Source organism: Comamonas sp. Tr-654, assembly GCF_011752915.1.
GTDB lineage: Bacteria > Pseudomonadota > Gammaproteobacteria > Burkholderiales > Burkholderiaceae_C > Comamonas.
This window is the reverse complement of record NZ_VWWQ01000001.1, coordinates 1026617-1136714: the sequence shown is the minus strand read 5'-3', so window position 1 is coordinate 1136714 and position 110098 is coordinate 1026617. Positions and strand designations below refer to the sequence as shown.

At 59.4% G+C, this 110098-nt stretch carries 114 protein-coding genes, 2 tRNA genes, 2 pseudogenes and 1 riboswitch (1 of these 119 only partly in view); of the genes and pseudogenes, 67 read left to right on the top strand and 51 right to left on the bottom strand.

Annotated elements, in window-relative coordinates; translation table 11 throughout:
* The 7 genes from F3J24_RS05225 to F3J24_RS05195 all read left to right on the top strand — a co-directional run.
* Nucleotides 1–64, top strand: the final stretch of a protein-coding gene (locus tag F3J24_RS05225; RefSeq protein WP_167003246.1) for a sulfonate ABC transporter substrate-binding protein. The gene continues 959 nt to the left of window position 1, outside the view; only the last 64 of its 1023 coding nucleotides appear in the window; its start codon lies beyond the left edge, outside the window; the stop codon is at nucleotides 62–64.
* 17 nt (nucleotides 65–81) lie between these two features.
* Complete coding sequence (locus F3J24_RS05220) at nucleotides 82–1164, top strand: aliphatic sulfonate ABC transporter substrate-binding protein (protein ID WP_167003244.1); 1083 nt, start codon at nucleotides 82–84, stop codon at nucleotides 1162–1164.
* A gap of 23 nt (nucleotides 1165–1187) precedes the next feature.
* On the top strand, nucleotides 1188–2396 hold the full coding sequence (gene ssuD, locus F3J24_RS05215) for an FMNH2-dependent alkanesulfonate monooxygenase (RefSeq protein ID WP_167003242.1): 1209 nt from the start codon (nucleotides 1188–1190) through the stop codon (nucleotides 2394–2396).
* A 10-nt stretch (nucleotides 2397–2406) separates the two neighbouring features.
* Entirely contained in the window at nucleotides 2407–3252 is an 846-nt protein-coding gene (gene ssuC, locus F3J24_RS05210; protein ID WP_167003240.1) for an aliphatic sulfonate ABC transporter permease SsuC, read from the top strand.
* A gap of 134 nt (nucleotides 3253–3386) precedes the next feature.
* Nucleotides 3387–4373, top strand: coding sequence for an ATP-binding cassette domain-containing protein (locus F3J24_RS05205; RefSeq protein ID WP_167003238.1), 987 nt, complete (start codon nucleotides 3387–3389; stop codon nucleotides 4371–4373).
* Between the two features lie 69 nt (nucleotides 4374–4442).
* A complete protein-coding gene (locus F3J24_RS05200) occupies nucleotides 4443–5375 on the top strand; it encodes a CysB family HTH-type transcriptional regulator (RefSeq protein WP_167003236.1) in 933 nt (310 codons plus the stop codon).
* A 465-nt stretch (nucleotides 5376–5840) separates the two neighbouring features.
* Entirely contained in the window at nucleotides 5841–6056 is a 216-nt protein-coding gene (locus F3J24_RS05195) for a molybdopterin-binding protein (RefSeq protein ID WP_003053517.1), read from the top strand.
* A gap of 95 nt (nucleotides 6057–6151) precedes the next feature.
* On the opposite strand, the gene putA is transcribed toward F3J24_RS05195, so the two are convergent.
* Nucleotides 6152–9985 (bottom strand): trifunctional transcriptional regulator/proline dehydrogenase/L-glutamate gamma-semialdehyde dehydrogenase, encoded by a 3834-nt coding sequence (putA, locus tag F3J24_RS05190; RefSeq protein ID WP_167003235.1) that lies wholly within the window; start codon nucleotides 9983–9985, stop codon nucleotides 6152–6154.
* 115 nt (nucleotides 9986–10100) lie between these two features.
* On the opposite strand from putA, the gene F3J24_RS05185 reads away from it, so the two are divergent.
* Nucleotides 10101–10577, top strand: coding sequence for an Lrp/AsnC ligand binding domain-containing protein (locus tag F3J24_RS05185; protein ID WP_167003233.1), 477 nt, complete (start codon nucleotides 10101–10103; stop codon nucleotides 10575–10577).
* A 197-nt stretch (nucleotides 10578–10774) separates the two neighbouring features.
* Entirely contained in the window at nucleotides 10775–12319 is a 1545-nt protein-coding gene (locus F3J24_RS05180) for a PAS domain-containing methyl-accepting chemotaxis protein (RefSeq protein ID WP_167003231.1), read from the top strand.
* A gap of 90 nt (nucleotides 12320–12409) precedes the next feature.
* Here the strand turns inward: F3J24_RS05180 and F3J24_RS05175 are convergent, their stop codons facing one another.
* The 4 genes from F3J24_RS05175 to F3J24_RS05160 are packed head-to-tail and all read right to left on the bottom strand — an operon-like array spanning nucleotide 12410 to nucleotide 14790.
* Nucleotides 12410–12886: a DUF2269 domain-containing protein gene (locus F3J24_RS05175; protein WP_167003229.1), complete on the bottom strand. Its 477-nt coding sequence runs from the start codon at nucleotides 12884–12886 to the stop codon at nucleotides 12410–12412.
* Nucleotides 12883–13314 (bottom strand): DoxX-like family protein, encoded by a 432-nt coding sequence (locus F3J24_RS05170; RefSeq protein ID WP_167003227.1) that lies wholly within the window; start codon nucleotides 13312–13314, stop codon nucleotides 12883–12885. The genes F3J24_RS05175 and F3J24_RS05170 overlap by 4 nt, the downstream gene beginning before the upstream one ends.
* Entirely contained in the window at nucleotides 13307–14191 is an 885-nt protein-coding gene (locus tag F3J24_RS05165) for an NAD-dependent epimerase/dehydratase family protein (protein ID WP_167003225.1), read from the bottom strand. Before F3J24_RS05165 ends, F3J24_RS05170 begins: the two co-directional genes overlap by 8 nt.
* 47 nt (nucleotides 14192–14238) lie before the next feature.
* Nucleotides 14239–14790, bottom strand: coding sequence for a GbsR/MarR family transcriptional regulator (locus F3J24_RS05160; protein ID WP_003053524.1), 552 nt, complete (start codon nucleotides 14788–14790; stop codon nucleotides 14239–14241).
* 232 nt (nucleotides 14791–15022) lie between these two features.
* Between F3J24_RS05160 and F3J24_RS05155 the strand changes: the two genes are divergently transcribed.
* The gene (locus tag F3J24_RS05155) at nucleotides 15023–15334 is read left to right on the top strand and encodes a hypothetical protein (RefSeq protein WP_003053526.1); all 312 of its coding nucleotides are present in this window, start codon (nucleotides 15023–15025) and stop codon (nucleotides 15332–15334) included.
* A gap of 163 nt (nucleotides 15335–15497) precedes the next feature.
* On the top strand, nucleotides 15498–16997 hold the full coding sequence (gene rlmD / locus F3J24_RS05150; RefSeq protein WP_167003223.1) for a 23S rRNA (uracil(1939)-C(5))-methyltransferase RlmD: 1500 nt from the start codon (nucleotides 15498–15500) through the stop codon (nucleotides 16995–16997).
* A gap of 37 nt (nucleotides 16998–17034) precedes the next feature.
* Here the strand turns inward: rlmD and F3J24_RS05145 are convergent, their stop codons facing one another.
* From F3J24_RS05145 to F3J24_RS05120, 6 genes are all read right to left on the bottom strand, one after another.
* The gene (locus F3J24_RS05145; RefSeq protein WP_167003221.1) at nucleotides 17035–17952 is read right to left on the bottom strand and encodes a ZIP family metal transporter; all 918 of its coding nucleotides are present in this window, start codon (nucleotides 17950–17952) and stop codon (nucleotides 17035–17037) included.
* 3 nt (nucleotides 17953–17955) lie between these two features.
* Complete coding sequence (locus tag F3J24_RS05140; RefSeq protein ID WP_003053531.1) at nucleotides 17956–18591, bottom strand: superoxide dismutase; 636 nt, start codon at nucleotides 18589–18591, stop codon at nucleotides 17956–17958.
* Between the two features lie 33 nt (nucleotides 18592–18624).
* Nucleotides 18625–19140, bottom strand: a complete 516-nt coding sequence (locus tag F3J24_RS05135) for a hypothetical protein (RefSeq protein ID WP_167003219.1) — start codon at nucleotides 19138–19140, stop codon at nucleotides 18625–18627.
* Nucleotides 19137–19646, bottom strand: a complete 510-nt coding sequence (locus tag F3J24_RS05130) for a DUF2325 domain-containing protein (protein ID WP_167003507.1) — start codon at nucleotides 19644–19646, stop codon at nucleotides 19137–19139. The genes F3J24_RS05135 and F3J24_RS05130 overlap by 4 nt, the downstream gene beginning before the upstream one ends.
* A 316-nt stretch (nucleotides 19647–19962) precedes the next feature.
* The gene (locus F3J24_RS05125) at nucleotides 19963–20316 is read right to left on the bottom strand and encodes a hypothetical protein (RefSeq protein WP_167003216.1); all 354 of its coding nucleotides are present in this window, start codon (nucleotides 20314–20316) and stop codon (nucleotides 19963–19965) included.
* A gap of 144 nt (nucleotides 20317–20460) precedes the next feature.
* A complete protein-coding gene (locus tag F3J24_RS05120) occupies nucleotides 20461–21153 on the bottom strand; it encodes a Bax inhibitor-1/YccA family protein (RefSeq protein ID WP_003053535.1) in 693 nt (230 codons plus the stop codon).
* A 192-nt stretch (nucleotides 21154–21345) separates the two neighbouring features.
* Here F3J24_RS05120 and F3J24_RS05115 point away from each other — a divergent pair, with 192 nt between their 5' ends.
* A complete protein-coding gene (locus tag F3J24_RS05115; RefSeq protein ID WP_003053536.1) occupies nucleotides 21346–21753 on the top strand; it encodes a heme-binding protein in 408 nt (135 codons plus the stop codon).
* A 201-nt stretch (nucleotides 21754–21954) separates the two neighbouring features.
* On the opposite strand, the gene hemP is transcribed toward F3J24_RS05115, so the two are convergent.
* The 8 genes from hemP to F3J24_RS05075 form a co-directional block, all read right to left on the bottom strand.
* Nucleotides 21955–22164, bottom strand: coding sequence for a hemin uptake protein HemP (hemP, locus tag F3J24_RS05110; RefSeq protein WP_003053537.1), 210 nt, complete (start codon nucleotides 22162–22164; stop codon nucleotides 21955–21957).
* A 265-nt stretch (nucleotides 22165–22429) separates the two neighbouring features.
* Nucleotides 22430–22846, bottom strand: coding sequence for a biopolymer transporter ExbD (locus F3J24_RS05105; RefSeq protein ID WP_167003214.1), 417 nt, complete (start codon nucleotides 22844–22846; stop codon nucleotides 22430–22432).
* Between the two features lie 3 nt (nucleotides 22847–22849).
* Entirely contained in the window at nucleotides 22850–23572 is a 723-nt protein-coding gene (locus tag F3J24_RS05100) for a MotA/TolQ/ExbB proton channel family protein (RefSeq protein WP_003075172.1), read from the bottom strand.
* Between the two features lie 23 nt (nucleotides 23573–23595).
* Nucleotides 23596–24324, bottom strand: a complete 729-nt coding sequence (locus F3J24_RS05095) for an energy transducer TonB (RefSeq protein WP_167003212.1) — start codon at nucleotides 24322–24324, stop codon at nucleotides 23596–23598.
* 144 nt (nucleotides 24325–24468) lie between these two features.
* Nucleotides 24469–24762 carry a bacterioferritin-associated ferredoxin gene (locus F3J24_RS05090; protein ID WP_029158775.1) on the bottom strand — a complete coding sequence of 98 codons (294 nt, stop codon included), beginning with the start codon at nucleotides 24760–24762 and terminating at the stop codon, nucleotides 24469–24471.
* Between the two features lie 95 nt (nucleotides 24763–24857).
* Nucleotides 24858–25985, bottom strand: coding sequence for an alpha-hydroxy acid oxidase (locus tag F3J24_RS05085; RefSeq protein WP_167003505.1), 1128 nt, complete (start codon nucleotides 25983–25985; stop codon nucleotides 24858–24860).
* A gap of 140 nt (nucleotides 25986–26125) precedes the next feature.
* Complete coding sequence (locus F3J24_RS05080; protein ID WP_167003210.1) at nucleotides 26126–26806, bottom strand: Fe2+-dependent dioxygenase; 681 nt, start codon at nucleotides 26804–26806, stop codon at nucleotides 26126–26128.
* Between the two features lie 268 nt (nucleotides 26807–27074).
* On the bottom strand, nucleotides 27075–29369 hold the full coding sequence (locus F3J24_RS05075) for a TonB-dependent siderophore receptor (RefSeq protein ID WP_167003208.1): 2295 nt from the start codon (nucleotides 29367–29369) through the stop codon (nucleotides 27075–27077).
* Nucleotides 29370–29738: 369 nt separating this feature from the next.
* On the opposite strand from F3J24_RS05075, the gene F3J24_RS05070 reads away from it, so the two are divergent.
* The 5 genes from F3J24_RS05070 to F3J24_RS05050 all read left to right on the top strand — a co-directional run bounded on the left by F3J24_RS05070 (nucleotide 29739) and on the right by F3J24_RS05050 (nucleotide 34504).
* A complete protein-coding gene (locus F3J24_RS05070) occupies nucleotides 29739–30389 on the top strand; it encodes a PepSY-associated TM helix domain-containing protein (protein WP_167003206.1) in 651 nt (216 codons plus the stop codon).
* Nucleotides 30390–30417: 28 nt separating this feature from the next.
* A complete protein-coding gene (locus F3J24_RS05065) occupies nucleotides 30418–30939 on the top strand; it encodes a DUF2271 domain-containing protein (protein ID WP_003053552.1) in 522 nt (173 codons plus the stop codon).
* A 161-nt stretch (nucleotides 30940–31100) separates the two neighbouring features.
* A complete protein-coding gene (locus F3J24_RS05060) occupies nucleotides 31101–31901 on the top strand; it encodes a DUF4198 domain-containing protein (RefSeq protein ID WP_167003204.1) in 801 nt (266 codons plus the stop codon).
* Nucleotides 31902–31985: 84 nt separating this feature from the next.
* Nucleotides 31986–33104, top strand: coding sequence for an FAD:protein FMN transferase (locus F3J24_RS05055; protein WP_240154248.1), 1119 nt, complete (start codon nucleotides 31986–31988; stop codon nucleotides 33102–33104).
* Nucleotides 33101–34504 carry a sulfite reductase subunit alpha gene (locus F3J24_RS05050; RefSeq protein WP_167003200.1) on the top strand — a complete coding sequence of 468 codons (1404 nt, stop codon included), beginning with the start codon at nucleotides 33101–33103 and terminating at the stop codon, nucleotides 34502–34504. Before F3J24_RS05055 ends, F3J24_RS05050 begins: the two co-directional genes overlap by 4 nt.
* Before the next feature lie 151 nt (nucleotides 34505–34655).
* Here F3J24_RS05050 and F3J24_RS05045 read toward each other — a convergent pair whose 3' ends face one another.
* Nucleotides 34656–34964 (bottom strand): SWIB/MDM2 domain-containing protein, encoded by a 309-nt coding sequence (locus F3J24_RS05045; RefSeq protein WP_003053560.1) that lies wholly within the window; start codon nucleotides 34962–34964, stop codon nucleotides 34656–34658.
* Here F3J24_RS05045 and F3J24_RS05040 point away from each other — a divergent pair.
* A complete protein-coding gene (locus F3J24_RS05040) occupies nucleotides 34882–35151 on the top strand; it encodes a hypothetical protein (protein WP_167001624.1) in 270 nt (89 codons plus the stop codon). The two genes, F3J24_RS05045 and F3J24_RS05040, sit on opposite strands and share 83 nt — an antisense overlap.
* 91 nt (nucleotides 35152–35242) lie before the next feature.
* The gene (rraA, locus tag F3J24_RS05035; RefSeq protein ID WP_167003198.1) at nucleotides 35243–35758 is read left to right on the top strand and encodes a ribonuclease E activity regulator RraA; all 516 of its coding nucleotides are present in this window, start codon (nucleotides 35243–35245) and stop codon (nucleotides 35756–35758) included.
* A gap of 13 nt (nucleotides 35759–35771) precedes the next feature.
* Here the strand turns inward: rraA and F3J24_RS05030 are convergent, their stop codons facing one another.
* Nucleotides 35772–36683 (bottom strand): DMT family transporter, encoded by a 912-nt coding sequence (locus F3J24_RS05030; RefSeq protein ID WP_167003196.1) that lies wholly within the window; start codon nucleotides 36681–36683, stop codon nucleotides 35772–35774.
* Between the two features lie 509 nt (nucleotides 36684–37192).
* On the opposite strand from F3J24_RS05030, the gene aceA reads away from it, so the two are divergent.
* The 10 genes from aceA (at nucleotide 37193) to F3J24_RS04980 (ending at nucleotide 47262) form a co-directional block, all read left to right on the top strand.
* Nucleotides 37193–38524 carry an isocitrate lyase gene (aceA, locus tag F3J24_RS05025; protein ID WP_043004066.1) on the top strand — a complete coding sequence of 444 codons (1332 nt, stop codon included), beginning with the start codon at nucleotides 37193–37195 and terminating at the stop codon, nucleotides 38522–38524.
* A 321-nt stretch (nucleotides 38525–38845) separates the two neighbouring features.
* Nucleotides 38846–40765: a threonine--tRNA ligase gene (gene thrS / locus F3J24_RS05020; RefSeq protein WP_167003194.1), complete on the top strand. Its 1920-nt coding sequence runs from the start codon at nucleotides 38846–38848 to the stop codon at nucleotides 40763–40765.
* Between the two features lie 82 nt (nucleotides 40766–40847).
* On the top strand, nucleotides 40848–41480 hold the full coding sequence (gene infC / locus F3J24_RS05015; RefSeq protein ID WP_080569844.1) for a translation initiation factor IF-3: 633 nt from the start codon (nucleotides 40848–40850) through the stop codon (nucleotides 41478–41480).
* Nucleotides 41481–41672: 192 nt separating this feature from the next.
* Nucleotides 41673–41876 carry a 50S ribosomal protein L35 gene (rpmI, locus tag F3J24_RS05010; RefSeq protein WP_003053571.1) on the top strand — a complete coding sequence of 68 codons (204 nt, stop codon included), beginning with the start codon at nucleotides 41673–41675 and terminating at the stop codon, nucleotides 41874–41876.
* 26 nt (nucleotides 41877–41902) lie between these two features.
* Nucleotides 41903–42262, top strand: coding sequence for a 50S ribosomal protein L20 (gene rplT / locus F3J24_RS05005; protein WP_003053572.1), 360 nt, complete (start codon nucleotides 41903–41905; stop codon nucleotides 42260–42262).
* Between the two features lie 200 nt (nucleotides 42263–42462).
* Complete coding sequence (pheS, locus tag F3J24_RS05000; RefSeq protein WP_167003192.1) at nucleotides 42463–43518, top strand: phenylalanine--tRNA ligase subunit alpha; 1056 nt, start codon at nucleotides 42463–42465, stop codon at nucleotides 43516–43518.
* Nucleotides 43519–43680: 162 nt separating this feature from the next.
* Nucleotides 43681–46134, top strand: a complete 2454-nt coding sequence (pheT, locus tag F3J24_RS04995) for a phenylalanine--tRNA ligase subunit beta (protein ID WP_167003190.1) — start codon at nucleotides 43681–43683, stop codon at nucleotides 46132–46134.
* A gap of 28 nt (nucleotides 46135–46162) precedes the next feature.
* Entirely contained in the window at nucleotides 46163–46489 is a 327-nt protein-coding gene (locus tag F3J24_RS04990) for an integration host factor subunit alpha (RefSeq protein ID WP_012838976.1), read from the top strand.
* 216 nt (nucleotides 46490–46705) lie between these two features.
* A complete protein-coding gene (locus tag F3J24_RS04985; RefSeq protein ID WP_167003188.1) occupies nucleotides 46706–47155 on the top strand; it encodes a MerR family transcriptional regulator in 450 nt (149 codons plus the stop codon).
* A gap of 30 nt (nucleotides 47156–47185) precedes the next feature.
* Nucleotides 47186–47262 (top strand) — tRNA-Pro (locus F3J24_RS04980).
* A 19-nt stretch (nucleotides 47263–47281) separates the two neighbouring features.
* Here F3J24_RS04980 and F3J24_RS04975 read toward each other — a convergent pair.
* Nucleotides 47282–47527, bottom strand: a complete 246-nt coding sequence (locus F3J24_RS04975) for a hypothetical protein (RefSeq protein WP_167003186.1) — start codon at nucleotides 47525–47527, stop codon at nucleotides 47282–47284.
* Nucleotides 47528–47654: 127 nt separating this feature from the next.
* On the opposite strand from F3J24_RS04975, the gene F3J24_RS04970 reads away from it, so the two are divergent.
* The 9 genes from F3J24_RS04970 to F3J24_RS04930 all read left to right on the top strand — a co-directional run bounded on the left by F3J24_RS04970 (nucleotide 47655) and on the right by F3J24_RS04930 (nucleotide 61413).
* Nucleotides 47655–48074 carry a hypothetical protein gene (locus F3J24_RS04970; protein WP_205244603.1) on the top strand — a complete coding sequence of 140 codons (420 nt, stop codon included), beginning with the start codon at nucleotides 47655–47657 and terminating at the stop codon, nucleotides 48072–48074.
* Nucleotides 48075–48076: 2 nt separating this feature from the next.
* Nucleotides 48077–49600, top strand: coding sequence for a TolC family outer membrane protein (locus F3J24_RS04965; RefSeq protein ID WP_167003182.1), 1524 nt, complete (start codon nucleotides 48077–48079; stop codon nucleotides 49598–49600).
* 43 nt (nucleotides 49601–49643) lie between these two features.
* Nucleotides 49644–49880 carry a hypothetical protein gene (locus F3J24_RS04960; protein WP_167003180.1) on the top strand — a complete coding sequence of 79 codons (237 nt, stop codon included), beginning with the start codon at nucleotides 49644–49646 and terminating at the stop codon, nucleotides 49878–49880.
* Nucleotides 49881–50056: 176 nt separating this feature from the next.
* Nucleotides 50057–52195 (top strand): type I secretion system permease/ATPase, encoded by a 2139-nt coding sequence (locus F3J24_RS04955; RefSeq protein ID WP_167003503.1) that lies wholly within the window; start codon nucleotides 50057–50059, stop codon nucleotides 52193–52195.
* Nucleotides 52192–53604 (top strand): HlyD family type I secretion periplasmic adaptor subunit, encoded by a 1413-nt coding sequence (locus tag F3J24_RS04950; protein WP_167003178.1) that lies wholly within the window; start codon nucleotides 52192–52194, stop codon nucleotides 53602–53604. The genes F3J24_RS04955 and F3J24_RS04950 overlap by 4 nt, the downstream gene beginning before the upstream one ends.
* 33 nt (nucleotides 53605–53637) lie before the next feature.
* Nucleotides 53638–54276 (top strand): response regulator transcription factor, encoded by a 639-nt coding sequence (locus F3J24_RS04945; RefSeq protein WP_167003176.1) that lies wholly within the window; start codon nucleotides 53638–53640, stop codon nucleotides 54274–54276.
* Nucleotides 54277–54540: 264 nt separating this feature from the next.
* Nucleotides 54541–58404 (top strand): retention module-containing protein, encoded by a 3864-nt coding sequence (locus F3J24_RS04940; RefSeq protein WP_167003174.1) that lies wholly within the window; start codon nucleotides 54541–54543, stop codon nucleotides 58402–58404.
* A gap of 232 nt (nucleotides 58405–58636) precedes the next feature.
* The gene (locus F3J24_RS04935) at nucleotides 58637–59365 is read left to right on the top strand and encodes a transglutaminase-like cysteine peptidase (protein ID WP_167003172.1); all 729 of its coding nucleotides are present in this window, start codon (nucleotides 58637–58639) and stop codon (nucleotides 59363–59365) included.
* A gap of 65 nt (nucleotides 59366–59430) precedes the next feature.
* On the top strand, nucleotides 59431–61413 hold the full coding sequence (locus F3J24_RS04930) for a LapD/MoxY N-terminal periplasmic domain-containing protein (RefSeq protein ID WP_240154247.1): 1983 nt from the start codon (nucleotides 59431–59433) through the stop codon (nucleotides 61411–61413).
* A gap of 69 nt (nucleotides 61414–61482) precedes the next feature.
* Here F3J24_RS04930 and F3J24_RS04925 read toward each other — a convergent pair whose 3' ends face one another.
* On the bottom strand, nucleotides 61483–62472 hold the full coding sequence (locus F3J24_RS04925; RefSeq protein ID WP_167003170.1) for a bile acid:sodium symporter family protein: 990 nt from the start codon (nucleotides 62470–62472) through the stop codon (nucleotides 61483–61485).
* A gap of 119 nt (nucleotides 62473–62591) precedes the next feature.
* On the opposite strand from F3J24_RS04925, the gene F3J24_RS04920 reads away from it, so the two are divergent.
* On the top strand, nucleotides 62592–63521 hold the full coding sequence (locus F3J24_RS04920) for a LysR family transcriptional regulator (protein ID WP_167003168.1): 930 nt from the start codon (nucleotides 62592–62594) through the stop codon (nucleotides 63519–63521).
* Between the two features lie 7 nt (nucleotides 63522–63528).
* On the opposite strand, the gene F3J24_RS04915 is transcribed toward F3J24_RS04920, so the two are convergent.
* The 8 genes from F3J24_RS04915 to F3J24_RS04880 all read right to left on the bottom strand — a co-directional run bounded on the left by F3J24_RS04915 (nucleotide 63529) and on the right by F3J24_RS04880 (nucleotide 70829).
* Nucleotides 63529–63840 carry a hypothetical protein gene (locus F3J24_RS04915; RefSeq protein WP_167003166.1) on the bottom strand — a complete coding sequence of 104 codons (312 nt, stop codon included), beginning with the start codon at nucleotides 63838–63840 and terminating at the stop codon, nucleotides 63529–63531.
* 691 nt (nucleotides 63841–64531) lie between these two features.
* Nucleotides 64532–64795: a translation initiation factor IF-1 gene (gene infA, locus F3J24_RS04910; RefSeq protein ID WP_003061434.1), complete on the bottom strand. Its 264-nt coding sequence runs from the start codon at nucleotides 64793–64795 to the stop codon at nucleotides 64532–64534.
* 23 nt (nucleotides 64796–64818) lie between these two features.
* Nucleotides 64819–65037, bottom strand: a complete 219-nt coding sequence (locus F3J24_RS04905; RefSeq protein WP_003053604.1) for a hypothetical protein — start codon at nucleotides 65035–65037, stop codon at nucleotides 64819–64821.
* Between the two features lie 980 nt (nucleotides 65038–66017).
* Nucleotides 66018–67406, bottom strand: coding sequence for an OprD family outer membrane porin (locus F3J24_RS04900; protein ID WP_205244602.1), 1389 nt, complete (start codon nucleotides 67404–67406; stop codon nucleotides 66018–66020).
* Nucleotides 67396–67875, bottom strand: coding sequence for a pseudoazurin (locus F3J24_RS04895; protein WP_167003164.1), 480 nt, complete (start codon nucleotides 67873–67875; stop codon nucleotides 67396–67398). Before F3J24_RS04895 ends, F3J24_RS04900 begins: the two co-directional genes overlap by 11 nt.
* Before the next feature lie 15 nt (nucleotides 67876–67890).
* Nucleotides 67891–68694, bottom strand: coding sequence for an ABC transporter ATP-binding protein (locus tag F3J24_RS04890; protein WP_167003162.1), 804 nt, complete (start codon nucleotides 68692–68694; stop codon nucleotides 67891–67893).
* Complete coding sequence (locus tag F3J24_RS04885) at nucleotides 68691–69767, bottom strand: iron ABC transporter permease (protein ID WP_205244601.1); 1077 nt, start codon at nucleotides 69765–69767, stop codon at nucleotides 68691–68693. The genes F3J24_RS04890 and F3J24_RS04885 overlap by 4 nt, the downstream gene beginning before the upstream one ends.
* Nucleotides 69768–69821: 54 nt before the next feature.
* Nucleotides 69822–70829 carry an ABC transporter substrate-binding protein gene (locus F3J24_RS04880; protein WP_167003160.1) on the bottom strand — a complete coding sequence of 336 codons (1008 nt, stop codon included), beginning with the start codon at nucleotides 70827–70829 and terminating at the stop codon, nucleotides 69822–69824.
* A 130-nt stretch (nucleotides 70830–70959) separates the two neighbouring features.
* A riboswitch (cobalamin riboswitch) is annotated at nucleotides 70960–71186 on the bottom strand.
* Between the two features lie 58 nt (nucleotides 71187–71244).
* Here F3J24_RS04880 and F3J24_RS04875 point away from each other — a divergent pair.
* The 5 genes from F3J24_RS04875 (at nucleotide 71245) to F3J24_RS04855 (ending at nucleotide 76379) form a co-directional block, all read left to right on the top strand.
* Nucleotides 71245–71748 (top strand): GNAT family N-acetyltransferase, encoded by a 504-nt coding sequence (locus tag F3J24_RS04875; protein ID WP_167003158.1) that lies wholly within the window; start codon nucleotides 71245–71247, stop codon nucleotides 71746–71748.
* Between the two features lie 148 nt (nucleotides 71749–71896).
* Nucleotides 71897–73066, top strand: a complete 1170-nt coding sequence (locus F3J24_RS04870) for a DUF1624 domain-containing protein (RefSeq protein ID WP_255498860.1) — start codon at nucleotides 71897–71899, stop codon at nucleotides 73064–73066.
* Between the two features lie 55 nt (nucleotides 73067–73121).
* A complete protein-coding gene (locus F3J24_RS04865; RefSeq protein ID WP_043008274.1) occupies nucleotides 73122–73505 on the top strand; it encodes a Fur family transcriptional regulator in 384 nt (127 codons plus the stop codon).
* A 492-nt stretch (nucleotides 73506–73997) separates the two neighbouring features.
* Nucleotides 73998–75392 carry a PLP-dependent aminotransferase family protein gene (locus F3J24_RS04860; RefSeq protein WP_167003493.1) on the top strand — a complete coding sequence of 465 codons (1395 nt, stop codon included), beginning with the start codon at nucleotides 73998–74000 and terminating at the stop codon, nucleotides 75390–75392.
* Between the two features lie 126 nt (nucleotides 75393–75518).
* On the top strand, nucleotides 75519–76379 hold the full coding sequence (locus tag F3J24_RS04855) for a DMT family transporter (RefSeq protein ID WP_167003155.1): 861 nt from the start codon (nucleotides 75519–75521) through the stop codon (nucleotides 76377–76379).
* A 181-nt stretch (nucleotides 76380–76560) separates the two neighbouring features.
* Here F3J24_RS04855 and F3J24_RS04850 read toward each other — a convergent pair whose 3' ends face one another.
* Entirely contained in the window at nucleotides 76561–77442 is an 882-nt protein-coding gene (locus F3J24_RS04850) for a LysR family transcriptional regulator (protein ID WP_167003153.1), read from the bottom strand.
* Between the two features lie 50 nt (nucleotides 77443–77492).
* Here F3J24_RS04850 and F3J24_RS04845 point away from each other — a divergent pair, with 50 nt between their 5' ends.
* Nucleotides 77493–78428 (top strand): DMT family transporter, encoded by a 936-nt coding sequence (locus F3J24_RS04845; RefSeq protein ID WP_167003151.1) that lies wholly within the window; start codon nucleotides 77493–77495, stop codon nucleotides 78426–78428.
* A gap of 310 nt (nucleotides 78429–78738) precedes the next feature.
* On the opposite strand, the gene tsaA is transcribed toward F3J24_RS04845, so the two are convergent.
* A complete protein-coding gene (gene tsaA, locus F3J24_RS04840) occupies nucleotides 78739–79221 on the bottom strand; it encodes a tRNA (N6-threonylcarbamoyladenosine(37)-N6)-methyltransferase TrmO (RefSeq protein WP_167003149.1) in 483 nt (160 codons plus the stop codon).
* An 89-nt stretch (nucleotides 79222–79310) separates the two neighbouring features.
* Here tsaA and modA point away from each other — a divergent pair, with 89 nt between their 5' ends.
* Together modA and modB are read left to right on the top strand one after the other, a co-directional pair.
* A complete protein-coding gene (modA, locus tag F3J24_RS04835) occupies nucleotides 79311–80114 on the top strand; it encodes a molybdate ABC transporter substrate-binding protein (RefSeq protein WP_167003147.1) in 804 nt (267 codons plus the stop codon).
* 17 nt (nucleotides 80115–80131) lie between these two features.
* Entirely contained in the window at nucleotides 80132–80812 is a 681-nt protein-coding gene (gene modB, locus F3J24_RS04830; protein WP_255498859.1) for a molybdate ABC transporter permease subunit, read from the top strand.
* An 87-nt stretch (nucleotides 80813–80899) separates the two neighbouring features.
* Here the strand turns inward: modB and F3J24_RS04825 are convergent, their stop codons facing one another.
* The 3 genes from F3J24_RS04825 to F3J24_RS04815 all read right to left on the bottom strand — a co-directional run bounded on the left by F3J24_RS04825 (nucleotide 80900) and on the right by F3J24_RS04815 (nucleotide 82942).
* Nucleotides 80900–81808, bottom strand: a complete 909-nt coding sequence (locus F3J24_RS04825) for a nitroreductase (RefSeq protein ID WP_167003145.1) — start codon at nucleotides 81806–81808, stop codon at nucleotides 80900–80902.
* 189 nt (nucleotides 81809–81997) lie between these two features.
* Nucleotides 81998–82282: a hypothetical protein gene (locus F3J24_RS04820; RefSeq protein WP_167003143.1), complete on the bottom strand. Its 285-nt coding sequence runs from the start codon at nucleotides 82280–82282 to the stop codon at nucleotides 81998–82000.
* 333 nt (nucleotides 82283–82615) lie between these two features.
* On the bottom strand, nucleotides 82616–82942 hold the full coding sequence (locus F3J24_RS04815) for a winged helix-turn-helix domain-containing protein (RefSeq protein WP_167003141.1): 327 nt from the start codon (nucleotides 82940–82942) through the stop codon (nucleotides 82616–82618).
* Nucleotides 82943–83702: 760 nt separating this feature from the next.
* Here F3J24_RS04815 and F3J24_RS04810 point away from each other — a divergent pair.
* From F3J24_RS04810 to F3J24_RS04795, 4 genes are all read left to right on the top strand, one after another.
* Nucleotides 83703–83945, top strand: a complete 243-nt coding sequence (locus tag F3J24_RS04810) for a hypothetical protein (protein ID WP_167003139.1) — start codon at nucleotides 83703–83705, stop codon at nucleotides 83943–83945.
* 912 nt (nucleotides 83946–84857) lie between these two features.
* Nucleotides 84858–85256, top strand: a complete 399-nt coding sequence (locus F3J24_RS24905; RefSeq protein ID WP_240154246.1) for a hypothetical protein — start codon at nucleotides 84858–84860, stop codon at nucleotides 85254–85256.
* Nucleotides 85250–85966: an ion channel gene (locus tag F3J24_RS04800; RefSeq protein ID WP_370527718.1), complete on the top strand. Its 717-nt coding sequence runs from the start codon at nucleotides 85250–85252 to the stop codon at nucleotides 85964–85966. The genes F3J24_RS24905 and F3J24_RS04800 overlap by 7 nt, the downstream gene beginning before the upstream one ends.
* Nucleotides 85967–86770: 804 nt before the next feature.
* Nucleotides 86771–88543 carry a methyl-accepting chemotaxis protein gene (locus F3J24_RS04795; RefSeq protein ID WP_167003137.1) on the top strand — a complete coding sequence of 591 codons (1773 nt, stop codon included), beginning with the start codon at nucleotides 86771–86773 and terminating at the stop codon, nucleotides 88541–88543.
* An 897-nt stretch (nucleotides 88544–89440) separates the two neighbouring features.
* Here the strand turns inward: F3J24_RS04795 and F3J24_RS04790 are convergent.
* From F3J24_RS04790 to F3J24_RS04780, 3 genes are all read right to left on the bottom strand, one after another.
* Nucleotides 89441–89737 (bottom strand): hypothetical protein, encoded by a 297-nt coding sequence (locus tag F3J24_RS04790; RefSeq protein WP_167003135.1) that lies wholly within the window; start codon nucleotides 89735–89737, stop codon nucleotides 89441–89443.
* Nucleotides 89734–90621 (bottom strand): SPFH domain-containing protein, encoded by an 888-nt coding sequence (locus tag F3J24_RS04785; protein ID WP_205244600.1) that lies wholly within the window; start codon nucleotides 90619–90621, stop codon nucleotides 89734–89736. The genes F3J24_RS04790 and F3J24_RS04785 overlap by 4 nt, the downstream gene beginning before the upstream one ends.
* Nucleotides 90622–90851: 230 nt before the next feature.
* Complete coding sequence (locus F3J24_RS04780; RefSeq protein ID WP_167003133.1) at nucleotides 90852–91031, bottom strand: hypothetical protein; 180 nt, start codon at nucleotides 91029–91031, stop codon at nucleotides 90852–90854.
* A gap of 502 nt (nucleotides 91032–91533) precedes the next feature.
* Here F3J24_RS04780 and F3J24_RS04775 point away from each other — a divergent pair.
* From F3J24_RS04775 to F3J24_RS25135, 3 genes are all read left to right on the top strand, one after another.
* Nucleotides 91534–91716 carry a CsbD family protein gene (locus F3J24_RS04775; protein ID WP_003053637.1) on the top strand — a complete coding sequence of 61 codons (183 nt, stop codon included), beginning with the start codon at nucleotides 91534–91536 and terminating at the stop codon, nucleotides 91714–91716.
* A 184-nt stretch (nucleotides 91717–91900) separates the two neighbouring features.
* Nucleotides 91901–91977 (top strand) — tRNA-Met (locus tag F3J24_RS04770).
* A 273-nt stretch (nucleotides 91978–92250) separates the two neighbouring features.
* Entirely contained in the window at nucleotides 92251–92643 is a 393-nt protein-coding gene (locus F3J24_RS25135) for a hypothetical protein (RefSeq protein ID WP_370527717.1), read from the top strand.
* Nucleotides 92644–92773: 130 nt separating this feature from the next.
* Here the strand turns inward: F3J24_RS25135 and F3J24_RS04760 are convergent, their stop codons facing one another.
* Entirely contained in the window at nucleotides 92774–93742 is a 969-nt protein-coding gene (locus F3J24_RS04760) for a tripartite tricarboxylate transporter substrate binding protein (protein ID WP_167003129.1), read from the bottom strand.
* Between the two features lie 97 nt (nucleotides 93743–93839).
* On the opposite strand from F3J24_RS04760, the gene F3J24_RS04755 reads away from it, so the two are divergent.
* Complete coding sequence (locus tag F3J24_RS04755) at nucleotides 93840–94739, top strand: LysR family transcriptional regulator (RefSeq protein ID WP_167003127.1); 900 nt, start codon at nucleotides 93840–93842, stop codon at nucleotides 94737–94739.
* Between the two features lie 319 nt (nucleotides 94740–95058).
* Here the strand turns inward: F3J24_RS04755 and F3J24_RS24900 are convergent.
* A pseudogene (locus F3J24_RS24900) lies at nucleotides 95059–95283 on the bottom strand (SRPBCC family protein); the annotation flags it as partial.
* Between the two features lie 377 nt (nucleotides 95284–95660).
* On the bottom strand, nucleotides 95661–96596 hold the full coding sequence (locus tag F3J24_RS04745) for a PhzF family phenazine biosynthesis protein (RefSeq protein WP_240154244.1): 936 nt from the start codon (nucleotides 96594–96596) through the stop codon (nucleotides 95661–95663).
* Here F3J24_RS04745 and F3J24_RS04740 point away from each other — a divergent pair.
* The 7 genes from F3J24_RS04740 (at nucleotide 96586) to F3J24_RS24895 (ending at nucleotide 101943) form a co-directional block, all read left to right on the top strand.
* Nucleotides 96586–96726, top strand: a complete 141-nt coding sequence (locus tag F3J24_RS04740; protein WP_167001622.1) for a hypothetical protein — start codon at nucleotides 96586–96588, stop codon at nucleotides 96724–96726. The two genes, F3J24_RS04745 and F3J24_RS04740, sit on opposite strands and share 11 nt — an antisense overlap.
* 160 nt (nucleotides 96727–96886) lie before the next feature.
* Nucleotides 96887–97222, top strand: a complete 336-nt coding sequence (locus F3J24_RS25130) for a DUF1799 domain-containing protein (RefSeq protein WP_370527716.1) — start codon at nucleotides 96887–96889, stop codon at nucleotides 97220–97222.
* 172 nt (nucleotides 97223–97394) lie between these two features.
* Complete coding sequence (locus tag F3J24_RS04730) at nucleotides 97395–97988, top strand: hypothetical protein (RefSeq protein ID WP_167003125.1); 594 nt, start codon at nucleotides 97395–97397, stop codon at nucleotides 97986–97988.
* Nucleotides 97989–98665: 677 nt separating this feature from the next.
* Nucleotides 98666–98803, top strand: a complete 138-nt coding sequence (locus F3J24_RS04725) for a hypothetical protein (protein ID WP_167003123.1) — start codon at nucleotides 98666–98668, stop codon at nucleotides 98801–98803.
* Between the two features lie 59 nt (nucleotides 98804–98862).
* Entirely contained in the window at nucleotides 98863–100407 is a 1545-nt protein-coding gene (locus F3J24_RS04720) for a hypothetical protein (protein WP_167003121.1), read from the top strand.
* Between the two features lie 511 nt (nucleotides 100408–100918).
* Nucleotides 100919–101653, top strand: a complete 735-nt coding sequence (locus F3J24_RS04715; RefSeq protein ID WP_240154243.1) for a hypothetical protein — start codon at nucleotides 100919–100921, stop codon at nucleotides 101651–101653.
* An 11-nt stretch (nucleotides 101654–101664) separates the two neighbouring features.
* Nucleotides 101665–101943: a tyrosine-type recombinase/integrase gene (locus tag F3J24_RS24895; protein WP_370527715.1), complete on the top strand. Its 279-nt coding sequence runs from the start codon at nucleotides 101665–101667 to the stop codon at nucleotides 101941–101943.
* Here the strand turns inward: F3J24_RS24895 and F3J24_RS04710 are convergent, their stop codons facing one another.
* The 4 genes from F3J24_RS04710 to F3J24_RS25125 form a co-directional block, all read right to left on the bottom strand.
* Nucleotides 101944–102234 (bottom strand): hypothetical protein, encoded by a 291-nt coding sequence (locus F3J24_RS04710; RefSeq protein ID WP_167003119.1) that lies wholly within the window; start codon nucleotides 102232–102234, stop codon nucleotides 101944–101946.
* Between the two features lies 1 nt (nucleotide 102235).
* Nucleotides 102236–102481, bottom strand: coding sequence for a hypothetical protein (locus tag F3J24_RS04705; RefSeq protein WP_167001620.1), 246 nt, complete (start codon nucleotides 102479–102481; stop codon nucleotides 102236–102238).
* A gap of 9 nt (nucleotides 102482–102490) precedes the next feature.
* Entirely contained in the window at nucleotides 102491–103012 is a 522-nt protein-coding gene (locus tag F3J24_RS04700; protein WP_167003117.1) for a hypothetical protein, read from the bottom strand.
* Between the two features lie 126 nt (nucleotides 103013–103138).
* Entirely contained in the window at nucleotides 103139–103600 is a 462-nt protein-coding gene (locus tag F3J24_RS25125; protein WP_167003115.1) for a DNA cytosine methyltransferase, read from the bottom strand.
* Between F3J24_RS25125 and F3J24_RS04690 the strand changes: the two genes are divergently transcribed.
* Nucleotides 103594–103797 (top strand): hypothetical protein, encoded by a 204-nt coding sequence (locus tag F3J24_RS04690; RefSeq protein WP_167003113.1) that lies wholly within the window; start codon nucleotides 103594–103596, stop codon nucleotides 103795–103797. The genes F3J24_RS25125 and F3J24_RS04690 overlap by 7 nt on opposite strands.
* A gap of 388 nt (nucleotides 103798–104185) precedes the next feature.
* On the opposite strand, the gene F3J24_RS25120 is transcribed toward F3J24_RS04690, so the two are convergent.
* From F3J24_RS25120 to F3J24_RS04660, 5 genes and pseudogenes are all read right to left on the bottom strand, one after another.
* A complete protein-coding gene (locus tag F3J24_RS25120) occupies nucleotides 104186–104449 on the bottom strand; it encodes a YMGG-like glycine zipper-containing protein (protein ID WP_370527722.1) in 264 nt (87 codons plus the stop codon).
* Nucleotides 104450–105537: 1088 nt separating this feature from the next.
* Nucleotides 105538–105984, bottom strand: coding sequence for a hypothetical protein (locus tag F3J24_RS04675; protein WP_240154241.1), 447 nt, complete (start codon nucleotides 105982–105984; stop codon nucleotides 105538–105540).
* Between the two features lie 76 nt (nucleotides 105985–106060).
* Nucleotides 106061–106171, bottom strand: a pseudogene (locus tag F3J24_RS04670) (recombination-associated protein RdgC); the annotation flags it as partial.
* A 64-nt stretch (nucleotides 106172–106235) separates the two neighbouring features.
* Nucleotides 106236–106430: a hypothetical protein gene (locus F3J24_RS04665; RefSeq protein WP_167003107.1), complete on the bottom strand. Its 195-nt coding sequence runs from the start codon at nucleotides 106428–106430 to the stop codon at nucleotides 106236–106238.
* Nucleotides 106431–106485: 55 nt separating this feature from the next.
* On the bottom strand, nucleotides 106486–106623 hold the full coding sequence (locus F3J24_RS04660) for a hypothetical protein (protein ID WP_167003105.1): 138 nt from the start codon (nucleotides 106621–106623) through the stop codon (nucleotides 106486–106488).
* 133 nt (nucleotides 106624–106756) lie between these two features.
* Here F3J24_RS04660 and F3J24_RS04655 point away from each other — a divergent pair, with 133 nt between their 5' ends.
* From F3J24_RS04655 to F3J24_RS04640, 4 genes are all read left to right on the top strand, one after another.
* The gene (locus F3J24_RS04655; RefSeq protein WP_240154240.1) at nucleotides 106757–107224 is read left to right on the top strand and encodes a hypothetical protein; all 468 of its coding nucleotides are present in this window, start codon (nucleotides 106757–106759) and stop codon (nucleotides 107222–107224) included.
* A 767-nt stretch (nucleotides 107225–107991) separates the two neighbouring features.
* Entirely contained in the window at nucleotides 107992–108219 is a 228-nt protein-coding gene (locus F3J24_RS04650) for a hypothetical protein (RefSeq protein ID WP_167003103.1), read from the top strand.
* A gap of 357 nt (nucleotides 108220–108576) precedes the next feature.
* Entirely contained in the window at nucleotides 108577–109200 is a 624-nt protein-coding gene (locus F3J24_RS04645) for an FMN-binding negative transcriptional regulator (RefSeq protein WP_167003101.1), read from the top strand.
* Between the two features lie 422 nt (nucleotides 109201–109622).
* A complete protein-coding gene (locus F3J24_RS04640) occupies nucleotides 109623–109985 on the top strand; it encodes a hypothetical protein (protein ID WP_167003099.1) in 363 nt (120 codons plus the stop codon).
* Nucleotides 109986–110098: the final 113 nt, after the last annotated feature.

Below are 110098 nucleotides of genomic sequence, written 5' to 3'. Positions count from 1 at the left end.
GCTGATCCCCAAGAAGCTCAATCTGCTGCATGCAGCTCCCGTGGACCTGCAGGCCAGCCGCTGAGACAGGCCGCAACCGCCATGAGTTCTGCATCCACTCCACCCCGTTTCCGGCGCGGCCGCCGTCAGGCGCTGCAGCTGCTGGGCACCACGGCTTTCAGTTGGACCCTGGCTGCCTATTACGCCGACGATGCGCTGGCCCAGCCTGCGTCGGCCGTGGCTGCTCCGGCACAGCTGCGCATCGGCTATCAGAAATCGGCCGTCAATCTGGTCGTGCTCAAGCAGCATGGCGTGCTGGAAAAGCGCTTTCCGGGCACCAGGATCAGCTGGCTGGAGTTCCCGGCCGGGCCGCAGTTGCTGGAGGCGCTGTCGGCCGGCAGCCTGGACTTCGGTCTGACCGGCGATTCGCCGCCCGTGTTTGCCCAGGCTGCAGGCAAGGACCTGCGCTATGTCGGGGCCGAGCCACCCAAGCCCGAAAGCTCGGCCATTCTGGTGCTGGCCGATTCGCCGCTGAAGTCACCGTCCGACCTCAAAGGCCGGCGTGTGGCTCTGCAAAAAGGCTCGAGCGCCCACTATCTGCTGGTGCGTGCGCTGGACAAGGCGGGCATTGCCTGGGCCGACATCCAGCCCGTGTATCTCGCTCCGGCCGATGCGCGCGCGGCTTTCGAGCGCGGCAGTGTCGATGCCTGGGCCATCTGGGACCCGTTCTATGCCGCCACCGAGCTGAGCATCCGAACACGCGCGCTCAGCAGCGGCGAGGGGCTGACGGGCAACAACTCCTTCTATCTGGCCTCGCGTGGCCTGGTCGAGCACCATCCACAGCTCATCAAGGCCCTTTTCGACGAGCTTACGCGTGCTGACCAACTGGTGCAGGCCTCGCGCAAGGAGGCCGTGCAGCTGCTGGCCGCCTTCAGCGGTCTGGACGCGAATGTGGTCAGCCGCTTCATCGGCCGCAGGCCCAGCTCGCCGACCACGCTGCTCAATCCCGCCATGGTGGTCGAGCAGCAGCGCGTGGCCGACGCCTTTTTTCGTCTGGGCGTGATTCCGCGCCAGGTGAAGGTGGCTGACATCGTCTGGCAGCCCACAGCGGCGGAATACGCCAGCCATGGCCAGACAAGCCCAGCCGCTTCATCCATCACGCCCACCGTGGCATCCAGGTTCTAAATCAGGTTCAAGGAGATTTCGTCATGCAAGTGTTCTGGTTCATTCCCACCCATGGTGATGCCCGCTACCTGGGCAGCAGCGAAGGCGCACGCCAGCTGAGCCATGACTATGTCAAGCAGGTGGCCGTGGCGGCCGACAGCCTGGGTTACGAAGGCGTGCTGATTCCCACGGGCCGCTCCTGCGAAGACCCCTGGGTAGTGGCGTCCAGCCTGCTGCCCGTCACCAAGCGCCTCAAGTTCCTGGTGGCCGTGCGTCCCGGACTGCATCAGCCCAGCCTGGCTGCGCGCATGGCGGCCAGCTTTGACCGCCTCTCGGGCGGACGTCTGCTGATCAATCTGGTCACAGGCGGCGATCAGGCCGAACTGGAGGGCGATGGCGTGTTTCTCGACCATGCGACTCGCTACGAGCAATCGGCCGAGTTCATCGAGATCTGGCGCGAGATTCTGGCGCGCAGCCATGAGGGCCAGTCGCTGGATTTTGAAGGCCGGCATCTGCAGGTCAAGGGCGCCAAGCTGCTGTTCCCGCCGCTGCAAAAGCCTTATCCGCCTGTTTATTTCGGTGGCTCTTCGCCCGCCGCCCATGAGCTGGCGGCGGAACAGGTCGACGCCTATCTGACCTGGGGCGAGCCGCCAGCCGAAGTAGCCAAAAAGATTGCCGATGTGCGCGAGAAGGCCGAGCGCCATGGCCGCCAGGTCAAGTTCGGCATTCGTCTGCATGTGATCGTGCGCGAGACTGATGAAGAAGCCTGGGCCGATGCCGAGCGGCTGATCAGCCGTCTGCAGGACGAGACCGTGATCCAGGCCCAGGCTGCGTTTGCGCGCATGGACTCCGAAGGCCAGCGCCGCATGGCCCAGCTGCACGCAGGCGGCACCAAGCGCAGCCGCAAGGATCTGGAAATCAGCCCCAATCTCTGGGCCGGTGTGGGCCTGGTGCGTGGCGGCGCAGGAACGGCCCTGGTGGGCAGCGCCCAGACCGTGGCCGACCGCATCAAGGAATATGCCGATCTGGGCATAGACACTTTTGTGCTCTCGGGTTACCCGCATCTCGAGGAAGCCTATCGCTTCGCCGAGCTGGTCTTCCCGCTGCTGCCCGTCAACGTGCAGGAAAAGCTCGGTGGCGGCAACCCCGGTGGTCCGTTTGGCGAGACCGTGGCCAATCTGTACTCGCCGCGAGCCGCAGCTTCGGCAGCCGCCGCTGCGGAGCGCGAGCCGATCCGGGTATCACAAAGCTGAAGGAGAGAGCATGAGTGATGTTCAAACGCTGACGTTGCAGGCTGCTGTCCAGCCTGCACGCCCGCCGGTGCCGCGTCTGGAACTGCTGGCACGGCAGTTTGCCTTGCGGCTGTTGCCCTGGCTGCTGCCGGTCGCGCTGATCGCGGTCTGGCAGGCTGCATCGGCATGGGGCTGGCTGTCCACGCGGGTGCTGCCCGCACCGTTGGATGTGCTGCGTGCGGCCTGGACGCTGACCGAGTCCGGAGAGCTCTGGACGCATGTCAAGGTCAGTGCCGGGCGCGCGCTGGCAGGGCTGGCCATAGGCGGCAGCCTGGGCCTGCTGCTGGGCCTGCTCACGGGTTCGCTGCGCTGGGCCGAGACGCTGCTTGATTCCACGATCCAGATGGTGCGCAACATCCCTGCGCTGGCGCTGATTCCGCTGGTCATTCTGTGGTTCGGCATCGACGAGTCGGCCAAGCTGTTCCTGATCAGCATTTCGGTGTTCTTCCCCATCTACCTCAACACCTTCCACGGCATCCGCAATGTGGACCCGGGTCTGATCGAGATGGGGCGCAGCTACGGCCTCACGCGCTGGCAGCTGTACCGCGACATCGTGTTGCCGGGGGCTCTGTCCTCCATCCTCGTGGGCCTGCGCTTTTCGCTGGGACTGATGTGGGTGATTCTGATCGTGGCCGAGACGATTTCGGCGCAGGCCGGCATCGGCTACCTGACCATGAATGCACGCGAATTCTTGCAGACCGATGTGGTGCTGGTGGGCATTCTGCTCTACGCGATTCTGGGCAAGCTGGCCGATGTGTTTGCCCGTTCGCTGGAGCGCTGGTGGCTGCGCTGGCATCCTAGCTATGGAGCCCCCTGAGCCGCTGCGCGGCTTCCCCCGGAGGGGGATGGCATCCTCGCTGTGGGGCGGCGGGGCCGCCTAGGCCCTTGCTCGATGTCTCTCACCTTGAGGGTGTCTATTGAGGTTGGTGGAAAGAATGAGAGGAGCTTGCGATGAGTAGTTTGTGGAGTCGTTTGACGCAGTCGCTGGTAGGTGCAGGTGCGCTGAATGCTCGTCAGCCGCTGGTGGCCTGGGAGGCCTCCTGGGACGAGGCCGAGGCCTTGCAGGCGAGTGGAAAGCTGTGGCAGCGGACCAAGGATGAGGAAGAAGAGCAGCAGGGCAGCAGCCAGCCGCCGGATGCGCAGCAGAAAGTGGCCGAGGGTGTGCATTTGCAGACGCTGCAGCTGACCAAGCGCTATGGCGAGCGTGAAGTGCTCAAGCAGGTGCAACTCGATGTCCGGCCCGGTGAGTTCATCGCCATCGTGGGGCGCAGCGGCTGCGGAAAATCCACCTTGCTGCGCCTTGTCGCAGGGCTGGAGAAGGCCAGCGCCGGGCAGTTGCTGATCGATGGGGGCGAGGGCCAGCAGAGCGGGGATACGCGCATCATGTTTCAGGATGCGCGTCTGCTTCCCTGGAAGCGGGTGCTGGACAATGTGATTCTGGGTCTGCCCGATTCGGCACGTGAGCGCGGTCGCCAGGTGCTGGCGCAGGTGGGGTTGGCCGACCGTGAAAACGAATGGCCGGCAAGGCTGTCGGGCGGTCAGCGCCAGCGTGTGGCCCTGGCACGGGCCCTGGTGCACCAGCCGCGGCTGCTGCTGCTCGATGAGCCGCTGGGTGCTCTCGATGCGCTCACGCGCATTGAAATGCACCGCCTCATCGAAGGTCTGTGGCGCAGCCATGGCTTCACGGCCTTGCTGGTCACCCACGATGTACAAGAGGCCGTGGCTCTGGCCGATCGTGTGGTACTGATCGAGGACGGGCGCATTGCGCTCGACGAGCGCATCGACTTGCCACGTCCGCGCGTGCATGGCGATGCCCGCTTTGCCGCCCTGGAGACACGCATTCTGGACCGCGTGCTGCAAAAGCCCGAGCCAGAACAGGAAGCCGGATTGCAGGGCTGGCCTGGCGTGCCGGCTACGGGCCTGCGCTGGGCGATTTGAGCATCCAACGAACACACAGAGAAACAGGCGGCGAGCGCAGCCGCAAGCTGTGCCGCCTGCCATCAAGATATGAATTTTCAGCAACTGCGTTCGGTCCGGGAAACGGCAAGGCGTGGCTTCAATCTGACCGAAGTGGCGGCCATGCTCCACACCTCGCAGCCTGGTGTGAGCCGGCAGATTCGTGAGCTCGAGGAGGAGTTGGGTATCGATATATTCGTGCGTGCAGGAAAGCGCCTGACGGGGCTGACGCCGCCCGGCACGGCCTTGCTGCCCATTGTCGAACGCATGCTGCTCGAGGCCGACAATCTGCGCCGCGCGGGCGAGGACTTCCATGCCAGCGAGCGCGGAGGCCTGTCGATTGCCGCCACGCACTCTCAGGCACGCTATGCCTTGCCCCAGGTGGTGCGTGATTTCCGCAGGCTCTATCCTCAAGTTTCGCTGCACCTGCATCAGGGCTCGCCGCGGCAGGTGGCCGAGATGCTGCTCTCGGGCGAGGCCGATATCGGTGTGGCCACCGAGGCTCTGGGCAGTTACGAGAATCTGGTGACCCTGCCTTGCTATCGCTGGTCCCACAGTGTGGTCGTGCCGCCTGGCCATGCGCTGCTTGATGTCTGCGGACCGCTGACGCTGGAGGATCTGGCGCGCCACCCCATCATCACTTACGAACAGGGCTACACCGGGCGTGCTCATATCGACAAAGCGTTTGCTGCCGCTGCACTGGTGCCCGAAGTGGTGCTGACCGCCATGGATGCCGACGTGATCAAGACCTACGCGGAGCTGGGCATGGGCGTGGGCATCATCGCCTCCATCGCTTTCGATGCCGAGCGTGACCGCCATCTGCGTGCCATCGATGCGCGCCACCTGTTCGAAGTCAATCTCACACGGCTGGCCCTGCGCCGCGATGCCTGGCTGCGCGGCTATGCCTATGCTTTTATCGAGAGCTTTGTGCCTACGCTGAAGCCTGAGGTGGTGCGCGCTGCACTGCAGTCTGCCGAAGGCTGAAGTCCGAGGCGAATTTCATCGGCAAAGGCCCGAGCGCTGGCTATCACAGTGCTGCGGGCTGCTTGGCTTCGATAGCAGCCCCAAGCCTGCCGCTCCCAGCCCGGAGGAACTTGGCAAGGCCTGAACATGCTTGCACATCCTCGGGTCTGTCGCTAGTGTCTGGCGCTGCTCAGCCATGCGCGTGGTCCTGGACTGCGGAGGGACCGGGCCATACCAGTGGCCCCAGCGGGGCCTGATGCTGTTTTAGGCCCTGCCTCTTTGCTGGAGTCAAATCCTGGTGAAGGTCTTCTTGCCCCGCTGCGATTGCGCAGACTCGCGAGCAGATGATCTGCATAAGATGTTTTGGGTATAAAAATTTTTGTTTTTATTCTTTTGAGTTTTGTGGAGAAGGTTTCAGAATTGTTTTCATGCAGTGCAGCAAGCACTGTTTTCATAACCTTTCACGAGTTCTCAGGAGAATTTTGCATGTCCATTCAAGCCATCAACGTGCGCAATCAGTTCAAGGGCAAGGTCAAGGAAATCATCCGCGGTGATGTGGTTTCGGAAGTGGATGTGGAGACGCCCTGGGGCATCGTCACTTCCGTGATCACCACGCGCTCGGTCAACGATCTGGGTCTGGCCGTGGGCTCCGAGGTCGTGGCCCTGGTCAAGTCCACCGAGGTGTCCATCGCCAAGCTGTAATCCTCAAACCATTTTCCGCACAACCCCCGGCGCAGCTGCCTGCCCCGGGGGTTGTCTTTTTGGCGGGCCATGCACTGTCGCGCAATGCCCAGGCCTCATTCCAGGGTCATCAAGGCGGCGTTGCCGCCGGCGGCCGCCGTGTTGTGCGATAGCGCACGCTCGTGCCAGAGCCGCTCCAGCCGCACGGGGTGGCCTGCTTGGCAGCGTGTTGGCAGAACCAGCGGGCCGGGTCGTGCCGCCAGTGCCTGCGACCATTGCAGAAAATCTGCGTCATCGCATTCCAGCAGCGCAGCATCCATGGCCTCGGTCTGCGCAATTTCCTCGATGCTCAGCTTGTCAGGCAACAGCAGCACATGGCGGCGCAGTGCCTCGGGCAGCTTGTGGTGCACGGCGGTGCCGAGCGCGCTGGCTGGCCAAAGGGCTTGCGAGCCGCAGGCCAGTGCCGCGGCCAGTTGCAGCAGCAGCATGGTCCTGTCCTGCGCCAAACACAGGGTGCGCGGCTTGCCAAGCAGTTGGTAGAGATTGCGCTCGCCGGTGGGTCCTGGCAGCAGGCGCGCGGTATGCAGATCGGGCAGGGCTGATTGCAGGTCCTCGCAATGACGGCTGACGATGGCCTCACCATGCTGCCTGGACCAGTGGCCCAGCTTCTGCAAGGCTGCTGCGGCAGCGGAGGTGGCGGGTGCGGCAGCGAACTGAGCCTCGCCGCACTGGTGCAGCAGCAGGCTCAGCAGCCGTTGCGGCGAGCCGGGGGTCTGCTGCAGGCGCGGCAGATACAGCGGCCCGCCGGCCTTGGGGCCGGTGCCTGACAGCCCTTCGCCGCCAAAGGGCTGAACACCGACGACGGCGCCCACCATATTGCGATTTACATACAGATTGCCTACATGTGCCGCCTGGGCGACCTGCTGCACGGTCTCGTCGATGCGCGTGTGCAAGCCCATGGTCAGGCCATAGCCCAGGGTGTTGATCTGCTCCAGCAGCTGCGGCAGCTCACGCCTTTGATAGCGCAGCACATGGAGTACGGGGCCGAAGACTTCGCGCTTGAGCGGCTGCAGATCGGGCAGCTCGATCAGCGTGGGCGCCACAAAATGCCCTTGTGCGGCAGTTTCCGGGCTCAGCGGCGATTGATGGATACGTAGGCCCAGAGCTCCGAGTCTGGCGATGTGCTGCTCGATGGCTGCCTTGGCATCGGCATCGATCACGGGGCCCACATCGGTGGCGAGCTCGGCCGGGTCGCCGCAATGCAGCTCCTGCATGGCGCCGCGCAGCATCGCCAGCAGCCGGTCAGCGCAGTCGCTTTGCACGCACAGCAGGCGCAGAGCCGAGCAGCGCTGGCCGGCGCTGTCAAAGGCGGATGCAGCAATGTCCTGCACGGCTTGCTCGACCAGTGCGGACGAGTCCACCAGCATGGCGTTCTGGCCGCCGGTTTCTGCCACCAGCACTACGGGCTGGCCGTCGGGCCGCAACCTGGCGGCGGTCTGCAAATTCAGCAGCCGCGCAACCTCGGTGGAGCCCGTGAACAGCACGCCTGCCACACGCGCATCGGCCACCAGCGCTGCACCCACGGTTTCGCCCCGGCCAGGCAGCAGTTGCAGCACACCAGGCCCGATGCCGGCCTGATGCAGCAGGCGCACTGCCTCCTGGGCGATCAGCGGGGTCTGCTCGGCGGGCTTGGCCAGTACTGCGTTGCCGGCTGCCAGAGCGGCAGCGACCTGTCCGGTGAAGATGGCCAGTGGAAAATTCCAGGGGCTGATGCAGACTACCGGGCCAATGCCGGGGGCGAGCAGGTCCGCAGCGGCCTGTCGCCGAATCTGGGCCGCGTAATAGCGCAGAAAATCGGTGGCCTCGCGCACCTCGGCCACGGCATTGGCGGCGGTCTTGCCGGCTTCGCGCATCAGTAGGGTCATCAGCGGCAGCATCTGGGTCTCGAAGCTGTCGGCGGCGCTCTCCAGCAGTTTGGCGCGCTGTTCTGTCGCGCTTGCCTCCCATGCAGGCTGGGCCTGTGCGGCTGTCTGCAGTGCCTGTTGAATCTGCGCGGGCGTGGCGTCGTCGACATGGCCCAGCAGCTCCTGATGATTGGCCGGGTTGGTGATGGCGGTGCCGATGGCGTCGTTGGCCTGGCCGCCCTGGGGCCGGAGTGTCGGCCGGGTTTGTACAAGTGTCTGAGACAGGGCGCCCAGCACACCGTCATCGCTCAGATCCAGGCCTGTCGAGTTGATGCGCTGCGCACCCAGCAGGTCGCGCGGCAGTCCTATGCGAGGGTGGGGCAGGCCTAAGTCTTGCGCCGCATCCTGCATATCGACCGCATCCAGAGCATCGAACTGGCTTTCCGCCAGCACCTGATCTGCGGGGGATGCTATCAAGTCGGAGATCGGCCAGTCGGGGTTGGCAATACGGTGCACGAACGAGCTGTTGGCGCCGTTCTCCAGCAAGCGGCGCACCAGATAGGCCAGCAGGGTCTCGTGCGTGCCCACAGGTGCATAGATGCGGCAGGGGCGGCGCGCGGCCTTGTCCTCGGCTTCGACCACATGACGGTAGAGCGGCTCGCCCATGCCATGCAGACATTGAAATTCATAGCTGCCTACGCTGTAGGGAAAGGCGCTGGCGAGCGATTCGATGCTTGCTACCGTCTGCGCGTTATGGGTGGCGAACTGCGGGTAGACGGCATCGGGCGCGGCCAGCAGCTTGCGCGCGCAGGCGATGTAGGCCACATCGGTGTGGTGTTTACGGGTGTAGACCGGGTAGTCGCGCAGGCCGTCGATCTGGGCGCGCTTGATCTCGCTGTCCCAGTAAGCGCCCTTGACCAGGCGCACCATCAGGCGGCGTTCGCTGCGTCGGGCCAGGTCGACCAGATAGTCGATCACATAGGGACAGCGTTTCTGATAGGTCTGAATCACAAAGCCCAGGCCGTTCCACCCCGCCAGGCTGGGGGCATGGGCCAGCTGCTCCAGCAGGTCCAGCGACAGCTCCAGCCGGTCGGCTTCTTCGGCGTCGATATTGATACCTATGCCGTAGCTGCGCGCCAGCTCGCACAGCTGCAGCACGCGCGGCAGCAACTCGTTCATCACGCGCTGCCACTGGGCGCGGCTGTAGCGTGGATGCAGGGCGCTGAGCTTGATGGAAATACCCGGTCCTTTATAGAGGCCCATGCCGCCAGCGGCCTTGCCAATGGCATGAATCGCATCCACATAGGATTGCAGATAGCGCTGCGCGTCCTGGGCGGTGAGAGCCGCCTCGCCCAGCATGTCGTAGGAGTAGCGAAAGCCTCTGGCCTGCAACTCTCTCGCGCGCTCCAGAGCCTGGGCAATGGTCTCGCCCATCACAAACTGCTCGCCCATCAGGCGCATGGCCATATCCACGGCCTTGCGCACCAGCGGCTCGCCCCCTCTGGCCGTGACACGCTTGAGCGCTGCGAGCAGGCCCGGCTCGCTATGCGTATCGACCAGCTTGCCGGTGACCACCAGCCCCCAGGCAGCGGCATTGACAAACAGCGAAGGGCTTTTGCCCAGATGCGCCTGCCAGTCGCCGCCGCGCAGCTTGTCGCGTATCAGCGCGTCGCGCGTGGCGGCATCGGGTATGCGCAGCAAGGCTTCGGCAAGGCACATCAGCGCCACGCCTTCCTGCGAGGACAGAGAGAACTCCTGCAGCAAGCCTTGCACCAGCCCCTGGCGTCCCGCGCTGGCAGGCTGGGCACGCAACTGCTCGACCAGCTTTTGCGCATGAACGGCAACCTGGGCCGCCTGTGCTGGGGGCAGGGTGGCGGCTGGCAGCAGCCGGCCCACGGCATCGGTCTCGGCCATGCGGGTCGCGGCGGTAATGGCCTGGCGCAGTGTGTCGCCAGGGCGTTTGCTGCTTGGCAGCGCAGTGAAGGTCGGCATGTCGGTGCTGGTGTCAAAGAACCTGGACGCGAGCGGGTGCGCGGCCTTCACCATGTTCACAGCTGCATTGCAAGCGGCGCGGACGCGGCTGTCTACATAGGGAAAATCATTGCTGGTTTGCTGAAGAATGAATCACTATATTGAGTGAATTAAAGAGAGGAATTCACCAATGAATGACGTTTCAGAAGTGGATATCGACAGGATTGACCGAAAAATACTGGCGATTCTGCAAACCGATGGGCGTATCTCCAATTTGCGCCTGGCCGAACTGGTGGCGCTTTCGCCCACGGCCGTACAGGCTCGCGTGGCCAGGCTCACGCGCGACGCCTACATCCTGGGCTACGAGGCGCGTCTGAATCCACAGAAGCTGGGCGTGGGCATGACGGTGTTTGTTGAGGTGCTGCTGGATCGCACCACGCCCCACGTGTTTGACGAGTTCAAGGCCGCCGTGCTGGCCTATCCCGCCATCATGGAATGCCATATGGTGGCCGGCGGCTTTGACTATCTGCTCAAGACCCGCATGGCCGATATGGCCGCCTACCGCGACTTTGCGGGCCGGGTGCTATGGCAGCTTCCGGGTGTGCGCGAGACCAGAACCTACGCGGTGATGGAGGAGATCAAGGACGATGCGCGGCTGCCTCTGTAGGAGAAAAGCGCATTTGAATGAGGGGCTCAGGGCTCTGTATCTACGTTGACGCGGGCCAGCAACAGCTGCTTTTCCAGAAGTGGATGGGGCACAAAAAACATGTAAATAATTGATACACACAGAGGTGATTGCTGCAGTGCAGGAGGCGGCACAAGGCTGTGCAGTCTTTCTCGATTAATGACCAAAAAGCGGCATCTATGCGAGTCAATGCACCTGTGACACAGCGCGAGTACAGCTTTGATGAGAATGCCACTCTGATGTCCACCACGGACACGGAGAGCTACATCAAATATGCCAATCAGGCATTCATGGAGGCCAGTGGTTTCGAGCCGCAAGAGGTTCTTGGCCAGACGCACAATCTGGTGCGCCACCCGGACATGCCTGCTGCCGCTTTTGCCGATATGTGGGCCACACTCAAAAGCGGCGAGCCATGGAGCGCACTGGTCAAGAATCGGCGCAAGAACGGAGACCATTACTGGGTTCGCGCGAATGCCATTCCCATCATCCGCAATGACCGGGCCAAGGGCTATATGTCGGTGCGGACACAACCCGAGCGCAAAGAGGTGGAAGCGGCGCAAAAGCTGTATGAAATCATGCATGACAAGGGCGCTGCCGCCCCCGAGCTGCACAAGGGCATCGTCTCCCAGAAAGGGCTGGGAAAAGTGCTTTCGATCTGGCGCCATATGGGGGTGCGCCGGCGCATTCGGCTGAACTCGCTGGCTTTGTGGGGCGCCCTGGTGCTCGGCGCCTGGCTGCTGGGCCAAAGCCAGATGCAGTTTCTGGCGATGGCAGCCTTCATGACGGTCGCCCTGATGGTCATGACGCTATTGCTTGAGAGCCAGTTCGCCACGCCGCTGGAGCTGCTCAAGCGTCAGTCGCTGAACGTGGCAACCGGCAACAACCGGCAGACGGAATATCTGCAGCGCACGGATGAAATCGGCACCACGCTGCGCACGGTCAACCAGATCGGTCTCATGTTTCGCTGGCTGGTGGACGATGTGAGTCAGCAGGCCCTGAATGTTCAGCAGGCCTGCAATGAAATTGAGCAGGGCAACAGCTATCTGCACGGGCAGACGGAGCAGCTGGCGGTGAATGTGGCGCAGACCTCGGCATCCATGGAGCAGATCACGGCCCGGGTTCAGTCCAGCGCCGATACGGCGCAAAAAGCCGGTGTGCTTGCCAGCGAAGCCAGCGCAGCGGCCCTGCGCGGGGGGCAGTCCATGGATCAGATCGTCGCCACCATGGACTCCATTACCGCCAACTCTCGCCGTATCGCCGACATCGTCGGTGTGATTGACAGCATTGCGTTTCAAACCAATTTGCTGGCGCTGAATGCGGCCGTGGAGGCAGCCCGCGCGGGCGAGCATGGCAGGGGCTTTGCGGTGGTTGCTGGCGAGGTGCGGGCCTTGGCTCAGCGCAGCGCAGATGCCGCCAAGGAGATCAAGACGCTCATTCAGGCCAGCACTGCCAATATCGAGGCCGGCTCTCTCGTCGTGAACGATGCGGGCCGCAACATCGGCGATATCGTTTCCCAGGCCCGCAGCGTTGCGGACTTCATTGCCGAGATCAGCAAGGCCACGCGCGAGCAGAGCGAGGAGATCACCCAGGTCGGCAAGTCGGTGGCAGACATGGACTATCTGACGCAGCAGAACGCGCAGTTGGTGACTCAGGGCGCGCAGGCCTCCAGCAGCATGCAATGGCAGGTGAAAAATCTCGTGGAAGCGATTGGCGTGTTCCGGTAGCAGTCGAACTCAGGGCAGTCCGATGGCTGCGATGGGCTGCGGGCTGCCCTGCCCGGGACAGATGTGGGAGATCAGCCCGCGACAAGTACCTCAGCCCCAGAGCACTGGCTTGTTCACCATCAAATAATAGGTGCCGGCCATGGCCACAAAGGCGGGGTAGCCCAGGGCCTCCCAGCGCAACTGATACTGCCGGAAAAGCGGCGGCAGGGGCAGGCTCTGGCTATGCGCCTGATTCGCCATGGCTGCCATGCGAATCTGCAGCCAGACCACGGGCAGCCAGCAGACACCGGCCAGCGCATACAAGCCCAGCGAAAGCGCGAGCCAGGGCGTGGTCAGCGGCCAGCCTGCAAGATAGGCCATGGCAATGCCCGTGATCGGCTGAATAAAGACGCAGGGGGTGGTGAACCACCAGTCGGCACGAACCACCAGGCGGCTGACCACGGCCTGGGCCGCGACCGAACCGCTGCGGTTGGCAAAGAACATATAGAAGGCCGAACCCAGGCCGGTGCCGACCAGCAGCACGCTGGAGAGGATGTGCAGCGTCTTGAGCAGCAGATAGGTATTCATGATTCAAGCCTGTGGGAGGAGTTGTGTGCCTGCAGCAAAAACCACAGCATGGCGGCGATGGGCAGGTTCTTGAGCAGCGGCCCGAGCGGATGCAGCCACAGCGCGGGTTGAAGAGCCGTGCCGATCACGGTCATGGCCGTCATCAGCAACAGGGCTGTCAGATAGCTGGCCCGCCCCGGGCGCAGCAGCAAGGCCAGACCCAGAGCCAGATCGGCCAGCAGGCCGGACCAGATCAGCAGTGCCTGCCAGCGTGCATCGACGATGCCGCCGTCGGCCAGCAGGCGTGCACCTTCGTGCCTGAGTCCCGAGAGCCCGAAATAGTCCAGTGCGCTGACCAGGGCCGTACCCAGCCAGACGACGACCAGGCTGGCGTGCATGTATCTGGCAGCCTGTTTGCTGGCGTGGTTTTCGTTCTGCAGGTCAGGCATGACGGCGGCCTTCCCTGGGCACGGTACCCAGCATGACGCCCGGTGCCACAGGCGCGCGCCCCAGCAACGTGACCAGGGTCCGGGGATCGGTGACATTGTCGTATTCCAGCAAGGCCATGGTTTCGCTGCACCAGGGCAGGGTGGGAATCTGGTCGCCGACTCTGGCGCTGCCCTTGCTCATCCAGTCGGGCAGCGCGTATACCGATGCCGGGCCATAACCCATCTGGCTGCGCAGGCTGGCGATGAAGGCCTCTGTCGAAAGCGGCTCGGGGCCGCCGATTTCGACCATGCCTTCAGGGGCATCCGATGTCGCCATATGCGCGAGCACATCGGCCAGATCGCGCACGGCTACGGGCTGTATCTGGCTGCTGCGCATGAGTTCGGGCAGCAGCAACAGGGGCAGCCTGGCCAGATTCATGAACAGCTGGCTGCTGGCGCCCCCCGCACCGAAGATGATGCTGGGGCGCACGACGACGGGATTGAGCAGGCCCTGCCTGCCCAGCGCCAGCAGGTGTTCGTCGGCAGCGCGCTTGGTGGTGGCGTACTGGGTGTCGCTCAGTCCCGCGCCCAGTGCCGAGACCTGAACCACGCGGCGCACGCCGGCCCGGGCACAGGCATCGAACAGCGCCATGGGGGCCAGAGCGTGCAGGGTCTGCAGATCCTGGCCGGGCTTGTCGCGCAGGGCGCCTACGGCATTGATGACAGCGTCGATGCCATGCAGATGCTCAAGCCATGCATCGACTGTCGTGCAGGCGCCGAAATCCAGAGGCGGCTGGCTGTGGCGGCTGCGTACCACGGGGTCGTGGTCCAGCAGGGCCAGCGTATTCACGATATGTCGGCCCAGAAAGCCGGTGCCGCCGCAGATCAGAACTCGCATACGCTACTCCTTTTCAGTTTTCTGCCTTGACAGAATTCAGCTCGGTTTCAGTCGTTGTCCTTGCCCTGGCCACCGTCCCTGCCGCGGACAAAGCGCTGGACGCTGGCACCCAGGCGCAGGATCTTGTCCAGCGTGGCAGGGGACAGGCGCAGCATTTCGTCGGTCCAGATGCCCAGCGAATCCATGAGACGCAATGTCTCGTGCACGCGGTCCTGGGTATCGGCTGTCTCCTGCTCGAATTCGGGCCTGGCGATCAGTTCGCGCAGCAGCGCGCTGGTGGGGTCGAACTCGCGCTGCTTGCGCTCTCGCACAATGGTGCGCAGCAACTCCCAGACATCGGCCGAGGTCTCGAAATACTCACGCCGGTCGCCGCTCCTGCGGCTGGTGCGAATCAGGTTCCAGTTCAGCAGCTCCTTGAGGCTGTTGCTGACGTTGGAGCGGGCTGCGCCCAGGGTTTCGCAGATTTCATCGGCGTTGAGGGGGCGACCATGAAAGAACAGCAGTGCATGAATTTGCGCCACCGTGCGGTTCACGCCCCAGGCGTTCCCCATGTCTCCCCAGTGGTGCACAAAGCGTTCAGCGATAGGACTCAGTTGCATGAGATGCAGTGTGGTCTGGCTTGAAATTTCTGTCAATACAGAAATTTGTGTTTTTGAGCGGCCGCTTTTCTGCTTCGGGCAATGCTCATGTGATCAGCGCACGCTGGCGGGTAGGCTTGGAAGCGAATTTTCTTTGGCTGAAGAAAATTTGAGCAGGTTCGCTCACTGTGTCGGTACTCGTAAAATAGCCGCATTACAGGGGCATGGAGCCCCGTCAGGGAAGGGAGAGTTCATGACCGCTGCATCCGCCTTGCGTGCTGCCTTGATTTTGTCGGCCTGTGCCTTGGCCCAGGCCGCATCGGCTGCCTGCTATTTTGTCTATGCGCCCAATAACGAGCTGATCTATCGCTCCAATGTGGCGCCGGTCGATCTCTCCTTGCCCTTGCACCAGACGGTGTCGCAACTCTCCCCCGGAGCGCGCATGTTTTTCTCGCTCGACGAGTACAACTGCGCCACCGAGGTCAATCTGATTGCCGAGCGTGCCCAGATTGCTGCAGCGCGCAACAATCGCGAGCGTCGCCTGCGCGAAGAGCAGCGCTTCTGATTACGTAGCTGTCAGCGCTTGACCAACAAGCGTTTAAGGCACTTTTAATTCTTGCTATTTGACTCGCGGCAGATGCAGGTGCCAGAGCGTCATCCCGCAGCCTGTACAGTTTTTTGCCGTGGTCTGCCCTCGGGTATGGGGTGGCCTGAGACAATCGGCCACCATGAGTGAATCCCGCGACAACAAAATTCCCGAGAACCTGCCCGAAGTCCCATCTGATGCCCCGGCGTTGCCCGAGGGCTGGCTGGAAGTGCTGTCCATGGACATGGATGCCCAGGGTGTAGCCCGCAAGCCCGATGGCAAGGTCGTCTTCATCGACGGCGCCCTGACCGGTGAAATCGTCAGCGCCAACACCCATCGCAAGAAGAACAACTGGGAAGCGGCCACGCTGACCGAAATCCATCGCGAATCCTCGCAGCGCGTGACGCCTGGCTGCCCTAATTTCGGCCTGCACGCCGGTGCCTGCGGCGGCTGCAAGATGCAGCATCTGCATGTGGCGGCCCAGGTCGCGATCAAGCAGCGTGTGCTGGAGGACAACCTCTGGCATCTGGCCAAGGTCAAGCCCGAGACGCTGCTGCGTCCCATTGAAGGACCGGCCTGGGGCTATCGCTTCCGCTCGCGCCTGTCGGTGCGCTATGTGGCCAAGAAGGGCAAGGTGCTGGTGGGCTTTCACGAGCGCAAGAGCCGCTACATCGCCGACATGGAGGTCTGCAAGATTTTGCCGCCCCATGTGGATGCCATGCTCATGCCCATGCGCGCATTGATTGCCAGCATGGATGCCCGCGAAACCTGCCCGCAGATCGAAGTGGCTTGCGGTGACCATGTCACCGCCCTGGTGCTGCGCCATCTGGAACCTCTGTCGGATGCCGACAAGCAACGTCTGCGTGACTTCGCCGCCGCTCAGAACGTGCAATGGTGGCTGCAGCCCAAGGGTCCGGATACCGTGCACCTGATGGAAGAAGGCGGCACACAGCTGTCTTATGGTCTGCCGGACTTCGGCATCACCATGCCTTTCAAGCCTACCGACTTCACCCAGGTCAATCCGCATATCAACCGCGTGCTGGTCACGCGTTCGCTGCGCCTGCTCGATGCGAAAAAGGACGAGCGCGTCATCGACTGGTTCTGCGGCCTGGGCAATTTCACGCTGCCGATCGCCACCATGGCCCGCGAGGTGTTGGGCATTGAAGGCTCGGAAACCCTGGTCAGGCGCTCGCACGAAAACTACGCTGGCAACAATGCCACGCGCGGCGAAGACGACAAGCTGGCTCCCACCAGCTTCGTGGCGCGCAATCTGTTCGAGATGACGCCCGCCATGCTGATTGCAGACGGCAACTCCGACAAATGGCTGGTCGATCCTCCGCGTGAAGGTGCATTTGCCCTGTCCAAGGCACTGGCCGATATCCACCAGATCCGCATCGGCGCCAAGCAGACCGGTGTGGCCAGCGAAGAGCAGCCCGATTTGCTGCCGCCGCTGCCCGAGGGGCAGGAAAACTGGCAGTTCCCCAAGCGCATTGTCTATGTGAGCTGCAACCCGGCCACGCTGGCGCGCGATGCGGGCTTGCTGGTGCATCAGGCGGGCTATCGCTGCGTGGCAGCGGGTGTGGTGAATATGTTCCCGCATACGGCGCATGTGGAGTCCATGGCCGTTTTCGAGCGCGCATAAGAGCGCAATCGCATGAACTGCACCGGCATGGCGCAGTTCATGCGCCCAGTGTGGTGTCCAGAATCATCATCAAGACAAAGCCCAGCATGAGCCCTGTGGTGGCCCAGGCTTCATGGCCTTTGCGATGCGATTCGGGAATGATTTCGTGGCTGATGACAAACAGCATGGCACCGGCGGCGAAGCCAAGACCCCAGGGCAGCAGCATGGTGGAGCTGCTGACCACGATGGCGCCGATCACGGCGCCCAGGGGCTCGATCAATCCTGTCAGAGCCCCCAGCACCACGGCAAAGCCGCGGCTGTAGCCGGCCGCCAGCAAAGAGGCAGCGACGACAAAACCCTCGGGCACATCCTGTATGGCAATGCCCAGCGTCAGCGAGCTGGCACGCAACCCCTCGTTGGCGGCATATCCCACGCCTATGGCCAGACCCTCCGGAAGATTGTGCAGGGTGATGGCAATGACAAACAGCCAGGTGCGCCGCAACTGCTTGGCATCGGCGCCTTCACGGCCTTTGATGAAGTGCTCGTGCGGCAGCAGGCGATCCATGACCAGCAGGGCTGCACCTCCGAGCAAGATGGCTGCGCCGATCAAGGCACCGCCCAGCCATTCGCTGCTGGCGGGCGAGGTCGCTGCCTTGGCGGCTTCCAGCCCGGGGAGGATCAATGAAAATGCGCAGGCAGCCAGCATCACGCCTGCGCCAAAGCCAAACAGCGTGTCCTGTGTGCGCTCGGACGGATGTTGGGTCAGCAGCACCGGCAAAGCGCCCAGCGCAGTCGCCAGCGCCGCCACGCTGCCGCCCAACAGTGCATTCAGTGCTGCTGGGTTGGTCTGCAGCTGCTTCCAGACCATGGATGCCAGCACCAGGGCACCGGCCGCAGAGATCAGCAGCCCGAGCCTGGTCCTGAGCGGCAGGGGCGTCTGGCTGGAAGAGGCGGTCTGCAGTCCGTCCGGGCCCATGGTTCAGCTCCTGACAGCCTGAGTGGCGGCAGCGAAGCGGCGCGCCACTTCATTCCAGTCCACCACGTTGTAGAAGGCGGCGATGTATTCGGGGCGGCGGTTCTGGTATTTCAGGTAATAGGCATGCTCCCAGACGTCCAGGCCCAGAATCGGCGTGTTGCCGCTGCCAATGCCAAGCATCAGCGGGTTGTCCTGGTTGGCGCTGCTTTCCACATGCAGCTTGCCGCTGCGATCCACACTGAGCCAGGCCCAGCCACTGCCAAAGCGGCTGATGGCAGCCTTGGTGAATTCGGTCTTGAAGTTCTCGAAGCCGCCAAGGTCCTTGTCAATGGCTGCTGCAAGAGCGTTCTGCGGCAGACCTCCTCCGCCGGGAGACATGACTTGCCAGAACAGGCTGTGATTGGCATGGCCGCCGCCGTTGTTTCGCACCGCTTGACGCAGCGTTTGCGGCAGCGATTCGACCTTGGCGAGCAGATCGTCCAGCGACCATTGCGCATACTCGCTGCCTTCGAGTGCCGCATTGAGGTTGTTGACGTAGGTCTGATGGTGCCTGGAGTAGTGGATCTCCATGGTTTGCGCATCGATATGCGGCTCCAGTGCCGCGTAGTCGTAGGCCAGTGGGGGCAGGGTATAGCTCATGAGTGAATGCCTTGGCAGTGAGAGAGAGGGAGGTCAGTGCAGTGATGAATGCACGGACTCGAAGCTGGCAAGGCGGGACTGCCTGTCGCTGGCGGGGTGATTGAGAAGGATGGAGGATGTCGAGGCACAGACGTCAGCGGTGGCATGGGGGTCTGCTGTACCGTGTTCGGCCTGTGCGGCCAGAAGCTGAGGCAGATGACGGTATATCGCCAGACTCAGGGAGGGGCTGGCGCAGCCCTGCTGCTGCAGTGACATCAGGGTCTGCTGCGCCTCATGCAGGCATTCGGAGGATGAACCCGGTTGACCTGCGGCGGCAAAGGCATCTGCCAGATTCAGGTGGGCCACGACAAAGGCCGTAACGCGGTCATCGTCGGCAATGTCTCCGGGTTCCGCGCTGATCAGTTGCAGGCCCAGCTGTTGCGCATGGCGATAGTGCTCTTGTGCTAAGAGATGGCGATGATCCAGCGTTGCGGCCAGGGCCGTGCGGGTGTGCCGCTTCCATGCGGACAGCAAATCGGCAGCCGAGGCGTTTGTCGTGCGGGCTCTCATGAGGCACCCTCGATGCAGGCTTGGGCTGCCACGACTTTTCCGTCCTCTCCCGATGGATGAATACGTACTACCCGCAAGGCGTTCGGCTGATCCACTAGCAGGCAGGTCTTGCCGGTGCGCTTGCAGTGATCCTTCACGCGCCAGTAGGCGCCATCGCTGATGCAGCCCGTCTGGCAGATCACCAGATCGGCAGCGTGCAGGCTGTCCTCCAGCAACTGGTGCTCGGCCAGTGCCTGGCTGTCGGCAGCCTCAACCAAAGGCCAGTCAATGCCGGCCGCCGTGGCTGACTTCGATGCTGTGGGTACTTGAGGGGGGGCTTGTACCAGATTCAGTGCCATGGCCTGGGCCAGCGCGTGGCGCTGCTCACGCTCCCAGGCCAGAGCGCTGTCGCGGACAATGACTTTGGCCCTGAGGTGCACCAGCTGTCGCTTGAGCGCCTCCACTTCGCGCGCCAGCGATTGCATCTGTGCCGTGCAGCGGGTCTGCACTTCCGTATAGGTCAGCATGAGGGCCTCATGCTCAAGGCGTAGTTGGTTGAAGTCATCATCTGGCACGGCAGTCTTGTCCCCATGGTTGAGAGCACAACAGAACTCGTCGCTGGGATGCGCGTATGTGCAGCTAAGAATGGAATCAATAATTCACGAATATAAATGAGAATTGTTTGTATTCAATACACGCAAAGAAAATATGACATCCAGGAGGGCGTCGACAGGGCGGTGGCCGGACATAAAAAAAGCCGTAGCAGTGTTGCTACGGCCTGTGCCGATTGATGTTGAGTGACAGGGCCAGGAGCTCATGCTCCGGGGCCTGCCATCAGCGATTTCAGCTGCGGTTGCGGCTGCTGCCGTTGTCGGGCTCCGCAGCGCCGCGTTTCTCGGCGGCACTCTGCCCCAGCACGGAAGGCACGCCTTCGATCTTGTTGGAACGCATGTATTCATCCATGTCCTTCCAACCCGCAAACACCAGCGCCTTGGAGGCCTTGGGGTTGAGGACGTAGCAGTCCTCCAGTCCGCGCATGGCATGCCGGCAGGCGCCGCCAATGGCCTTGGCTTCGGACTCGCGCGCCACGGTGCGTGGATCAGGGCCCAGGCCCGGAATGTCTTCGATCTTGCAGCCTCCCAGTACCAGAGGCAGTAGGGCAATGGCAAGTGCGCGGGGAAGGTGGTTTGGCTTCATCTTGTTTGCTTATCGGCAGCGGCAGCCGCTAATTTAGGCCATGGCTGAAATTTCCATTGCGGCGCTGGCTGCGCCTAGCATCAGATTACTGCAAACAAAAAGGAGTGCGCAAGGCACTCCTTTTTGGCTGAGCAGCTGCGAGGCTTAGTCGCGATCGCCGCCCATGATGCCGAGCAGGGCCAGCAGGCTCTGGAACACGTTGAACAAGTCCAGGTACAGGGCCAGGGTGGCGCTGATGTAGTTGGTCTCGCCGCCGTCGATGATCTGCTTGAGGTCATACAGCATGTAGGCGGAGAAGATGCCGATAGCCAGCATGGAGATGGCCATCATGCCTGCCGTGGAGCCCACGAAGACGTTGATGATGGCACCCACCATCAGCACCAGAGCGCCCACGAACAGGAACTTGCCCATGCCCGACAGGTCGCGCTTGATCACGGTGGCCAGCATGGCCATCACGAAGAACACGCCGGCGGTGCCCGCAAATGCGGTCATGATCAGCTGGGTGCCGTTGGAGAAGCCCAGGATCATGCCGATCAGGCGCGAGAGCATGAGGCCCATGAAGAAGGTGAAGGCCAGCAGCACGGGCACGCCGGCGGCGCTGTGCTTGGTCTTCTCGATCGCGAACATGAAGCCGAAGGCGCCGACCATGAACACGATCAGGCCCACGCCGCCCGTCAGCGCGCGAGTCATGCCAGTGGCTACGCCCAGCCAAGCGCCCAGCACGGTGGGGATCAGGCTGAGTGCCAGCAGCCAGTAGGTATTGCGCAAGACACGGTTGCGCTCTTGCTGCGAGACACCGTAGCCCGCAGAGCCCAGTGTGGTGACTTGTTCGTTCATGTAGCCATTCCTCCTTCAGGAATTGTGGGTTGAAACATTGTCATTCTAGGTGGGGGTCTTGAGAAGCCTTTGCAATACCCCGTTGCAATGCGGCAGTTTTAGGATGGAATGTTTTTCACATCGCATCTACTTTTGCCTGCAGAGTACAGAATATGCTTGCTGCATTGACAATCCAACGGAGCTTTTTATCTCATGAAAACCAAGCACGAACTCGAACTGGCCGATGTGAAAGCCATCGCTGCTGCTGCCGAAGCTGAAGCACTGAAGAACAACTGGCCCGTAACGATCTCCATCGTGGACGACGGCGGCCATCTGCTGCTGTTGCAGCGCATGGATGGTGCTGCTCCCATCTCTTCCCATATCGCCCCCGCCAAGGCGCGCTCTGCAGCCGTGGGCCGCAAGGACACCAAGGCTTTCGAAGACATGATCAACAACGGTCGTACTGCTTTCCTGAGTGCTCCCTTTGTGGACGGTCTGCTTGAAGGTGGCGTGGCCATCGTCAAGGACGGTCAGGTGCTGGGCGCCGTGGGTGTCTCCGGTGTGAAGGCCAATGAAGACGCACAGGTTGCCAAGGCCGGCATTGCTGCCCTGGGCCTGTAATTGCCGACTTTGCCACTGCGGTGGCAGAGTCCAAAACAAAACCCCTGCGCGCTTCAAGCGGCAGGGGTTTTGTTTTGGCGGGTTGCGAATGAGGAAAAAACGCGTGGCTATGTGAGGTGTGAGCACAAGAGAGGGCAAGTGCTCTACAACGACTATGGCTGGCGAATCGACACTTGCGGTGTCGCCCCACGATGAAACGGTTTATTTGGTCAGAATGAGCTTGCCCAGCTTGGTGGCCTGCAGGCGATAGGGCGTGCCGTTATGCAGGATGGTGACGGCCTTCTGGCCGTTGAGCAGCAGGGCGCTGTCCAGGCCCAGGCTGGAGCCGGCAGCGGCTGAGGGGTTTGCAGCAGCCATGGAGGAAGAGCTGCGGTTGTTGGGCTGTGAGGTCGCAACAAGCGGTGCAGACATGCCGTGATTCCTTAAGTTCAAAACTGGTGTAATGATAACAATTCTCAATTAAAGTGCAAGTGATACTTAGTCTCATTTGCGAAAAAACACTGTTTATTTTTCTGCGGGAATCCGTCCGTCCATGCGCCAGCCCGGGATTTCTGCCTTGCGATGTTGTGCAAGAGCCGGCCCGGCTGGGCAGACAGGCATGCGGATGCCACAGCTCGATGTCATTCGAGTCATAAAAAAACGGCCCTGAAGGGCCGTTTTTTGAATAAGCATGCGCTTATTGGGTGGGGTCGGTCACAAAACCGATTTTCTTGACACCAGCACGCTGGGCGGCGGCCATGGCCTGAGCCACGCGTTCGTAGCGCACTTCCTTGTCGCCGCGGATGTGCAGGTCAGGCTGAGGCTCCTTGACGGCTTCGGCCTGGAGATTGGTATCCAGCTGCTCGTCGCTGATGTCCTGGCCGTTCCAGGAATACTTGCCGTCGGCCGTGATTCCCAGCTGCACGGTGGCAGGCTTGGTGTCCTCGGGCTGGTTGGTGGCGCGGGGCAGGTCCACGTTGACCGAGTGCTTCATCACGGGCACGGTGATGATGAAGATGATGAGCAGCACCAACATGACGTCCACCAGAGGGGTCATGTTGATTTCGTTCATCACATCATCGCTGTCCCCATCATCCATGGTTCCGAACGACATGGCTTAGGCGCCTTTCTTCAGGGGCAGCACATTGCCGGAAATCTGACCGTCCACGGAAACGCGGGCACCGGTCACGAAATAGGCGTGCACGTCGTGGGCAAAGCTGTTCAGTGCATTCAGAATGCCCTTGTTGCCGCGTACCAGCGCGTTGTAGCCCAGCACGGCGGGGATGGCGACGGCCAGACCCAGTGCGGTCATGATCAGCGCTTCGCCGATGGGGCCGGCCACCTTGTCGATGGAGGACTGACCCGACATGCCGATGGCCACCAGTGCGTGGTAGATGCCCCAGACGGTACCGAACAGGCCGATGAAGGGGGCGGTGGAGCCCACGGAAGCCAGAATCGCCAGGCCGGATTGCAGGCGGGCTGTGAATTCGTTGATGCCGTTGCGCAGGCAGCGGGTCACCCAGTCGCTGATGTCCAGTGTGTCATGCAGATGGACGCTGGTCTTGCGGTGGTGGGCCGAGGCTTCACGGCCTTCGAGCACCATGAAGCGGAAGGGGTTCTGCTTGTCGTTGCCGAGCTTTTCCAGGCCGGTGGCCAGATCGGGGCTGTGCCAGAAGTCCTGCGCCTGGGTGGCGAACTTCTTGAATTTCACGATATCCAGGGCCTTGAGAACGATGACCAGCCAAGAGGCCACCGACATGACCAGCAAGATGATGGCCACGCCTTTGGTCACGAAGTCGCCCTGTGTCCAGACGTGGGCAATGCCGAATTGGGATTCCATGGGTACTCCTGAGAACTGCAGATTTATTTGAGAACAAAGTTGATGGGCACGATGTGCCACATGGGTTCGGCCACGCCATTGCGCTTGCCAGGGACAAACTTCCACTGGCGCACGGTGTTGACGGCCGCTTCATCCAGACGGTCAAAGCCGCTGGACTGCTTGATTTCGATTTTCTCGGGCTGGCCCTGCTCGTTGATATAGACGCGCAGCAGCACCTTGCCTTGTTCACCCATGCGCTTGCTGACCGAAGGATAAGCGGGAGCGGGGTTGTTCAGATAGGCCGCATTGCTCGATGGCTGCTCGATCTTGGGCGGAGCCGGTGGTGCCGGAGGTGCGGGCGGGGCTGGAGGAGCCGGAGGCGCGGGTGGCGCTGGCGGCGTCTTGTCCGGTTTGCTGTCGCTGTTCTCCAGGGCGCCCTGAGGCGCGGCCGGTGCCGGCGTTGGATCCTTGATGGCCTTGGGCAGCGGAGCCTTCTTGATCTCGGGCTTGGGCTGTGGCTTGGGCTCGGGTTTGGGCGCTGGTGCAGGAGGCTTGGGGGGCGGAGGCGGAGCCGGCGGGGTGGGTTCGGCGGCAGGCGGTGCCACAAACTGGGCAATCACGCTGGCGGGAATCACTACCTCTGGCAGCTTTTGCTGTGCCAGACCATGTTGCATGGCCCACAGGGCAGCAGCATGTGCAACAACCACAGCACCAGCAACTGCCATATTGCGGCTTGGGCCGCTGGCAGGTGCAAATCGATCAGACTGGGACATAAGAGCGAGAAGAGCAACCAGCGCAGGCTGGAATCAGAAAGGAAAAGCGCTGGTCAACCGGCAATAGCAGGCACAGGAAACAGGGCACGCAGACAGGAACGCATCATTCACGCAGGATCCACCAGGTGCATACCATCACGAGAATCAGACTGCCGAAGACGGCTGAGAGGACGGAGAGGTGGGCCATGCTTTGCTTTCCAGGATATTGGTGGCAAGCTGAACCGTCTGCATCGACGCGCGGGATTGCGCTTCGTTGTGGATGGCCGCGATCGGATGACTGGCACTGCACTGGGCGACGACATCGCGTGCGCAGCCTTCGCAGCGCCCGCATTGTGTGGCAACGCCCAATTCAAACTGGATTTCGTCAAAGCTCATCCCCGCATGCGCGTGGCGTGCTATTTCTCGGTCAGAAACCCGGCGGCATACACAGACGATCATGGCTACAGGCAGTTGTTGCTGGCTATTGATGCAATAGGCGGAGTATAAATGAGAATCCATCGCATTTGCAATGCATGCCGCCAAATTACGCACATTCAGCAAGTGGTTAAGAGCCCGGGCCCGATCTGATCGAGGCTGGCGCAGCCGGTCTGCGCCATGGCCAGTTCCAGCTCGGCGCGCAGCAAATACAGCATATGGGCCACGCCCAGCATGCCGGCCACTGCCAGGGCATGCATCTGGGGCCGTCCCAGCAGCACGGCGCTGGCGCCCAGGGCGATGGCCTTGAGCACATCGGTTCCCTGGCGTACGCCGCCATCCATCAGCAGCGGGATATGGGCAGGCGTGGCTGCGCGTATGGCAGGCAGCACTTCCAGGGCGGAGACGGCGCTGTCCAGCACGCGCCCGCCATGGTTGGAGACCACGATGGCATCGGCCCCCAGTTCCACGGCTTTCGCGGCGGCGCGGGCCGAGAGCAGGCCCTTGACGATCAGCGGCAGCCGGGTTTGCTGGCGCAGCCAGACCAGGTCGTCCCAGGTGGGCGCGCCTCGGGCCAGTTCGGAGCCGAACAGAATATGCTCGCTCATCAGATCGCCACTTTGCTCCTGCCTGGGCATGCCGTGCAGATTGACGGCCTCCACACCTGGCGGCAGCGGGTAGCTGGAGCGTTTGATATGGGCGTCCACCGTCCAGACCAGAGCCTGGTAGCCGGCGTCTTCGGCGCGCCGGATCAGCTGCAGCGTGTGCTCGCGCGCTGCCTGCTGGTAGAGCTGAAACCAGAGCGGGCCGCTGCGTCCTAGCTCCTGGGCTGCGGCTTGTGCGGCCTGGGCAATGGCTTCCAGGGTGCAGCTGGACAGGGTGCTGACCACCATGCCGGTGCGCATGGCCATGGCCGCGCGTGCCGTGGCGAGTTCGCCTTCGGGATGCGCCAGCTGTTGATAGGCAACAGGTGCCAGCAGCAAGGGCCAGTCCAGACTCTGGCCCAGCAGGCTTTGCCGCGTATGGGCTTCGGACAGATCGGCCAGCGGTTGCGGGCAGAGGCGAAAGCGGTCAAACGCCTGGCGGTTATGTGCCAGTGTCAGTCCCTGATCGGCGCCGCTTTCGATATGCGCCCAGGCGTGGACTTCCATATGCTCGCGTGCCAGTCGGGCGTAGTCCGCCAGGGAGCCCATCTGCGCGGAAATCTGCGTCAGTGGCGGTTTGGCGGGCTGGCCTGCGGCATTCAAACGTTCAACAGTCATAAATCAAGCCGGTTGGATGGGGATGGGGCGGCAGAGCAGGCCCGGTGCAGGAGGAGGCAGCCAGCGAGGGCTGCCCAGCAGCGCGGGCTGTCGTCCGCCCAGGGGGCTGTCGTCCGCCCAGGGGGCTAGCTTTCCGACCACATGCGCAGGAGATTGTGATAAGTGCCCGAGAGGGCGGCGACGCGCGGGTGTTCGGGCTGCTCCTGGGTGAGTTGCTGAATGCTCTGGTCCAGATCGAACAGCAGACGGCGCTGCTCCGCCGACTTGATCAGGCTATGCGTCCAGAAGAACGATGCATAGCGCGTGCCGCGCGTGACGGGGTTGACGCGGTGCAGGCTGGTGCCGGGGTAGACGATGGCGTCGCCAGCGGCAAGCTTCACGCTTTGCTGGCCGAAAGTGTCTTCCACCATCAGCTCGCCGCCTTCGTATTCGTCGGGATCGCTGAAGAAGACCGTGGTGGAGACATCGGTTCTGACCTTGATGGCGGTACCTGGAATGGTGAAGAACGCATTGTCGATATGGTTGCCATAAGTGCCTCCGCCCTCATAGCGATTGAAGCGCGGCGGCAGGACCTTGAGCGGCAGGGCCGCCGACATGAACAGCGGGTTGCGGCCCAGCCGGTCCAGGATCAGATCACCTATCTGCTGGCCGGTCTTGCTGTCCAGCGGTAGCTGCAGATTGCTCTTGACCTGAGCCGCCACATGGCCGGCCGTGGCCTTGCCGTCCTGCCAGCTGGCGGTTTCCAGCGCCTGACGGCAGTGGCGTACTTCATCGGGAGTGAGCAGGCTGGGGATGCGTAGCAGCATGGGTCGGTATCTGGCGGTTGTTGATCCTGGTCTCTTCACTAACCATAGCTGGTTGCGCTTGCTGCATATTGTTTTCAATATCTTTTCATATTGAAATCATTGCAGGGAAAGCGCAAGCAGCTATGGTTTTAAGAACCGAATCCGGCATTCTGAAGGATTATTTGGGCAGTGTGCACGTAAAAAGCCCCGCTGGCATCTGGTGCCTGCGGGGCTTGGGGTGATGGTTTGCAGCAAGCCTGCGCCAGATCAAGCGCAGGCAGGGCATTCATCAGTACGTGAACTTGAGCGAAGCCACGGCAGAGCGGCCGGCGGCCATGGTGGCGTAATGGGGCGAACGCACACCGCTGTAGTAGACCTTGTCGCCCAGGTTGAAGACGTTCAGCTGGAAGGCCAGATTCTTGTCGATCTGGTAGGCCATCATCGCGTCGAAGCGGGTGTAGCCGCCGACACCCTTGGTCACGATGCCGCCATCCACGGTGGACACTGCGTAAGCTGCATTGACGCTGCTTTGTGCATAGACGCCCAGACCCAGGGTCAGCTTGGGCATGGGCTTGTAGCTGGTCCACAGGCTGAAGCTGTGCTTGGGCGTGTTGATGAAGGCTTGACCGTTGGCAGCGGAACTCACGCACTTGAGAGGTGTGCCGGAGCAAGTCTGTCCAGCGTTCTTCTGCTCGCTATCCATATAGGTATAGCCGCCGAAGACGCTCAGATTGGACAGGATCTGGCCGGTAAAGCCCAGTTCCAGACCATTGACCACCTTGTCGCCACCCATGAAGACGGCGCCAGTGCCATCGGTGATACGGACATTGGTGACGTTGTTGCGGAAGATTGCAGCAGACAGATTCAGCTTCTTGTCCAGCAGATCCCACTTGGTGCCCAGCTCCATGGAGCGGGTCTTCTCGGGCTTCAGATTGGCCAGCGCATCGGAGGTGATGGCCAGATCTTCGCTGCCGTTGCCCAGGGTCGAGCCGCCAGGACGCGAGGAGGTGCCGATATTGGCGTAGATGCTGCCATTGGTGGCGGGCTTGTACACCAGACCCAGCTGGTAGTTGAACAGTGTGTCGCTGCGAGAGTAGTCGAAGGCGACAGACTTGGCGTTGGTGATGGGGTTGGTGTAGTCAGGAGCCGCAGTCGATGTCTTGTAGTGATCGACGCGCAGGCCCGCATTCAGCAGCCATTGATCATTGAACTTCAAGGTGTCGAAGCCATAGATCGCAACGGTGTCGATCTTGTTGCGGGTGGTACGACCCTTGTCCCAGGCATAGTTCCAGGGCGTGGAGGCATCGGGATTGTTCAGCGAAGTGCACCACATATTGAGTGATGTGCAAGTGCTGGTGGTGCCGTCTTGTATCGCGCCGGACTGGGCATCAGACTTTTCCTTGGACAGCTCCAGGCCGAAGGCATAGCTGTGGCCGATGGAGCCGGTCTGCTCCTTGCCGGTGAACTCGGTCACGTTCTGCAGGGTTTCCACATCGGAGAAGCGGAAGTTGCCGCGACGCCAGACATAGCCGTTGAGAACGTTGCCCTTGGAGTCATCGGGCTGGGTCCAGACATAGTCCTGCTTGCTCTTGCTGTAGCGCAGGCTGTTACGGATCTTGTTGGTGTCGGTGAACTTGTGTTCCACCGAGGCCGTGAACAGATCGCTCTTTTCCTTCTGGTAGTCACGGTTGTTCATGCCGTACCAGTTGGCGCTGTTGCTGCCATAGCTGGGGCGAACCGTCGAGCCGCCGGCCAGCTTGGCCATGGCGGCATTGCTGTACAGATAAGGCACGCCGCCATCGGGCATGCTGTCGGTCTGCAGATGCTGCCAGGACAGGGTCACTTCGGTGGGCGTGCCCATGCCGAAGGTCACGGTGGGGGCAATGCCCCAGCGCTTGTTGTCGGGGCCGTTGCGGCCGGGAATGTCGGCGCTGTGACCCATGGCGTTCAGGCGAATGCCGGTGGTCTCGTTGATCTTGCGGTTGATGTCCAGGGTGCCGCGCAGGTAGTTGTCGGTGCCCAGGCCCACATCGCCGGAGATGAAATTCTCGTTCTTGGCCTTCTTGGTGGTGATATTGATGGAGCCGCCGGCGCCGCCACGACCGGCGTAGGCCGAGTCCGCGCCCTTGATGACTTCCACGGATTCCACGTTGAACAACTCGCGCGTGCCGGAAGCGATGTCACGCATGCCGTCCACAAAGGTGCTGGACTGAGCGTCCATGCCGCGGATGAAGGGCTGGTCGCCGGTGGGGTTGCCGCCTTCGCCGTTGCCGAAGGTGATGCCGGGGGTGGAGCGCAAGGCATCCTGCAGGCTGGTGGCACCGGTCTGCTTGATGATCTCTTCATTGATGACCTGAACGGTCTTGGGCGTGTCCAGCAGCGGAGCGGTGAACTTGCCCTGGGGGCTGGCTTCGGTCTTGAAGCTGGTGCCGGCAGCGGCTTCCACATTCACGGTGGACAAGGTGGTTTCCTGCTGAGCCATCGCGCTGGCGCCAATCAGGCACAGGCCTGCGGCAATCACGATTTGCTTGAGCTCGCAGCGCAAGCCGTTGGAGTCGGTCGGGGTCGGATAGTGGTTGGACATGCTTTTGATGAAGAGTCGATTTTTGAAAAAGCGTGCGGATTCTAGGTGATATTGATAATAATTCTCGATACCATTCAATAATGGCTGCGGATACCCTACGTTTTGTTGCAGTACGGCAACAAAATGGGCGCTGGACCGGAGAGCTGGGTGCCGTGGGCCCGCGTCGCCATGGGCTCGCGGGACGGCGGAATGACCCTGGTCATGACTGGGCGCTTTGTTTACGCCAAGTAAAGTAAATAGAAGTGATATGCATTTAGAATTTTGCGCAACTAGAATGCCGCCTTGCCGTGTACCCAAGGCCGGGCCTTGTGGCGCGATGTCGCGCAGGCCGGTTCGGCCAGGCGGCGATGCAATCCCAGAAAGTTCTGAATGACCGCGGCTTCCTCCAACGCTCCGCAGCGGGCGTATTGGCTCAAAAAATTACATGAGTGGCACTGGATCAGCTCCGCCATCTGCCTGATCGGCATGTTGTTGTTCGCCGTGACGGGATTTACCTTGAATCACGCCGGGCAGATCGAGTCCAAGCCCAAGGTTGAATCGCGTGATGCACAGCTGCCCCCGGGCTTGCTCGAGAAGCTGCAGCAAGCCCAGAAGCAGGGCTTGCAGGCTGGAGGCAAGGATGCGGTGGGTATGCCTGCCGATGTGGATGGTTGGCTGGCTCAGCAGATCAAGGTCAGTGCCAAGGGCTTTGTCGTGGAATGGAGCGAGGACGAGGCCTATGTGCCCATGCCGCGTCCGGGCGGCGATGCCTGGCTGCGCGTGGACCTGAAGGAGGGCTCGGTCGAATACGAGAAGACCGACCGGGGCTGGATCTCCTACCTCAACGACTTGCACAAGGGGCGCAATACCGGCGGTGCCTGGAGCTTGTTCATCGACATCTTTGCGGTCGGTTGTCTGGTGTTCTGCATCACGGGTCTGCTGATTCTGAAGATGCATGCGCAGCGCCGGCCCATGACCTGGCCCATGGTGGGTCTGGGGCTGGTGCTGCCGGCCCTGCTGGTTCTGCTGCTCGTGCACTGAGTCCAAGAATTTTGTGAAGGAAGAGAAAATGGCGAAGCGGATTTTCAAAACCTCGGTGGCATTGAGCGCCGTGGTGGGCCTGCCGGCACTCGCGGGCGGCATGAATGTGGCGGTGACCGTGCCTCAGTTGCAGGTGGCCGAATACCACAAGCCCTATGTTGCTGTGTGGCTGGAAAAGGCCGATGGCGGCGTGGCAGCCAATCTGTCCGTCTGGTACGACGCAAAGATGAAGAATGCCGAGGGCACCAAGTGGCTCAAGGACATGCGCCAGTGGTGGCGCCGTACCGGCCGTGAGTTGAGCTTCCCCATCGACGGCGTGACCCAGCCGACCAAGCCTGTGGGCAGCCATGCGCTGTCCTTTGCCGAAGGCAAGAACCCGCTGCCCCAGTTGGCTCCCGGTCAGTACAAACTGATGGTGGAAGCCGCCCGTGAAGTCGGCGGCCGCGAGCTGGTCTCCATTCCCTTCGAGTGGCCCGTCAAGCAGGCCACCAGCCTGAGCGCCAATGGCAGCACCGAGCTGGGCGCTATCAAGCTGGAATTGAAGCCCTGATCGCCCCTAAGGCGCTTGGCCTAGGCGGGCCCGCTCCTTCCCCTCTCTGCTTTGCGGAGGGGGCAGCACCTTCGCTGCGAGGCGGCTCTTGCTCGATGTTCCTGGCCTGGGCCTTGCCTCATTTTCGGATTTGTCCCCCTTTCTGTTTTTAAGGACCTGATATGAAGTTCCAAACTCGTGCCATCGTCGCTGCAACTCTGGCTCTGGCAGCCCTGGGCGCCCAGGCGCATGATCTGTGGTTCAAGCCTTCCAGCACCGTGCTGTCCAAGTCTGACTGGGTCACGGTGGATGCCGCCGTGTCCAATGACGTGTTCTTCTTCAACCATCGTCCGCTGGGTCTGGATGCCGTCAAGGTCACCGCGCCCGATGGTTCGGCCGTGGAAATGAAGAATGTGGCCAAGGGCGAGCTGCGCAGCATGTTCGACTTCAAGCCCGAGAAGACCGGCACCTACCGCGTCACCATGCTGATGACCGGCGTGATGGGCGGTTACAAGGATGCCAACGGCCAGCCCAAGCGCCTGCGTGGCTCGGTGGAAGAAGTCCTCAAGCAGATTCCTGCCGATGCCAAGGAGGTGCGCGTGACCGAGAATCTGCGTCGCATGGAAACCTTTGTGTCCCTGGGCAAGCCCTCGGCGCTGGCGCTGACTGGCAAGGGCCTGGAGCTCAAGCCCGTGACCCATCCCAATGATCTGGTGGCCAGCGAAGAGGCGACTTTCGAATTCCAGATCGATGGCAAGCCTGCTGCGGATCTGGAACTGGAACTGGTGGCCGACGGCATTCGCTACCGTGACGGTGTGGATGCCATGAAGCTCAAGACCGATGCCAAGGGCCAGGTCAAGATCAAGTTCCCCCGCGCAGGACTGTTCTGGCTCAATACCGATGCCACGGACAAGAAGACCAGCATTGCCAAGGCGACCGAACGCCGCCTGAGCTATGTCGCTACGCTGGAAGTGCTGCCTTAAGCGCTGTCGCTTGATGGACTGAATACGCGCCCGATCTGGGCGCGTCGTCGTTTTCACTGCTGTTGTGCCCTTGTCCGCATGCCCATGACCACTCCTGTCCGCGTACGCTTCGATGCCAGTCTCTGGCAGCTGCCCTCATCTGAAGGGCAGAGCCAGATGCGTGACCGTACGCTGGCGCCGGATTTCGGCGTGCAGCGCTGGAAGCCGGCAAGCCTGCAGCACCAGCAGGATGGGCGCATTCACCGCCTGTCCGGCCAGACCATGGGCACGCACTGGTCGCTGCGACTGGTCAACCCCGACTACCTGCCCATGGCGCCGGTGCAGGCTCTGTTGCAGCAGGTCTTTGAGGATGTCATCGCCCAGATGAGCAACTGGGAGAGCGATTCGCTGATCACCCGGTTCAATCGTGCAAGACCCGGTGAAACACATATGGTGCCGGTAGAGTTTGCGCATGTTCTGGAGGCGGCCTTGCACTGGGCCCGATTGTCTGGAGCGGCCATGGATCCTGGCATGGGGGCGCTGGTATCGCTCTGGGGGTTCGGCCCGCGCCAGAACCCCTTGCAGCCGCATCACGGGCAAACTCCGCCTGGTGATGAGATCCAGCGCCTGCTGCAGACCAGTGGCTGTAGCAATCTGCACTGGAATGCGCAGACCCGGCAACTGCAGCAGAGCGGCGGTCTGGAGCTGGATTTTTGCGGCATTGCCAAGGGCTTTGCCGTGGACTGGGCGGTGCAGAAGCTGCAGGCAGCGGGCTGGGCTGCGGGGCTGTTCGAAATCGGCGGCGAGCTTCGCGGCTGGGGGCAGAGGCCCGATGGCCGGCCCTGGCAGGTGCAGCTGGGTACGGGCGGCTCCAGCGAGGCGGAGTCCCTGGTCGTGGCCTGCCGCGAGGGCGCCTTTGCCACATCGGGCGACTTCTGGCACCAGTTCACTCACGCTGGCAAGCGCTATTCGCACACGCTGGATCCGCGCACCGGCTGGCCGGTGGCGCATGATCTGGCCAGCGTCACGGTGTTTCATGAGGAGTGCATGCATGCCGATGCCCTGGCCACCGTGCTCACGGTGCTGGGGCCTCAGCAAGGTATGGACTTTGCCCTTCAGCATGGGATTGCAGCCGTGCTGACATCGCATCTTGCATCCGATGGCAATGAGACCCGCAGGCAGGTGATCAAGACGCCCGCCTGGATCAACCAATTTGAGGCATGACAGTGGAATGGATTTTGACGCCCGAGCGCATCTATGGCGCCATGGGCCTGGTTGCAGCGTATGCAGGTATGTGCTGGGGTATCGGCTCCAGGGTACGCAGGCAGCGCCTGGTCGACGAAGCCCAGAGCCAGGTATCTCAGGGCGATGCCCAGGCGCCTGCCGTCTTGGTCGCCTATGCCAGCCAGACGGGACAGGCCGAGGCTCTGGCCCGTGCCACGACCAAGATGCTGGTCGATGGCGGGCTTCAGGTGCGTCTGATGCCCGTGGAGAAGCTGACGGCCGAGCTGCTGCAGAAATATGCGCATAGCCTGTGGATGCTGTCCACCACGGGCGAAGGCGATGCGCCCGACCATGCGCTGGGCTTCGTGCAGCAACTCATGGCTGAACAGCCCGTGCTGACCCGGCACCAAAGCCTGGTGCTGGCACTGGGTGATCGCGAGTATCAGGAGTTCTGTGCTTTTGGTGTGCAGGTGCACGAATGGCTGCAGACCAGCGGCGCGCGTAGCGATCTCATCTGTGTCGACAATATGGATGGGCCGAGTTTGCAGAGCTGGCAGGCCCAGGTCGGGCAGATAAGGCAGAGCCTGTTGGGCGAGTCTGCACCGGCTCAGGAGCCGGATGCGGACTGGTTGCAGGCGCCGGCCAGCGTCGCTTTTGTGCTCAGCCGGCGGTGTTTGCTCAATCCCGGTAGCCAGGGTGGGGCGCTGTATCAGCTGGAATGGACACCGCAGTCTGGCGAGCTGCCGCAGTGGGAGTCAGGCGATCTGGTGTCCCTGTGTGTGCCCGCCGACCCGGAGCGCGCGCGAGACTATTCGATCGCCTCGATCGCGGCCGACGGCAGTCTGCAGTTGCTGGTGCGCGAGAGCACGCGTGACGACGGCTCGCCGGGGCTGGCCTCGCACTGGCTGTGCCGCGGTATGGCAGAGGGAGATGTACTGTCGCTGACGCTGCGCGAGCACCGTGGCTTCAGGCTCGGTGACAATGCCGGGCGGCCGCTTATCCTGATAGGCAATGGCTCGGGCTTGGCAGGTCTGCTCAGCCACATCAAGGCACGTGTGCAGCAAGACCGAAATGATCAATGGCTGTTGTTCGGGGAGCGCAGCCCGCAGCATGATGCCTTGTGTGCCGAGCAGTTGGCGACGTGGGTAGAGCAGGGGCGATTGGCGCGGCTGGATCAGGCCTGGTCGCGCAACGGGAAGGACTCGCGCTATGTGCAGGATTTGCTGCGCAGCCATGCCGAGGAAGTCCGGCAATGGGTGGAGCGTGGCGCGGCCATCTATGTCTGCGGCAGCCTCAATGGCATGGGGCAGGGCGTGCATCTGATGCTGCAGGCCATTCTGGGCGAGGCCAAGGTGGCGGAGTTGCTGGGCTCGGGTCGCTACCGCCGCGATGTGTATTGAGTTCCTGAGACACACCACTTTCATTGCCGGGCAGGCATGTCGCACGGTGGCTTTGTGGCCGGCCTGAAGTTGGGCAGGGTCATCAGCCATCTTCAGAAACACAAAAAGCTGGCTCAGGCCAGCTTTTTTGTGGTCAGCGCAAGCGCAGTGCTTACTTGACGTGCTTGCCGATCAGGCCGGCCATCTCGAACATGGAGACTTGGGGCTTGCCGAAGACTTCCTTGAGCTTGGCGTCGGCGTTGATCATGCGCTTGTTGGCAGCGTCTTGCAGGTTGTTGGCCTTGATGTAGACCCACAGCTTGCTGATGATTTCGGTACGGGGCAGGGGGTCCTTGCCAACCACGGCAGCCAGAGCAGCGCTGGGTGTCAGGGGTTTCATGAAGGCAGCGTTGGGAGTGCGCTTCTTAGCGGCGGGAGCTGCTGCCGGTGCTGCAGCGGGTGCCTTCTTTGCAGTTGCCATTTTGCTTATTCCTAATTGGGTAGTGGACTTATCACCAGCGAAATACAGCTGCAATCCACTGGCTGAGTCTGATGCTAATGGCAAAAAATCGCTCTTCCAAGCTCGTCAGCTGTTTTTTTGCCTCGATTTGTTGATCTCGGGCCTTTTAGCGCCTGTTTTCATGGGTTTTTCCTCGAGAGTGTTGTGAAAAAGTTGCTCTCCGTGGGTGCTCGCTTGTGCTTGTGCTAGTGCCCGCGCTAGAGGCAAGATGGGCGAAACCTGACCCTGTGGAGATTTTCATGAGCGATTCCCGGGCTTCTCTGCCCTTCAGCACCTGCGATCTTTGCGATGCGCATATCAGCGACGACAGCAGCGATTTCCGCGTCCTGCCACCCGTGTTCCACAGCTATGGAGCGAATGTCGGCTTTATGGGCGAGGTCAGCACCGTGCAATGTCTTGACGACAACAGCCTGGTACGGGCGGCGCTGGCCGAGCCCGGTGATGGCCGCGTGCTGGTGGTCGATGGCGGCGGTTCGCTGCGTCGCGCCCTGGTGGGCGGCAATGTGGCGGCATCGGCGGCCCAGAACGGCTGGGCCGGGGTACTGGTCTACGGTTGCGTGCGCGACCTGGCTGAGTTGAAAGCTGCCTCTGTGGGGCTGTATGCGCTGGCACTTAACCCCATGCCGACGGTCAAGCAAGGCCAGGGACTGCGCGATGTCTATGTTCAGATCTCCGGCCTGTGGATTCGCCCGGGCGACTGGCTGTATGCCGATGCCGACGGCATTGTGCTTAGCCGCCGCAACCTGCTTGCCTGATGGCTGATGCTGCCTAGCGCCTGATCTGCAAAGAGCTGGGCCAGGTGGCAATCACCACGCTGGTCAGGGCGATACCGAAGGCCAGCAACTGCACGGTGCTGATGCGCTCCCCAAGGGCCAGCATGCCCACCAGCGCCGCGCTGACAGGCAGTAGCACGGTAAAAATGCCGGCCTGCGATGCGGGCACGGCGCGCAGTCCCGTCATCCACAGCCACACCGTCCAGACGCAGGCGGCCAGCGCGTAGAACAGCAGCAGGCCCCATGCAGGCACCGAGACCTGGGAAAAATCAAACTGCCAGGCTAGATAGAGCCCGGCTGGAGCGGAAAGCGCAAAGCCCCAGAGATTGATCAGAGCGGTAATACGCTTGGGACTTACGCTGGCGGTGAGCTTTTTGCCGATCACGGCATATGCGGCTTCGCAGAGCACGGCGGCAATCAACAGCAACTGGCCCAGGCCTTGCTGAGTGGCGGGTGCAAGGTTGCTGCCATCGGTTTTGCTCAGGGCGTTCAGTCCTATTCCGGCCACCGCGAAAACAATCGCTGTCCAGGTACGTGCGCCCACGGCCTCACGCAGAAAAAGCCAGCTCATGATGGCGACGGCGGCTGGAATCGCAGCCATGGTCACTCCGGCTGTAACGGCGCTGGTCATGGCCACGCCGCTGATCATGCAGAGCGTGAACAGGAAATTGCCGAAGAATGATTCAAAGAACAGCAGCCACTTGGTCTGCCGGGTCAGAGACGCCTCGTGTGCAGGGGGCTTGAGCCAGCCCAGCATGGCCACGGTGCCGATGCCAAAGCGCAGCCATGCCAGCAACATGACCGGAAAGATGGCTGCCAGGGGCTTGGACAGGGCCACATAGCTGCCCACCAGAGACATGCTGAGCGCCAGGCAAAGATAGGCAAGTGGGCGGCTGGGCGTATGCATGGGGTGGCGCGATGAAGTTCAGAGGGAGAAGAAGGTGGCAAGGCAGTGTGGCAGGGCTGTCGCATGCTTTTGGCGCGGGCGCAGGGAACTGTTGCTTTTTGGCTAACGCGTGACTGGCGCCCTGTCTTTGCCGTGTCACCTGTTTTTGTTCAAGTGCGTTGAACCGGGCGATGCGGCTGGCAAATGAGCGCTTCAGTGCATACGGCGAGGCTTGTTTCGTGCCGCACCGGAGAGATTCCGGTTCTGAAGGCCAGGACTGCGCCAATTTTTCATGAAGCAAGAATTCAATTTCGTATTATGGAAAAATGAAATGCTGCGCTGCCGCAAAATTTCTCGATATGAGAAATTCGTTTTCTTATTGTGAAAAATAAAAATAAAATGTTGATTTTATTGAAAATAAATTTAAGTCTTTTATAAGACATAAGACTCTGAGAAAAAGCGTCGCAGACATAAAGTAAATCCCAAGGACGAACACCAACCCATCTTGTTTAACCGCTAAGGAGTGCACCATGCCCCAATCCCTGACTCAGCAACTGAGCCGTGAACAGCAAATCGCAGCCCTCGAAAAAGACTGGGCACAGAACCCACGCTGGAAGAGCGTCAAGCGCGGCTACAGCGCCGCCGATGTGGTGCGTTTGCGCGGCAGCCTGCAGCCCGAGTACACCCTGGCCCAGCGTGGTGCCGATGTGCTGTGGGACAAGATCAACGGCGGCTCGAAGAAGGGCTATGTGAACGCCTTCGGTGCCATCTCTGCAGGCCAGGCCATGCAGCAGGCCAAGGCCGGTCTGGAAGCCGTGTACTTGTCGGGCTGGCAAGTGGCCGCCGACGGCAACACGTCCGAAACCATGTACCCCGACCAGTCGCTGTACGCCTACGACTCCGTGCCCACCATGGTGCGCCGCATCAACAACACCTTCAAGCGTGCCGACGAAATCCAGTGGGGCAAGGGCATCAACCCCGGCGACAAGGAGTTCATCGACTACTTCCTGCCCATCGTGGCTGACGCGGAAGCCGGTTTTGGCGGTGTGCTCAACGCGTTTGAGTTGATGAAGAACATGATTCAGGCGGGCGCTGCTGGCGTGCACTTTGAAGACCAGCTGGCTGCGGTCAAGAAGTGCGGCCACATGGGCGGCAAGGTGCTGGTGCCCACCCGTGAGGCGGTCGAGAAGCTGATCGCGGCTCGCTTTGCAGCCGACGTGATGGGCGTGCCCACCATCGTGCTGGCTCGTACCGACGCCGAAGCGGCCAATCTGATCACCAGCAACCACGATGAGAATGACATCCCGTTCCTGACCGGCGAGCGCACTCAGGAAGGCTTCTACCGCGTCAAGAACGGCCTGGAGCAATCCATCAGCCGTGGCGTGGCCTACGCTCCCTACGCGGATCTGGTGTGGTGCGAAACCGGCGTGCCCGATATCGGCTTTGCCCGCGAATTCGCCCAGGCTGTGCACGCCGCCTGCCCCGGCAAGCTGCTGAGCTACAACTGCTCGCCTTCGTTCAATTGGAAGAAGAACCTCAACGACAGCCAGATCGCCTCCTTCCAGGAAGACCTGTCCGCGCTGGGATACAAGTTCCAGTTCATCACGCTGGCCGGTATTCACAGCAACTGGTACAACACCTTCAAGTTCGCCCATGAGTACGCTCGCGGCGAGGGCATGAAGCACTACGTGGAAATGATTCAGGAGCCCGAATTTGCGGCACGTGACAAGGGCTACACCTTTGTCTCGCACCAGCAGGAAGTGGGCGCGGGTTACTTCGACGACGTGACCACCGTGATCCAGGGCGGCTCTTCCAGCGTCAAGGCGCTGACCGGTTCCACTGAGGAAGAGCAGTTCCATTGAGCCACGATGAATCGTGATTCTGTCTAGGTAAAAAAGGGGTTATGCGCCCGGGGCGAAAGTCTCGGGCGCTTTTTTGATTGCCGGGTTAAAATGCCACGACTTCAATTCACAAGGGCGAGAAAGGCATCAACGGTTATGACACCGCGAACTACATCGGAGATGTATTTCAGCTGCTGACGGCAGCTGGCGGTTCGCGCCTGCCCGAGATTTCTCGACACCCTCATCAAAGCGCGGACTGGTTCCGCGCTTTTTGCTTTCAGGCGATTCCAAAGCTCTGGCGCTGGCTTTCCCCCACACAAATTTGGTTTGACAAGGAATTTCATGATCAACATCACGCTCCCCGATGGCTCCAAGCGCGAATATGCAGGCCCGGTTTCGGTCGCTGAAGTCGCTGCTTCGATCGGCTCCGGCCTGGCCAAGGCCGCACTGGCCGGCAAGATCAACGGCAAGGTCGTGGACACCAGCTTTGTGATCGAGCAGGATTCGCCGCTGTCCATCATCACCGCCAAGGATGCCGATGGTCTGGAAGTGATTCGTCACTCCACTGCTCACTTGCTGGCTTATGCCGTCAAGGAGCTGTTTCCCGATGCCCAGGTCACCATCGGCCCTGTGATCGATAACGGTTTCTACTACGACTTCTCGTACAAGCGCCCCTTCACTCCCGAAGATCTGGCTGCCATCGAAAAGAAGATGACCGAGCTGGCCAACAAGGACGAGCAGGTGGTGCGTCGCGTGCTGCCGCGCGACGAGGCCGTGCAGTACTTCAAGGGGCTCGGCGAAGCCTACAAGGCCGAGATCATTGCCTCCATTCCCAGCAATGAAGATGTGAGCCTTTACCGCGAAGGCGCTTTCGAGGATCTGTGCCGCGGCCCTCACGTGCCCAGCACCGGCAAGCTCAAGCACTTCAAGCTGATGAAGGTGGCCGGTGCCTACTGGCGTGGCGACCACCGCAACGAGATGCTGCAGCGCATCTACGGTACCGCTTGGGCGACCAAAGACGAGCTCAAGGACTATCTGTTCAGGTTGGAAGAAGCCGAAAAGCGCGATCACCGCAAGCTGGGGCGCGAGCTGGATCTGTTTCACATCGATGAGCATTCACCCGGCACCGTGTTCTGGCACCCCAAGGGCTGGGCAGTCTGGCAACAGGTCGAACAGTACATGCGCCGCGTCTATCAGGACAACGGCTACCAGGAAGTCAAGGCTCCGCAGATTCTGGACAAGGGCCTGTGGGAGAAGACCGGCCACTGGGACAAGTATCGTGAAAACATGTTCACTACCGATTCGGAAAAGCGTGAATATGCCCTCAAGCCCATGAATTGCCCGGGCCACATCATCATCTTCAAGCAAGGCATCAAGAGCTATCGCGATCTGCCGCTGCGCTTTGGCGAGTTCGGCAACTGCCATCGCAACGAGCCCACCGGTTCGCTGCACGGCATCATGCGCGTGCGTGCCTTCACTCAGGACGATGGTCACATCTTCTGTACCGAAGACCAGATCCAGGCCGAGGTGACGGCTTTCACTTCGCTGCTGCAGAAGGTGTATGCCGACTTCGGTTTCACCAATATCCTGTATCGCCTGTCTACCCGTCCCGAGAAGCGCATCGGCACCGATGAAGCCTGGGACAAGGCCGAGAACGCGCTGGCCGAAGGTCTGCGTGCATCGGGTTGCGAGTTCGAGTATCTGCCGGGCGAGGGCGCGTTCTACGGCCCGAAGATCGAGTACACCCTGAAGGATGCGCTGGGTCGTGAATGGCAGTGCGGCACCATCCAGGTGGATCCGAACATGCCCGAGCGTCTTGATGCGGAATTCGTGGGCGAGGATGGCGAGCGCCATCGTCCCATCATGCTGCACCGCGCGATTCTGGGTTCGCTTGAGCGTTTCATCGGCATTTTGGTCGAGCATCACTCCGGCGCGCTGCCTGCCTGGCTGGCTCCCGTGCAGGCTGCTGTGCTCAATATCACGGACGCTCAGGCCGACTATGCGCAGGAAGTTGCGCAGAAGCTGCAAAAAGCATTGCCGAATCAAAGCCTTAGGGTAGTGACAGATCTGCGCAACGAAAAGATTACGTATAAAATACGCGAGCATTCCATGCAGAAGCTGCCCTACATCCTTGTCGCAGGCGACAAGGAGAAGGCTGCTGGTGCGGTTGCAGTGCGCGCCCGGGGTAACAAAGACCTCGGTGTGATGTCGGTTGATGCATTCATTGAATTGCTCGCCAAGGACATCACGGCCAAGGCCTGAAGCAGATTAATTTTTGTGGCGAGCCGGTCAGCGTGCAAGGCACGCTAGCCGGCTACGCTGTTGTAGCCATTTCAATCCAAGGGTGAAAACCATAGCTACTGAATTTCGCGATCGGCGCCACCGTGAAGAGCGCAAGCATCGACTGAACCGAGAAATCATGGCGCCTGAAGTGCGTCTGTCTGGTCCCGACAACGAGCCGCTGGGCATCGTGCCGCTGCAAGAAGCGCTGCGCATGGCCGGCGAGTTGGATGTCGACCTGGTGGAGATTGCGGCCAACGCATCTCCCCCAGTCTGCCGTCTGATGGATTACGGCAAGTTCAAGTACCAGGAACAGAAGAAGGCTGCTGAAGCCAAGGCCAAGCAGACCGTCATCGAAATCAAGGAAGTGAAGTTCCGCCCTGGTACGGATGATGGTGACTACAACATCAAGCTGCGCAATATCCGCCGTTTCCTGGCGGAGGGCGACAAGTGCAAGATCACGCTGCGTTTCCGCGGCCGTGAAATCACGCACCAACAGCTGGGTCTGAATCTGCTCAACCGTCTGCGTGACGATCTGGCTGATTCCATCCAGGTGGAGCAGTTCCCCAAGCTGGAAGGCCGTCAGATGATCATGATGGTTGCGCCGGCTCGTGCAGGTGGCAAGAAGCCTGCTGGTGGTGCAAAACCACAAGGTGATGGTGTCGCTGCTGCACCTGAGGCTGCAGATAAGGCATAATTGCGGTTTTGCCTTTCCGGCAAGAGTGGGCTTGGCCCACTTTTGTTTTGTGCGGCAGACAAAGAATTTGCAGGCTTGCCTGCAAGAGTCAGCCCGGCCTGGCCGGACTGACAAACAAGTGCCTCGGAGGCCAGCGAAGTGTGTGCGGGTTGCACACCGCCTTGCGAGCACAAATTCAATAGGAGCATTCACATGCCCAAAATGAAGACCAAGAGCAGCGCGAAGAAGCGTTTTCGCGTTCGTCCCGGTGGTACCGTCAAGCGCGGTCAAGCCTTCAAGCGTCACATCTTGACCAAGAAGACCACGAAGAACAAGCGTCACCTGCGTGGCATTGTTAACGTGCATTCCGGCGATATGGGCTCCATCGCAAAGATGTTGCCTTCCGCAGGCCTGTAATTCACTGACGAACTAGGAGAAAACACATGCCTCGCGTCAAACGTGGTGTAACGGCTCGCGCCCGTCACAAAAAAGTTCTGAATCTGGCCAAGGGTTTCCGCGGTCGCCGTGGTAACGTCTTCCGCGTTGCCAAGCAAGCGGTCATGAAGGCTGGTCAATACGCCTACCGTGACCGTCGTACCAAGAAGCGCGTGTTCCGTCAGCTGTGGATCGCTCGTATCAACGCTGCTGCACGTGAACTGGGTCTGACTTACAGCCAATTCGCCAACGGCCTGAAGAAGGCTGCCATCGAAATCGACCGCAAGATGCTGGCCGATATCGCCGTGCACGACAAGGCTGCTTTTGCAGCTATCGTCGACCAAGTCAAGGCCAAGCTGGCTGCCTGAGGTCACGATCGGTAGTTACTCTTGTAGGACTTTTGCAGACAAGAATCCCCAAAGGCATTTGCCGATGGGCGAGCTTCTTGCTTGAACTTGATTGCAGAAGTCGTGTCTTGTTCAGTAGCTGCTGATGCACAAACAGCAAGGGCTAGGGCTTGAAAAGGCACTAGCCCTTGTTTATTTTTACAAGTCGATAAAGAGTCGATATGAACGAGTTGGATTCTCTGGTCGAAAGCGCACAGCAACTGTTTGCGCAAGCCCACACCCCCGCTGATCTGGAAAATGCCAAGGCGCAGTTTCTGGGCAAGTCGGGCAAGATGACCGAGCTCATGAAGGGCATGGCGCAGCTTTCCGTCGAAGAGAAAAAGTCGCGCGGTGCCGCCATCAACGTGGCCAAGCAAGCGATCGAAGCGGCCTTGACCGCCCGTCGCAAAGCTTTGGCAGACGCCGAGCTGCAGGCCCATCTGAAGGCCGAGGTGCTGGATGTGACTCTGCCCGGTCGCCGTCGTGGCGCGGGAGGGCTGCACCCCGTCTCCATCACCATGGAGCGTATCGAGGGCATCTTCGGCTCCATGGGCTTTGATGTGGCCCAGGGCCCCGAGATCGAATCCGACTGGTTCAACTTCACGGCGCTGAACACGCCTGAAGACCATCCCGCGCGCTCCATGCACGACACCTTCTATGTCGAAGGCGGCACCCAGCACGCGCCCAATCTGCTGCGCACGCACACCAGCCCCATGCAGGTGCGCCATGCCGTGCAGCATGTCAAGAATTACCGCAACGCGCTCGATGCCGGCCAGACCATGCCCGAGATCCGCGTGATTGCCCCCGGCCGCACCTACCGTGTGGACTCGGATGCCACCCACTCACCCATGTTCCATCAGTGCGAAGGCCTGTGGATCGGCGAGAACGTGAGCTTCAAGGACCTGAAGGTCGTGTTCACCGACTTCTGCAAGACCTTCTTCGAGCAGGATGATCTGGTGCTGCGCTTTCGTCCCAGCTTCTTCCCGTTCACCGAGCCTTCGGCCGAAATCGACATCCAGTTCCAGAGCGGCCCGCTGGCCGGCAAGTGGCTGGAAGTGGCGGGCTCCGGCCAGGTGCACCCCAATGTGGTGCGCAACATGGGCCTGGATCCCGAGAAATACATCGGCTTTGCCTTTGGCATGGGCCCCGACCGCCTGACCATGCTGCGTTATGGCGTGAACGACCTGCGCCTGTTCTTCGACGGCGACATCCGTTTTCTGTCGCAGTTTCAGCAATGAAAAAGTGAGCTGCTAGCGTATGCTATGAAATGATTTCAGATAGTTTTGATGTTGAAATCCTTATATGCAGATCGCTAATAGCTCATCTTTTTGAGATACGCATGCCCAGCCAGTGGCAGACCGCTTGCGGTGCGACTGGCATGAACGCCAAAGAGTCTGACTATGCAATTTCCTGAATCCTGGTTGCGCGAATACTGCAACCCCAATCTGACCACCCAGCAGCTGGCCGATACCCTGACCATGGCCGGTCTGGAAGTGGAAGAGCTGGATCCTGTGGCGCCTCCTTTCACCGGCATCGTGGTCGGTGAAATCAAGGAAGCCGTGCAGCACCCCGACGCCGACCGCCTGCGCATCTGCCAGGTCGACGTTGGCGGCCCCGAGCTGCTGAACATCGTCTGCGGCGCGCCCAATGCGCGCGTGGGCATCCGCATTCCCTGCGCTACCGTGGGTGCTGAGCTGCCGCCCGGTGCCGATGGCAAGCCCTTCAAGATCAAGATCGGCAAGCTGCGCGGCGTGCAGAGCTTTGGCATGCTGTGCTCGGCCAAGGAGCTGGGCATTGACGAAGATGCCAGCGGCCTGCTGGAGTTCCCCGCCGATGCGCCTCTGGGCCAGAACGTGCGCGAGTACCTGAATCTGGACGACACGCTGTTCACGCTCAAGCTAACGCCCAATCTGGCGCACTGCCTGAGCGTCTACGGCGTGGCGCGCGAGCTGTCGGCGCTGACCGGCACGCCTCTCAAAGCCCTGTCCTTCCCCGCTGCGGCCGTGGCCTTGCAGGACAAGCTGCCGGTCAAGATCGAGGCGACCGATCTGTGCGGCCGTTTTTCTGGCCGTATCGTGCGCAATGTCAACACGCGGGTGAAGACGCCCCAGTGGATGGTGGACCGTCTGGCGCGTTGCGGCCAGCGCTCGGTCAGCCCGCTGGTGGACATCTCCAACTATGTGATGTTCGAACTGGGCCGTCCCAGCCATATCTTCGATCTGGACAAGATCAGCGGCGGCCTGAATGTGCGCTGGGGCAAGGAGGGCGAAACGCTCAAGCTGCTCAACGGCAACACCATCAAGATCGACGATTTCCTCAAGGTCGGCGTGATTGCCGATGACAAGCAGGTCGAGTCGCTGGCCGGCATCATGGGTGGCGACGCCACGGCCGTGTCCGACGACACCAGGAACATCTACATCGAAGCCGCATTCTGGTTCCCCAAGGCCGTGGCCGGCCGTTCGCGCCACTTCAATTTCTCGACCGACGCCGGTCACCGCTTCGAGCGCGGCGTGGACCCCGAGTTCACCACCGAGCACATCGAGCGCATCACCGCGCTGGTGCTGGAAATCTGCGGCATGCCCGAGACGCAAGTCGGTGCCATGGACGATCAGAAGCCCAATATGCCCGCCTCCAAGGCCGTGCAGCTGCGCGTGGGGCGTGCGGCCAAGGTTATCGGCATGGCCGTGACTCAGCAGCAGGTGCTGGATGCGCTCAATGGCCTGGGTCTGCCTGCGACTGTGGCTTCGGAAGGCGTGATTTCGGTGACTGCTCCTACGTTCCGCTTCGACATCAATCTGGAAGAGGATCTGATCGAAGAAGTGGCCCGCATGATCGGCTATGAAAACCTGCCGACCACCAAGCCGCTGGCCCCGATTTCGCCCAAGCTGCGCGCCGAGAACGAGCGCAGCCCCTATGCCGTGCGCCACGAGCTGGCGGGCCTGGGCTACCAGGAAACCATCAACTTCAGCTTTGTCGAAGAAAAGTGGGAGCAGGAGCTGGCCGGCAACAACAATGCCATCAAGCTGCTCAACCCCATTGCCAGCCATCTGAGCGTGATGCGCTCGTCCCTGCTGGGCTCGCTGCTGCAGGTGCTCAAGTTCAACGTGGACCGCAAGGCTCAGCGCGTGCGCGTGTTCGAGCTGGGTCGCGTGTTCTTCAAGGACGAGTCCGTGGTCGACTCCGACACCACGGTCAAGGGCTTTTATCAGCCCATGCGCGTGGCGGGTCTCGCCTACGGCGCTGCCGACCAGCTGCAGTGGGGCAGGGCAGAAGCCAAGGTCGACTTCTATGACGTCAAGGGCGATGTGGAAGCACTGCTGGCCCCGGCCAAGCCCGTGTTCGAGCCCGCCGAGCATCCGGCCATGCACCCCGGCCGCTGCGCACGCGTGCTGCTGGATGGCAAGGCCATCGGCTTTGTCGGCGAGCTGCATCCCCAGTGGCGCCAGGAATGGGATCTGGCCCAGGCTCCCGTGATGTTCGAGCTCGAGCTCGATGCCGTGCTGGCCCGTCAGGTGCCCGTCTTCAAGCCCGTGGCCAAGCACCAGGCCGTGGAGCGCGACATTGCCGTGGTCGTCAAGGAAGCCGTGACCCACGCCCAGGTGATGGAAGCCGTTCAGCAAGGTGTGCAGGGCGGCATTCTGCGCTCGGCCGTGCTGTTCGATGTCTTCCGTCCCAAGAAGCTCAAGGCTGGCGAGGAAGCGGCGCCGGGCAGCCTGGCCCAGGACGAGAAGAGCCTGGCCGTGCGTCTGACGCTGGGCAGCGACACCGCGTCGCTGACCGATGCGGAAATCGAGGCCGCCATGCAGGGCACCATTGCGGCCCTGGTCGAACGCGTTGCGGCTCGTCTGCGCTGATATGTTCAATCCACAAGGAGATCGCCCCATGGAGCTTGCCGTAGAGAGCATCGACAGCCCCGCGCTGACCAAGGCGCAGCTGGCCGATCTGCTGTTTGACGAAATCGGTCTGAACAAGCGCGAAGCCAAGGACATGGTGGATGCGTTTTTCGACCTGATCTCGCAAAAGCTGGTGGAAGGCGAAGATGTCAAGCTTTCGGGCTTCGGCAACTTCCAGATCCGCACCAAGGCGCCACGTCCCGGTCGCAACCCGCGCACCGGCGAGCTTATTCCCATCGCTGCGCGCCGCGTGGTGACCTTCCATGCCAGTAGCAAGCTCAAGGAGCTGATCCAGGGCGAGGGTTCGGGGTCTTAAGCGATTGGCACACGGCTGATGCACTGTCAAGCGGAGCATTGGTCATTGAAGAGCTGACAGTCTTGCGTCGCGTGCGGTGCAAGGTCCTGTCAGCTCTTCGCGCTATATTGCTAGGACTTGCGCAGGCAGGAGTGCACCCTGTGCCTGATCCGGATTTGCGCAAGGCGTGATGGCCTATCTTTCACTCGTCCCTTCACCGACTGCTTGCAACCAGCCATGGCTTCATTTTTGCCGGCAATTCCTGCCAAACGCTATTTCACCATCGGTGAAGTCGCGGATCTGTGCGACGTCAAGCCTCATGTGCTGCGTTACTGGGAGCAGGAGTTTGTGCAGCTCAAGCCCATGAAACGGCGCGGCAACCGCCGCTACTACCAGCACCACGAGGTATTGATGGTGCGTCGTATCCGGGAGCTGCTGTACGAGCAGGGTTTCACCATCAGCGGTGCAAGAAATCGTCTGCGCGAACTGGTGACGGGCCACGGCAGGGCGGTCGAGCCGCAGGCGGCGCTTGCGCAGTCGGCACTGCCCGTGCCGGGACAGGACCTGGCGCAGAGCCATTTGCTGAGCGCAATGCTGCAACACGACCCCGCAGAGCCCGCCGGTGTCATGGGCATGGAAGAGGTCAAGGAAGAGCTTTTGCAGATCAGGGCGCTGCTTTCTCTTTGATGTCGAATTTCTGTGTATAATTCAATTCTTCGGAATGTAGCGCAGCCTGGTAGCGCACTTGCATGGGGTGCAAGGGGTCGCGAGTTCGAATCCCGCCATTCCGACCAATTAGGCAAGGGCTTCTGACTATCGAGTCAGAAGCCCTTTTTCTATTGCCGCAGCGATACGGTGTGAAGCATTTGATGACGACTTTCCTGTAGGAACCGGTCTGATTTCGTCCGATTGCGTTAACCCCAGCGGGAATAACGAGGGCGGATGCGGTATTGATTCTTGGTTTCTTTGATATAAAGCAGGAATGAAAAGAATTGCCAAATCCAGGCAAAAAATTCGAAGTTCGGCTGTTTGAGTGATTTTTGAAACAAATTCTTGCATGCGTTGTGCTAGATTTGCAACTGAATCCAATTGTTTGATGGTGTTGCCAGGAGATCAACCATCAACGCACGGCTTCGTATGCAAGGTTATGCGTCAAGAACACCGGCCGGAAACCGGAGGCTCCGCCTTGCTCTCGTGGAAAGGAAAATCTCCAAATGCGCTGTGTCTAGCCTATCGCCGCTTCACAGCCTATCCGCGTGATTTGTTTGACCCCGGGTTTGGTAACGCCATCCCTTCAGCACCGCCGAGCGGTGGCTTGTCAGGCAAAAGTGATGAGTTTTGTCGATCAGGCAACAATCTTGACCTGAGCTTCAGTCTCCTGCGCGGCGCTGGCATGACGCCAAAGGTTGTGAGCAAGAGAGTTACAGAGTTCCATTTTGCGAGTTCTGAGGCCGTCTGCGATGCCTTGCCGGGTAGCAGCGAGCCTGTCCACATCAACACCAGCTTCCGCGGGGAGCGACTTGTAGAGGTCGCTCCGATTGCTCTCGCACATTCGTTGGCGGGCCAGACATCGCATTGCCCGGTCGGAGTCAAACAAGAGGGATAACAATGAAATTCAGTCAGATTGCACAAGTGATTGCCACTTTGGGTGTGGCCTCGTGGGCCATGGGAGGCATGGCCCAGACAACCATGAATGCACAGCAAGCCAACGAGCAAGGTGTCGCACTGCAAAAAGTGGTGGAGCAGGCACTGATGACGCATCCGGAAGTGCAGGCGCGATTTCAGGATTTCACTTCGTCCGCCGAAGGTCAGAACGTTGCCCGGGGTGGCTGGCGTCCACAAGTCACTGCGCAAGGTTGGGTCGGGCGCGAGTGGCGCAGCCATATTCAGGATTCACCATCGCAGAACTGGAACCGTCCGGGATGGAATCTGCAGCTGCGTCAGCTGATCTTTGATGGTTTCACCACCAGCAGCAATATCCGTCAGCTGGGCTTTGAGAAGCTTTCAAAGTTCTACGATCTGCGTGCCACCACGGAAAACCTGGCCAATGATGTGGTCGCGGCCTATCTGGATGTGCAGCGCTACCGTGAAATGGAAAAGCTGGCGCGTGAGAACTTTGGCACCCACCAGGTGACGCTGGGCCAGCTGCGCGAGCGTCAGCAGTCCGGCGTGGGTCGCGGTGTGGACCTGGAGCAGGCCAGCGGCCGTTTGTCCCTGGCACAGACCAATCTGATGACCGAGAGCAACAACCTCAACGATGTGATGCAGCGCTATCGCCGTGTGGTTGGCGAGTATCCTGCGGCCACATTGGATCCCGTGCCCGAGGTGACCGGCAAGCTGCCCGTCTCGGGGGTTGCCAAGGATTTTGGCGATTCGCTGCGTGCGAGCCCGCTGCTGTTGTCCAAGCAGGCCCTGGTGCAGGCGGCCGAGGCAGGTCAGAAGGCCGCCAAGGGGGCGCATATGCCCAAGCTGGAACTGCTGGCATCCACTGGGCGTGACCGTGACCAGAACTCGCCGGCATACTGGGATGTGCAGAGCTCGAGAGTGCAGCTGATGCTGACCTACAACCTGTATCGCGGCGGTGCGGACGAGGCACGTCTGCGCCAGACGATCGCCCAGGGCTATGCAGCCCAGGACGTACGCGATTACACCTGTCGCAATCTTCAGCAGGAGCTGTCGATTACCTGGAACAACATGGCCCGTCTGCGTCAGCAAACGCCGTTCCTGCGTGAGCATGTGCTTTCTACCGCCAAGGTGCGCGTGGCGTATCAGCAGCAGTTCAAGATCGGTCAGCGTTCACTGCTGGACCTGCTGAATACGGAAAACGAGTTGTTCGATGCGCAGCGCGCCCTGGTCAATGCTCAATATGACCTGAAAAAGGCCGAGTACCAGTGGCTGACTTTGTCCAGCCAGATTCTGCCGGTGCTGGGCCTCGCACAGCCGCATGACGATAGCCGTCCAGAGGAGCAGCAGGCACTCACCTTGCCCGATGATCTGCTGCGTAGCTGCAAGTCCTCGGTGCCGGACACCGCCAATCTGACGCCGGTGCCTGCCAACATGGAGGCCGAGCAGGGCGCTCCTGTACAAGCTCCGGCTCCTGTGCCAGCACCGGCCGCCGCTGTCCGCCAGTGATGGCTGTCGGCGTCTGGTGCATCTTTTGTGGGAGTTGAACAAGATGGATAAAAGCGATTCACCACCTTCAGAGCGGTCTTCCCGGCGGGAACTGTCGGCACTGGATGCGGATTTCATCCGCGTTCTGGAGGACTTGATTGATGCCTTGCTTGCCAATGGAACCTTGCGCTTGACGGATCTTCCGCCACAGGCGCTGGAGAAGCTGAGCCAGCGCAAGCAGGCGCGCCAGCGAATGCGCAATTCGCTGGACTTGATTGATGATGACGAAGAGCTTTTATAGGTTGATTGTTGAAGATGACCAAACCAGACGTTGAACCTACATTGCCCTCGGTCAGCGGTACGGATGCGACCCAGAAGCGAGGGCATGGTGCTTCGCCGGACACGGCGGCGGAGCAGGCCGGCCCGGCCTTTCTGGGCGCGCGAGGCTCAGGACATGCGCCGGCTGGAGATTGGCGCATGCCTGCCCATGAGACCCATGCCGATCCCTTGCTGGACTGCCTGGTTCAGCTCACCAACCTGCATGGCAAGCCCTATACCGCGCAGGCACTGAGCAATGGTCTGCCGCTGGTGGACCAGCGTCTGACGCCTTCGTTACTGGCTCGGGCCGCGGCTCGCGCGCAGTTCAGCACGCGCATTGTGCAGCGCGGTCTTGATGATGTCCCTCAGGGATTGCTGCCGGCCATTTTGATTCTCCATGGCGGCCGTGCCTGTCTGTTGCTCAGGGGCCAGGAGAGCGGTCGCTTCCTCGTGCAGTACCCGGAGTCGGAGAGTCCGGTCGAGGTCGAGGCTCAGGTTTTGCAGCAGGACTATGCGGGGCTGATGTGCTTTGTGCGTCCGCAGTTCCGTTTCGAGCCGCGCTCCGTGCAGCAAGGCATGGAGCCACGCAGCAGTCACTGGTTCTGGGCCGTGATTCTGGAGAATCGGCGCCTGTATCGCGATGCCCTGCTGGCTGCCGTACTCATCAATGTCTTTGCGCTGGCCATGCCCTTGTTCAGCATGAATGTGTATGACCGCGTGGTGCCCAACAACGCGGTGGAAACACTGTGGGTACTGGCGATCGGCATTTCCTTGGTGCTGATCTTCAACTTCGTGCTGACGACGACGCGTGCCTATGTCGTGGATGCGGCGAGCAAGCGTGTGGATGTCCAGTTGTCCGCGCAGATCATGGAGCGGGTCCTGGACTTGCGCATGGAAAGCCGGCCTGCATCCGTTGGTTCGTTTGCGGCCAATCTACGCTCGTTTGAGTCGGTTCGCGACTTTATTGCGTCTGCCAGCTTGACGACCCTGGTGGATCTGCCCTTTGTGCTGCTGTTCCTGGTGGCGATTGCCTGGGTTTCGCCCTGGATGCTGATTCCTCCCTTGGTCGCGATTGCCGCGATCTTGTTGGTCTCCTTCTGGGCCCAGGCGCGCATGGAGAGTCTGACGCTCAAGACCTTTCAGGCCTCGTCTCAGCGCAACGCGCTGCTCGTGGAGTCGCTGACCAACCTGGAGGCGGTCAAGACGCTCAACGCCCAAGGCGGCGTGCAGCGTCTGTGGGAGAGTTCTACCCAGTACATCGCCTATATGGGCGGCAAGATCAAGTTCATTTCGTCGGGCACGGTGAACTTCGTCCAGACCCTGCAGCAACTGGTTACCGTGGCAGTAGTCATCGTCGGTGTGTACCAGGTGCAGGATTCGGCACTGTCCATGGGCGGCATCATTGCGGCCTCCATGATTGCGGGGCGCTGCCTGGCGCCCTTCGGTCAGGTTGCAGGGCTGATGATGCAGTTCCACAATGCACGCACCTCGCTCAATTCCATCGACAACTATATGAAGATGCCGGTCGAGCACGAAGCGGACCGGGAGTTCGTCTCGCGTCCGGATCTGCGTGGTGCCATCGAATTTCGCAATGTCAGCTTCAGCTATCCAGGCAGCGAACAGGCCAGTCTTTCAGGCGTGAGCTTTTCGGTCCGGCCCGGAGAAAGGGTTGGCATCATCGGGCGTATTGGCTCGGGCAAGACCACGCTGGAAAAGCTGGTTCTGGGTCTGTATCAGCCCACTGAGGGCTCGGTGCTGATCGATGGAGTGGATGCTCGCCAGATCGATCCCGTGGACCTGCGCCGGGCCATCGGACATGTGCCGCAGGATCCGATGCTGTTCTATGGCAGCTTGAAGCACAACCTGCTGGTAGGGGCACCATTCGCGGGCGAGTCCGATATGTTGCATGCGGCGCGTATTGCCGGCGTGGATGAGTTTGTGGCGCGCAACCCCAAGGGCTATGACATGTTGGTGGGCGAGCGTGGCGAGTCGCTCTCTGGCGGCCAGCGCCAATCCATTGCGGTCGCCCGTGCCCTGATCAACGACCCGGCCATATTGCTGCTGGATGAGCCCAGCAGCAATCTGGACAACCAGAGCGAAGCACAGCTCAAGCGGCGGCTGGAAGAGGCTGCCGAGGACAAGACCATTTTGCTGGTCACGCATCGCACGGCCTTGTTGACCCTGGTTGACAGGTTGATTGTGATCGATGGCGGCAAGATCGTTGCCGATGGTGGCAAGGAGCAGGTCATCGAGGCCTTGAAACAAGGACGGATTGGCGGAGTAGGAGGGCGAGCATGAGCGAGTCCAAAGCGGAGAAGAAGCCCTCGCGCTTCAGCAATGCACTCAAGGCGCGCTGGTCGCGGCTGGAGCGATGGCTGCTTGACGGTAGCGAGGTGGTGGGAACGCATCAGCCGGAAGATCTCAAGGCCGATGCGCAGTGGGCGGCGGGGCAGCAGCAGGCGCGCGGCTCTCGCCTGCTGATATGGGTGGCCTTGGTCACTGTGCTGATTCTGGTGCTCTGGGCCTGTCTGGGCCGCATTGACGAAGTGGTTCGAGGCCAGGGCAAGGTGGTTCCCTCGCGTCAGGTTCAGGTGGTGCAGAGCCTGGACGGCGGCATCGTCAAGGAAATTCTGGTGCATCCCGGCGAGCATGTGGAGCAGGGTCAGGTCATCTTGCGTATCGATCCAACGCGCTACAGTTCGTCCCTGGGGGAGAACAAGGCCGAACTGCTGGCATTGAAGGCCAAGGCTGCGCGCCTTCAGGCCCTGGCATCGGGCGAACCCTTCAAGGCTCCGGAGGATGTACAGGCGCTGGCGCCTCAGCTGGTGGAGATGGAGCGGCGCATGTTTGAGAGCCGCTCCCAGGAGCTCAACACCAATGTCAATATTGCGCGTGACCAGTTGCGTCAGCGTCAGCAGGAGTTGCGCGAAACCCAGGCCAACCGGGACCAGGCCGCGTCCAGCTGCAGTTTGACGTCCGAAGAGCTTTCGGTGACCCGCCCCTTGCTCAAGAGTGGTGCGGTGTCCGAAGTGGATTTGCTTCGCCTGCAACGCGATGTGGCTCGCTTCTGTGGCGAGGCCAAGGCAGCCGGTGCACAGATCGGGCGTATTCAGGCGGCGATTCAGGAAGCGGAACGCAAGATCCAGGAGTCCGAGCTGAATATGCGTAACCAGTCCCGCTCCGAGCTCTCAGACACCCAGGCCAAACTGGGGACTTTGGAGCAAGGCAAGGTGGCACTGGAGGATAGGGTCAAGCTGGCCGAGGTGCGCTCGCCTGTGCGCGGCACGGTCAATACCTTGATGGCCAATACCGTGGGCGGTGTCGTGCAGCCTGGCAAGGACATCCTTGACATCGTGCCGCTGGATGACACCTTGTTGATGGAAGTGCAGGTCAATCCACGCGACATCGGTTTCTTGCACTTTGGTCAGCAGGCGGAGGTGAAGTTCACGGCCTATGACTTTGCCATCTACGGAGGTTTGCAGGGGAAATTGGAGCAGATCGGTGCCAACACCGTGACGGACGAGAAAGGCAATTCCTTCTATGTCGTGAAGGTGCGCACGGACAAGGCTCATGTGGGTGATGACTCTCGTCCCATCATTCCCGGCATGCAGGCGGAAGTGCACATCCTCACGGGCAAGCGCACCTTGATGCAGTATCTGCTCAAGCCGATTCTGCGTGCCAAGTCCAATGCCTTGATCGAACGTTAGTTCATGGATCACCAACAATTAAAAAGGAACTCTATGAATGCCTTGCCTGTATTGATGCTGACCCAGGACGCCACGCTGTGGCAGGAATGGCAGCAGATCGCAGGCCCTCAGTGGATGCCTGCGCGCGGCCAGAGTCTGGCCGATTTGCAACGCTGGAAGCAGCAAGGCCGTACCGTGGTGGTGCTGGATGCAGCACTGCCATCCTTGCCGGAGTCGACTGCTTCACGTTGGCCTGAGCTGCTGAAGGATCTTCAGGTTCTGGTTCTCAGCAACCGTCCCAGCGATGAGGAGGGGCGGAACTTGCTGTCCCGCGGAGCATGTGGCTATGCCCATGCGCAATCGGGCTCGGAAGTGCTGTCGAGGATGTTGCAAAGCATGGCTGGCGGCAACATCTGGCTCGGTCGTTCTCTGCTGCAGCGCTTGTTGCGCGATGTGGATGCCCGCCTGCCCGAGCAGGAGTCGGACTGGGCTGAGCCATTGTCCGCACGCGAGCAGGAGGTTGCACGCTATGCATCGCTGGGTGACAGCAATGCCGAGATAGCCGAGCGCATGTCGATCAGCGAGCGCACCGTGCGCGCCCATCTGTCGGCTGTTTTTGAGAAACTGCAGGTGCAGGATCGATTGATGCTGACATTGAAAGTTCACGGCATTGGGCGTAGGCAGCTGGCCTGAGACCGACTTTGGCGTTGCCGATGCCGACATAGTCACTTCCGGCGTTGCCTCTTTGAGCGCCTGCTTCTAAAAAGCCTGAAGCCTGCATATTGCAGGCTTCAGGCTTTTTTGATGTTCGGCAGCAGACAGCGAATAAAACCGATCCCGATTGGCTTCGACGCCAATAGTGCAGTGGGGTGTTGGCTTCTACTATGTCGGTTGAATTATTGGACAGGTGCCCTTGTGCACCTTCACTTTTTAATCTGACTGGATAGGCAGACCCTCATGGCAGCTCAAACCGTTCTCGTTACCAAACTCACTGGCCAGGCTTGGATGCGTGGTCCTGATGGCAATCTGACGGTACTCCATGAAGGCATGCGTATCCCCGCCGATGCCGAGATCGTTACGGCGTCCGGTAGCACTGTGCAGTTGCAGGCGGATGGGCAGCCACCGCTGATTGTGGGCGAGAACCAGGATGTGCATCTCACCGCTGATCTGGTTCAGCCGCCTACAGTGGAAGAGGCTGCTGTAGCGAGTCCCGCGAGCACCGAGATCGACCAGATCATTGCGGCCATCAATGCTGGCGGGGACCCATTCGATGAGCTGGATCCCACGGCGGCCACATTGTCCGGCGGTAGCGAAGGCGGCAGCACTTTTGTGCGCCTCTCCAGCATCATTGAGAACATTTCTCCTTTAGCGTTGGAATATCCTCGGACAGCAATGCCGACTCCATTGCAAGAGCGTTTGAGCGGAGGGCTTCTTGCAGGATCTTCTGGTGTTGCCGGCGTTGAGGTGGGAGGCAATGCAGGAGGTACGGCCGGTCAAGTCTACGAGCACGGCGTGCTGGTCAACGACGCCAGCAAGACCACCACGGGCTCGGTGACCGTGAGCGCCACCGACGGCATCAAGGACGTGACCATTGGCGGCACCACCCACACGACCGCCGACTGGATGGGCAAGAGCATCACCACGGCCGACGGCAGCACCCTGACCGTGACCTCGGTGACGACCAACGCCAACGGCAGCGTCACGCTGAACTACAGCTACACGCTCAACACAGCGCAAACCAACGACCAAGGCGCCAACAACGCCAGCGTCACCGACACCATCGCCGTGACGGTCGGCGGCCAAGGCGGCAGCACCGCCAGCGGCAACATCGTCATCACCATCGTGGACGACACTCCGGTGGCCAACAGCATCAACGCTGGCTCGCTGACCGAAGATGCTGCACAAAACACCTTGAGCGGCACAGTCGCTCCGGCGGCAGCCAACGGCAACAGCTTCGGCGCCGACGGTGCAGCGACCACGGGCGCCACCGGCTGGGGCAACGTCAGCGCCAAGCTGGGCGCCACCACGGTCAACCTCAGCGACTACGGCAAGCTCACGCAAAACGCCGACGGCAGCTGGAAGTTCGAGCTGGACAACAGCAAGCCTGCCACCCAGGCGCTGAACAACGGCCAAACCATCACCGTGACCATGGGCTACACGCTCACCGACAAGGACGGTGACCAGCGCAGCAACAGCGTCACCTTCCAGATCAACGGGGCAAACGATGCTTTCCCGGATAAAAACACGACGACCGAAGACCATGCTGTGTCCGGTAATGTGTTGCTCAACGACGAGGGCTATGTCTCGGGTGGAACCCTTGCTGTTGCAAGCTTTAGTGTCAACGGCTCGACCTATAGCGTGGGTGCGGGTGCCGTGAACGTGATGGATGCGGGCAAGGTTGTAGGAACAATCACTGTGGCAGCGAATGGCGGCTATGTCTTTACGCCAAGCCACGATTGGAGCGGCAAGGTTCCGACCGTGACCTACACCACGAATACAGGGGTCACCAGCACGCTGGATATTGATGTGACGCCCGTAGCCGACAAGCCATTGGTCAGCGTGGTTCTGGGTGCCGGGTCAGTGCCGATCACGACATACATCGATGTGTATAACGTGCTGGACTCGAAGGCTGGACATACCGTAACGGCTTACAACGCCGATGGCACCAAAGGCACGGTGAGCAACAGTATCAAAGGGACGGATCACGATGGCTTTGGCGTAAAGGGATCCGCGTCCGGTGATGATGCGGAAATCGGCAACGGCTCAGGCCGCTCCGAATCTCTGGCCATTCAGTTCAACACGCCTGTGACGACAATCACGGTGCAGTTTGCTTGGCTGGCTTCTGGGGAGTGGGCTCGCTATCAGATGTTTGACGAGGCGGGCAAGGCAGTTGCTTTGGGTTACGACGCCAATGGCAATGCCACTACAGGCGGTCTGTATGGCTTTGTCAAGGGCGGGACCGACAGAGTGGACACGCAGTTCAGCCTGAGTGTTCCAGCTGGAAGCATCATCAGCAAGATTGTGTTTGATGCCCCGCGTGTCAATGATGACTACCTCATCAACAAGGTGACCTACACGACTGCGGTGACATACCCTGCCACTATTACCGTGACGCCAACGGATATTGATTACTCGGAGTCCGTCAGCAAGGTTGTGGTGGAGGTTGCCAAGGGCGTGACACTTTCTGCGGGTACGCAAATCGATGCGACGCATTGGGAGCTGCCTTTGCAGAGCAACGGCAATTACTCCGTACAGGTCGACAGTGTGACCAAGGCCGTGACGATTACGGGCTTGAACGTTACCGTTCCCGATAACGTGACTTCTACCGCCATTACCGTGACAGGGACGGTGCAAGATGGCTCGGATACTAATTCGTCCTCCACGTCGACAGGGACAGTTTTGGCAGCAAGCGATGTTGCATCGGCTACGTTGACTGCGTCCAAGGTTGCAGCAGTCACATATACCTTGGCTCAGGACTTCTCATCAAGCAGCTCGGTGGATGGCGTAAACAAGAGCAACACGACAGCCTGGAAATGGTCAACCCCTGCAACGGTCACAGCATCTGCAAGCACTAACGATCAGGTATGGGTAACAAGCGCGGCCTCTAAAACGGGCTGGGTTTCCAATGAGACGTTCAGCACGAACAGTGGAGAATTCCGTCTGAATAATGGCGCCCTGCAGTTGCAGGATGCATCTTCCACCAGCACCGATACGAGACTGCTGACACCGAACTACACCACAGGAAGCCAGGCAGGCGAGATTCTGCAGTTCCAAGTGTCGGGATTCAGTAACTACAACGTGAGCGGGTCGATCAAAGATTCCGTGACCTGGACGTTGTACAAGCTGAATGCAGACAGCACTTGGTCCGCCGTTCAACAGTCAGGCGCAAGCTCAATCTTGAACTCCATTACTGGAACGGGAGTGATCACAACCAACGCTCTGGAAGCAAACACCGTCTACCGGATCTACATCGATGTGAATGATTCGACAAGCGGTAGCAGTCTGACTGTCACGCTCGATAACTTCAAGGTGACCACACCCGACTCCGTGGCTTGGACATCTACCTCTGTGAGCGGCAACGTATTGACCAACGATCATGCTGATAGCGGTACGACTTTGTCCGTATCTCATGATCACGGCGTGAGCTGGAAGACTGCAACTGCATCTGGTGTCGATATCCAGGGCGACTATGGCGTGCTGCATATCAGCAAGGATGGTAGCTACAGCTATACGCCATCGACATCGCCGAACGGGGATATCTACCAGACACAGCAGGATGTATTTACCTACAAGGTGTTGGCGGCGGATGGCAGTCATGCGGAGGCTTACCTGACAGTGACGCTCAATGCGTCGAATAACTCGGGTGCGACGGCCGTTATCTCAGGGTCGGCGCCGGCCGATGCCGTCCATGAGGTCTACGGCACGCCCAATGGCGATACCTTGCTGGGTTCCGATAAGGACGACTGGTTTGTCTGGACCAGTTCGGATCATGGCACGGTGACTTCTCCTACTCAGGATGTGGTGCAGAACTTTGGCAAATCAGGTAACGACAAGCTGGTGCTGAATGATCTGCTGCAAGGGGAGGAGAATTCCAGCGATCTGAGCAAGTACCTGAACATCTCGACCAAGGTTGAGAATGATGGTCACACCATCGATACGGTGATCAAGGTATCGACCACGGGCGGACTGGCCGCAGATGGAAGCAGCTTCAACCAGAAGATCGTGCTGGAAGGGGTGGATCTGACTGGAGGTAGCCAGGATCAGAATGCCCTGATCAAGCAACTGATCGATCAGGGCAAGCTCAAGATCGACCACACCTGATAAGAGGGCCCCGGCGAGGGCCGGCAGAGGTCTTGAAATATCAAGCTTTCTGCCGCCTTGCCTGGGCGTGATTGTCAGGTCGTTTTCAGAGCTTGCATGATTGGTTACATTTGTGAGCGTCGGGTCTTGTGCGTGTTCTTTCGGAACTATCAAGATTCATAGCGGTTATCACAATATCTACAGGCGTTTCAAGCAGATTCTGTCTTGGGCGCTTGCTCTTCCTGCAACTCGATTGAGCACTTCACCCAGCCTACTGTTTCCACATTCCGTGGAAAGAACGCAACGTCTGTCGCGCAGAGGCATGCTTTTGTATGGCTCGGCGATTGTCGGGGGCTGGGCGCTGCAGAAGGGCTTTGAAGCCGTTGCGCTGGATTTCGACAGCGAACGGCTGCAGAGCACCATGCAGTCGCGCTATGGCAGTGCCGGTGTGCAGAGACTGGGGCAGTGGCTGGCGATGCTGCAGGCTCAGAAAGACAGGCCGTTGCAGCAGCAGCTGCCGGCCGTCAACACGTTCTGGAACCGCGCGGTGCTGCAATCGGAGGACAGCATGCTCTGGTCCCAGCCGGACTATTGGGCCACGCCGCTGGAGACGCTGGGCAAGGGGGCGGGGGACTGCGAGGACTACGTGATTGGCAAGTATTTCTCGCTGCTGCGCCTGGGAGTGGCGGTAGAGAAACTGCGCCTGATCTATGTACGCGCGCGCCTGGGTGGCGTGGGCAGTACGCAGAGCATTGCGCATATGGTGCTGGGCTATTACGAGACACCTGCTGCCGAGCCGCTGGTGATGGACAGCTTGCTGGACAACATCATGCCAGCCAGCCAGCGCAAGGATTTGACTCCCGTGTTCAGCTTCAATGCTCAGGGTGTCTATGTCGCGGGTGCACAGACCACGTCGGTGGACCGAATTACGCGTTGGCGCGATTTGTTGGCGCGCATGAAGCAGGAAGGTTTTTTGCCATGAATGCGATGTTCCGCAGTGCGGGCGGCGAAGCCATATTGAATGGTCGACACAGATAAGGCAGCAAGATGTCGTTGTTGAAACAACTTTTGATCAGCGTGACGGTGGCCATTGTGGCCATCTTGATCGGCACCCTGGCGTTCAGCATTGGCGCCGCGCGCCAGTATCTGGATGGGCAGTTGCAGTCCGAAAGCGAGAACGCAGCCTCGTCGCTGGCCTTGTCTCTGTCGCAGCCGGCCAATCAGGACCCGGTCACCCAGGAGCTGCTGATGATGGCCTTGTTCGATGGCGGACAGTTCAAGCTGATTCGCCTGGCCTCGCCCCAGGGCGAAACCTTGTTCGAGCGCCGGCGCGACAACGGCACGACCGAGAGTGCCGCCGCAGCTAAACCCAGGCAAAGCGCTGCTCCGCGGTGGTTTGTCGAAATGCTGCCGCTGCGCTCGCCAAAGGCTGAGCGTGTGATCAGCGATGGCTGGAAGCAGGTCGGGCAGCTGACGCTGGTGGTGGACGACAGCTATGCCAGCCAGGCGCTCTGGGGCAGCAGCGTGCGTCTGGCTGGAGTGGTTGTGCTGGCCGGGTTGGCCTGGGCTTTCTTTGTGGTCTTGCTGTTTCGCTGGTTCCGCAAGGTCTTGCAGCAGGAAATCTCGGCACAGGTTCAGGCAATTGGCCGCCAGCCGGATGAGGCGGAATCGGCGCAGCCCGTTAAGGCCGCAGTGGCCGAGCTGGTGCCGGTGCTCAGCGCCATTGCGGATACCCGTGAGCGGGTGCAGGCAACGGCGCTGGAGCAAATGGCACGTATCGAATCGCTGGAGATAGAGGTCAATCGCGATCCGGTTACCCAGCTGCCTAACCGCAAGTATTTTGTCAACGAGCTGCGCCGCGCGCTCAGCGGAGCCGATGGCCTGGCGGCGCATGGCCATGTGATGCTGTTTCGCCAGCGCGATCTGCTGGCCCTGAATGCGCAGATGTCGCGAGCCAGCGCCGATGCCTGGCTGGCTGCGATGGGTGAGCAGGTCAATCAGGTGTTGAAGAGTCATGCCGACTGCAAGGCGCAGCTGGCGCGCCTCAATGGCTCGGACTTTGTGGTGCTCATGCCGGCCCTGGCGGGGCCTCAGGCCATGTCGCTGGTGCAGCAGATCCGGCAGGTGCTGTTGTCCATGCGCGTGACCTTGAGCAGCGGTCAGTGGTGCCGCTGGAGCTTTGCCTTGACCGATTACTCGGCATCGAGCTCGGTGACCGGCGTGCTTGCAAGGCTGGACTACGGTCTGATGCGTGCCGAGAGTTCGGGCCAGGCCGAGGTGGAATATGTGGCCTACGGCGATGAAGAGGTGGTGTCCGATCTGGCCGGAGAAACCTTGTGGCGTCAAATGCTGATTGCGGCCCTGGAGGCGCAGGATGCGCTTTCCCTGTCCGTTCAGCCGCTGCAATTCAAGGGGCGCAACGGGATGCAGGAGCGCGGCGAAGCGTCGCTCTCGCTGCGCACTGCTTTCGGCGAGACCTTGATGGGATCGCTGTTCCTGCCGGTGGCCGTGCGCCTGGGCCTGTCGGCAGAGTTCGATTTGCGAGCGGTGGCCCTTGGGGCGGAGTGGCTTGAGCAAAACGATTGCGAGCTGGTCATTCGAATCTCCTTGCCATCATTGGCCCAGCCCGACTTTCTGGGCCGACTGCGTGAGGAGCTGAGTGCACAGAAGTGGGAGCATCGCCTGTCCCTGCTCTGTCTGGAGCTGGATGCGCACGGACTGACGGCCTATCCCGATGAGGTGGCCGAATTCTGCCGGGCCATGGCATTGGTCGGTGTCGGCGTGGGATTGCGCCGTCTGGATCAGCAGCCCATGGGCCTGACCAAGCTCCACACCTTGCCGCTGCGCTATGTGAAGCTGGGCAGCGAGTTCTCGGAGCAGGCCGCCCAGAGCCCCGGTGCCCTGCATCTGCTGCAAGCCATCGCCGAGACCGCGACAGCACTGGGAATCCAGGTGGTGGTCAACGACTCCGTCAATGCGGAGACCGCGCAACTGCTGCACCGGCAAAACGCGTTGACGCTGGCCGTCTGAACGGCGAATTCTCCAAAGCGTAAAAAAAGGGGCGCATGATGCGCCCCTTTTTTTGTGTGTCATGGGATCCTAATCGGTCTTGGTCTGATCGGCAATCTGGACTCGCCTGGCATAGCGCTGTGCCAGCACAGCGCAGACCATGAGCTGGATCTGGTGGAACAGCATCAGCGGCAGCACGATCGCGCCCACGGACGCGGCAGGAAAGAGCACATTGGCCATGGGAATGCCGCTGACCATGCTCTTCTTGGAGCCGCAGAAGACCAGCGTGATCTCGTCTTCCTTGCTGAAGCCAAGGCGACGTGCGCCCCAGGTGGTGATGAAAAGCACGGCGGCCAGCAGAATGCAGCACAGCACGATCAAGCCCAGCAGCGAGGGAATCGGCGTCTGTTTCCACAGGCCGCTGATCACTGCGGCGCTGAAGGCGGCGTAAACCACAAACAGGATGGAGCCCTGGTCCACCAGCTTGATGATGGAGGCGCGACGCTGCAGGAAGCCGCCGATCAGGGGGCGCATCAGATGGCCGATGACAAAGGGCAGTAGCAGCGTCATGGCAATCTTGCCAATGGCATGCAAGGCATCGCCGCCTTCCGCATTCTTGTGCAGGACCAGACTCACCAGAATCGGGGTGACCAGAATGCCCAGCAAAGTGGAGGCCGATGCGCTGCACACGGCGGCAGGCACATTGCCGCGCGCCATGGAAGTGAAGGCAATCGCCGATTGCACGGTGGCGGGCAGGGTGCAGAGAAACAGCACGCCGATATACATCTCGGTGGTGACCAGGGGCGAAAGCACCGGGCGCAGTGCCAGCCCCAGAACGGGGAACAGCACAAAGGTGGCGATGAAGATCCAGACATGCAGGCGCCAGTGGCCTATGCCCGCCAGGATGGCCTGGCGCGAAAGCTTGGCGCCGTGCAGAAAGAACAGCAGGCTGACGATGCCGGTGGTGACAAGTTCCACATATTCAGCCACCTGGCCCGATGCGGGCAGAAAGCTGGCGAAGACGACGGTGGCAATCAGTGCCAGCGTGAAGTTATCGGGGAGAAAGCGGGGGCGAGACATATTCTTGAGCTGAAGCCATCCATGCAAGGCACCGGGTCGGTGCGCGATGGCTGCGTATTGGACACGCAATCCATTTAAAAGAGAAATGGATTTATTCGATAGACCTATAATTTTTTGATATGAATATCAGTCTGCGTCAACTGCGTGCCTTTGTGGCAGTGGCCCAAAGCAGCAGTTTCAGCCGCGCCGCCGACGCCCTGGCCTTGACTCAGCCTGCCGTCAGCCGCAATGTGACGGACCTGGAGCAAGCCATGGGTTTGCTGCTGCTGCATCGCACCACACGTGAGGTGGAGCTGACCGAAGCCGGGCGCCTGTTGCTGGGCAATCTCTCACGCGTGCTGGACGATCTGGATGCCTGTCTGCTGGAGGTTCAGGGCCTGGCGACACAGCGCAAGGGCCGGGTCAAGGTGGCCAGCAGTCCCACGCTTTCCGCCCACCTGATGCCGCAATGCATTGCACGCGGCAGGCAGCAGTCGCCGGGCGTCAATATCCAGTTGCTCGATCGCATTCAAAGCGATGTGCTGCTCAGTGTGCGCAGCGGCGAGGTGGATTTTGGCGTGGTGATCGACCCTTCCGAGAAACAGGATCTGCATGCGCAGACCATTCTGGCTGAGCCCTTTTGTCTGGTCTGTCTTTCCTCGCATGGCCTGGCACGCAAGAAAGAGGTGCACTGGGCACAGCTGGCGGGCGAGTCCCTAGTGCTGCTGGACCATGCATCGGGCAGTCGCCGCCTGATCGATTCCGCGCTGCAGGCCCATGGCGCGACGGCATCGGTGGTTCAGGAGGTGGGGCATACGACCACCATCTACAGCATGGTGCAGCAGGGTCTGGGTCTGAGCGTGGTGCCGCGTCTCGCCATTCCTTCGGCCTGGGCTGCGCAGGTCGCCACTGCCGCGGCGGCTGGCGGAGCGGTCCTGGTCAGCCGTCCTCTGTTGCCCCGGGTGCAGCGCAGCATCATGCTGGTCAAGCGCCAGCAGCGTGAACTATCGCCCGTCGCGCATCTGGTCTGGGATCTGATTGCGGCAGAGGCCGTCAGCCTGCTCGACTAATAGCGGCTCAGGGTCTGAGCACAATGCGCGAATCAATCACCAGCCCTTGCGGTTGCGGCGCAACATAGACCGGCTGGGGCGGCGCTATGTACACGGGCTGGGGCGCATGGTAGGCCGCGGGACGGCTCCTGCACTTGCGCTTTTCCTTGTACTCGCCATTGCTCTTCCACTTGCGCTCCACCTTGCACTGGCCATCCCAGTACTCTTCCTTGTGCTCGCGCTTGTGGTGATGGTGGCGGTCATGTGCCAGGCTGGTCAGAGGCGCGGCAATCAGCACCATGGGCAGGCAGATGGAGACAAGAGCAAGGGTTTTCTTCATTCTGGGTAGGGCAGTCCAAGGCTGGGGCCATGGCCGTATCGGTGTTCAAAACGCTGCGAGCATAAGCGCAATGTACCGACGAGACTGTATCAATTCATGAGCGCACTTCGCGCTGTGGCTGTGCCTTGAGCGTGGGTTGTCGTTCCATGCTTATAAAAAATATGAGCGCCTTGCGCACGAAATACAGGAACTTCAAACTGTTTTTTATCTGAAATGGAGAACTGGAAAGCGGAAGAAGCTATGTATTAAGTAGCTTTTCATCGAAGGCTGTTTTGACCTGGACCACGGTAGATGCGAACCCGTGAATGCCATGGCTTCCGGGTCCAGGCATTCCTCCCGGGCAGCGGTGCCGGGATGCCTGCAAGGCCAGTTCGAAGATGACCTTGATTGCCTGACAGTACGGCACCATCAGCAGGGCGGTAGCAGCCATGCCATGGGGCGCAGAGTTCTTGGAGGGGGGTGAGGCCGGTCGCAGCCTTGCTGCTCCGGCTTCCGCATGCCTGAGGGATGTCGGTCAAGGCTGACCGCCGACTCCGTATGTAATGCAGCATCTGCCGCCAGGTGGCGCGAGCCTGCCTCAAGCGAATTCCGGGGCCAGAGCCCTGATGTTGGCGCGATACTGCTGCTGAGCGGGCGCTTGCGCAGTGCCGAAGCTGGTGGTCTGGGCCTCCACCAGATCCGCTGCTGATGCTTAGTGACGGCGCTGCTGCGGCGCGGGATTGCTGTTGTTGGAGCGCTCGATGTGACGGAAGGTCAGGCGACCCTTGTTCAGATCGTAGGGAGACATCTCCAGCGTTACCTTGTCGCCTGCCAGCACGCGAATGCGGTGCTTGCGCATCTTGCCGCCGGAGTAGGCAATCAGCTGGTGGCCGTTGTCCAGCGTTACACGAAAACGGGCGTCCGGCAAAACTTCGTCCACTCTGCCTTGCATTTCAATCAATTCTTCTTTGGCCAAAACATTTCCTTTCAACAAAAAGGTCAGTTCAACTGGTTGTCCAGCACCATGCTGCGCCCTTCGGCGAGTGCATATTTGCTGGCCATGTCCGGGGTGTCGAACTGGCGGATAAACCTGAAAATCCGGTCATAGGTTCCGCGTCGGATGGAGACCGCTGCAGCAACCTTGCCGGAGTGAGTCATTTGGGTGAGGGCAGTCACAATGTAGTTGCCGACACGCTCTGTGATTTGTTCTGTGTGCATATCGAGTCAACGGGCGGCACCAACCCTGGGCAGGGCATGCCGTCCAATGAAAAATGAAGGAATCCGGCTCTGATGAGTCGGGATCAAATAAGCCAGCCCGCTTGCGGGTGGCTCATGCTTCTTGCCGGGGAATGCTCTGGCTGTATGGAGCCGAGCGTGGGCAACGTGAGATCTGCCTGAGAGATGCTGCGCAGGGCAAGTGCCGCGCAGCAATCCAGGGATTATAAAGCATTGCTCTTTTATGCGCAAATCGTAATGAGCCAGCTGCGCTGGCAGAGCTGGTCCTTGGGGGGCCGGCTTTTACGCATCGCGCGGCTGATAGGCTGCAAGGGTGCTGGAATGGAGGTAAAGCGCTCTTGGCACCCAGGTGGGAGTCAGTCATGCAAGAGCTGCAAGACCGCGGCAGCGCTTGCTGCAGAACTGGGAGGATTGATCGTGGAAAAAAGGCTTGGCTAATAGGAGAGGGCCGCTGGCTAGCTAAAACGCTGCAAGCCCCTGCTTGTCAGCGCCCCACGATGAAGAGGCGGTACAGCGATTCGCTGCACCATGGGATGAATCATAAACGCAATTGAGAATCGTTCGCAAATAACCCTTTGAAGTTGAGGACTAAGGGCTGAGGAAGCGACGGTCAAAGAGCCGGTCATGAACGCCGAAACCAAGGTATGCAGGCCGGCAAGCGAGAGGCGACAGACGGATTGCGGCAGAAGGCCAGACAGCCAGAGCCAGGCTGGCGGTGATCAATATTGTGGATGGCCTGCATGAGGGCGGCTTGTGCCGCTTGCCGCTAATGGGTTGAGATTTTTGCCGTCTGGCTGTCACATTTCAAAGGCAAGATGCGTAGCGCTGGGTTCTGGTTGTAGCACTGAAAGATGGCTTGACCCCTGGCGCCAATTCCAAAGCCTCGGCCTCAGTGCCGGGGCTTTTTGCTTGCCCGAAAACGCAGTCACAATGAATCGCTGGATTGCCGGACTTGCCCAGGTCTACAGGATCTTGAAAGGCAATTCCGCCTGCAGTCGAAGCTGATTCATATTGGCCTCGCCCTGGGCCTTGTTGGTGCGATGCACGCCGTAGCGCAGCTGCAAATTCAGATGCTTCGCCGCCCCCTGCTGCACCGTGTATCTGAGCAGAAGGTCGCGTTCCCAGTGCTTGCCCTGGGTTCCCGAATAGCCGAGGTAGCTGGCATACACGGCATTGAGACGGCTGTTGTCGATTCCGGAGCCTCTGGTGTAGGCAATACCCGCGCTCAACCCCGAGGTGGCGATGGAGCTCAGGTCTACATCGTATTTGAGTTGCCAGGACGCTTCGCGCGGGCCGTTGAAGTCGGACAGCTGCATGGCGTTCTCCAACCAGATGGAGCCACGGTTCACATAGTCAAACGGATTGTTTCCGTTGACCTTCTGATAGCCGATGCCGAATCTGTGAGCGCCTGCGACGTAGCTGCTCATCAGGCTCCAGGTGGTGGTGTCAATCTCGCCAGACCTGGCCCTGCCGGTATCGGTGCTGCGATAGAGGTGCAGATTGAACGACAGCGCATGCTTGTCTGACAGAGAAAGCTTGTAGAAACTTCCCAGGTACGCGGTGTTCCAGTTATCCGCGTATTGTCCGTAGTAGCTGCTCAGCGTCAGATGTGGAACGGGAGTGTCCCATGCTGCACCTACAAAGCTGAAGGAGCCGCTGGTTACGCCCGAATAGTTGCCCAGCAAGTCGGCACCGTTCTTGCGCGCATTGCGGTCGGCCCAGCCGGTAAATCGCCCGGCCTGCAGCGTGAGTGTGGGAATGTCTCTGCTGATGACTTGCCAGCCTCGATTGCTTTCCGGCAGCAATCGTGTATCGGATGAACTGAAGATCGGCGTCTTGGTCCGCATTTCGCCCACTTTCAGTTCCGTGGAAGAGATTCGAGCTTTCAGTGCAGCGCCGGCACGACCAAAGCTATCCGCAATCTCTTGCCCATCCTTGGCCACATAGCGAGGCGTTGCCCGTGCATGCCCGGCCTGCGTCCCCAGATTGATGGCGCCATAGGCATGTGCATCGAGTCCCAGGCCGAGAACGCCCTGCGTGTAGCCCGATTCGTAATTGAGCATCAGGCCGTAAGCCGATTCTCGGGCCAGTGTCTGACCTCTTTGTCCGCTGGCCGCACGAAAGCTGCTTCCTTTCTGGTAGTCGAGCTGTTCAAGCAGCATGCGGTTTTGCATATGGAGCGCAGCGCCCTCGACAAAGCCTTTGGCGTCATCTTGCGCTCCGGCAACAGCGCCACCACTGGTGCATAGCATAACGGCGCTCAGTGCAGAAAGACGGAAAGCACGGACTCTCATCGGATGGATCTTTTCAGTGGCGGCAGCAGGCCCGATGGGCCGGATTTCATTGGCCATGGTGTGGCTCTCTGGATGCTCGAGCGGCGGTCTGGGCGCGTGCAGCGATTTCCTGGAAGCGCTGCCTTGCCTGTTCAGGCACATCATCCGGTATGGATAGCTGGGGCAAGGGGCTGTCACCGACCTGGATCAGCATCACCATGCCCATTGCATAGTGGGGCTGGCACTTGACCCCGTAAAGACCTGGCTCGGTCATGGTGACCGTGATTTCCTGATTGGTCTTGCCTCTGAAGGGCGTTGCGCCTGCCGGCGCCATCCCCGGGATGGATACCGCATCGTGCCCGCTGCTGGTCGCGAGGAATTTGACGCTGTCGCCCGCTGCGATCCTGACGAACTCGGGCTCGTACGCCATGGCTGCGTGAGGGCCTCGGTTGAGCATCTTGATTTCGACGGTTTCTGCTGCGGCGAAATGCCCTGACAAACTGCAGGCAAGCAAGGCAGCAAGACGGATGGAACTGGGAGCAGACATGAGGAACTTTCGGTTTTAATGACTGGCCATCGCTTGAAAGCGCAGCACGTGGCTGCCGTCTTCCGGATCCAGCAAGGCGCGCACCTGAACCTGAAAGACTTGCTGCAGCAAATCCGGATTCAGCACCTCCAGGGGCTTGCCCAGCTGGACCAGGTGGCCCTGATGCATGACAGCCAGACGGTCGCAGGCCATGGCTTGGTTGAGGTCGTGCAGCGCGACTACCTTGGTAATGGGAAGCTCCCGGATCAGCTGCATCAGCGACAGCTGTTGGTGGATATCGAGGTGGTTGCAGGGTTCGTCGAGCAGCATCAACTGGGGCTGTTGCGCCAGAGCCCGTGCAATATGTGCTCTCTGGCGCTCGCCGCCCGACAAGGTGTTCCAGCGGCTGCCTGCTTTGGATATCAGGCCGACATCGCGCAGCGCATCTTGGACGATGCTCTGGTCGGCGGTTGACAAAGGAGCCAGCGCAGACAGCCAGGGCGTTCGCCCTAGCTCCACGGCCTCGGCCACGGTGATGGCATCGAGGGTGTCGGCGTCCTGCGCCACCAAGGCCAGCTGGCGCGCCACGGCACGCCTTGGCAGACGCCGCAGTGCCTGTCCCCCCAGCAGCACCTCGCCCGAGCTGGGCTTGAGCACACCGGATAGCAATCGCAGCAGGCTCGATTTGCCCGAGCCGTTCGGCCCTATGAGTCCCAGCATTTCGCCCGGATGCACTTGCAGGCAAACCTGCTGGACAATGGCTGTGCCACGCGTCTTCCAGCTGATATCGCATGCTTCAAGCGCGACCATGTCCGGCTTGGTGAGGGCGTCAGGCGTCATGCATGACCTCTTCGGCCTCTGAGCAAAATGCCGGCAAACACCGGCGCGCCAACCAGGGCGGTGATGACGCCAATGGGCAGAACCTGTCCCTTGATCAAGGTGCGTGAAACCACATCGGCGGCAATCAGGAAGATGGCTCCGATCAAGGCGCTGGCCGGGATCAGGCGCCCATGGCGCACGCCAACCAGCAGACGGGCCGCATGAGGAATCACCAAGCCCACGAAGCCAATCGCTCCGACCACGGAAACCATGACGGCTGTCATCAAGGCAGCTGACAGCAGCAGGGTCAGCTGCACGCGGCGCACGGGCACTCCCAGCGCCGCGGCCGATTCGCTGCCGAAGGTGAACGCATCCAGAGAGCGGGCATGCATCAGACACACCAGCACTCCTGCCATGGCCACCGTTGCCGTCAAAACCGTATCGGGCCAGCGCACGCCGCTCAGATTGCCGAGCAGCCAGAACATGATGCCGCGCGCCTGCTCGGCACTGCCGGACTTGGTGATGATTAACGATGTCAGCGCATTGAACAGCTGCGAGCCCGCAATGCCGGCCAGCACGATTTGCCCGCCGTTACGCAGGCCGCCATTGCCAGCGGCATGGGCTAGCAAGGCCACCAGGGCAAATGCGCAAACCGCTCCGAGGAAAGCCCCGGTGCTCATCGATACCAAGCCCGCACCCAGGCCGGCGACCGAAACCAGCACGGCCCCCGTGGAAGCACCTGCTGAAATGCCCAGCAGGTAGGGCTCGGCCAAGGCGTTGCGCAGCAGGGACTGCAGAACCACGCCGGAGACGGCCAGCCCGGCCCCGCAGCTGGCGGCGACCAGGGCTCTGCTCAGGCGGTAATTCCAGACAATGCCCGCATTGATGGGGTCTATGACGTAGCTGGTTCCCAGCATTTGATTTGCGAGCACCTGGTACACGATGCGCGCGGAGATATCGGTCTCGCCAATCGCTATGCCGGACACGACGGTCAGCAGCAGCAAGGCCGCTGCTGCGGCCCCAAGCACGGCGGCGCGCAGCAACCGGCCGGTCGGTAGATGCGGTCTGGAAAGGCTCTGCGTGTAGGTATTCATGGCTCAGCGGCCGGGGCAAGGTGCGCCGGCATGCGGACTTCGTTGATGCCTGGCTTATTTGGAGAGGCCTTCGATCTTCAGCACCGCATTGGCAATCTGCTCCATGCCGTCCACCTGGCGGATGGAGCCTTGCAGGGCATCGGCGTCAACGATCACGATGCGGCCGTTCTTGACGGCATCCATGTGCTGGGTGACGGGATCCTTCTTGAGGAAGTCCAGCTTTTTCTGGTAGTCGTCTGCAGGGAAGCGGCGGCGATCCATGCGCGCAATGATCAAAATCGAGGGATTGGCCTTGGCAATCGTCTCCCAGCCCACGGTGGGCCATTCCTCTGCGGATGTGATGACGTTGCGCAAGCCCAGAGCTTGCATCATGTAGCCGGCCACGCCATTCTTGCCGGCCATATAGGGGTCGGCGGCCAGGTCTGCGCTGGAGAACCACAGTGCGGCAGACAGGTTCTGGAGCCCGGAGGACTTGACCTTGGCCACGGCCTGGGTCTGGCGATCGCTCAGCTCTTTGACCAGGCTTTCGCCGCGTGCCTCGACATCAAAAGCCTGGGCCAGCTGGCGAATGCCTTTGTACAGCGCTTTCACGTCGTAGCTGGCAGTACGCGTGCCGTCGGAGCCCATGAGATTGTTCTTGCCTTCGCAGTCGGCAGGCATGGCATAGGTGGCGATGCGCAGATCATGGAATTGCTCGCGCGTGCCCACCACGCCATCCTTGCCCACCATCCATTCAAACTGCGAAACCACCAAGGCGGGGCGCTTGCCGAGGACCGACTCGAAGCTGGGAATGTTGTCGGACAGGCGTGGCACCTTGTCGTTGACGGCCTTGAAGCGGGGCTGTACCGGGTTGAACCAGAGCGCTGTCCCGACGACCTTGTCGCCCAGGCCAAGTGCATAAAGCATTTCGGTGCCGGCCTGACCTATGGTGACCACCGAGGTGGGCGCCTTGTCGAGAGTGAGGGTGTAGCCGCAGTTTTGCAGCTGCACGGGAAAGTCGGTTGCATGAGCGGAAAATGCGGTAGCGAGCAGGGCAGTGCTGGCAAGGCTTCGAAGCAGCATCGGAATATCTTTCCAGAAGTGGCGAAAAGCACCTTGGAAGACATAGCAGGACACGCGCCTGAACTTTGCCTTGAGTGGCAGCAGGTTACCGGAGCGATGAAATGCTCACTTCCCGGACACCCCGCCGGCAATGAATGGTTGGTGCTCTGGCAGGTCTCCTGACTGGCAAATCATCGCTGGCTCATCGCCTTCCCAAACAGATGTTCAGTGGCTGTGTGATGGCTGGCTCATTGCCTACAGTTGCGGGGGCAGTTCCATTTCACGGGCCGGCCCCGAAGGTGCCTGACCCCTGGATTCCCTCATGCATTCGCCGCTGCGCACGCATGTTCTTGCGAAACCAAAGTTGCGGTAATGTAGCTGATTTTGTAGCAACAGTCCCAAGCCAAGACGACGAATGAGCCCGGATTGCCTCTCCATGCCCCGCTTGCAAGACATTTTCATCCAGCGCGTTCGTGAATTGCATCAGGTTCACAGTTTTGTGCAAAGCGCACGTGTTTCCATGTTCGGCGGGCGCATCGCTTCACTGGAAATTCCCGAGGATCTTCGCCATTTTGAAGAGACCTATCTAGCGGGTAGCGGCTGCATGCTGGCGGCTCTCGATGCTGACCAAAGAGTGCAGGCCACGATGGCCTGCCGGGACTATGACGGCAGATTTGCGCAACTGGATTTCGGACCGCTGAAGGTGGTCGAGGTCGTGCGCCTGTTTGTCGCTCCGCAATTCCGACGCTCAGGTCTGGGGCAGGCGATGCTGGATGTGCTGATGCGCCATGCTCTGGCCCAGCAGGTGCAAGTGCTATATCTGCACACCCATCCATTCCTGCCAGGAGCTCTTGAGTTCTGGCAAAGACAGGGCTTTGCGGTGATCGAGCGCGAAGACGATCCACTGTGGCAGACCATTCATATGCAGCGTCTCATGTGAAGCTTGAAAGGGATGTCCAAGGCTCGGGCTGTCGACCGGGTCCTTGGCGTGCGCACTGGACGCGGACGTGAAATCGAGCATGTCTGTGTCAGACACCGGGTATGAGTTGTTATGATATTGATAATTCGATATCAATAAAGCAAACAACTTGTCTTCTCTGTCTTCTCCACCAGCAAGTGCTGGGCGTCTGCAATCGATCGATGCGCTGCGTGGTCTCGTCATGCTGTTCATGTTGCTCGACCATGTTCGTGAAACCTTTTATCTGCATCTGCAGGTTCCCGACCCCATGGTCGTGGCGGACACTCCGCCTGGCCTGTTTTTCCCGCGCATGCTGGCCCATTTGTGTGCGCCGGTATTCGTGTTTTTGACGGGCCTGGGGGCGTACCTGTATGTCAGCCGGCATGCCGAGGCTACTCAGGCGCGCACCGCATCCGGCTTTCTGTGGCGGCGCGGCCTGTTCTTGGTGCTGCTGGAGGTGACGGTCGTCAACTTTGCCTGGACCTTCCAATTTCCTCCCGCCAAGATCTTTCTGCAGGTGATCTGGGCGATCGGTCTCTCCATGCTGGCCCTGTCGGTGCTGGTTTGGCTGCCGCGGAGGGCCTTGCTGCTGCTGGGACTGGTGCTGGTTGTCGGGCACAACCTGCTCGATGGTCTGCATTTTCCTGCGGGCCACGTGATGCATATACCCTGGGCGATCCTGCATGACCGTGGCTGGCTGGAGCTGGCGGGAGTGCAACTGCGCACGTCCTATCCTCTGCTTCCCTGGATCGGCGTGATTGCTCTGGGCTACGGTATCGGCCCGTGGTTTGGCAAAGGCTGTGACTCGGTGCAGCGCAGCCGCTATCTGCTGAGGGCAGGCATTGCCTGCCTGTTGGGTTTTGCGCTGCTGCGCACGCTCAATGTTTATGGCGATGCGCCCTGGCTGGCCGGTGCGAGTGCGCTGCAGACACTGATGTCCTGGTTCAACGTCACCAAATATCCGCCTTCACTGCTGTTCCTGATGTTGACGCTCGGTATCGGCCTGCTGCTGCTGTACGCCTTCGAGAACGCCGCAGGCCGCACTAGGCTGCAAATGCTGGCGACTTTGGGGGCCGCCCCCATGTTCTTTTATGTGCTGCACCTTTACGTGCTCAAGTTCATGTATCTGGCGGCAGTGGCGTTCTGGGGGGCCAACCAGGGACAGTTGTTTGGACTGAGCAGCCTGCTTTGGCTGTGGTTGATCGCAGCGTTGCTGGCCGTGGCCCTGTATCCCGCAGTGCGCTGGTTTGCTGCACTCAAGCAGCGCCGGCGCGACATTACCTGGCTCAAGTACCTCTAGGATCGAGCCACGGCACAATACTGCCTCCTGTCGCTATTGACTCCGCCTCGTCACGATGAACACCTCCAAGCAACGATCCACCAAGCAGCGTGCGGCCATTGAGCAGGCCATGGCAGAGGCCGACAGGCCGCTTGCGCCACAGGAGGTACTGGAGTTGGCGCAGGCAACCTTACCCGGGCTTGGCATTGCGACCGTGTACCGGGCACTCAAGGCGATGGCCGAAGAGGGATTCCTTCATGAGGTGCACCTGCCAGAGCGCACCCCCATGTATGAGGTGGCAGGGCACGGCCACCATCATCACTTCCAATGCACGGTCTGCCAGCGGGTGTTCGATGTGCATGCCTGCCCCGGCAATCTGGCGAGCTTGGCGCCAGCGGGATTTCTGGTCGACAGCCATGAAATCACGCTGTATGGCCGCTGCCGTGACTGTGCAGCCTGAACTCGCTGTTCACCGGCCATGGCCTGTCTGCGGTGTCGGTTCCTGAGGAGCGCAACGGCGACTTGACCGCTGCCAACTGTTTCAAGGTAGCCGTTCGCAGGTGGATTTCCGGTGGTGGCAAAGAGCGCTTGGATGGCGTTGACAACGCTTGATACTTCCAATGTCGAGCGCTTTGTTGGCATTCGGTGCATGGCCTGCGCCTTGTGCATCAGCTAGGTCTTTGCCCTCGGCTCACGAACCAATTGTCCGGTGATCTTCTGGCAAGCACAGGGCTGGCAAATGACGGGCGTCCCGCCTTGCCAATCTATGGGTGATGAACAGGTGCAGAGCCTGGCTTGAGTCGGTTCCCGTCGGGCAGCCGCGTCGCTTCCGGCGAAGTGGGGGCGCTATCCCTGCCGGAGCCTGGAAGCTCTGCAGGCAGGTCATGGGGCACAATCAATCACAATTGCTCCATACTGTAGTGGAGTGCTTGCCAACACGGTGGATATTCGAATGGCGCGTAGTGGTACTCTCATCAACCAGGTCATGTCGCATATCCGGGCTGGCATTGCTTCTCGAAGCATCCTGCCCGGAACGCGGCTGCCCTCGATCCGTCAGCAGGCCCGACTGCTGAAAATGTCGGTTTCCACCGTGGTGGAAGCATATGAGCGATTGGCTGCAGAAGGCGCTGTCGTATCGCGCCCCGGTGCCGGTTTCTATGTCAACGGGCCCGTGGCGCCGCTTGCCTTGATGAAGCTGGGGCCCAGGCTCGACCGTGTTGTCGACCCCTTGTGGGTGTCGCGTCAGTCGCTGGAGAGCGACCCGGCATCGCTGCGGCCCGGTTGTGGCTGGTTGCCGCCCACATGGATGTTTGAGGACGGGCTGAGGCGAGCACTGCGGGCGCAGGCGCGGGGCTCGCTGTCGGAACTGACGGAGTATTCGACACCTCTCGGGAACCCGGCTTTGCGCCAGCTTCTGGCCCGTCGCATGGCTGCCACGGGTATCGATGCGTCACCTGAGCAGGTGATGCTGACGGAATCAGGAACGCAGGCAATCGACCTGATTTTCCGTTTTCTGCTGAAGCCCGGGGACAAGGTTCTGGTTGATGATCCCTGCTATTTCAATTTCCATGCCCTGCTCAAAGCCCATCAGGTCCAGGCTATTGGAGTGCCTTACACGGCGCAGGGACCGGATCTGCCCTTGTTCGAAAAGGCTCTTCAAGAGCATTCACCGAGGCTATACATCACCAATTCTGGCATTCACAACCCGACTGGAGCAGCCCTGTCTCCACTCGTTGCCCACAGACTGCTCAAGCTCGTTGACAACTCCGGGCTGGTGATCGTGGAGGACGACATCTTTGCGGATTTCGAGAGCACCCACGCGCCCAGACTGGCTGCGTTTGACGGGCTTGCACGCGTCATCCACATCGGCAGCTTTTCAAAGACGGTCTCGGCATCCGTACGTTGCGGATTCCTGGCTGCCAGGCCAGAGTGGATCGATGCGCTGGTCGATCTCAAGATTGCCACGAGCTTCGGTGGAGGCCGTTTGGCGGAGGCTCTCATTCTGAAGACGCTGACGGATGGCGGTTACAGAAAGCATATGGAAACAGTGCGTCAGCGACTGTCGCAGGAGATGGAAAAGGTGGCCGGTCGTTTGCAGAAGATGGGGGTCAGGCCCGCCTTGATGCCGCAGGCGGGCATGTTTCTTTGGTGTCGGCTGCCGCAAGGCATAGATGCCGCAGCGCTTGCACGCACCTGTCTTCACGAGGGCGTGGTGCTCGCACCGGGCAATTCCTTTAGCCAGTCCCAGTCGGCCGGAGACTTTCTGCGCTTTAACGTTTCACAGTGCTCCGACGAGCGTGTTTTTTCCGTCCTGGCGCGAGCACTGAAGCGCCCGGCTATGGGCTAGGTCCAGGACCAAGCTAACGTTCTGTACGGGTTTTTATTGAATACAGTTTCTTTAAACTGTGCTGTTTTGTACATGGTTGATGCACAGGCGTCATGATGTACTCAAGGCTCAATTGAGGAGCCTTGAATGGAGAAAAGCACTGGCGGATGGGTCAACGGGATGATTGGCGTCGCCATCTTTGCCGGATCGTTGCCTGCCACTCGCGTGGCCGTCGCAGATTTGAATCCCACATTTCTGACATGCGCGCGCGCTGCCGTTGCAGCGCTTTTGGCCTGGTTGCTGCTGCTTTTGCAACGCGAGCGCCGGCCATCGTTGGCCGATCTGCCATCACTGGCAATTACCGCGGCGGGCGTGGTCGTCGGATTTCCATTGTTTACAGCGCTGGCGCTGCAGCACGTGACTTCGGCGCACTCCATCGTATTTGTCGGCTTGTTGCCGCTGTGCACCGCTGCCTTTGCCGTGCTCCGCGGTGGCGAGCGTCCTCGGCCGCTGTTCTGGGTCTTCTCGGCAGCGGGCGCAGCGGTGGTTGCAGGTTATGCGGCAATGGCAGGGGCGCAGGCATCCCTCACCGGCGATTTGCTGATGCTCGCCGCCGTCGTCGTTTGCGGCATGGGCTATGCGGAGGGCGCTCGTCTGTCGCGCAAGCTAGGGGGCTGGCAGGTCATCAGCTGGGCGCTCATCCTGTCCTTGCCTGTGATGCTGCCTCTCGCGCTGTGGACGACTCCGCCGACCTTGGCGAATGTCGGCATGCACGCCTGGCTAAGCTTTGCCTATGTGGCACTCTTCAGTCAGCTCATTGGATTTGTGTTCTGGTATCGCGGCCTGGCTCAGGGCGGCATAGCGGCAGTCGGTCAGCTGCAGCTTCTGCAGCCTTTTATGGGCCTGGGCCTTGCGGCTCTGCTGCTGAACGAGTCCGTGAGCTGGTCGATGCTTGTCGTGACTTTGCTTGCGGTGGTCTGTGTCTCCGGCGCCAAAAAGTATGCCTGATGGGCATGCCGCGGCCATGGCATTTCGGGGCTGCCGATTGTGTGAGCAGGTCGAAGCCATGGCTGGCGCCGATGTGAGCCCTGCAGCGACTTGAGGAGCAGCAAAGCCGTTGCATGATTCATGCTGGCTCGAAGACCGCCGTGGGCCCAGCCAATGCCAGGCAAAGCCTGGTCGGATACGACTATTCGAGCTTCAGGCTGCTCCGGCTTTTGCGTGCCAGTTCGACGAAGGCGAGGGCAGCCGGCGAGAGCTTGTCAAAGCGCAGTGCAGCCAATGCGATTTCACGGCGGCAACGAGGCTTCAGCGGGCGATAGACCACACCCGCAGGTGGGGCTGGTAGAGCCAGACGCGCGGCAATGGTGACGGCACTGCCTTGTGCGACAAAGCCCATCATGGACGTGAGCTGCTCAAACCTGAATAGCGTTCTGGGTTCGGCCCCGTGGGTGGCCAGAAATGCGTCGATATGGGGGCCTGAGCCAGCGCTGGTTCGGATAAAGGGCTGTCGGTGCAAGTCCATGGCGCCGATGGCGGATCGGGACGCCAGGAAATGCGTAGCAGGCAGCACTGCCACCAGTTCGTCTTTGCCCAGGGTCAGGGTGTCGAAGCGTTCATCGGGCAAGGTGACAAAGCCCAGTTCCACGCGCCGCTCCAGCAACCATTGAATGACCACGCTGTCGGTGGCTTCCGCAATGTGTACCTCGACCAAGGGGTGCTTCTGCTGAAAGTGTGCCAATAGCTTGGGCAGCAGCTGCAGCGACGAAGTGGCGCCAAAGGACGCAATGCGCAAGCGGCCCCGGGCAATGCCGTGTTCTGCACCAGCTTCCTGCTGCAATGCCTCTTTTTGCTGAAGGATGTCGTTGGCACGGATCAGTAGCCGGGTGCCCACCTCGGTCAATGTCGCGGCAGCGCCTTCCCGCTTGACAAGCGTGACACCCAGCTCTGTCTCCAGCTGTTTGATGGCATGGCTGACGCCACTTTGAGAAATACCGAGCACGGCCGCCGCGCGCGAGAAACTGCCCATCCGGGCGAGTGCGGCAAAGACTTCGAGTTGCGTGAATGTCATGAGTTTTTGCTCATTCGACGATGAGTTCCGATTAGCAGATAGTAGCTGGCATGAACACCTCACGAACCTCAACCCATATGGGACTGATTGCCATGGCTGCCCTGTGGGGCGCTTCCTGGCCATGGGGGCGCATCGTCGCCCAGGCCATGTCCCCGCTGGCGGCAGCCAGCCTGCGCTTCTTGCTGGCCAGCCTGTTGCTGGTGTTGTGGCTGTATCGCAGCGGCCGCATGAGTGCATTGCGCACCCTTGGGGGGAGTCAATGGATGGGCCTGGCCTGTGCTTGCGCCGTAGGGGTGCTGGGCTACTCGGTGTTCTTTTTGCTGGCGCTCAAAACAGTGCCTGCAGGCAAGGCGGCTACGGTGGTGGCGCTTAATCCGGTGCTGACCATGCTTTTTGCGGTGCTGCTGTTTCGTGAACGGGTGAACACCGTCATGTGCTTGGGCCTGGGTTTGGCCGTCACGGGTACCTTGTATGCGCTCAGTGAGGGCGCTCCAGCCGCTCTGATGTCTTCTTCTGGTGTCGGAGAGTGGCTGCTGCTGGGCTGCGCTGCTTGCTGGGTCGCGTACACCTTGATTGGACGCGTCGTGCTGACGAGCGTGGATGCGCTTACCGCGACAACGGTAACTGCCTGCATGGGAGCGGTGCTGCTGTTGGTGGCGAGTTTTGTGCTGGAGGGGGGCCCTGCATGGGCCGGCTTGTTGAAGGCGCCTCCTGCGGCCTGGTGTAGCCTGGTGGCTTTGGCGGTGGGTGCCACGGCACTGGCATATGCTTGGTATCTGAAAGGGGTACAACAGCTGGGTGCCGGAGCGGCTGCCGCATATATGGCCCTGGTGCCACTGTTTGGCATGTTGTGGTCAAGCCTCTGGCTGCAGGAGCCCGTCACAAGCTCGTTGCTGGAAGGCGGCGCGGCATCCATTCTGGGTATGTTGTTGATGAATGCGGGGCGTATGAGGATGGAGAGAGAAGTCCCTGCGACGAATGTCTGACTTGACATGGATTCAGGCACTTGATGCAGCCCATTCGCCAATGCACCTCCGCCAGGAGGTCTATATCCTGATGCTCGTTGGACTGTTCATGTTTTCTCGCAGTCGAGCCAATTGCTCTGCGAGTGACCCGAGATGCCAGGGCCCCACCTCAGCGCGCCCTTGCTGCTCTCGTTCGTTTCGTGCTGCCAGGTGCAGCGAATTGCAGAATTGAATCCGAATGTCGCCGGCTCCGGCGAATCGCTTGACCATCGGTGCGGCAGATTAAGCGCCACGGCGGGAGTCCGTACCGGATTGCAGGCTCCCAACCGGATCAGGACATGCGGTCATCCGAGACCGTGGCAGGTAGACGTTGCAGGCCGTGACCAAACCAGCCAATGCGCTCCGTCTGGCGCACATCGAGCTGGGGTACGTAAGGCTTGATGTCTATCACGGGGGTGCCGTCCAGCATGTCGTTGCCGCGAAAGCGCAATATGCGCTCATTCAAGTGCACCAGCTTCACGATGGACAGACCAATCCTGTTGGGTCGGGCCGGAGCGCGCGTGGCAAACACCCCGTGGCTTACGGTATCCATAAACGGCACGACTTCCAGCTTCTCCACGGCCTGGTGTAGATGGGTGAGCAGGATGAGAAATTCAAAGCCTTCGATATCACGCAACCCTGCGGTGAATTCTTCGAAGATCTCCAACTCGCCTTCCGCATCGGCCGCCGCCACGGTCTGTATCGGCATGCCCTGCGTGCTTTGAAAAGGGCTATGGATGATGCCAATGGGGCGTAGGGTGATGGTGTCTGTCATAGGCGGCGATCTCTTGTTTCCTGATGTTATATTCCGTCGAATATAACGTGCGCGCTGCACTACAGCGTCATCATCTACTGAAGTTTTGAATGTCGAATGCTGTTGCCAATACCGCTGGCCTCTTCCATCTGAATCGAAATCGAGAGTTCCATTCTTCGCGACGCGTCTTCGCTCGCAACCTGCTGGGGCTGACCTGCGCGGCCACGCTGCTTGCCAGCACACCCGCAAGGGCCGCCGAGACCGTACTGGTTGCCGCTATGGGAGGCTATCGCAAGCCGGTGCTTGAGCTGATAGAGGCGTTTCGCAAGGAAACGGGAGTTGAAGCTCAGGCTGCCTTCGGGCATATCAAGCAGATCGAGACCCAGGCTCGGCAAAACCGGGAAGTCGCCTTTCTGATTGGTGACAAGAGTCTGCTGGAACCCACCGGGCTTTTCAGCCGCTTCGACCGTCTCGGGACAGGCCGTCTGGTTCTGGTGGCCCGCAAGGGCAAGTCGCTAAGCAGCCCTGAGGATCTGAAAGACGCAGCCTTCGGCCGGGTTGCACTTCCTCATCGTACCCGGACTGTATTTGGCGGTGCGGCTGATGCTTGCGTGAAGCGGCTACACCTTGCCGATGCGCTGTCGTCCAAGCTGCTCGAGGTTGAAGGCGTGCCTCAAGTAGGGAGCTACATAAGCTCTGGCGAGGTTGATGCAGGGTTTGTGAACAAGACCGAGGCATTGGCGCTTGCCGGTCGCGCAGGCCCCATGCTCGAACTGCCCCAGAGTTGCTACGACCCCATAGAAATATCGCTCGGCACCGTCAGGGATCGTGCACTTACCGAGTCGCAGAGCCGGTTTCAGGCCTTTATGCAAGGTGACACTGCCCGGCGCATCATGACCGCCAATGGCCTCTGAGCTTTTGGCGGACTGATTTGCTGCCCGAGACCTGCGCCTGGACGTCCTTTCCGCTCACTCTGAAAGTGATGGGTTGGAGCGTGCTGCTGCAACTGGCGCTTGGCGTCCCACTGGCCTGGGTCCTGGCTCGTTGCAACTTTCGCGGCAAGGCCTTGCTCGATGCACTGGTGACCTTGCCCCTCGTCTTTCCGCCGATCGTTATTGGCTATGTACTGCTGTTACTGCTTGGGAGAGAAGGCTGGCTGCTGGCCTGGCTACCGCAGGATTGGAGGCCGCATTGGGTCTTCAGTGAAACTGGCCTGGTCATTGCTGCGGTGGTCGCTGGCCTGCCGCTAATGGTCAAACCTGCTCAAGCTGCCTTCGCCGAAATCGATGACTCATTGCGTGAGGTGGCTGCGACGCTGGGGGCACGACGTTGGCAAGTGATCATCAAGGTCGAGTTACCGCTGGCAAGACTTGGCATCTTGGCTGGCCTGGTACTGGCCGCCGGGCGGTCGATGGGGGAGGTCGGCATTTCGCTGATGCTGGGAGGCAATATCAGCGGGCGCACCGAAACCCTGTCGCTGGCTGTCTACAACCATGTGCTCGGGTCAGAAGCAGACTGTGCCAATGCGCTGTCCCTGGTGCTGGCCGGACTGGCCGCGCTGGCGTTTTTCTTGCTGCGGAAGTTCGAGCGGGCAATGGCGAAGACAGGTTGAGGCCTGCTTTCATTCCTCCTGCCAGCGTTACTCGCATGGCCGGGAAACCTGTCTGCAGTATGCACTTTCGGGGAGGTTGCACAAAGCTCAGTGGGGCTTTTGCGACCCGGCAACTGCTGTGCTGGGCACTGAATCGCGGCAGTCGTTGCGCTGGACCGGCTCTGGTACGCCAGGGCCCCAGACGGCTCTTACCGCATCGAGCATGGTAGGCTTTCGCGGCGGCGGGGTCACAGCAACACTGCCCAGGCTGATGAATCCTGCCAGATACTCCGTGGACTCGACTCCCAGTTCCGTGCAGAGCAAGGAGTCGAAGCAGCGCTCGCCGCTGAGCATGATGGCGCCATAGCCGAGCTGATGTGCTGCATTCAGGAGGTTGCCCAGTGCGCAGCCGGCTGCCAGGCATTGCTCACGCTCCGGCACCCGCATGCGCAGCTTGGGCGATATGACGAAAGCCAGCAAGGCCGGGCTGCGCATGGCGTGCTCGCGGGCACGCTTGACATCCTCAGCGGAAGCCAGAGGATCGCGCCTGAGCTTCTCCTGTTCAAACAAATCTGCCAGCTTCGCGCGGGAATCAGCGGGAAATACAAGCACACGCCAAGGGTGCAAGCCGCCATGATCTGGTGCGCTGAGTGCAGCTTCGATCATCAGATCGATCTCTTGGCGATCTGGTCCCGGTGCCTCAAGTCGCTTCGGGGAGACGGAGCGTCGCTCCAGGAGAGGGGCAATCGCCTTCCTGCTATTTGAAGCGGCAAATACATGCTTGAGCGTGGAAAGCGCTTCGGACAAGTTTTGCGCCCAGGCAACAACCTTCTCGCCTTCAACCGTGAATCCGCGAAAAACTGCCCCTGTCTTGATCAGGGCACAGCCGTATTCGCGTTCGACGCCTGCCACTGCTTTTTTCAGCTGGGCTTGAGAGAGTTGACATGCGGCGGCTGCGGCCGCCCAGTCCTGCTGCCGATGGAGGGCCAGCAGGTAGGAAATGTGATCTTGCTGCACTAAAGCCCTCTACTCGACATGATCGTTGTGGAATACGAACAGGCAATGGGGTGGTCGAACCAGCCCATGAACGGTGATTGGTGCCAGCGGGTTGATCATGTCCTGGCGGATGGCGTGCGCATCTTCTCGAACTGATGCTTGCCTTCGCAGGGCTATGCCGGCCGGCGCATATCTCTCAGGAGGCAGCATTCAGTCATCAGCCCCTGAATATCGAATCAAAGGACGTAACAGAGGCTTGAGCGGGTCAGGCGTATTGTCCAGTTCGGACAGCGCATCGGCATGCTCATACAAGGCAGCGGCCACACTGGCAGGGTAGGCCTGATGCCGGCCGGCTACTTCAAGGCGTGTGTAGAGCGCCGATGCAATGGTCTTGCGTTGCTCTGGTCGGTCGAGGTGAAGTCCCCATATGGACTCCTCCAGCAGTATTTCCAGCACCTGCAGTCGCTCTTCGAGGCTGAGTTTTTCGCTGCCCATATGGATCTCAATTCACGTAAGCGCAAGGGTTCGGGAGGCAGGAGCAACGGAGTGCAAAACCAATCGCTACACGCCCGGTAGACGCAATCTGCCAAGTCGGCTTTCGTTATATCTCAGTATATATTACGAAGAGTTGAGCTTTGCTCCCCATGTCGGGATGAAGACTTGTGACGCGGTTTGCTACCCGGGCCGCCGAGCATGGTTCGATGCGTTCAGCGTCCTGTTGCCGCGCTGCATGGGCGGCGCTGTGCTGTGAAGTTCATGCTGAAGTGATCGGGAGCGCATGCTTTGCATGCGGCCCATCTGGGGCCGCGGCATGCCGGCGACGCCAGCCTAGCTGCTGCGGACCATGGCGACCAGCTGGTCCAAGTCGGCTTCACAGGCCTTGAGAGCATGCTGCTCGATGCGCCGATACAGGGCGATGACCTGATGGCCTGTTTCGGTGAGCGCGGTACCACCGCCATGAGAGCCGCCGGTGGATGTGACCACCGCGGGGGTCTTCAGCGCCTGATTGATGCCATCAACCAGCAGCCAGGCCCGGCGATAGGACATGCCCAGGGATTTGGCGGCTGCAGCAATGGATTTTGTGCCGTTGATGGCTTCCAGGAGCTCGATCTTTCCGGGGCCAATGGCAATGATGTCATCTGCCATCACACGCATGCGAAGCTTCACCACTGGTGCAGCAAGATTGGAGCTTGAAGGTGTGTGAGACATGTAGTTTGAAATCGAGAACCGTGAAGTGACTGGATACGCAGTCTAACCATCCCGCTTGAGCAGGGCTATTACTGCGCATCATGAAGGATCGGGAGGCGGGCTCTGCGCCAATTCCTGCCGAAAAGAGGAACGTGCGACGACTCATTGCGCAAGGCGTCGGAGACTCGAACAGCGTGGCTGTCTTCGGGTGAACTTCTCGGAAGTCTGCCTTGCTGTTCGGCGCGCGCGAAGCCTATCTTCGCCTCATTGGTCAGTCACGCTGGAGCAACTGCGCGCGACGCCAGGCGTCAACAGAGCCTTGGTGGAGCAGACAGGAAATCTGCACGCGCCGCAAAGCCATGGACGTAAAAAAGTGAGCGTGTGGCGTATGAAAATAAAAGAATTTAGGTACTTTTCATAGTGAAGTGTATATATAGAGTACGTAAGAAGCTCACTTTTTAATAAGAGCAGCCAGGCGCAAAGCGTGAGACTTTGCATGGCATGCCTCGTTTCACAGTCAGATGAGAAGCAGGTATCTAAGCACTATCGATCAAGGAGGGAAGATCCATGAAGATAGGTCGGCACAAATATCTCCGAACGGTTCAACGCGTTGATTGAGAGGAGGCGCATGGCCGCGTTGATTTAAGTCAGCAAGCATTCAACAGGGGCGACGACTTCCCGCTAAAAATATTACGCTGGTTTACTCACACTCTTTAGGACGCGTCTGGTGTCAAAAATTACAGTGGAAAAATACGTGGCCGGAACTTTGGAAAACAGCTTTGGAGTCCCTTTATTCGCGGTGAATATTCTGGCTCAGCTTCTACCGGCTTCCGCCAGCAAAGAGCTTGCAGGTCGGGGCATAGACCTCCAAGCCATTCTCAATGCCAGACAACAGGGCACGTCATATCGCTCTTCAGTTGAGGTGACAGAGGATGGCGTAGAAAAAACGGTGGTCATTTCAGTTGCATAGGGCTCAGCGCTCGCACCGGCAGCTTGCCATGCACGGTCCTTCAGGCACCAGGTTACGTTGCAAGAGTCGGTGGCGCCTATTGCCCGTGTGGATGCCGACCACTGACCAGCAAGAGCGCGGAGGCTGAAGTTTGACCTCAGTGCAATATGCACTGTGCGGCGGTATGTCCGAATGCCACTAACGGTGTGGCTGCAAGGCAGGCACCACTGGCGGCACCGATAGATCACACCATCATTGATTCGGCAGATGACAGGAATTCCAGCGCATAGACTGCGCTAAGTGCTCAAGATATGGACCGGGTATCACTCCCAGCCTGAAGGCAGTCCACATCCGAAGACTCGGTTTGATTACCGATATTCCAGTGTCACCACGCGACGTAGATGCATGGTGTTTACCCCGGTGCCTGCAGTTGACGGCAAGTCCGACATGCTTACCTTCACCAGGCTCTCGGTTGCAGGAACAGGCTTGGCTCCGGACAGGGAGCAGCTGATCTGTGGCTTGGCTTGAGCTTGGGTACCAAGCTCGGTGACTTGGCAGTGCCTGGATTCCACGATTGAGCCAACGAATTGGATGGCTCCACTGGCTGCTTGGGTCACAGACGGAACACACATTTGAAGTGCAACAGCAAGCATTGGTAGACAGATTTTCATGACTACTCTACTTTCTGGATCGTTTGAGGAAAAAGCTCTTCACATTCGTGGATGACCAAAAAATCACTACTCCAATTTGTGTGCGTTTTTGTGCTGACTGCGGCTGCAATGGGCTATCTGCCGGTGTATTGCACGATGCTTCCGTGCTGTTCAGGCACTGATTGGCCGTTGCGTTCCTTGTGATGTTCTGGTCTGAAGTCGACGTGGATATCAGTAGCTCAGTGACGCACTGTTGCTATGTAATTTAGGTGATGGCCGAGGTTTGCCCGATTTGTTCGAAGGGCTGTGTAGTCTTGCGCCGACTGAAACTTCCTGGCTGTCAACCATCATGGTTCATGAGGCTCTCGATGCCTGCGGCGGTTCGTTCTCGGCAGAATGGGCAAGACTGAAGGAATCTGCAATGCGTGACGAATTACTATCTATGAGTGGTCATGACGCATTCCACGCAGGACACGCCACGGAGCTGCCTCGTGAGTTTGGACATTTGCAGGCCATCCTCGTGTTTGAATCGGGCGTGAAAGATATGCCAGCTTGGGTGTGCCAGGTCCAATCCGTATCCGAAAGCCGCGGGCGATCCGGCGCTGTGGAAACAGGCCTTGGCTGGCCGACGTTCGCATGCGCCGATGATCGAGCTTTCCGTTATCAAGGTCTGATGTGGTGACATCTTCAGGTTCCGAGCCGACAGCACTCCCTGTTTCTCCCGAGAGCGGCTGGCGCTTCACGTTTGCTCACGTGTTGAACGTTTTGAGCATGTGCGCAGCCTTGCTGCTGATCGTCAGCATTTCACTGGAGGCCTTCTCCGGCAAGGTCTTTGTGGAGGGAACAGTGTATGAACGCATCCAGCTGTGGGTCTGTCTGTACTTTCTGCTCGACTTCTTTTTGCTGATGCTGTTGGCGCCTAAAAAGATGCGCTTTCTCTTGCGCCACTTTTTGCTGGTGCTGCTGTCGATTCCTTATTTGAGCCTGATTCAGCTGTTCTCACTGTCGTTCTCGGCTGAGGTTCTGTATGTGCTTAAGTTCCTGCCCATCATGCGTGGCGGGGCCGCCCTGGTGGTACTGGTCAAAATGGTGGTCGCCAACAAGATCACGGGGCTCTTTGTCGCGTACCTGGTGAGTTTTTTCTCCGTGGTTTACTTCCAGACGCTGATCTTTTTTGTTTTTGAGAACGGAGTGAATCCTCTGGTAAAGACCTACTACGACGCGCTGTGGTGGGCTTCCATGACGGTCACCACCGTTGGCTCCAACATCGTTCCCGAGACAACTCTGGGCAAAGTCTGCACTGCGCTGCTGGCGACATGTGGAATGACAATCTTCCCCATATTCACGGTCTACATCACCTCCCTGGTGCAGCGCATGAACCAAAGCCGTTAGAGCATTTTCCCTGTCTGTGAGGAGCAAGGCCCGGGGACAGTCTCAGGCCAGCGCAGGCATGGCAAGACCGTTCGTGTGCCAGGCCCTGTGTACCGGCGGTGCTGCACTCCAGGCATCTCGCACGATGCCTCTGTCTCATTGATGGAATGAAGGCGCTGTCCATGCACGCTGGTTAGCTCAAGCCAGAGCCGCTGGCATTCCTCATTCCTTGACGCCGGGCCGGCTGTGGCTTAGCCAATTGGCGCGTCTTGCTTTCTGGCCGCTCAGGATGGTGGACACCCGGGGCATCTTGAGTATCGAGCGAGTTCATGCCTCCATAGGCTACTGAAATGATGGACCCCGTGCAGGGCCGGGTTCCGAGGTACTGCCTGGTGGCTTGTAGCTGCCTGTCGGAGAAGGCGGTCTTGATTCTGGCCGGGCTGCGTAGCTGCTCCGAGTTCCATGTGGTGATGGCGCTTGCTTATCCAGTCACATGGCCCTGCATATGGGTCAGCCGGTATCGGCAGTGAGGCGAGGGCTACTTCTGCCCCGCGCTGCGCCTTCTTCATCTGATTTCCCTTTTTGATGGGCTTAACAGGTCTTTGTGCTCAAGGACCGGCTGCCGCCGTGGCATGAGTTGATGAGTTGCAAGCCGCATCTGCGGCTGGCATTGCTTGAAATGGAAAAGAACCCACCGTCACCATGGACGGTTGATGTATCACCTATGAGACAAGATGTAATATCTCTATTTAGTTACAAAAGATACATAAAGACACGTTATTTTTAATGACGTGGATCGAGTTTTCTTGTCAATAAAGGATCGCTATGGGCTTTTTGAAAGATATGAAACTGAGCAGCATGCTTGCCTTGGGATTCGCAACTGTGATCCTGATCGGCTTCCTGGTCGCTGCTTATGCTCGGCTTCAGTTGGTACAGGTCGGCGAGGAGGTACAGGTGCTTTCGCAGGAGCGTGTGGCCAATATGCTGCTGCTGCAGGAGCTGCGAGACGATATCGGCCTTGTCGAGCGCCAGGTGCGCAACCTGGCCCTGCTGACCGACCCTGCTCAGGTGGCCGAAGAACACGCACGCTACACCAGCGTACGCAAGCATGCCGCGGGAGTGATTGAGCGACTGCGTACCAACCTGAAATCGGCCGAGTTGCGTGTCCACATGCAAAAAGTGGAGCAATTGCGGCCCGCCTACATTGCGGCCCTGGACAAGTCGGCCCAGATGGGCCTGGACAATGATCAGGAGGGCGCACGCGACCTGATCCTGGGCGAGCAGCGTCAGCTGCAGCGCCAGTATCTCGAAGCCCTGGATGAAATGATCGCCTACCAGCGGCGAATGACCTCCGAAACAGCCGAGTCCTCTGCGAAGGATGTGATGGCTGCCAGTGCCGCTTTGCTGATTCTGTCCCTGCTTTCGGCTGTGTTGGGGGTTACGGTGGCCTGGGCTATCACGCGCCGTGTCAAGGGGCAGCTTGGCGGCGAGCCGGCTTATGCCGTGCAGATTGCGCAGCAAGTGGCTCAGGGCAATCTGGCTGTGAATGTGGCGCGCCGCGTGGGCGACGAAACCAGTGTGCTGGCTGCCATGGACCAGATGCGCGGCCGCCTGGCTCAGATTGTGGGCGAGGTGCGGGCCAGCAGCGAATCCATTGCAACAGGTGCAAACCAGATTGCGACAGGCAACACAGACTTGAGCCAGCGCACCGAGGAGCAAGCGTCCAACCTTGAGGAGACTGCGGCGTCGATGGAAGAGATGAATTCCACGGTTCGCCAGAATGCCGACACCGTGCGCACGGCCGCTCAGCTAGCAAATGCCGCCAGCTCGACAGCAGGCCGCGGTGGTGAGGTGGTGCGTCAGGTCGTGCGCACCATGGAAGACATCACGGCCAGTTCGCGCCGCATTAGCGACATCATCGGTGTCATCGACTCCATTGCCTTCCAGACCAATATTCTGGCTCTCAATGCCGCAGTGGAAGCGGCCCGTGCCGGTGAGCAGGGGCGTGGTTTTGCCGTGGTCGCCAGTGAGGTTCGTACCCTGGCCCATCGCTCGGCACAGGCTGCCAAGGAAATCAAGGACCTGATCGGTGAAAGCGTGTCCAAAGTTGACGCCGGCGCCCACCAGGTGGATCAAGCTGGCACAACCATGCAGGAAGTCGTCGAGCAGGCTAGGCGCGTCGCTGAACTCCTGGACGAAGTGGGGGCGGCTACGCAGGAGCAGGTACAGGGCATCTCTCAGGTCAATGTGGCTGTGAACCAGTTGGACCAGGTCACGCAGCAGAATGCGGCCTTGGTCGAGGAATCCTCCGCCGCTGCCGACAGCCTCAGCACCCAGGCAGCGCGTCTGGTCGAGCTGGTCAGAGTCTTTCGCTTGGGTGGGGCGGTCACAGACACTGCAGTTCCCGTTCGCCCGAGCACGTCCGCGACGGTGACGCAGCGGCAGGCGAAAGCGCCTGCTGCGGCTTCAGCTCGTACATCTGCCATGCCACGTGTTGCTACCAAGGCCACGATGCTTGCACCCACTGCGGCGCCTGCCCAGCCGCCCAAGGAACCCGCAGCGTTGAGCGGTTCATTGGACGACTGGGAGAGGTTCTGACTCATGGGCTGACCCGGGTTGGTTGAAGGCCGTGGAGCGGGCAAGGAGATCGCTGCAAGGATGTCAGGTTGGAATGCGTCAAGTGAATCCGATCTGCAACAGCGTGCAGCAATGCACCTTGTTCCTGGTTTTCATTTCTGGTTCAGGGCCGAAGAAGAAGTCCGCCGACGGCTCCAGGGTGATCAACCTGTGCGTTATGGCTTGACTGACCAGCAGATGGCCCGGCAAAGATGGACAGGCCTTCTCGGCGCCGTGTCGGTCCCGTCGGCGCGGCCCGGTTTGGCCGCGTCCTTGAACTCCCGTTTCTCCTTCTTGCCTTTATGTGTCATGAATCGCTTCGTGGCGCATATCTATCAATAGCAAGCAACCATCTCCATAACCCGGGCCGTGCTGCAAGGGCCGTGAATTGTTGGTGGTTGCGAGTGGCGTGCGTGGAATTTCATTGGGACAAAGAAAAAGCCCGCGGGCGGCTGCTGAGGGCTTGAATAGAGCGCCGACGACCTTGCGGGTCATGCCTGGGGAAATTGGTTGAGGGAGGGAGGGCCCAGGCTCGGCAAAACTGTTGGATTGCGTCGAATTCTGCTTGAGGCCTCCAGGGCAAACAAGACGAGTTTGGCTTACCTAGAAGTGGTGATGTGCTGTCTGGGATGGCCACTGTCGCTCACGACGCTGAATCTGCACTGCGCTCTCAATCGACGCTCGCCCCGGGGTACTCCCAAGCTGCCCCACCTGCTCCAGTAGTCTCGCAGGATGACTCCACTTAGCTTTGCGAAGGCACGCCATAGTTGCCGCATGCTGGCTAGTTGCTCATGTTTTCGTCTCCGAGGTGAGCGCCATCTTTGGTTGGTTGATAAAAAAGCGCCTCATTGAGGCGCTTTTGTCGGGCGAGTAACGGGGTCAGTGCTGCTGCTTGAAATCCAAGCCTTTCTGTACAGCATCTCGCATGCGCTGGTCCCGCTCGTCGCCAGAAACAGGCTTGCTGAGGCGGTCCTCAATTTTTGCTTTGGACTCAGGGAGTGCAGGAAGCTCTGAGCGAGTGGCAGCGCCTTTGGGCAAGTATGAAGGCTGTGCCTGGAAATACACAAACAGGACCGCTACCGTTGCCGGCAGGATCCAAACCTTCTTCAGCCTCCAACTCAAGCCAAGACCTGCTGCCACGATCACGAAAGGCAGAAGGTTGAAGAGCAGCGTCATTTGCCAATACTCACCATGGGAACCGCATCACCCAACGTTGTGGTGGGCAATTGACCATTCCATTTTTCGATCCAGGCACGATCATTTTCCAGCTTGCGCAACTGAAGAACCCGACTGTCTACGGATTGAGCCAGCACCGTTTGAGACATGGCTTCAGTTTCCGCCTTTTCCTTGTCAATCGCTCGCTGCAGACGGGCTTCTTGCAATTCGCGCTCTAACTGCGCCTTGGAAATCGCCAGCTGGGCTTCTTCTTTTTGGATCGCTTCGCGGCGCTCTGCAGCTGACTCCTGCGCATCCGTGATGATTTTGGGGTACTTCAGATTGGTGATGCCCACAAAGCGAACAGAGAATGGGGTCAACGATTCGATGGCCTTGCCAAGCTGTGTCCGCAAATCAGAGTTGATCTTTTCATTACTCGAAGCAATTTCACTGATAGAGAGCTTGCTCAGGTATTCGCGTACCTCGGCTTGAATGATTTGACTGGCATATGTGCGATACACCTGCTCGTTTGCAATAGTGGAGATATCTCCCGTCACCTCTGTGGGCGCGACAGCATTGAACAGCTCAGCCGTTTTCTTTGGATTAATGCTTAAGGTCGCGCGGATAGTCACTTCCAGATTCAGCTTATCTTCAGGTATGAAGATGTTCATGCTCTCCTGATAGGCCTTGTCTGATACATCCAGCAGGACCAGGCGGTCACAGTATGCCCAGCACTGGCCTAGGCGAAATTTGGATGTAGGGATCAAGCTTTCCTGATAGCCGTCTTTGGTCATGATCTTGCCAACATGTGCAGGCGGAACCTCCACTTTTTGACCACATGCTCCTAATACAAAGAGGGCAGCTACCGCTAACAAACTGGTTTTGTGCTTATTCAATAAATTCAAATCGAGCCGCCTCCTTCGCAGCTATAAAGGAAGGATTGAAACAAACTGCAGCTCTGTATGCAAGGATCCAGTTTCAAACCCTGCATGTGTTTCGAATTGACCGTGTGGCCCTGCGGGGTAAGGTATAAGCACGTCGCAGGCTGACCCAACGCTCACGTTTCAAAATCTCCGGACACAATAAAGCCGCTTCAAGGGCGTCTGAAAAAAATCCCACTCAGGGCTGGCATAAGTTAATCGATGAAACCGAGGTAGCGCAGCGCTTCTGTTTCCTGGGTGTACTCAGCAACTTCAATCAGCAGAACGCCGTCAGGCCCATAGATATTGCTCTGGGGCACACCCATGTCCCGCTCAATGCGTTCGATCTTGTAGCCGTGCCGCTCCCATATTTCGGTGGCGTTGATGCGTGTCATTGGCTGACTTTACTCAAACCAAAGCACTGCGCGAAGGCTCTGGTTTGCCCCCTGATCTCACCCAGGAACAGGCGCCGCTTTCGCGGTCATATCGGTCATATGCGTGTGGCTGACTCCTCAAACCAACGACCAACGACCAACGACCAACGATGATCCTGCACCGTCTTTCCTGCGGCTTCCACGCTTGCCTGTGGTTGGCAGTGTTCGGCCCTGGTTATCCGGTCTATTCATCTTGCCATCTCGCGCGCGATCTAAAAATCTAATCTACGTCGCAACGTATAGCTGCCTGGTCGCGATGCTCTCGCTGGCATCGATTGAGCAGTGCTCTGGTTCGCACGTACCTGCTTGAACTTTTGTTTGGATTTGCCGTTGTGAGCAATTGATAACGTGTAAGGGTATCTACCACATAGATGCCCAAACTAGTCCCACGGCAGTCAACTCTCACAGCGTTTACCTTTGAGCCAAGGCCGCAGTTCGTGGCCTTGTTCATAAGGAGAACATCATGAATACTGATCAAGTCAAGGGCACGTTGAAGGACGCAGCAGGTAAGGTTCAGCAGAAGTTTGGTGAACTCGTTGACAGCCCTGAACAGGAAGCCAAGGGCATCGCAAAACAGGTTCAAGGCACTGCCCAGAAGAAAGCAGGGGACTTGAAGGAAGCGATTCACGACGCAGCCAAGAAGTAAGCTTCTCAGGTTGCAATGAACACAGCCCGCTTGGTACGCCAGCGGGCTGTGTTCATTCTCTGGTCATGGTGTCGGCCACTGAATAAAGATTCATGCTGTGAATTTATACATGTGTGCTAGAATAGCTCTGTCGGGGAAAGAAGCTGGCGCCTAGGAATGGTGGTCGGCCCCCGACGCGGAATATCGCGAGGTGGAGCAGTCTGGTAGCTCGTCGGGCTCATAACCCGAAGGTCGTTGGTTCAAATCCGGCCCTCGCAACCACTCAAAGCCCTGATCGGAAACGGTCGGGGCTTTTTGCTATCTGAATGTCATATCTTGAACGCAAGATGCGTGTCGCAGGGTTGAGGTTGAAGCACTGAAAGATGGCTTGAACCCTGGCGCTAATTCCCAAGCCTCGGTCACCGCGCCGAGGCTTTTTTGTGGCCCGGTGCTCTTGCGGGTGTTGCTGTCTTGACAGCCTGCTTTACTTGCCTCCAACGGGTCAAACAACATGCAGAATAGGTGTCACTGTTCTACAGCAAGTGAGGTTGGCGAATGAAGTTCAGGAAGGTCTCCTCGGTTGGGTTGGTTTCTCTGGGATTGCTGTCGGTACTCGGTTTGACGGGGTGCATCGTGGCCCCCGAGCGACATCCACGGCCAGCAGTGGTTCATGTTCAAGAGCGCGTGATGCCTGAACTCATCATTGAAGAGCGAGGCGCACCGCCGTCGCCAGGGTGGCACTGGGTGAACGGGTACTGGCGCTGGGAGCGAGACCAGTGGGTTTGGCATAAAGGCCACTGGGTGGCGAGTGCAGTCCCTCCCATGCCGCAGATCATCGTCGAAAGCAGACCGTCAGCACCGAGCCCGACCCATTACTGGGTTCCTGGTCATTGGATATGGCGCGGAGACCTGGGCAACTGGTTCTGGGTTAAGGGCCAGTGGCACTAGCATCTAAGCTATCCAGTCCTGCAAGTCGCCTTGCGACGGAACTGAGCGGCAGCCTCTGAGTTTAGTGGCCGACTCCGCAGACCCATTGTTTGCGATGGGACTTGGCAATCTAAGTCAACTGGCAGCTCAGTCAATCTGCCGTGATTTTTCGTTCACGGATGATGCGACTCCACTTTTCATTCTCTGTCGAAATGAATTTGGCCAGTTCTTCACGTGAGGTAGGGGCCGCAGTTTGACCGTGCTTGAGCAGGTTGGCCCGCACGTCAGGCGCATTCAGTACCTTTACGAGTTCGACGTTCCATCTGTCCAGCAATGGTTTGGGTGTTTTTCCAGGCGCAACGAACGCATACCAGTTGGTGGCGTTGAAGCCGGGATAGGTCTCTGCAACGGTGGGTACATTGGGCAGGTAGGCCGGGCGTGTCAGACCGGTGGTCGCCAGCGGAATGAGCTTGCCGGACTCGATATGCGGCAGTGCTGTAGGTGGCGCCGCATAGAAAGAACTCACGCGTCCTCCCAGCACGTCCTGCAAAGCCGGCGCTCCGCCCTTGTAGGGAATATGAACCGTATCGATTTTGGCAATGTCATTTAGCAATTCCCCTGCCAGGTGAGCTGCAGAGCCGGGGCCCGTGGAGGCAAAGTCCAGCTTGCCCGGCTCGCGTTTGGCCGCAGCGACAAACTCTCCCAAGGTTTTGATGCCTTTGCTTGCAGGCACGACAAGAACATTGGGAAAGGTCACGCCCATGGTGATGGGAGCGAGATCCTTGAGAGGGTCGTAGCTCACTTTCATAAAGTGAGGTGAGATGCTCAAGGGGCCGATGGAGCCAAACAACAAGACAGAGCCATCGGTGGCTCCATGGGCGACCTGGGCATGTGCCAGGTTGCCGCCTGCGCCAGGCTTGTTATCTACGACCACGCTTTGGCCGATGTTTTCGCCGAGTTTCTTGGCAATGATGCGTGCCGCGATGTCCGCCGAGCCCCCTGCGGCAAAGCCGACCACCATGGTGACGGGCCTTTTGGGTGGGAATTCCTGGGCGTGGGCGCCGGCAAGCGGCAGGCAGGCGGCCAATGCGGCAGCCAGGACGAGAGGGCGTCTTTGCATGTTGTCTCCTGGTCGAGTCGTAATCAACTCTGTCTAAGCGATCATCGTAAATTTCAGAGACTATTCTGTGAATTGCAAGATATGAGTAGACTATTGCATGAGGCGCATTAAATTCGATATCTCCGAGTTGCAGGCCTTTGTGGCTACTGCAGAGAATTCAAGCTTTCGCATCGCTGCAGAGCGTCTTTGCCTATCAGCGCCGGCGTTGAGTCGAAGAATTGAACGCCTGGAAGACGCTTTGGGAACCAAGCTGCTTGAGCGCACAACCAGACATGTTCAGCTGACCGCAATTGGCCAAGAGTTCCTCACTGAAGCGCGTGCTGCATTGGAGGGTCTCGAGACTGCAGTGCAGCGGGTTAACGATCAGACCCTACCTCGTCGGGGATCGGTGACAGTGGCTTGCATCCCATCGGTTGCAAACCATCTTCTGCCTAATGCATTGCGTGCCTTTGCTGCCGAGTATCCAGAAGTCCAAGTCCATGTCATTGACGAGAATGCAAGCCATGTCCTGGATGCCGTAGTACGAGGTCGAGCAGATTTCGGCGTGAGCTTTACTGGAAGCCAGGAGCCCGGAATCCAATTCGAGACCTGGACGCGTGAGCGATACGTGTTGGCGATGCTGCACAGTCATGCATGGGCATGTCGCTCAGAGATTGCATGGACCGAACTCGCCGGAGAGCGCCTCGTATCGGTATCGCATCAGAGCAGCAACCGCCTGCTTCTGGACCAAGTCATGGCAGGCTTGCCGGATCAGCCCATGGCCTGGTACGAATGCAACCACGTCACCGGCGCTCTCGCTCTTGTGGAGGCCGGGTTGGGCATGGCCGCCATTCCGCAGCTTGCACTGCCAGAGAGTCATCCTAAGATCCGTGGTGTGCCACTGACCGAGCCTCAGTTGTGGCGCACTTTAGGCTTGATAAAGAAGCGAGGGCGCGTGCTTAGTCCTGCCGCTGAATCTCTGAAGACTCGCTTGCTCGCAGCCCATGTGGATTTCTGAATTCCACGCTGTCGATTTCCACTCAGAAGAGGGGCGTCAGGTCCAAACACACTGGCCTGCAATTTGCCAGAAGCTCTCAATTGCGAATCTGGCTGAACTGAGTTATTCAGGACCCAGGACCTGAATGGCGGTAGTCACTGACACCAGCCGTTGAGGCTGCTTCAGCCAAAGGCACGAACACTCAATTGCGCGGTTGGTCGCGCACGAAATAGAGGGGCCGCTTTGATTACACAGGCGGAATCGTTCGACCCTGAGCAATCATTGAGGTTGGACTCTGAATACAAGTGAAGTGGGGATACTGAAGTACGTCAAATGAGGGCTACTCTATAGCTTGAGCCCACTTCGTGAAAGCATCCAAACGACGCTGCATATCTCTTCGGTAGAACACAGCGATCAATGGTTCAATGATCCATCCTAGAAGAGCAGGACGGGCCTTAAAGTTGTAGACAAAGCGAACTTCTGTCTTTCCGTCCTGCAGTGGTTTAAAGCGCCATGTCCCACCGAAATTGCTAAGGATCCATGGCCCCTTGGTCATTTGGACCGCGGCGTGCGTAGGGGGGAAACGCTAGTACTTTGATTCAAGGACTGAGCCACGTCGATTCTTGCAATAAGACTTGATGCCAACCGCTGCAGTTTCATTGCCCCCAAGGAGGTATGCCTCGCAAAGATATCTATCCCACTCGAGTCTGCGTGTGTAGTCCTGAGAAAGCCAGAAGAGCATATCAGTTGGCTTTGCGATGATGGAGGAAACGGAGACGCGCATATTTTGAGGGCCAATTCCACTCGACGGAAGCAGTCGCTAACGATGCCTTCCAGTATCTGAGTGGCCTTAAGCATGGGTTTGAGTCCCAGTGGCGGCTTCTCACTGGGAGCAGAAATTGGAGAACAACTGCTTAAAACTATGACTCCATACGAGCGTTATTAGATTGTGATCGTGCCTGTCAAATAACGAGCACAGTGACCGGCCACTTTAACGTTTGAATCGGTCACCTCACAAAACAGGGCGCCTGTTCGCTGTGATGCCTGGTGCGCAATCAAGACATTCTTATTCAGCTTCTCGGACCAGTATGGCGCCAGTGCTGCGTGTATGGAGCCGGTAACCGGATCTTCATCCCCTCCGTTTGCTGGCCAGAAATAGCGGCTGACAAAGTCGTAGGGAGCACCAACGTCCGCAGGCGCCGTAACCACCACGTCCAATGGGCCCAGGGATTTGAGCCGTTCAAGGTTGGGTTTGACCGATCGCACGCAGGCTTCGGATGCATATACGGCTATATAAGCCTGTTGGTTCACCCAGACATGGTCGGGCGACGGGCTTAGACCCTCGAGGAGGGCAACCGGAACCTCGCCCAAGTGTCGTGCATCTCGGCGTGGGAAAGTCATGACGATGCGCCCCGTTTCTTCTCGTACTGCGGTGATGTCGCCGACCGCCGCAGCCCAGAATGTGATGCTGCGGCGCTCTGGTTTGGCCTCAAAGAGAACGAATGCGCTGGCCAGCGTTGCATGGCCACAGAATGCGATTTCCTTGAGCGGAGAAAACCACCGAATCTCAAAGGCATTTCGCGCGGGGCTCCAAACCAGGAAGGAAGTTTCGGAGAGGTTGTTTTCCGTTGCGATGGCCTGGAGTGTGGGGGCCGCGAGCCAATCTTCCAGCAAGACAATCGCAGCTTGGTTGCCTTGGAACTGCACGGATGTGAATGCGTCAATTATATGGATGGGAAGTTGCATTGTGAACAGGCCGAAGGGGAATTTTGCGGGCTTTGGTTGGTGAATGAATTGCAGCTGCGCTTGCTGACTTCGCACTGCCATACCTACGCTGAGCATGATAGTCGGGCCAGGCGACGCCACGATGCGTGCCATGGAGCGCTCGGGGGTGAACCCCGCCAGCGGCAAGGTGATGGCCATGGCTGGGTCCTTGGACATTGGCGCAGCCAAAGCCAAGGCCGGCGCGGCAAATGCCGCCATGAAGACTGTGGAGCAGCAGGGCTAGGCGTTGTTGTGGGCCTTCCAGTGCCGGAGGAAAGTGTGGCAACGCGCTTGTAGACTGTGTGCGGATGGGGCGGTCATGAAGTGATGAGATTGCCGGGTGGAAACCCTTGTGTGATATCTAGGGATTTCGTTCTAACAGTGTTGATGCACATGTCAATGCAATGGCCAGGCTACAAACCCCAAGAGCAACGTTTCAATGCGTGATACCAAGCGCGTGCCCACGATGCAGCAGGGAGCTGGCACACCGGCGACCAGGCAGCGGCACAGCGCGGCTATGGCTGCAAATGGCGCAGGCCCGGGCACATCCTCTTTGTGTGATGTGCAAGGCAGAGGGTCGAGTAGGGGGCGGCGGGCGTATTGGGCTGGGGTATGCAGCTCTATATCCACTTCTGGACCGCGCAGCCGATGACGACAAAAGCGAATGGGAGCACCTTTTTTCCGGTGTGCAGCTGATGGAGCTGGCGGTGCTGAAGATTCCAGCCAATAGCGTTTGGTAGCATTCCACTCCTGATTATAAAAAAGGAGAGGGTATGAAGATTTTTTTGCATTCGGTGCCATTCATTGCAGCTTCAATGCTATCGGGGTGTGGAAAACAAGAGGTAGTTGCACAACCCAGCACTCAGCTGCAAGACGTAATCCCCGAGTCGGTGCAGAAACCTGCATATTCAATTGAAGACTGGCGTAGAGATTTCACTTCAGCGTTTGTTCAAACGAACAAAAAAAGCAGATAGCGATGGAGTTACAAATTACCAAGCGTGCTTCGTGCCATCAGGCGAGAAATGTGAAATATTTTTAAGCGGCATGAAAGACGGGTTTAGAAAAGTTGACCACCTAACACCGCCAATGACCGCTTTTCAAGAAATGACCGTTAAATACACAGCGAAAAGCGGGGCCGCGATTATTGATATGAGGCTTGTTGCTCAGCAATGCATGGAGGCCGTAGCAGTGCTGAATCCTACCCTGCACGCTAAGTCATGGCTTTTCATGAACAAAGTCGCTTTTATGGCAGATGGCAATGTTGTCTATGAGCAAGATGCACCTGCGCAAGGTGTAAAGCGCGATACGGACGATGGGCGAGTAATGGAAAACTGGTCTTTCAAAATTGACCCGGTTGACTATGAAAAGCTGCAGCAGTTCGCTGTAGCCAAGTCCCAAGTGATTAGAGTTACAGGCGACAAAGGCTATACTACGCTTTCCAAGGAGTCGGTTGAAATTTTCTCCAAAGATGTAATTGCCCTGATCAAAGCTACAAAGCATTGTTAATGCGGCATTACTCGAAAATGGCGGCCCAAACTGTGCATCTTCCCAATAGGATGCCCTGAATTCACACGTGCGCAAGCCTAAGCCCCGAAGCCTAGGCTGCTTAGATTGCCTCTTAGGCTGAGCGCCGGCGAAAACGCAAGGTAACTCAAAACGGTGCAGGCGAGCGCACAACGGTTGCTGACGCTAGCCCGAAATAAACAAGCCCGCGCTGAGTCGTGATCACAAGCCCCCAGGCTGAGTGAGTTTCTTCTGTGACGTGGTCGCTGGCGCTGCCAGGCAGGATGCGCTCATTGGGAAAGCCATATCGCCCGAGTGCGCGTAGCAGTGTGGGCGGGGAACCGCAAATATGACGCCTTGGGCCTTTGTTGTTCGGTTAACCATGGGCTGCTATCGTGGATATTTTCCAGCTTGTATATCTCTGGGTGCTTTTTTTTGGGTAAACGGTGCGGCGTCGGATAAGGGGAGTGCAGGGCCGCCAATCGACTGGTGCGTTCGGATGATCCAGATTTGCTCATGCTCGCAAATCTCCTCATGGGTAACGACAGTCTGATAGCCACGCTATAGGAATTCATCTCAAAGAATGTCAATCACAACAGAGTCAATCTGGGAAATAGTGAAGCGTCGGCGGGTCCCGCATGGCTCATATAGCTTAGCGCGACGCAAGGGCAGCGCTGGTTATGCTGGCCATTCTGGTAGTAGTCCAACGCGCCTATCCAACAACGGGCTTGGTCCAGTCCATGGGGCAAGATGAAATCCAGTTCAAAGGAGTTTCTGAACTGGAAAAATACTGTATATTCACCATTGCATTTATTTGAAAATCAAAATAACTATCGATAAATGGCAGCCCGATAAATTTTAAATATTGGAGAATCAAATGTTTGAAAAACGTCGTGAGCTATTAAAAGGAGCAACTGCAGTCGCAGCTACTTATTGGCTAAGCGGATGTGGTGGTGGTGGTGGTGGTAGTGGTAGTGGTGGTGGTAGTGGTAGTGGTAGTGGTAGTGGTAGTGGTAGTGGTAGTGGTAGTGGTTCGGCGAACCCGCAGCCAAGCCCCTCTGGCCCCGTACTTAACACGACCATGTCCGTCAATGATGCAAGCATCGGCGAGATCGGCTCTGGCTTTGCAGGGCTGTCGTATGAAAAAGCAGCTCTTCACGAACGGCTTTTTTCGGGGGCGAATACGAACTTGCTTGGCATGTTCCGACGCCTTGGGCCTAGCGTCTTACGTATTGGTGGTAACTCTGTTGATAAAAACGTCTGGGTTCCTAACGGAGTTGGCCGGATCTCAAGCCAGACTGCACCTTCTGACGTTGATGCGCTCGCCGCATTTTTGAAAGCATCTGGCTGGCAATGCCTTTATGGAGTCAATTTGGGAGGCTCAGCCTCCGGCTCGACCTCGCCATCCCTCGCAGCCCAAGAGGTTGCATATGTTAGCAAGGCCTTAGGTTCATCCCTACTGGGGGTTGAAATTGGCAACGAGTGTGATTTGTACGGTGAGGATGGAAAATATTATGCTGGAAATTGGTCTCTGGATAAGTTCCAAACGCTATGGTCCGATTATCGTCAAGCCATTCTTGATCTCACGCCTAACGTCAGCATTACGGGGCCAGCATCAGACGGTCACGTCTCCAGTTGGACGATTCCCTTTGGACAATATGCCACTAAGAATAAAATAAGCCTTTTGACACAACACTATTACCGTGCCAATGGGCAGCTTCCTACCTCAACAGCAGAATTCCTGATTACACCAGATGATAAATTGGGCAGCATTGCAGCGGATCTACAGACTGGATCCCAGTCTCTTGGTATCCCTTATCGCATAGGTGAGTGCAACTCTTTCTCTGGTGGGGGAGCACATGGTGTATCGAATAGCTATGCTTCTTCACTCTGGGTTATAGACTTCCTTTTTAATTGCGCTCAGTATGGCGCGGTGGGAGTGAACCTTCATGGAGGAGGAGATGGCGCTGGCTACACACCTATTGCGAATGATTCCAATGGCAATGTCGTAGAGGCACGACCTGAGTACTATGGCATTCTACTTTTCACACTTGCTGGTCAAGGTAAGCTTCTAGCGACTAATTTAGCTGAAGATGTGCCAAACCTCACCGGATATACCGTCTCTTCACCCGATGGAAAGCTCAACATCGTGCTAAATAACAAGGACTCAACCAATAATATGAAAGTGGCACTTAATCTGCCAAAGAATATTTCCAGCGCGAGTCTAATCGAAATGACCCAACGCTCAGCTGGAGCAACCGCCCCTTCCCTTAGTGCAACAGGAGGGGTCAATATTCAGGGGGGAACAGTAGCCATAAATGGTAGTTTTATCCCTAATCCATCCTACACTCTGACGTCTAGCGGGAATGCGCTGACCTGCTACGTTCCAGCTCTAAGTGCGGTACTGCTGCAACTCAGCTAGAGATGGCGTAATTCGGGGGGGCGCACTATTCGTTGCGATAACGCCAGTGGCGCGCTCTCCGACCTGGATGTGGAGTAGTCTGACGTGCTACACAGCAGGGCTGAAGCGATGGGTAATGGAGCAACAATTCTCACCTGCTCATCGTGCCGCCAATCTTTGTTGGCCGCTTTTTCTGCAGTGGACGGTCAGGGTGTCGCCGTCTGAATGCCCACGACAAGGCAGAGGAAGGTAGCTGCAAGCATTGCTGCACTTTAGCTGCAGACGAAAAAAAAGGGCAACTTCTAAAAAAGCTGCCCCTTTTTTGTCCCAGGTTTCATGAGGAATCCGCATGAAACCTAGCTATTTTGGTGCCGGAGACATGAATCGGTGTGATTTTGAGTTTGTGCAATAGCTGCACTTATTTATATAAATCAACGACTTATGCTCTGTGGGTGGGCGTGGAGTGATAGCAAAAAACACCTTTTGCACGCTCTCAGCGCCCAATTCCGCCCACTTTTTGCACCACATCACCATGAGAAAGCCCACCAAAACGGTATCCGGAAAATGGCGTCAGCAGGTCGAGTTTGACGGAAAGCGCGATAGCGCAACTTTCAATACCCAGCGAGAGGCCCTGGAATGGGGGGCGAAGAGGCTTGTGGAGTTGAGGGCAGCGGCCCAAGGTGGGATGGCTGGCGCCAAGTTGCATGGTGAGACGAAGACCCTCAACGACGCCATGCTCAAGTACAAGGAAGAGGTGTCTCCCGACAAGCGTGGCTGGCGCTGGGAGCAGATCCGCATTGAGGCCATTACATCGAAGCACCCCAAATGGCCCGGGGACCGAAAAATTGCAGAGCTCGATGAGCAGGACTTGATTCAGTGGAAGAACGCGCGCAGAAGATCCGTCAAGGACTCGACCGTGCTGCGCGAAATGGCGTTGGTGAACAACGTGCTGGAATTTGCAAGAAAGGAATGGCACTGGATCAGTCGAAATCCAATGACCGATGTCAGCAAGCCATCCACACCCCATTGCCGGGAGCGCGTCATTGATGGCGTCGAAATTCGCAAGATGCTCAGAGAGATGGAGTGGTCGCGCTCAGGAGGCGTGACGAAGGCAAAGCAAGTCGCGGCTCGATGCTTTATTGCTGCCCTGCAGACCGGGATGAGAGCAGGGGAGGTGACCAAGCTACGCTGGAAGGATGTGCGACGAACTATTGCGTGTTACACAGGGGGCAGACGAAGACAGGGAGGGGCCGCAATGTTCCGTTGACGCGGGCTGCATTGCGCAACCTGGAAAGCATACGGGGGCGCGGCGACGAATTTGTGTTCGCGATGGATGCATCTGTGCTTGATGCGCTCTTCAGGCGAAACCGCCGGCGTGCAGGACTGGAGGGATTCACCTTTCATGATTCTCGCCACACCGCCGCCACGCGCATGGCTCAGAAATTGCACGTGCTCGACTTGTGCAAGGTGTTTGGCTGGACCGATCCGAAGCGGGCGATGATTTATTACAACCCGACGGCCGATCAGATCGCTGATCGGCTCGAGGGCATCGCCTAGCTAGATGCGCTTTTTGCGGGTTCGAAGTTCCCAGTCAATGATTTCCGTGAGCATCCACTTACCGTCATCACCGGGGCGTGGCATGGATCTGTCTCTGGCCAGAAATTTGACCAGTGTGTTGCGATGGATGCCGAGCCTGTCTGCAAACTGTTGCCGATTGAGCCGTCCCCCGTGCTGGACGCAAAGTGCTTTGACCGCATAAACCAGCGTGTCCACCTGGGCCTTGAGATCTTCGTTGACTGACGTCAATTCTTTGATGGCGATGGCGATGGCGGTGTCTTGTTGAGTCATTTCAAGTTCCTCGTACAGAGTTAAGCTCGGCTCGGGTCTTCCTGTTGTTCTGAGGCTGCGAATCCGTTACAGCCTGGTTGTATGCATCCCAGAGCTGCTGGCCATCGCCGCAGCGCGCCTGCTTGCCGCCGGATAAGCCGGCCGCGCAGCAGGTGAAGTGGTGGGCTATGTAGGCCTTGTCTTCTGGCAGGCCCACGGTGCTGGCGCTGGTTGTCTTGTGGTCTCCAAAACCAAGAGCTTTGCTCATTTACGAGGCTCATGTGGTACCGACGGCAGCACGAGCCGGGATGGCGCGGTCGCCGGGCTCTGCTTGGGCAAATTCCCGAATTTCGTCATAACGCGAGTTGGCGGGCGCGACTACGAAAGATTGATCATCAACCAGCATCAGGCCTACGTCTTCCCAATCGCGCCAGGGGCCGGCATCGTGGTCAAAGCGCTCGCAGTGATAGGTGCCGTCTTCGTCTCTAACAGGAATGGTGTAGCTGTCGAATGGGCCGCCATAAGTCGGGACGTGCTGCCTTGTCTTCCAGTGCTCAACCCACATGAAAAACTTGTGGCCTGTGATCGGGCACACATCAGGGCACCAGCGTTCAGGCGCAGCGGTAGCCGCTGGCGCTGGTTGTACGGGGGCAGACTTCGCGGCGTTCTTGAGATGCGCACGTGCATCCAGGGCGAGGACACATCCGTTCCACCCGGCCAGGAAGAAATGGGTATCGCGTTCCGTTGTCAATCGTGAATCGACTGCTGCGGTGACCTGCTTCTTTTCTTGCATATTCATGGCTCCCAGAATGAGAAAAGCCCGCGGCTGCGGGCTGGGGTGTTGGTCAATAGAAGCTGCGTATCGCTTCAGCAGCAGCCCAGGGATCTATGGCGTTTCCGTAGGCATGCACTGGAGGAAAGCCCATCATCCATCGGGCGAGTTCTGCCGGCACTGGTGATGAAAACGTTTCCGGGAGGGGCTGACCTCGGGTCGCCCGGGGCTCGGAAGTCCCTGGCCACCACGGTCGGCAACAATCCACACTCGCCGATGCAGATGAGGCGCACCAACATCCGCAGACGATCGTTCGGGTCTGCGCACTCGGTAGCCAAGCTGTCCCAGACGGCTGGTGATCTCGGCAAGCCACGGGTTGATGCCCGGGACGTTCTCGAAGCAGATGCCCTGGGGCTGGCGCGCGGCGATGAGGTCGAGCCAAGTGTGAGCCAGTCCGCTTCGTGCACCTGAGAGGCCGGCACGCCCGCCATGGATGGCTGCGGCGACGCTGTTGTCCTGGCATGGGGGCTCCCGGTCCAGATGCTTGGCGCACTGGCGAGACGTGCGATGCGCAGGGCGAGGGGCCAGCCAGCGAGGCCGGCGAAGAAATGGCATTGCCCATATCCGGCAAGATCATCTGCTCGAACATCCTCGATGCTCCTTTCGTCAACGTCGCCGGGCGCTATGTGTCCGGCGGCAATGAGATTGCGCAGCCACTGGGCCGCGAACGAGTCTATTTCGTTGTAGTACGCCGGCTTCATGGCTCCAGAAAGCAAAAAGCCCGCTCAGTGGCGGGCTGTGATTGGTGGTAGGTAGTGACTGGTCGTCCGGGCCGGCGTCGGCTGAAGCGATGGTGAGCAGCGAGCCGTCTATGGACTAAGGATCCTTGTAGTCAGCAAGACGATCTGGGGTATAGCAATAGCTCCATTAGGTCGGCCTTGCCAGCCGCAGTCACAAGCCCAGTTGCCGCGAGTGCGCGAACAAATCCGAACCCGTGCTGGCGAGCGTTCTCCAGCTGTATCGCCGATTCCGGCTTCTTGTCATAGGCCGCACGAACCCTGTCAACGATGATTTTCCAATCAGCATGAAGGTCGTTTGGCAACAGTTCGTTGCGATATGCCTGAAGGGTATGGAGGCAGGCAGCCATTGATGTCATCCTTCAATTTCCCAAGGAAATATCACGGCGAGCTCGAGCAGCTTTCATCTCCTATACCCTGGAACTTGATTGCCACGGGCGTACATGCACTGCAAATATGCGTTGTTGTACTGGTACTGGATTGTCCCCTGTGAATAGGACGTTCCGGGCCCGGCGGCACTGGTACCTACAATCGCGCCTCCCGCGGCCCCTATGCCAGCGCCCTGGTGGTTGCCAACGGCAGCACCCAGTGCGGCACCGAGCACTGCACCTACAGCGGCTGATCCCACTGCGCGCTCATTTGCTGCCTGGGCCTGGCCTCCAACCATGGACTGTGCGTATTGCATGCACATCGCCTGATCCTGTTGGAACACTTCAAATGGTTTGGTCGGCGACGGCATCACCAGTACCGTAGGGCCCATGGGCTGCGTTGCGCATCCTATGAGCACCAGCGTGCACGGCAACGCGAGAGCCAATGAACGTGTGAGTGTGAGTGTCATGATCGTCGACTCTTTTGAAAGACAAATACGAGCCGTGCATTGCTCATTGAGTACCCGCCGGCGTCTTGGATTCGTGCCATGGCGTGTTGCATTGCGGCACCGTGGGGTAATAGCCCTGTGGGTTGTCGCAGTAGTATGAGAAGTTCGATTGCGGTGCTAGCCCGCTCATATCTGGCGAGTACGCCGGGTCGTAAATCGGCGCTGCGTAAGTGATGGGCGACACCACTAGTGGGTATGGATACACCGGTGCAGCATAGAAATACCATAGACCACCGGTCGCCCACCACCAACCACAGCGTCCGCCCCAACAGGTCTGGCTCCAGTGGCCGCCGCTCCAACGAGCCAAGTTCGGCTGGCTGAAGCGGTGTACGTCGTAACCGGGACGGTAGGCCCAGTGGCCCGAATCCATGCGATGGCCCCCACCTCCCCAATGACCTCCATAGCCTGGGCCACCACCATGTGAGAAGCCACCTCCGTGGCCGCCGTGCTGCGCCAGGGCTGGGCCTGCGCTGACCAGGAGAAGAGCACCAGCGAGAAGCCAGCGCATCTTGCGAGGAGAAAGTGATACAGACATGTTCGTGCTCCGCATCTATCGAATCGCGTACTCCAGACTCAGCGAAGAGCGCTACATCGATGCCTCCTACGATATTCCCGCACTGTAAAGAGCGCATTGCGGCTGTGTAAATCTGCTCGTCAATGTGAAGGTCTGGAGTCGGTGGAGTCGGGGATTTGCCAAAGGTTTACGTGACAGGGGTCTGCGCTTTACGCCAAGGCCATAAAACAGAGCCTGAGGATTCATCCGTGAAGTGAAGGAGATGCATATGTCTTACATCGCAGACTTCTTTGGGTTGCAGCTGATTGCACTCGCTGTCCTGTACGTCTGGTACAGGTTATCCACGCGTTGAGTGGGCCAGTGTTCACGCCACCACCTTTTTAATCTCCTGCAACTGGACGTCTAGCCACCCAGCCTTGGCGGCCAACTTCTTGCAGAGCAGGGCGGCCTCTTGAAGGGGGGAGGGCTTGCTGCGCACTACGGTGCGCTTGGCGGTGCGCAGCCATGCAGCCTCATCAAATGGCTCCGGCGGCTTGCCGCCTGCCTTCTGCGCCATTTGACAAAGCCGCTCGTGCGCCTGCTTGGCTTCTTCCAGCATTCCGGGCTTGATGCCCGAGACGCGCCAGCCTTTGTGCACGGACACCGCATCCGCCTTGGTAGCCAGGCGGCGCTGGCGCTCGAGCTCCATTCCTTGAGCTCGCATGGCGGCCATGCGGGAATCGGTGATGGGGTCGCCGTTGTGATTCACGAAAGTCATACTCATGGGAGCCTCCAAAGAAATAGCCCGCTGGTCGGCGGGCGGATCATTCATTGATATGGGCGCGCGGCCCGATTCATGCAAATCTATGAATAGGTGCTCAGTTGCTGGCGCTGGCAGCCAGCGAGGCCTGCGTGGCGCCGCCCTCCTCGAAAACTGTCTTCTGCAGGGCATCCTCCAGCGCCTGCAGATCGCTTTGCCAGCTCTCGGCAATGCGGTAAATGATCATGCTTTTGAACATCAGGACTCCAGAAAAGAGAAAGCCACCAGAGTGGTAGCAGATGGGGCGGGAGAGGGCGCTGCGTTCACGACAGCACTTTCAGGCATTGCACGGTCTTTTCGTCCAGCCACTCGGCATGCATGCCTGGGCAGGCAAACTCGTCGCGCAGGTTCTGGGCGATGGTCTGGGGTTCATCGGCCTGGGCATCTGGCACCGCCAGCCAGGCCAGACCCAAGCAGATGGCAACGATCAAGATCAGGGCTTCAAGCAGCTTTGTCATGGTTTCGTTCCTAGCGCTTATTCAGAAAGCGCGAACAGCTATCAAATTTGAATGATCAGACGGGCCACGCTTCCGGCGTGAGTGCCATCACCAGGACCGCGTCGACCAGGCAGAACAGGCCGAAGCCGGTGAGAGCCCATTGCGCCGCGAGCAGCAGCTTTGTGTTGTGGGCAGTAGGTGGAGTCGAATGCATGGGGTCTCCTGTGGGCAAAGAAAAAGCCCGCGAGCGGGTGCTGCGGGCCTTAGTTGAGTTGCGGTGCTTAGGTGGTCAGGTTTCTATCAGCGCCGCTGAAGTCGCCGTGATCAATCGGGAATAGCGACTTGATATGCTGGCAATTCATCAAAATCAACGGGGGGAAACTATGTCGAGTTTGGGATCGATCGCGCTAGTCGTCGGCGGCGCATTGAGCGCGTTTGCCGCAGTAGCTCACTTGGCGTGTATCGCAATTGGCGCTCCTGCATACCGGGTGATGGGAGCGAGTGATCGGATGGTCCGCGCTGCCGAGCAAGGAAAACCTCGGCCAGCATTGATAACGCTTTTCATCGCAATGATTTTGTTCATTTGGGCGGGTTACGCATTGGGCGGGGCTGGCGTCATTGAGCCTCTGCCGCTGACCAAACTCGCTCTGACCGCTATCTGTGCCGTGTATCTGGCGCGGGCGGTTGCTTCCCCACTTCTCAAACCGGTGTTCCCTGCAAACACGCAGACTTTCTGGCTGGTGTCATCTGGTATCTGTCTTGTGATTGGGCTGTTTCACTTGGTAGGTCTTGTCGAACTGTGGGGCGCACTGTAGGCATTTCACTGCTCAAGATTCAGTACCTTGCAAAAGCACTCGTGATCACAAAAGAAAGCCCGCGAGCGGTTGCTGCGGGCTTGAATAAATAGCCGGTGACCTTGCGAGTCATGCCTGGGGAATGATTGAGAGAGGGCGGGAGGAAAGAGGCCCAGGCCCGGCGTAATCTGTATTCGGTGATTTTTAGGTCTGATGGATGTTCTACGTTATCTATGGAACTGCTTGTGATAAAGGAAAAAGCCGGTGACCTTTCGGGTCGCGCCTGGGGAACAGTTTGAGAGGGAGGGAGGAGCAAAGCCCAAGCCCGGCTGCGGTGCTATTGAATACCGCGATACCTTTAAATAAGCTTAAACAGGAGTGCGCTGCTAGCTACATGCTTGCTACGAATTGCACATATGTCGAGGGCATTGCGGCGGGAGGGTCTTACGATCAATCCAATACTGGGCCATCTGGCGTGACCACTGTCGCCACGACGCGGATGCGCCGAGTTCTCAATTGCCGGCAGCCCAGGCGAATTCCTGTGCTGCCGTACCTACTCGAGTAGTCACGCCGGATGGCCCTGGTGTCGCCCAGGGCTGGCGAGTGCTTTAAGTGGTTGCTGGGCCGGGTCGAACGGCCTATTTCTCTCGCTTGTGTTCTCCTTCGCCGCGCGTGGCTGCCTGGTTGAGATGCACTACCTCGAACTGGGGACGGGTTTAACCCGCGCCGCACGCTGTATTCGCTGCGCTAGGCTGATGACAGTCTCTATGTGTGTGCAGTGGATGAATATGCAGAAGAACAATCAAGATGAGGGTCTCGGATTTCGCGGTGTGAATTGGAGGCAAGCCCCGGTGTTGGCGCGCTGGTGGGCAATCAATCCCGATGGGCGTGCCTATTGGTTCTTCGAACCGACCTACGATGAGCTTGGAGACATCTGGTTTCCCGAGATGGAGCTCGCTCCGACCTTCGGCTACGCCGGCGACCACAAAGCATCACTGACGCCGCGCCCTGTGTAGCAATCAATCCTTGGACGCTCCTTGAGACAAAAGACAAGAGCCCTCGGATGACGGCGCTTTTGTTTTTTGCCCCGCTTAGCCCTGAGGGGGAGGCACATGCATTCCGCATGTTGGCTAAACGCCCACATTTCAGAATCTCCAGGCACAAAAAAGCCACCTCATAGGTGGCCGGTAAAAAGAAATCCCGCTCAGGGCAGGCATGGATTAGTCGATGAAGCCGAGCTCGCGCAGCGTTTCTGTTTCCCGGGTGTACTCAGCATCCTCACAATGGCTTCCGTTCGAACTGGCGCAGAGGTGACTTTGGGATGCGTGTCATTGCTCGACACTTGTTGCTTCACTTCATGAAAGCCACTCCGTATGTACATACAGCCGCTTTTTTCCATGACTGAGGTCAGCGAGTTGCAGCAGGTTATGCATGACTACCCGCTTGCAACAGTGATTGCGGAAGGTGCTGGCGAAGTGGAAATCAATCTGCTGCCGCTGCTGTGGGTGAAGGCGGGCCCACTTGGAAGGCTCACAGGGCATGTGAGCCGGAGTCATCACTTATTTTCAAAGGCCCCCAGCATTAGGACAGTGACTGCCGTTTTTCAAAGCCCGAATGCCTATATCTCGCCCCGGTGGTATATCAACGGGCAGAAAAGCGGTCGTAATGCCCCAAGCTGGAACTACGTGGCGGTTCAAGCGCAAGGCCGCATCCGATTCATAGATGATGCTTTGTGGATGCGCGAGCACCTGAATGCCTTAGCCCATTCCCAAGAGGCATCGCGGGAAGAACCATGGTCACCCACTCAAGCTGACCCAGAGTTCCTAGAGTCTGTAGCGGCGCGTCTCATCGGCTTCGAATTGGATATAGAAAACCTGTGCGGCAAGCGATTTTTATCCCAGCAGCGCACGGCCGCTGATCGAGATAGTCTGGTTCAGCAACTGGCTCAGGATCCCGGACCTGGTGCAGCCGCAGTCTCCCGGCTGATCAAGCCCTAGAGAGCTCGGACAAACCGCAGCGTCCTGAATCAAGACGCTCTGGTTTGCGCCCCTGATCTCGCTCAGGGGCTGGCGCTGCTTTCGCAGTCATGTGCGCGTGGCGGCGTCATCTGGTGTAAGAGGGCGGGCGACTCCTCAAACCATCGGCCAACTTTGATCCCGTGCCGGCTTTCGTGCGGCTTTCTACGCCTGCCTGTGACTGACAGGGGCTGGGCCGGGCCATCTGGCCTATTTATCTCGCATGTGTTCTCCTTTGCAGCGCGCGGCTGCCTGGTTGGGATGCTTTCGCTGGCATCGATTCAGCAGTGCTCTGGTCTCACGCGTTGCACTTCTTTCCGCGCGCAGTCCCCGAATGCGATTTGCTTGAAATCGCCCCGGCTTGAACATGAAGGTTTTGCCCGCATGCCCGGCCTGCTTGCTCCGTGTACCGACTCACTCGGCTTGGAGACGGGTTTAACCCGCGCCAGACGCGGTTGATCACTGCGGCCGATGCCACGCATACGCCAGTGGCTGCATACGGGCTGAATGCCCCGCGCGCCAGCGGCCCACTATCCAAGGCCGCGCCACAGCTGGGGCTCAAGCCCGAAGTGTTCTTTGCCAACGGCGGCGCGCCAGAGGACCAGCTGCGGCAGCCCGGCCTGGGCTTGGCGCCAAGTGCCTCCCCAAGCCCGGGCAATACTTTCCCTGGCAACCGTCTGCCGGGCAACAGCGGTTTCAGCAGCGCGCCACCCAGCGGGCCCACGGCCAGCCCCACACCAGCGCCAGCTGGCATGACGGAAGGCTAGCGCGCTGATGCATTGGCCCAGATCCCCACCGGTGGACCCAAGGCGCCTGCCGCTGATGGCTCGCAGGACTCTTGGGGCAATACCGAAGTGGGGCGCAACGTGGGCAATGCCGT

What these genes read in the sequence shown, in the direction of transcription:
- F3J24_RS05220 (WP_167003244.1), top strand. Translation starts at nt 82, where the DNA reads ATGAGTTCTGCATCCACTCCACCCCGTTTCCGGCGCGGCCGCCGTCAG.
- ssuD (WP_167003242.1), top strand. Translation starts at nt 1,188, where the DNA reads ATGCAAGTGTTCTGGTTCATTCCCACCCATGGTGATGCCCGCTACCTG.
- ssuC (WP_167003240.1), top strand. Translation starts at nt 2,407, where the DNA reads ATGAGTGATGTTCAAACGCTGACGTTGCAGGCTGCTGTCCAGCCTGCA.
- F3J24_RS05205 (WP_167003238.1), top strand. Translation starts at nt 3,387, where the DNA reads ATGAGTAGTTTGTGGAGTCGTTTGACGCAGTCGCTGGTAGGTGCAGGT.
- F3J24_RS05200 (WP_167003236.1), top strand. Translation starts at nt 4,443, where the DNA reads ATGAATTTTCAGCAACTGCGTTCGGTCCGGGAAACGGCAAGGCGTGGC.
- F3J24_RS05195 (WP_003053517.1), top strand. Translation starts at nt 5,841, where the DNA reads ATGTCCATTCAAGCCATCAACGTGCGCAATCAGTTCAAGGGCAAGGTC.
- putA (WP_167003235.1), bottom strand. Translation starts at nt 9,985, where the DNA reads ATGGTGAAGGCCGCGCACCCGCTCGCGTCCAGGTTCTTTGACACCAGC.
- F3J24_RS05185 (WP_167003233.1), top strand. Translation starts at nt 10,101, where the DNA reads ATGAATGACGTTTCAGAAGTGGATATCGACAGGATTGACCGAAAAATA.
- F3J24_RS05180 (WP_167003231.1), top strand. Translation starts at nt 10,775, where the DNA reads ATGCGAGTCAATGCACCTGTGACACAGCGCGAGTACAGCTTTGATGAG.
- F3J24_RS05175 (WP_167003229.1), bottom strand. Translation starts at nt 12,886, where the DNA reads ATGAATACCTATCTGCTGCTCAAGACGCTGCACATCCTCTCCAGCGTG.
- F3J24_RS05170 (WP_167003227.1), bottom strand. Translation starts at nt 13,314, where the DNA reads ATGCCTGACCTGCAGAACGAAAACCACGCCAGCAAACAGGCTGCCAGA.
- F3J24_RS05165 (WP_167003225.1), bottom strand. Translation starts at nt 14,191, where the DNA reads ATGCGAGTTCTGATCTGCGGCGGCACCGGCTTTCTGGGCCGACATATC.
- F3J24_RS05160 (WP_003053524.1), bottom strand. Translation starts at nt 14,790, where the DNA reads ATGCAACTGAGTCCTATCGCTGAACGCTTTGTGCACCACTGGGGAGAC.
- F3J24_RS05155 (WP_003053526.1), top strand. Translation starts at nt 15,023, where the DNA reads ATGACCGCTGCATCCGCCTTGCGTGCTGCCTTGATTTTGTCGGCCTGT.
- rlmD (WP_167003223.1), top strand. Translation starts at nt 15,498, where the DNA reads ATGAGTGAATCCCGCGACAACAAAATTCCCGAGAACCTGCCCGAAGTC.
- F3J24_RS05145 (WP_167003221.1), bottom strand. Translation starts at nt 17,952, where the DNA reads ATGGGCCCGGACGGACTGCAGACCGCCTCTTCCAGCCAGACGCCCCTG.
- F3J24_RS05140 (WP_003053531.1), bottom strand. Translation starts at nt 18,591, where the DNA reads ATGAGCTATACCCTGCCCCCACTGGCCTACGACTACGCGGCACTGGAG.
- F3J24_RS05135 (WP_167003219.1), bottom strand. Translation starts at nt 19,140, where the DNA reads ATGAGAGCCCGCACGACAAACGCCTCGGCTGCCGATTTGCTGTCCGCA.
- F3J24_RS05130 (WP_167003507.1), bottom strand. Translation starts at nt 19,646, where the DNA reads ATGCTGACCTATACGGAAGTGCAGACCCGCTGCACGGCACAGATGCAA.
- F3J24_RS05125 (WP_167003216.1), bottom strand. Translation starts at nt 20,316, where the DNA reads ATGAAGCCAAACCACCTTCCCCGCGCACTTGCCATTGCCCTACTGCCT.
- F3J24_RS05120 (WP_003053535.1), bottom strand. Translation starts at nt 21,153, where the DNA reads ATGAACGAACAAGTCACCACACTGGGCTCTGCGGGCTACGGTGTCTCG.
- F3J24_RS05115 (WP_003053536.1), top strand. Translation starts at nt 21,346, where the DNA reads ATGAAAACCAAGCACGAACTCGAACTGGCCGATGTGAAAGCCATCGCT.
- hemP (WP_003053537.1), bottom strand. Translation starts at nt 22,164, where the DNA reads ATGTCTGCACCGCTTGTTGCGACCTCACAGCCCAACAACCGCAGCTCT.
- F3J24_RS05105 (WP_167003214.1), bottom strand. Translation starts at nt 22,846, where the DNA reads ATGTCGTTCGGAACCATGGATGATGGGGACAGCGATGATGTGATGAAC.
- F3J24_RS05100 (WP_003075172.1), bottom strand. Translation starts at nt 23,572, where the DNA reads ATGGAATCCCAATTCGGCATTGCCCACGTCTGGACACAGGGCGACTTC.
- F3J24_RS05095 (WP_167003212.1), bottom strand. Translation starts at nt 24,324, where the DNA reads ATGTCCCAGTCTGATCGATTTGCACCTGCCAGCGGCCCAAGCCGCAAT.
- F3J24_RS05090 (WP_029158775.1), bottom strand. Translation starts at nt 24,762, where the DNA reads ATGATCGTCTGTGTATGCCGCCGGGTTTCTGACCGAGAAATAGCACGC.
- F3J24_RS05080 (WP_167003210.1), bottom strand. Translation starts at nt 26,806, where the DNA reads ATGCTGCTACGCATCCCCAGCCTGCTCACTCCCGATGAAGTACGCCAC.
- F3J24_RS05075 (WP_167003208.1), bottom strand. Translation starts at nt 29,369, where the DNA reads ATGTCCAACCACTATCCGACCCCGACCGACTCCAACGGCTTGCGCTGC.
- F3J24_RS05070 (WP_167003206.1), top strand. Translation starts at nt 29,739, where the DNA reads ATGACCGCGGCTTCCTCCAACGCTCCGCAGCGGGCGTATTGGCTCAAA.
- F3J24_RS05065 (WP_003053552.1), top strand. Translation starts at nt 30,418, where the DNA reads ATGGCGAAGCGGATTTTCAAAACCTCGGTGGCATTGAGCGCCGTGGTG.
- F3J24_RS05060 (WP_167003204.1), top strand. Translation starts at nt 31,101, where the DNA reads ATGAAGTTCCAAACTCGTGCCATCGTCGCTGCAACTCTGGCTCTGGCA.
- F3J24_RS05055 (WP_240154248.1), top strand. Translation starts at nt 31,986, where the DNA reads ATGACCACTCCTGTCCGCGTACGCTTCGATGCCAGTCTCTGGCAGCTG.
- F3J24_RS05050 (WP_167003200.1), top strand. Translation starts at nt 33,101, where the DNA reads ATGACAGTGGAATGGATTTTGACGCCCGAGCGCATCTATGGCGCCATG.
- F3J24_RS05040 (WP_167001624.1), top strand. Translation starts at nt 34,882, where the DNA reads ATGAAGGCAGCGTTGGGAGTGCGCTTCTTAGCGGCGGGAGCTGCTGCC.
- F3J24_RS05045 (WP_003053560.1), bottom strand. Translation starts at nt 34,964, where the DNA reads ATGGCAACTGCAAAGAAGGCACCCGCTGCAGCACCGGCAGCAGCTCCC.
- rraA (WP_167003198.1), top strand. Translation starts at nt 35,243, where the DNA reads ATGAGCGATTCCCGGGCTTCTCTGCCCTTCAGCACCTGCGATCTTTGC.
- F3J24_RS05030 (WP_167003196.1), bottom strand. Translation starts at nt 36,683, where the DNA reads ATGCATACGCCCAGCCGCCCACTTGCCTATCTTTGCCTGGCGCTCAGC.
- aceA (WP_043004066.1), top strand. Translation starts at nt 37,193, where the DNA reads ATGCCCCAATCCCTGACTCAGCAACTGAGCCGTGAACAGCAAATCGCA.
- thrS (WP_167003194.1), top strand. Translation starts at nt 38,846, where the DNA reads ATGATCAACATCACGCTCCCCGATGGCTCCAAGCGCGAATATGCAGGC.
- rpmI (WP_003053571.1), top strand. Translation starts at nt 41,673, where the DNA reads ATGCCCAAAATGAAGACCAAGAGCAGCGCGAAGAAGCGTTTTCGCGTT.
- rplT (WP_003053572.1), top strand. Translation starts at nt 41,903, where the DNA reads ATGCCTCGCGTCAAACGTGGTGTAACGGCTCGCGCCCGTCACAAAAAA.
- pheS (WP_167003192.1), top strand. Translation starts at nt 42,463, where the DNA reads ATGAACGAGTTGGATTCTCTGGTCGAAAGCGCACAGCAACTGTTTGCG.
- pheT (WP_167003190.1), top strand. Translation starts at nt 43,681, where the DNA reads ATGCAATTTCCTGAATCCTGGTTGCGCGAATACTGCAACCCCAATCTG.
- F3J24_RS04990 (WP_012838976.1), top strand. Translation starts at nt 46,163, where the DNA reads ATGGAGCTTGCCGTAGAGAGCATCGACAGCCCCGCGCTGACCAAGGCG.
- F3J24_RS04985 (WP_167003188.1), top strand. Translation starts at nt 46,706, where the DNA reads ATGGCTTCATTTTTGCCGGCAATTCCTGCCAAACGCTATTTCACCATC.
- F3J24_RS04975 (WP_167003186.1), bottom strand. Translation starts at nt 47,527, where the DNA reads ATGCAAGAATTTGTTTCAAAAATCACTCAAACAGCCGAACTTCGAATT.
- F3J24_RS04965 (WP_167003182.1), top strand. Translation starts at nt 48,077, where the DNA reads ATGAAATTCAGTCAGATTGCACAAGTGATTGCCACTTTGGGTGTGGCC.
- F3J24_RS04960 (WP_167003180.1), top strand. Translation starts at nt 49,644, where the DNA reads ATGGATAAAAGCGATTCACCACCTTCAGAGCGGTCTTCCCGGCGGGAA.
- F3J24_RS04955 (WP_167003503.1), top strand. Translation starts at nt 50,057, where the DNA reads ATGCCTGCCCATGAGACCCATGCCGATCCCTTGCTGGACTGCCTGGTT.
- F3J24_RS04950 (WP_167003178.1), top strand. Translation starts at nt 52,192, where the DNA reads ATGAGCGAGTCCAAAGCGGAGAAGAAGCCCTCGCGCTTCAGCAATGCA.
- F3J24_RS04945 (WP_167003176.1), top strand. Translation starts at nt 53,638, where the DNA reads ATGAATGCCTTGCCTGTATTGATGCTGACCCAGGACGCCACGCTGTGG.
- F3J24_RS04940 (WP_167003174.1), top strand. Translation starts at nt 54,541, where the DNA reads ATGGCAGCTCAAACCGTTCTCGTTACCAAACTCACTGGCCAGGCTTGG.
- F3J24_RS04930 (WP_240154247.1), top strand. Translation starts at nt 59,431, where the DNA reads ATGTCGTTGTTGAAACAACTTTTGATCAGCGTGACGGTGGCCATTGTG.
- F3J24_RS04925 (WP_167003170.1), bottom strand. Translation starts at nt 62,472, where the DNA reads ATGTCTCGCCCCCGCTTTCTCCCCGATAACTTCACGCTGGCACTGATT.
- F3J24_RS04920 (WP_167003168.1), top strand. Translation starts at nt 62,592, where the DNA reads ATGAATATCAGTCTGCGTCAACTGCGTGCCTTTGTGGCAGTGGCCCAA.
- F3J24_RS04915 (WP_167003166.1), bottom strand. Translation starts at nt 63,840, where the DNA reads ATGAAGAAAACCCTTGCTCTTGTCTCCATCTGCCTGCCCATGGTGCTG.
- F3J24_RS04905 (WP_003053604.1), bottom strand. Translation starts at nt 65,037, where the DNA reads ATGCACACAGAACAAATCACAGAGCGTGTCGGCAACTACATTGTGACT.
- F3J24_RS04900 (WP_205244602.1), bottom strand. Translation starts at nt 67,406, where the DNA reads ATGGCCAATGAAATCCGGCCCATCGGGCCTGCTGCCGCCACTGAAAAG.
- F3J24_RS04895 (WP_167003164.1), bottom strand. Translation starts at nt 67,875, where the DNA reads ATGTCTGCTCCCAGTTCCATCCGTCTTGCTGCCTTGCTTGCCTGCAGT.
- F3J24_RS04890 (WP_167003162.1), bottom strand. Translation starts at nt 68,694, where the DNA reads ATGACGCCTGACGCCCTCACCAAGCCGGACATGGTCGCGCTTGAAGCA.
- F3J24_RS04885 (WP_205244601.1), bottom strand. Translation starts at nt 69,767, where the DNA reads ATGAATACCTACACGCAGAGCCTTTCCAGACCGCATCTACCGACCGGC.
- F3J24_RS04880 (WP_167003160.1), bottom strand. Translation starts at nt 70,829, where the DNA reads ATGCTGCTTCGAAGCCTTGCCAGCACTGCCCTGCTCGCTACCGCATTT.
- F3J24_RS04875 (WP_167003158.1), top strand. Translation starts at nt 71,245, where the DNA reads ATGCCCCGCTTGCAAGACATTTTCATCCAGCGCGTTCGTGAATTGCAT.
- F3J24_RS04865 (WP_043008274.1), top strand. Translation starts at nt 73,122, where the DNA reads ATGAACACCTCCAAGCAACGATCCACCAAGCAGCGTGCGGCCATTGAG.
- F3J24_RS04860 (WP_167003493.1), top strand. Translation starts at nt 73,998, where the DNA reads ATGGCGCGTAGTGGTACTCTCATCAACCAGGTCATGTCGCATATCCGG.
- F3J24_RS04855 (WP_167003155.1), top strand. Translation starts at nt 75,519, where the DNA reads ATGGAGAAAAGCACTGGCGGATGGGTCAACGGGATGATTGGCGTCGCC.
- F3J24_RS04850 (WP_167003153.1), bottom strand. Translation starts at nt 77,442, where the DNA reads ATGACATTCACGCAACTCGAAGTCTTTGCCGCACTCGCCCGGATGGGC.
- F3J24_RS04845 (WP_167003151.1), top strand. Translation starts at nt 77,493, where the DNA reads ATGAACACCTCACGAACCTCAACCCATATGGGACTGATTGCCATGGCT.
- tsaA (WP_167003149.1), bottom strand. Translation starts at nt 79,221, where the DNA reads ATGACAGACACCATCACCCTACGCCCCATTGGCATCATCCATAGCCCT.
- modA (WP_167003147.1), top strand. Translation starts at nt 79,311, where the DNA reads ATGTCGAATGCTGTTGCCAATACCGCTGGCCTCTTCCATCTGAATCGA.
- F3J24_RS04820 (WP_167003143.1), bottom strand. Translation starts at nt 82,282, where the DNA reads ATGGGCAGCGAAAAACTCAGCCTCGAAGAGCGACTGCAGGTGCTGGAA.
- F3J24_RS04815 (WP_167003141.1), bottom strand. Translation starts at nt 82,942, where the DNA reads ATGCGTGTGATGGCAGATGACATCATTGCCATTGGCCCCGGAAAGATC.
- F3J24_RS04795 (WP_167003137.1), top strand. Translation starts at nt 86,771, where the DNA reads ATGGGCTTTTTGAAAGATATGAAACTGAGCAGCATGCTTGCCTTGGGA.
- F3J24_RS04790 (WP_167003135.1), bottom strand. Translation starts at nt 89,737, where the DNA reads ATGACGCTGCTCTTCAACCTTCTGCCTTTCGTGATCGTGGCAGCAGGT.
- F3J24_RS04780 (WP_167003133.1), bottom strand. Translation starts at nt 91,031, where the DNA reads ATGACACGCATCAACGCCACCGAAATATGGGAGCGGCACGGCTACAAG.
- F3J24_RS04775 (WP_003053637.1), top strand. Translation starts at nt 91,534, where the DNA reads ATGAATACTGATCAAGTCAAGGGCACGTTGAAGGACGCAGCAGGTAAG.
- F3J24_RS25135 (WP_370527717.1), top strand. Translation starts at nt 92,251, where the DNA reads ATGAAGTTCAGGAAGGTCTCCTCGGTTGGGTTGGTTTCTCTGGGATTG.
- F3J24_RS04760 (WP_167003129.1), bottom strand. Translation starts at nt 93,742, where the DNA reads ATGCAAAGACGCCCTCTCGTCCTGGCTGCCGCATTGGCCGCCTGCCTG.
- F3J24_RS04755 (WP_167003127.1), top strand. Translation starts at nt 93,840, where the DNA reads ATGAGGCGCATTAAATTCGATATCTCCGAGTTGCAGGCCTTTGTGGCT.
- F3J24_RS04740 (WP_167001622.1), top strand. Translation starts at nt 96,586, where the DNA reads ATGCGTGCCATGGAGCGCTCGGGGGTGAACCCCGCCAGCGGCAAGGTG.
- F3J24_RS04745 (WP_240154244.1), bottom strand. Translation starts at nt 96,596, where the DNA reads ATGGCACGCATCGTGGCGTCGCCTGGCCCGACTATCATGCTCAGCGTA.
- F3J24_RS25130 (WP_370527716.1), top strand. Translation starts at nt 96,887, where the DNA reads ATGGCCAGGCTACAAACCCCAAGAGCAACGTTTCAATGCGTGATACCA.
- F3J24_RS04725 (WP_167003123.1), top strand. Translation starts at nt 98,666, where the DNA reads ATGCTGGCCATTCTGGTAGTAGTCCAACGCGCCTATCCAACAACGGGC.
- F3J24_RS04720 (WP_167003121.1), top strand. Translation starts at nt 98,863, where the DNA reads ATGTTTGAAAAACGTCGTGAGCTATTAAAAGGAGCAACTGCAGTCGCA.
- F3J24_RS04715 (WP_240154243.1), top strand. Translation starts at nt 100,919, where the DNA reads ATGAGAAAGCCCACCAAAACGGTATCCGGAAAATGGCGTCAGCAGGTC.
- F3J24_RS04710 (WP_167003119.1), bottom strand. Translation starts at nt 102,234, where the DNA reads ATGACTCAACAAGACACCGCCATCGCCATCGCCATCAAAGAATTGACG.
- F3J24_RS04705 (WP_167001620.1), bottom strand. Translation starts at nt 102,481, where the DNA reads ATGAGCAAAGCTCTTGGTTTTGGAGACCACAAGACAACCAGCGCCAGC.
- F3J24_RS04700 (WP_167003117.1), bottom strand. Translation starts at nt 103,012, where the DNA reads ATGAATATGCAAGAAAAGAAGCAGGTCACCGCAGCAGTCGATTCACGA.
- F3J24_RS04690 (WP_167003113.1), top strand. Translation starts at nt 103,594, where the DNA reads ATGGCATTGCCCATATCCGGCAAGATCATCTGCTCGAACATCCTCGAT.
- F3J24_RS25125 (WP_167003115.1), bottom strand. Translation starts at nt 103,600, where the DNA reads ATGCCATTTCTTCGCCGGCCTCGCTGGCTGGCCCCTCGCCCTGCGCAT.
- F3J24_RS25120 (WP_370527722.1), bottom strand. Translation starts at nt 104,449, where the DNA reads ATGGTTGGAGGCCAGGCCCAGGCAGCAAATGAGCGCGCAGTGGGATCA.
- F3J24_RS04675 (WP_240154241.1), bottom strand. Translation starts at nt 105,984, where the DNA reads ATGAATGATCCGCCCGCCGACCAGCGGGCTATTTCTTTGGAGGCTCCC.
- F3J24_RS04665 (WP_167003107.1), bottom strand. Translation starts at nt 106,430, where the DNA reads ATGACAAAGCTGCTTGAAGCCCTGATCTTGATCGTTGCCATCTGCTTG.
- F3J24_RS04660 (WP_167003105.1), bottom strand. Translation starts at nt 106,623, where the DNA reads ATGCATTCGACTCCACCTACTGCCCACAACACAAAGCTGCTGCTCGCG.
- F3J24_RS04655 (WP_240154240.1), top strand. Translation starts at nt 106,757, where the DNA reads ATGCTGGCAATTCATCAAAATCAACGGGGGGAAACTATGTCGAGTTTG.
- F3J24_RS04650 (WP_167003103.1), top strand. Translation starts at nt 107,992, where the DNA reads ATGCAGAAGAACAATCAAGATGAGGGTCTCGGATTTCGCGGTGTGAAT.
- F3J24_RS04645 (WP_167003101.1), top strand. Translation starts at nt 108,577, where the DNA reads ATGTACATACAGCCGCTTTTTTCCATGACTGAGGTCAGCGAGTTGCAG.